Consider the following 115343-nt stretch of genomic DNA (forward strand, 5'->3'; position numbering starts at 1 on the left):
AGCAGCGGGGCTGCATGCGCGACCCGCTGCCCGACTTCGCGCTATTGCTCGGAAGCATAGCGTAAGCCTGACGGTACAGCATGAGAGTTCAACTGATAACACTGACAGTGCTAGCGCGGATAGTCTTAGCGCATTAATGAACTTGAGCTTGGCCGAAGGCGCAACGTTAAAACTGACTGCCCAGGGAGAGGCTGCTGAGGCAGCGCTGGATGCCGCCGAGCGGCTGTTGACCACTCCAGAGGCGGAGGAGCACAGCGCGCCTGCTCCATCTACTTTAACCGCAGTGACACTTAAAGAGGGAGAACTGGCTGGCTTAGTGGCTAGCCCTGGTTTAGCCATCGGCTCGCTTGTCTCTTATCAATTGCCGCTACCCGCCGTTCCCTTGATGGGCGAGGGCAAAGCCATTGAAACAGCTCGCTTGAAAAAGGCGCTATTAAGCGTTGGCGAGGCGCTAGCCAGCGCTGAAGCGCAAGCAACGCGCCAGGGGCAGAGCGCCGAGGCGGAAATCTTTGCTGCTCATGGTGCCTGGCTAGAAGATCCCGATTTGGTTGCAGCAGCCGGGAAGCACATTGGTGAAGGGCGCAGTGCTGGCCAAGCTTGGCGTGAGGCGCTGGATACCGAAGCCGCACGGCTTGGAGCGAGCGGAAATACGCTGCTTGCCGCCAGGGTGGCTGATCTGCGCGACTTGCAGCGCCGTGTGATGGTGGAACTAAGCGACGACCAGCAAGCGGCACTTCCTGAACTGCCCAAGGGGGCCATCGTCGTTGCTGATGAACTGACACCCTCAGAGCTGGTGGCCGTTGCTACCCAACATCCTGCTGGGCTTTGTCTCGCGGGTGGCGGCACTACTTCCCATGTGGCCATTTTGGCACGTGCCCGAGGTATTCCCTGCCTCGTGGCCATGGGGGCAAGCCTAATCGACGCTGCTCATAGCGCCACAAACGAGAGCGTCATCCTAGATGCGGAAAATGGGCGCTTGGCGCTGACACCTAGCCCGGCTCAACGGGCGGAAGTGGCAGAGCGCATTGATGCTCGCCGTTATGAAGCTGAGAAAGCGCAGGCGTTAGCGCATGAGCCAGCGATCACGCTGGACGGGCGAGAAATTGAGGTATGCGCCAATATCGGTGGAGCCGAAGAGGCGCGTTTGGCGGCGGAGTCGGGCGCTGATGGTGTAGGCCTACTGCGCAGTGAGTTTCTTTTTCTTGAGCGAGATAGTGCCCCCAGTGAAGCGACTCAGCGTGACGAGTATCAGGCTGCTGTGAAGGCCTTAGATGGCAAGCCTGTGATTATTCGTACCCTGGATATTGGTGCGGATAAGCAGCTTCCTTATCTGCGCTTGCCTTCAGTGCCTAATCCGGCGCTGGGCGTGCGGGGTGCTCGTTTGTGGGCCAGTCACCCTGAATTGCTGGAGACCCAGCTTCGGGCGTTGCTTGGCGTCACACCGTTGGAAACGTTGCATATTATGCTGCCCATGGTCAGTGAAGTGAGTGAGCTACGTGATGTACGTCAGCGTCTGGAGGCACTGGCCAGCGAGATGGGGCTGACAGCGCGCCCGCTTCTGGGGGCCATGATTGAAGTCCCGAGTGCTGCGCTATGCGCAAGAAGCCTCGCGGTTGAGGCAGATTTTCTGTCCATCGGAACCAATGACCTGACTCAGTACACCCTGGCGATGGATCGAGAAGACCCAAGCCTCTCGGCGCGAGCTGATGTGCTGCACCCTGCGGTGCTGTGGCTTATTCAGACCACCGTAGATGGCGCGAAGGGGCACTGCCCCGTAGGAGTGTGCGGTGCTGCGGCTGGCGATGAGAAAGTGGCGGCGCTTCTGGTTGCGCTGGGGGTCAATGAACTGTCTGTGGAACCTGCGCGTGTACCTGCGGTGAAAGCCGCCCTGCGTTGCCTTAATGCTACCGCGCTGGCAGCTGAACTCCCCGCATTACTGGCCCTGGACGATGCTGTTGCTGTACGCCAGCACTTAAGCACGTGGCTGTCCCGGGCAAACCATACCGATATAACAACAACGACCCTTGAGAGGTGCTGAAATGTCTTCCATGACCTTCGGTTCCCGCCTGATGGGCGGGCTGCAGCGGCTTTGCCGCTCTCTAATGCTACCTATCGCGGTGCTGCCTATCGCAGGCCTATTGCTGCGTCTTGGCCAACCTGATCTGCTGGATATTGCCTTCATTGCTGGCGCTGGTGAGGCTATTTTCGCCAATCTGGCACTGATTTTTGCCATCGGCTTAGCCGTAGGCTTTGCAGATGATAGCAACGGCGCTGCTGGCTTGGCTGGGGTGATCGGCTACTTGGTGCTGGATGCGGTGCTTACCGCTCTCAACCCCGAGATCGATATGGGCGTGCTGGCAGGGATTATTTCCGGCAGCGTCGCAGGCCTGCTCTATAATCGTTACAAGTCGATTCAACTCCCTGAGTACTTGGCTTTTTTTGGTGGGCGACGCTTCGTACCTATTGCTACAGGGCTAGCTGCGGTGGCATTGGGCGTCGCTTTTGGGTTGATCTGGCCACCTATCCAGCATGGTATTGATTCCCTTGGTCAGTGGCTGATAAGCGCAGGCGAACTGGGGCTTTTCGTCTACGGAACGATCAATCGTTTGTTGATTGTGACTGGGCTGCACCACGTGTTGAATAGCCTGGTGTGGTTTGTTTTCGGTAGTTTCGAGACAGCCTCTGGGGTAGTGGCTAACGGTGACCTAAATCGTTTCTTTGCTGGCGACCCTGCAGCGGGGCGCTTTATGACCGGTTTCTTCCCAGTAATGATGTTTGGCTTACCAGCAGCCGCGCTGGCTATGTACCATGCAGCACCAAAAGGTCGCCGTGCCCAGGTGGGTGGCCTGCTACTTTCGCTGGCGTTGACGGCTTTCCTGACCGGTGTCACCGAACCCATCGAATTTACCTTTATGTTCCTGGCGCCGCTGCTTTATGGCATGCACGCGGTACTAACGGGCATTTCCATGGCACTGCTGCACTGGCTGGATGTGAAGCTTGGCTTCACCTTCTCTGCAGGGGCTTTCGACTTCGCACTCTCTTACGGACTCTCCACCAATGGCTGGCTGATGTTGCCTGTGGGGCTCGTCTATTTCGCCCTTTACTACACGGTATTTCGCTGGGCCATCGTCCGCTTTAATTTGCCTACTCCAGGGCGCGAGCCAGAGAGTACAGGGCCGGCAGTAGCCCCAACGCCGCTAGGCGAGCGTGGTCCCGCTTTTGTCACGGCGTTAGGTGGAGCCGGCAACCTGCAAAGCGTAGGTGCCTGCACCACTCGGTTGCGCTTGGTGCTGGAGAATCCCGAGGCGATCGATGAACCGGCCCTGAAGTCATTGGGCTCTCGGGGGATCATGCGTCTTCAGGGTGGCGGTCTCCAGGTGGTGATGGGCCCCATTGCAGATGGTATTGCAGATGAGATTCGACAAGCGCTCAAGCAAAGTGGAGCGGTGCTTGATTCCGACACCTCCTCGGGACATAACCCTGCCAGCCCCGCAAACTCTTCTCAACCGACTGCATTGCCCACCGAGGTGGCTCAACGCTGGATAGCGGCCTTAGGCGGCGATGCCAACGTGCAGCGGTTGGAGGTTCAGGCCCAGACACGCCTGCGAGTGGAGCTAGTCGATGGCGCTGGTCTAGACAGCGCGGCGCTTGACCAACTGGGGTGTAGAGGCATTCAGGCGTTGAGCAGTAATACATGGCATCTGGTCGTCGGAGATCAAGCCGCTGCTATCGCGCATTCACTAAGAACCTAACGCTCGTAATCGATACCCGTTAATCGGCACCTGCTGAGTAACGGGGAGCCGTGGCGATTTAGCCAAGACTTCTACGTCATAGACCCATGTTTATGGGGCAGCGTTGCGCTGCCCCACAGACCCCGCGCGTCTTAAAAACGTGCATATCACTGCAAAGCTCAATAAAAAATCAACAACAAGCGGGTACGATGCCATGCTGATATCAAGCATATTTACGCCCCAAAAAGGGCAGCCTTTAGGTCGCTTTGGTCAACTAGCCTTGGTCGGCACCTTATCTCTGGTTCCTTTGACGTCCTCTGCAGGTGAGCCACAGGGCTTTATGGAAGAGGCCAGTCTTCAGACCACTCTGTTTTATATCTACCGAGATCGTGATCGTCGTCAGGGAGGTATGGGGCCAGCTGGTGAGGGCCGTCCAGGGGCTTACGCTTCCAACCTGCAGCACTCTACCGCCAATCTGGCCGTCGACTTCTCGAGCGGTTATGCGGGGGGAGTTGTGGGGCTGGATCTAGCCGCCTTTGCCGCCTATGACTTTCAGAACCGCCACCAGGGTACGGAGTTTAATTTCCGCCCAGCGAGTACGCTCTGGGAGGAGCGCTGGGACGGCAAGGAGACGAATGGCGCCAGCCTTTACCGGGCTGCCCTCAAGTTGAAATTTGGCGATATGTGGGGGCGGCTGGGGTATCTGCAGCCTCAAGGCACCAGTGTCATCGCCCCGAACTGGTCTTTCCTACCGGGCACTTATCGCGGTGGTGAGCTCGGAGCCAGGATAGGTGACCTGTCGCTGAGCTATTTTCATGCCGACCGTTACAAAGCCCCCTGGTATCAGAGCTTCTACGAGTTCCGCCAAGCTGACGGAGAAACAATCGACTACCTGCACTCGTTGGGAGCGCGCTATGAAGTCACCGATGATCTGGTAGTCGAGGCAGCGTTTGGGCAAGCCCAGGGTTATATGGATCAAGGGTTCGGTAAGGTGTCTTATGCCACCCAGTTGAACGATTCCCCGCTGCGTTTGAGTTACCAGGCCTATGCCGCTCGTGATCGCCATGACGATGGCTCAGCCAACGACGTCTATGACGGCACTGCCTGGCAACAGGTGCTTACCGCTCACTATGGTCAAGGTGCCTTCGATTGGCGGCTTGAGTTTAGTTGGGTGCATGCGCCGGGTGCTCAGGGCTACTTCCTGCCGCGAATGACCACCCCTTATGCATCGTCTAACGGCCGCATGGACGTCTGGTGGGATGCCCGGTCCGACTGGAATCACGATGGCGAGAAGTCCCTCTACGCCGGTGTCACCTATGACCTGGAGGGGTGGCGTTTGCCCGGCTGGTCGCTGGGCGTGGCTCATGCGTATGGCTGGGGTGCACGTCCCTACTCAGGTTTTGAGGACCCCGGCCGCCGCTTTAGTGAGTCCGCCTGGAACTTTGATGTGCATTACAAGGTTCAGAATGGCTGGGCCGAGGGCACGCGCTTTCAACTGCACTACACCCGCTACGACAACCGCACCGACTACGCCTCCTGGGGAGATGGCGGTTTTAAAAACGCCTTTCAGGATGAACACGACATCAAGTTCACAGTCGTGGCCCCTTTCTCGATTCTGTAATGCTTGAGGTGAGAACAATGACAAAATTGACAATGAAAGCCCTAACGGCACTGGCTGTCGGGATCGCAATCAACTCGGTGGCTGCCCAGGCAAGTGAAGCCACACAGCTTGGCGTGTCGTCTGCCCATGACTTGGCACAGCGGCTGGACGTGCAGTACACGATAACTGCCAACCAACCCCAGGCGCATAATATCGACTGCCAGAAGCTGGGGGCGGATTATGCTGCCTGTTTTACCGCTACAATTCTTTTGACCAACACCTCCGACGAGGCCATTGAGGCGAGCGACTGGGGCCTGTATTTCTCGAGTATTCGCCGCCTGCTGAAGATGGATCACCCTGAGCTGACGCTGACACGGATCACTGGGGACCTTCATCGGATCGAGCCTAATGACGCCTTTACCGGGCTGGGTGCTGGTGAGAGCCTGGAAATCCCCATCGTGGGTGAGTACTGGCAGCTATTCATGACCGATGTGATGCCCAACTGGTATCTGGCGGTGGATGATGAAACAGCGGTTATTGATAATACCCGTGATGAGCTACTGACGGACTTCGTGGGTGTGCCCGAGGGGGAGTTACTTATGCGCACGCCGGAGGATCGCAATGTGGTGATGACTGCCGAAACACGCTTCGAGCGGAACGCAGCGGCCACTGCAATACCAGCCGAGGCATTGCGGGGAGCCATTGTGCCAACACCGCAGTCATCTCGCCTGGGAAAGGCTACTCTCGATCTGTCTGAAGGGGTCAGCCTGGTGATGCCAATGCTGAGCGAGGCCAGCATAGCTGCACTGGGGGAGCGCTTCGAGCGGCTTGATATCCCCGTCAACGAAGGTGAAAACGGCCTGGTGATTCGCGCCCGTTTAGTCTCCGAGTCAGATGCCCTCGATGACGCACTGGCAAGGAAAGGGGGCTATCGCCTGCAGCTCGATGAGTCAGGTGCCGATATTCTGGCCTTTGACGCCGCTGGGGCTTTCTACGCTGTACAGTCGCTTATAGCGGCCACGGATGAAGCAGGGCTAGTGCCAGCGATGGACGTTGATGATGCTCCGCGTTACGACTACCGCGGCGTCATGCTGGACGTGGCGCGGAACTTCAAAGACAAGGCCTCAGTGCTGCGTTTGCTCGACCAAATGGCCGCCTACAAGCTCAATCGTTTCCATTTCCATCTCACCGATGATGAGGGGTGGCGGCTGGAGATTCCGGGGTTGGCGGAGTTAACCGAAGTGGGCAGCAAGCGCTGTCATGATCTGGATGAAACGAACTGCCTGTTACCCCAGTTGGGCTCTGGGCCAGCGGCCGACACGTCCGGTAGCGGTTTTTATACCCGAGAAGATTATATCGATATCGTGCGCTATGCCGAGGCACGCCATATTCGGGTAATACCTGAGATTGATATGCCTGCTCACGCTCGCGCCGCCGTGGTGGCTATGGAAGCGCGGCACCATCGGCTGCTGGAAGAAGGCGATAGTGTGGCAGCCAACGAATATCGGTTAATCGACCCCGAAGATATGTCCAATACGCTGTCGGTTCAGCTCTATGACCGCCGCAGTTATCTCAACCCCTGCCTTGAGTCAACGCATCGCTTTGTTGATAAGGTAATGGGCGAAGTGGTATCGATGCATCAGGAGGCGGGCCAAACGCTGGAGAACTGGCACTTTGGTGGTGACGAGGCCAAAAATATCCTGCTGGGCCATGGTTTTCAGGATATCGATGCCAAAGAAGCGGTCGACTGGCGAGGAACCATCGACCAGCGTGACCAGCACCATCCCTGGGAAGCATCACCGATTTGCCAGCAGCGCATTGCCAGTGGAGAGGTCGCTTCTGTTGAAGAGCTACCAAGCCGTTTTGCCCTGCAGGTTAACCGCATCGCCAATGCTTACGGGATACCCCGCATGTCGGCTTTGCAGGATGGTCTTAAGCATGTGGAATCCGCCGCAGAGTTTGCTACGCCGCAGGTAGCGGTCAATTTCTGGGACCCGCTGTTTTGGGGCGGCAGTCAGTCGGTGGCGGAGTGGCAGTCGCGGGGCTATGAGGTGATTCTTTCGAGCCCAGATTATCTCTACTTCGACATGCCCTACGAGGTGAATCCCTACGAGCGGGGTTACTACTGGGCAACACGCTTCACCGACACCCGCAAGGTGTTCTCCTTTGCCCCCGATAATCTGGCACAAAATGCCGAGACCTCGGTTGACCGGGATGGCAACACCTTCCGTGCCGAGAGCGTTGAGGGGTGGCAGGGCGCTCGGGGAATTTCCGGCCAGGCTTGGGGGGAGACGGTGCGCAGTGAAGCCCAAATGGAGTATATGATCTTTCCACGCTTGCTGGCGTTGGCCGAGCGAGCTTGGCACCGAGCCGAGTGGGAACTCGGTTATCGACCTGGTCAGGTGTTCGTCGGTGGCGAGACGTCCTTCGTCGACCATGAGACGTTGACCGAGGACTGGCAGCGTTTTGCTAACCTGCTAGGGCAACGCATCCTTCCCCGTTTGGAACAGGATGGAATCGCTTATCGTCTGCCCTTGCCAGGAGCTCGAATCGAAGCGGGTAGGCTAGAAGCTAATGTGGCTCTGCCAGGAGTGGCTATTGAGTACTCCCTGGACGATGGGGTGAGCTGGCAGTCCTATCAGGACAGCGCGCCACCCCAGGTGGAAAACACCACGGTGCTATTACGCAGCATCGGTGCCAACGGTCAGCAGCATAGCCGTGTCGTGACGCTAAATTAACCACCGTTAATATAGCGAGGAGCCCTTCAAGGCGGCGTTGCCTTGGAGGGCTTTGTCCGGCTGGGAGCGGCAAGCGTAATCGGATAAGCTGAGAAGTTCTATCATCAGGAGTGCACCATGACACCACGCCTTATCGTTTCCGACCTTGACGGTACGCTGTTAGGCAGCGACCACCGACTGCACGAAAGTACTATTGAGGTGCTAAGGGCTCTTGTAACGCAAGGCCATCATGTTGCGCTGGCTTCTGGTCGCCATTACCACGACATGCGGGTATTTCGCGATCAGTTAGATATCCCGATCCATTTGATCAGCACCAATGGTGCGTATACCCACGACCCCGCTGGCACGCTGTTGAGCGCGACGCATCTTGAACCAGCCCATGCCGAAACACTTATTCAGCTGCCGCGCCCGCCCCAGGTGCGGCTCAGCCTTTACCGTGAAAACGGTTGGCATGTCGATGCCGAGGCACCACATCTACTGTCATTGCATGCATCGACTGGCTTTACTTACGAGGTCGTGCCGCCGGAAGAGATGGATGCCAAGGGTGTTGGTAAAGTGCTCTATCTGGGCGACCCAGATTCATTAGCGCAACTGGAAGCGCAGGCCCATCAAGCATGTGGGCAGAGTTTACATATTACTTACTCCACCACGGATGCTCTGGAAATCATGGCCGGAGGCGTCAATAAAGGTGTGGCCTTAACGGCGCTGCTGGAAACGTTAAAGCTGACACCGGCAGAGTGCTTGGCCTTTGGCGATAACCTGAATGATACCGAAATGCTTAACCTGTCAGGGGAGGCCCAGGTAATGGCCAATGCCCACCCCGCACTATTTGATCGTATAGAGGGGGCTGAACGTATCGGCCACCACGGCGAAGCTGCTGTTGCCAAGTGGCTTCAAAAGCGCTTTGGGCTGTAAAAAACGCTTCGCGCTGCAACCTTGGTCGATGGCCGCTTGCGATAGGGTGGCCACTCCACCATCATCTAGCCCCGACAACGATAATAACGAGTGATATTAACCCAGGGGCGCTTTGCTACCATGACTACCACGCCTGCTACCTTGATGGTCGTTGATGACGACTCGGAAATTCGCGAACTACTGGCAGACTATTTAGGACGTCACGGTTATCAAGTGCTGACCGCCGACGGAGCGGATTCGCTGTATCAGCAACTGGCCAAGCAAACGCCAGACTTGTTGATTGTTGACGTTATGATGCCGGGGGATGACGGTTTTACCATCTGCCGAGAACTGCGCAAAACCAGCGACATACCGATTATTATGCTCACCGCTAGTGCTGATGATACTGACCGTGTTTTGGGACTCGAATTGGGTGCTGACGACTATATCGCTAAGCCCTTTAATCCTCGCGAGCTGCTGGCGCGGATTAAAGCGGTGCTGCGCCGAGCCCGTCCTGCTGCAGCAACTGTCGCGACAGCCCAAGAGGCCCGCCGGGTGCGTTTTGGTGACTGGCAACTTGACCGCATGACCCGCGAACTGATTGATCAGGAAGGTATTCGGACCGCACTTTCCGGCGCAGATTTTCAACTACTGCAAGTGTTTCTGGAGCGGCCTGCCACGGTCATTACCCGGGATGATCTCTACACATTGACCCGCGGACGTGAAGCACCACCGTTGGATCGCTCGATTGACGTACATGTGTGCCGTTTGCGCCAGCGGTTGGGGGAAGACGCGCAGCACTCTCAACTGATTCGTACTGTGCGCGGGGCTGGCTATGTGCTGACCGCCAAGGTTGAACCCACTTCGTGAAAGGCGTAAAGCGCAAGCTCGCACGTTGGTTACCCAGCAGTCTACGCGGGCGCTTTGTGATTATTATGATTGCGGGCGTTCTGGCCGCTCAAGCGGCCAGCTATGCGCTGTGGACTTCCCAGGTGCGGGCCAGTCAGCTTGAACAGTTAGATGAGCTGTCCAGCAACATGGCCTTCAGCATTGCTTCGACCATGCGGTTTTTCCGTTCGCTGCCGGTAGATTACCGGCACATTGTGCTGGATCAACTGCGTAGCATGGGCGGCACGCGCTTTTTTGTCAGCGTGAATGAGCGGCGCATTCCTGTCGACGATATTGGCAGCGGCCCGGAAAAAGAGGTCGTGGTGGACAATGTGCGCTCTATTTTGACCCAACAACTCTCCATTGATGATGTGGTGGTGGAGTTTTCCCGCCCGGACACTTTGCGCGTGTTTAACAATGAAGTGCTGCTTTATGATTTACCACCTCGTTGGGGGCAGCACAGTTTGTTAATGGAGCCACTGTCTCCACCTATCTTAGTGGTTCAACTGGAACTAGCCCCCGATACCTGGCTTTACGTGGCCACACTGCTTGGCGTGCCAGATATTTTTAGCGGCTATCGTTGGCTTTCTGAAGAGCGTTTATTAGTTGGCGTGTTGTTGGTGCTCAGTGTGTTAGCACTTTCCCTGCTAGGCATTACCAGTGTGACCCGCCCGTTGGCGCGGCTTTCAAAAGCGGCACGACAACTGGGAGATGACTTGGATAGCCCGCCACTCAAAGAGAGCGGCCCTAAAGAAGTGGCCGCCACCGCGGTGGCCTTTAATCGTATGCAGCGGCGTATTCGCGAACAGATTGATGAGCGCGAGCGGCTGTTTTCGGCGATTTCTCATGATCTTAAAACCCCCATTACACGGTTACGACTGCGGGCTGAAATGCTCGATGACCCCGCTCAGCGCGAACGTTTTTGTGCCTCGCTTGACGAGTTGACCGAACTGGTCAAAGGCGCACTGGCCTCGGTAAAAGGGCTGGACCTGCATGAAGATCCGCAGCCCACGGATCTTAACGCGCTGCTGTTGGAAATTGCCGAAGGGCTGCGTTTGCACGGGGGCGACGTGTCACTCTATGGCACTGTGTTACCACTGACCGTTAAGCCGCTGGCGCTGAAACGCTGCTTGGCAAACCTGCTTGAAAACGCAGTGTTTTATGGCCAGAAAGCAACCGTAACGCTGGAAGAGCAGGCGGGGGTCGTGACGTTGCATATTCATGATAATGGCCCCGGCATTCCTGATGCGCAGCTTTCCCGGGTGTTTTCACCTTTTGTGCGCCTGGAAGCCTCTCGAAGCCGTTACACTGGTGGAAGCGGCCTGGGGCTTGGCATTGCCAGGCATATTGCTCGTGCCCACGGGGGCGATATTGTCTTATCTAACCACTTGTCTGGTGGGTTGGTGGCCACGTTAACGCTACCGCGCCAAACAAGTGTTACTGACTTGTAATAAAACCCTAACACTATTAATAAATTGCCAAGACTATGCAGGACTCGGTAACTCCCGTTGTGTGCCTGGGTGGCGTACTCTGCTGTGAGTCGTTCAATCGATCATCAGCAACGACATCTCATAAGCACAAAAACAACAGCACAATAACAACAGCAGGAGCTATTCATGCCGATTACCAATATGCCCGTTTTTAACGTCCCCACATTTAAAAAATCCGCACTCGCGTTAGCCCTGGTGGCTGGTACCACCATGGCGGCCAGCGCCGCCCAAGCTAACGAAGTTGAAGTACTGCACTGGTGGACATCCGGCGGTGAAGCCCGCGCGGCAAACGTTCTCAAAGAGTTAATGGAAGCTGAAGGCTATGGCTGGCAGGATTTTGCCGTGGCTGGTGGCGGTGGTGAAACCGCCATGACTGTACTTAAATCTCGTGCAATGTCCGGCAACCCGCCTTCCGCCGCGCAAATTAAAGGCCCTGAAATTCAAGAGTGGGGCGAACTTGGCCTGTTGGGTGATTTAGACGACGTCGCCACTGCTGAAGACTGGAACGACCTGCTGCCTGAGATTGTTGCCGATATTATGCGTTACGACGGCCAGTACGTTGCCGTACCAGCGAACGTTCACCGAGTTAATTGGCTGTGGGCCAATCCTGACGTGCTAGAAGCCGCAGGCGTTGAGATGCCTACCACGCTTGAAGAGCTATTTACCGCCGGTGAAGCCATTCGCGAAGCTGGTTTTGTACCGCTAGCCCATGGCGGCCAAGCGTGGCAAGACGCGACGGTGTTCGAGAGTGTCGTGTTGGGCAGTCAAGGCACCGAGTTTTACCAGCAGGCGCTGGTGGAGCTAGACCCTGAGGCGCTGGGCGGGGAGCAGATGATTACGGCACTTGAAGACTTTAAGCGCCTGCGCGAGCTGATGGATCAAGGCATGTCAGGCCGCGATTGGAACATTGCTACCGCGATGGTGATTGAAGGTGTTGCAGGTTTTCAGCTAATGGGTGACTGGGCTAAAGGGGAGTTCACCGCCGCAGGCCTTACCGCTGGTGAAGACTATCTGTGTGCTGCCGCCCCAGGTACTGAAGACGCCTTTACGTTTAATATCGACAGTCTGGCGATGTTCCGTGTTACCGACGATGCTGAACGTGATGCCCAGCAAACCCTGGCGCGCCTAGTCTTAGAGCCGACCTTCCAAGAAGCCTTTAACCTCGCCAAAGGTTCCATTCCAGCGCGGCCTGATCTGGATATGAGTGAGTTCGATAGTTGTGCCCAGCAGTCGCTTGCCGACTTCCAGCGCACTGCTGATGAAGGGGGCTTAGTTCCCAGCATGGCCCATGGCATGGCGGTACGCGCTGATGTTCAGGGAGCAATCTTTGATGTCGTGACCAACTACTTCAACGATACCGATATGCCTGCCGAAGAAGCCGCCCAACGGTTAGTGAGTGCGGCTGAAACCGCCTCTTTTTAAGCCACCGCGTACTTTTTTATAAGTGACGTAACTAGCGCCGCCGCAACGACGGCGCTAGCGGTTGACTGGCGAGGAATTATCTCATGAGCGAACCCACGACGCGCACTGCAGTGCGACCGACGGCGTCTGGCTGGCTGCAAGCTTGGCTACCACGCCTGGTGCTAGCCCCTTCTGTAGCGGTGTCTCTGTTTTTTGTTTACGGCTTTATGCTGTGGACCTTTGTGCTCTCTCTAACCAGCTCGCGCATGCTGCCAAGCTACGACTTTGTCGGTTTTGGCCAGTATTCGCGGCTGATGGCCAACGAGCGTTGGTGGGTAGCGTCCACCAATCTAATGGTGTTTGGCGTTCTATTTATTGCGATTTGCCTGGTGATTGGCGCACTGCTGGCAATTTTATTGGATCAGAAAATTCGCCAAGAGGGTGCGTTGCGCACGATTTATCTCTACCCCATGGCGCTGTCGTTTATCGTCACCGGTGTGGTGTGGAAGTGGCTACTCAACCCGCAGTTGGGCATCCAGGCGATGGTGCAAAGCTGGGGGTTTGAGTCGTTTCGCTTTGACTGGATCATTAACCCGGATATGGCGATTTATACCCTGGTGATTGCTGCGGTTTGGCAGGCATCTGGCTTTGTGATGGCGCTCTTTTTGGCGGGGCTGCGGGGTATCGATGACAGCATCGTCAAAGCGGCTCAGTTAGACGGTGCTAGCCTGCCGCGCATTTACTGGCGAGTAGTGATGCCTTGCCTGCGCCCGGTAGTGTTCAGCGCGGTGATGATTCTGGCCCATATTGCGATTAAGAGCTTTGACTTAGTGGTAGCGTTAACCGGCGGCGGGCCTGGCTACGCCACCGACCTACCGGCCACCTTTATGTACACCCATGCCTTTAACCGTGCCCAGATCGGGCTTGGCTCCGCCAGCGCCATGTTAATGCTCGGCGGCGTTCTGGCTATTTTGATTCCTTACCTCTATTCCGAATTAAGGAGCCGTAAACATGGCTAACGTGATTCGTCGGCAAACGCCCGCCGCGCGGCTTTTGCGTGCCGTGCTTTATGGCGTACTTATCGTGGCGGGGCTGTTTTATATCCTGCCGCTGGTGGTCATGCTGATGACCTCTATCAAGCCGTTGAGTGAAATTAGCGCGGGTACGCTGCTGTCACTGCCGCAAAATCCAACCCTTGAACCCTGGACGAAGGCCTGGGGAGAAGCGTGTACCGGTATGCGCTGTGAAGGGGTAGGTGGCTATTTTTGGAACTCCTTTGCGATTGTGATTCCGGCGGTGCTGATCTCCACCACGGTCGGGGCGCTAAACGGCTATGCATTGACCAAATGGCGCTTTAAAGGCTCTGAGTTGGTCTTCGCGCTGATGCTGTTTGGCTGCTTTATCCCGTTTCAGGTGGTGCTGCTACCGATGGCACAAACCCTGGGCTGGTTAGGGCTTTCCAGCTCACGTGCAGGGTTGATTTTGGTTCATGTGGTCTTTGGCATCGCCTTCACTACGCTGTTTTTCCGCAATTTTTATGTCGGGATTCCTAACGAACTAGTGTCGGCAGCGAAGCTGGATGGCGCGGGGTTTTTCCGTATTTTTTGGCGCATTTTATTGCCGGTTTCCGCGCCGATTATTGTGGTGTCGGTGATTTGGCAGTTCACCCAGATTTGGAACGACTTTCTGTTCGGCGTGGCGTTTTCGGCCCACAACCCCCAGCCGGTGACGGTGGCGCTCAACAATCTGGTGAATACGTCCACCGGTGTGCGTGAGTACAACGTCGATATGGCCGCGGCGATGATTGCTGCGCTGCCAACGCTGGTGGTGTATGTGCTGGCCGGAAAGTATTTCGTGCGCGGGCTGACGGCAGGCTCCGTGAAAGGCTAATAACAACTAAGTGAATGGCAGCAACCATTTCTAGACGGTCAGAAGCAGCCCTCGGCGGGGGCGCCGTGAAACCATCCATGGGCGCTACTTTCGCCATCCATGGCGAAAGACCCCCGCTACGGGCTGCTTTTGACCGATCCAACTAAGTGGAGTTTGTCAGTCGCTTTACAATAGGATTTTCATTATGGCAGCGTTAGAAATTCACAATGTGCGCAAAGAGTTCGGCAGCGAGCGGGTGCTGAAAGATGTCAGTATTTCGATTGATTCTGGTGAGTTCCTGATTTTGGTGGGGCCATCTGGCTGTGGTAAATCTACTTTGATGAACGCCATCGCTGGGCTTGAGCCCGTGACTAGCGGCAATATCTATATCGACGGCGAAGACGTCACTTGGCGCACGCCCGCTGAACGGGATATTGCCATGGTGTTTCAGTCCTACGCGCTTTATCCCAGCATGACCGTACGGCAAAACATCAGCTTTGGCCTGGAAATGCGCAAGGTGCCCAAAGCCGAGCGTGTCGCTGCCGTAGAGCGCGTGGCCGACCTGCTGCAAATCTCTCACCTGCTTGAACGTAAGCCTGCCCAACTTTCCGGTGGCCAGCGCCAGCGGGTGGCGATGGGGCGGGCGCTGGCCCGTGAGCCTAAGGTGTATCTATTTGACGAACCGCTATCAAACCTGGACGCAAAACTACGGGTAGATATGCGCACCGAGATTAAAAAGCTCCACCAGCGCTTAGGCACCACGATTGTTTACGTCACCCATGACCAAGTTGAAGCAATGACCCTGGCTGACTGTATTGCCGTGATGCGCGATGGTCATATTCTTCAGCTTGGCAGTCCCGATGAGGTGTATAACAACCCAGTCGATATGTTCGTCGCGGGCTTTATGGGCTCACCATCGATGAACTTTATTCGTGCGACGCTGGAAGCGGCGGGCGATGGCTATGCATTGCGGATTGCCACCCCTGACGAAGACGATGTTCTGCTGCCATGGCCCTCTGAACGCAACGCAGCGGGGCTCGTTGAACAGCTGAATAAGCCGATTATCCTCGGTCTGCGACCAGAACACTTCAGCGAAGAAGATGTGCGGCTAAGTGAGCAGGCGGAAGGGACGTTAATGGAGGCCAAGGTAAGCGTCGTTGAGCCGACCGGTGCCGATATTCTGCTACGCCTGCCGCTCGGTGAGCAGGAAATCACTGCCAGAGTAGGGCCTAAATGCGCAATTGCCCCCGGCGAACGCCTGTCGCTGCGAGTCGATATGGCCCGCGCAGTGCTGTTCGATGCCGAGACTGAACAGCGCTTGGCGTAAATAAGTCGGCCTCCCACAAAGGCATTCAGCGCTACTTTGTGGGAGGGGGCGTTCGCTTACGAAATGCGCTTACTTTTAACGACGCGTGGCGGGGGCAGTGTCTTTACCCAGCCGTTTGATTTGCCGCCACAGATCTTGGCGGAGGTCGGCCAGTTTGGGCTGTTCTTCTGGGGTAAAAGCCACAGGGCGACATAGACGCTGGGCGCGAAGCCCCAAACGGGCGCTCAGCAAGCCGGTTGCCAGGCCTTGGCCCGCACGGGCGGAAAGCCTGCCTGCCAAGTCAAGTGAGAGCATATCCATACTGGCATCGGTGGCCAGTTCGCTGGCTCCGGCAAAGGCCATGTTGTGCAGCACATTGCGAAAAAGCCGCAAGCGACTGGCATAGCCTAGTTCCAATCCATAAAGTCGGCAGAGTCTGTCGACCATGGCAAGGCTACGCCAGGCCACCAGTGCCATATCCACTAACGTCAGCGGGCTGATAGCCACCATAATGGCGGGTTCACCAGACATACGGGTAATCAGCCGTTGGGCTTCGCGGTCGCGGGGTGCCAGTAGGTGGTAGCGCAGCAGCGTTTGTATCTCTTCACCGCTGTGGTGAGACTGGCAGGCGCGTTGAAATGCCAGCCAATGCGGGTCATCGTCGCTCAGTTTTAGCTGGCGCTTAAGCTGCTCTGCCATGGATTGGGCTTGTTTGGTAGAGCGTTGTGGCAGTTCGGCTAAGTCATGGCGTAATCGGTCGTGGCGCTTCAAGCGGCGCAGACGGCCAAGCTCTTTCAACAACGACAGTCCGCCTAAACCAATCAAACTAATGCCAAACAGCTGCCAGGCCATGGTCATCCACTGTGACTGGGAAAAGGCGTCCGGAATGCCGGTGGCCAGTTCCACGGTGCCTAAAGTGGCGCCTCCCGCCAGGGCAAACATCAACCCCCAGCGGCGTTTGCGGGGTGTACCTAGGCTTGCTTCTGGCAGTGCTTTGATGTCTGCCTGGGTGGTCAGCGGTTGATGCGATTCAGTCGCTGCAAAGCTCTCACGCTGACGCAGCTGTTCTGCGCTGGGGGCGGGTGTTTCATCCGTCTGGAAATCCCGGCGCGGCTGAGGGTTGCTCATGTCAATTTATCTCCAATCAGCCAGTCGATAGCAGCGTCCATACGGATGTGCGAAAGCGCTTCGCTGTCAACGGACATCGGGCGAAAGCTGGGGAAATCGAAGCCCTGATGCTGCCAAAAGTCGGGTTTCGGTAGTCGGTTGGGCACGTCTCCTGGGTAGACCAGAACGTCTTCGCCTTCCAACGTGGTGCCTTTTAGCGCGGGCGTCCGCTTACCTTCGTGGAGTACTTCCCTGGCGTCGGTAGCGCGTATGGCTGCCAGTGACAATGCCTTCACCGGGATGTCGGCAAAGCGCAGGTCTTTAAGCGGCTCAGCAAGTAACGCCTCTAGCAGTTGCACAATATTGCCGTGCTGATCAGGCGTCACGTGGTCAGCTTTGGTCGCAGCGATGGCGAGACGGTCAATTTTCGGCGCAAACAGGCGCGTCAAAAGGCTGCGCTTGCCGTAATCAAAGCTTAGCATCAACTGGCGCAGCGCCTGGGAAAGGTCTTCAAAGCGTTCCGGCCCGGCATTAAGTGCGCCGAGCACATCTACCAATACAATCTGGCGATCAAAACGGCGAAAGTGATCACGATAAAAGGGCCGTACCACTTGCTGCTGGTAGTACCGAAAGCGTGCTGCCAAGGTGGCGTAAATACTAGTATCGGGTAGTGCTTCCAGGGGTTCTTTTGGTGCTTTTAATTCAGGCAGCGGAAAAAATTGCAGTACTGGCGCGCCATCTAGCTCACCTGGAAGCAAAAAACGGCCCGGCTGGAGATCGGAAAATCCTGCCTGTTTGGCCCGGCGAAGACCTTGGGCATAAGCATCAGCAAGGGCTGCCAGTTTGGCTTCATCAGCCTCGGCGGCAGGGTCTAGTTGTTCAGCCTCAGCTAGCCATTCGCTGAACAATACCTTCCGGTGCGGCCCTTCATGGAGTGACTGCGCTTGGCACCAGCTATAAAAGTCGTGCTGCAACAGGGGTAAATCCAGCAGCCACTCCCCTGGGTAATCGAACAGGTCGAGGGTTAGGTGGGCAATATCCGGTGTAAACCAGCCCTGTTGAGCAGGACGGTAGCGTAGCTGCAAGCGCAGCTCGCTAATGCCACGGGTGGGTTCTGGCCAGCGTGGCGGAGTATCACGCAGCGCCGCCATGCCAGGGTCATAGGGGAACCGCGGCACGCCAAGGTCGGGCTGGTTCAACCGTTGTGCGCCTAGCAAGCGCCCTTCACGGGCAGCCGGTAGCAAGTCTAGTTGAGCCTCCACTCCAGCGTGGCGCAGCTGGTTAACCAACGACGTTAGAAACGCGGTTTTCCCTGCTTGAGACAGCCCAGTTACGGCCAGCCTTAATTGCCGATCACGGCCTCGCTCTAATAAATTGCTCAGTTCGCGACTTAACGGCTGGCGCATCCTATTAATTCCTTATTAATACAACCTGGGAAAGCATGGGGAGGGTGGCGATGATAAACCCGACCACGGCGACGCTATACCCTGGCCAGCGACGCTGCATTTTCTGCGCAAGTGTTAAGCCAACTAAGCATACCACCATGCCTATCAGGTTAAAGGCAAGCGTGGCAGCCTCCAGCCATTGCTGTGGGTCCATCGTGTCTCCCTTGAAAATAGTGGTTGCCTTGATGATAACAAAGCGTTGATGAACCGAGGATTAACCGCGGCTTAATGTCGTACCTAACAGGTGTTGTGCACCGGGTACTAGCCATACTGGATCCAGGCGGGTATTGGCAGCTTCGACACAAAAAAAGTGGCGTGCCGCGTCGGCAGGCGTATCGCTGGGTAACTCGCTATCTGGGTGCCACACCACGGTAGAGTCACTGGATTGTTTGGCAATACGAAGCGTACGCTGGCCGTCGCTCAACAATACGGCTTCGTTGGTGTGATAGATACGGTCGACGGCTCCGCGAATGGCCAGCGTGCCTTGCTGTTGGTCTTCGGCAAAGTCGCGCAGTTTGTCTAGATAGCGTGCGCCTGCCAACCCTTCCAGACGGCACTGGTGTACATCATTAACAGCTAGGTAGGTATGAAGTGCACCGCTGATTTTGACGGGTGCTTCGCCAATGTTTTCGCTGATCAATTCGACGTTCAAGCGTTGTGCGTTAGCTTGAATGACCACGCGTGCGGATAGTTGACTATGCAGGGAATCAACAGGAGAGAGATGAACTTCAATACCTTCAGCATGATCATCCACCGCATCTAAGCGCCACTGAGCGTGACGAGCAAGCCCGTGGAAAGGGCCGTTACGATCAGGGCTTTCATCGGCATAGCGCTCGTCGCCAAACCAGGGCCAGCATAGGGGGATGCCGCCACGAATCGCACCAGGAAGCGCCTGTGGTGTTGGTGTGACCCAAAGCCAGCTAGTGTCGTCAGTGGGTTGAAAATGCAGCACTTGGGCGCCCTGTAGGCTAATCGCCATTTCTCCCCAAGCCATCTTAAATAGCGCTATGTCGCGCCCTTGCCAATTTATCTGTTGGTAGCCGTCTACATCGGACAGTAATTGCTTGAGAGAATCGGGAATCATAGGGGGTCCTTGTTCGGAAGGGCATCAAGTGGGCAGAACAGTCGCGCCGTGTGCTATGGTAGGACAAGCAACTGTTGTAGGTAAAACGTTGTAGGTAAAACCCTGACTAAAGTGAAAATCAAGGAGGCACTATGGGCTTTATTGCGTGGTTGATCATTGGTGGCTTTGCTGGCTGGATCGCTGGCAACATCATGCGTGGCGGTGGTTTTGGCATTTTGGGCAATATTGGTGTCGGTGTTGTTGGTGCGGTGCTTGGCGGGTTTTTATTTAGCCTGTTAGGACTTCAAGCGGGTGGCTTTATCGGCTCGTTGGTGACAGCAACCGTCGGTGCAGTCGTGTTGTTATGGATAATCAGTAAAGTTAAAAGCGCTTAGTGTAGCCAGCCCAGTGCATTATTTGCTGCCCGGCCTTGTGCCGGGCAGCGCTGTTTTAAGCGCTCGGTTTTAGCCTCGTTTTACATTTCTTCTCTATCGGCCTTAGCGCCACTTTCCGTTACACTATGTCCTTTTAGCAATGCCATTTTGACGGTGTCATTGTAACGACGTCTCTTTTAGGCGGCCTCACTTAGTAGGCTGCCAACTCTTTTTTGTTTTTATTAATAGCTTCCTGTTTCTTAGAGGTGTCTTTTGGCCGATGCACTGAATGCCTGGTGGGCTCAACAGCTCGTGCTGTGTGATTGGGCCTTTACGCCGCACCCGCTGACGGTGGATGCGGGAGCGGCCGAACAACGCCTGCTACAGCTGGGTATTGCGCACCGTGGCGAGTTGGCTGATCAGCTCTTTTTTGCGCTGGATGCCCCAGCCGGTGATGCTGACCGATTATTGGGAGCGCTAGAATGGGCGGCGCTAGCAGGCGCGGCAGGCTGGCTGACACAATTCCAGGCGCAAACGTGGGCGCACCACATTACGCGTCGTATTACGTCTGATTACAGCGACCTGCGCGCTTGGCTTTCCGACTTGCGCCGGGCGCTGGGCGTGAAAGGGTGGGAAACCGGCGCTGATGACCGCTTTATTGATGCCTGCCAGGCGTTAGCGGATTTAGAAAGCGAAGGCGAAGGCATCACTTGGCAAGCTCTTGAGACAGCATTGACGCGATTGCCAGACCCGCAGGCGCTCTGGCCAGAAGGCTCATCAGCACAGCCATGGCGTCTATGTGCTCTGTTTCGCTCTTTGATCAGCCATCCAGCAAGTAGTGCTGACTGGCCGGACGCCCCCCAGTGGCTAGCACGCATCTGGCAGGTTCATGACCGCGATCAGTTGCTTGAAGTGATGTTGTGGTTAAGTGCCCAGGGGGAGCGCCAGAGCTGGGATATCGAAGCTCGTGAGCTACTCACCATGGATCATGCTCAGCGCCAAGAGTGGCAACGAAGTGCTGTTGCAGATGCCCCTTATGCACCGGTATTGACTACGTTTGTTAGCCAAGGCGAGCCACTGGAGTGGGCCGCCTGGGACTGGCTACGACTGGTGGAATTGGCGTGGGCAGGCGCTTGCTGTGGTTGGTTAAGCCAAGCGGAGGCTGATGATCTCGCAGCACATGCAGCTGATTTAATAAGCCGCCGTTACCATGATTGGTATGCGGTGCTGAAAGCCTATATGCGTGGCCAAAGCCTGTTTGAAGGAGTTGATCGGCGTGGTATGACGCCGAGTACACGCCATAAGCTGCTGATGCAGGCGCCTCATAGTCCGTGGAAATGTCCGCTGAGCTCGCTGCTGGATGAGTCAACACTCAGCGCCTCCCGTGAGCGTATTAAACAGTGGAGAAACACCTCCCATCATTGGTTACTGGCCCTGGCTAGCGTGCGAGAGCCTGATGTGATGCTACGTCAGTTGAATCCCTCAGCGCCGATTTCGGAGCAGCGCCGCGCGGATGCGGCGGTCTATCTTCAGGATTCGCTAGGTCTGCATGCTGACGAGGGGCACCAAGCGCTAGCGCGCTATTGGCTGCCTGCTCAAGCGCACCATCTTAATCAGCTTGCCGCAGATGCTGTACACGGCGTTATGCCACCGTCACAGACACCTTTTGGCCAACCTACGCCTGACGAGCTAAAACAGCGTAATGCGGTAAAAGGAGTTAGCCGCCATGCCGCCACTATTCATCTGGCAGAGAAGTTCGCGTTCTACTTGCATATGGCGCTGGATAGCAGCCTGTTTGAGCGAGAGCCACTAATGACGCATGCCAGCGCTTTGCGTAGTTGCCTGTGCCGCTTTTATGCCACGCCAAAGCGTCTGCTAGAAGCATGGTTTGCCTGGGAGAGCTGCCTACCAGAGCCTGAGCATGATTCACTGATTAACGAAATTGCTTGGCATCTAGAAGACCCCGGCAGTCTTTTTCACTGGTTGAATTGGCGCCCTGATGCGTGGTGTGAACCCGGCGAACGGCCAACGCTAAGTCACTTCACTGCCATGTCGCTGGTTGGGCCTCTCAACAGCGCTGTGTGGAGTGAACCGCAAGTGGAAAGCTCCAGAGAGTGCACCGATATCCGTGAATGGGTGGAAAGCCATTATCATCTGACCAGTGCTGATGACATGCAGGAATTTTTAACCTTTATGCTCGAATCTGGGGATCGTCAGGAGTATCAGATCAACTATGCGCCCTACACGCTTAACCCTGAGCGCCTAGATGCCGAAATCGCTATTTTAGAGTCGGGTGATTGTGCCGAAGAGGAGCATCATCACCTGCTACGCTTGCGTCGGGTACAGAGCAATGAAGATGGCTGTAACGACGTGGATATGGCTGCCTGGGATATTGCTCAATTAGTCGATCTCGCGATTGCTGCGCGCCAGCTTGGTTGGTTAGATCGGCAAGCTTTTGCTGAAGTTCTGGATCGTGCTTATAAGCTGGCGGCTGATCACTATTCTGGCTGGCAAGAGTATTCCGCGGGAATGTACGCCGGTTTTTCGTTTTTTATGGGCGAAACACCCGAGCGAGAAAGTTTTTTGGCGGGGTTTCGACAGGCGTTAGTTGCTTGGTTGTGTGGCGCGCCAATACTGGCTGGACCCTGGGCGAGCCTTGATTTTCCTGGCAATAAGCCGCGCCACTTTGCGCCGCTGCATATCGACACGTTACCGGGCGATCAGCGGATATTACATTGAAGCTCGCCAAGCATAGGGTAATTAGCTTATAGTCCAGGGTTTGAAAAAAATGAGTTTTTTCAAACGTCATTCCCATAAACATTTCTATTGTTACGAGGTTAATCGCATGGTTGCGTCGCCACACCCCGCTGTGACCGCTGTCCGTGTTGTAAGTGTTTGTGCTGTTGTCGCTGTTTTAGCTGGTTGTGCGGGCTCTGCCTCACGCCAGGGCATGGAGCCACCCGAGAATTATTTCTCAATGGCGCTGCCGGGATTGGCAAAAGGTGAAAGCCTTGCAATGTCTCCGGTCAGTAACGCCACTGGCCAACTGCGTAGCCTTCAGACGCCGCCACCTACGATCATTCGCCAAGCGCTTTTAGAACAGCATCAGCGATGGGCAGGGACGCCGTACCGAATTGGTGGTACCTCGGAGCAAGGCATTGATTGTTCTGCTCTGGTAAGAAATGTTTTTCGTGACACGTTTAATTTAGAGCTGCCACGCTCTACCTATGATCAAGTACATGAGGGACGCCCGATCGACCGCCAAGAGCTGCAGGCGGGCGATCTGGTCTTCTTCCGTCCCCCTGGCCAATACAACCATGTGGGCATTTATGTAGGCGATGGCCGCTTTTTACACGCTTCCTCTTCCAAGGGGGTAATGATCTCCCGTTTGGATAACAGCTACTGGCAGCGCTATTATTGGCAGTCTCGGCGCGCGCTAGAGCCGACCAACCTTGCCCAGCTTAGTAGCCGCTATATGCAGTAAATGTCTGCTATTAGTTTTGTATAACGTGGACACCGCATGATTGAAGCTAGAACGCGCGCCTGGTGGCGCGCGACAGCGGCTCTTTGCTTGGGGTCGTTCCTCGTTTTTATCAACTTGTATGTACCGCAACCGCTGCTGCCCGGTCTGAAAGACACCTATGGGGTTTCTACCCTAGGTGTTAGTTTCTTGATGTCTGCATCAACACTCTCCCTTGCCTTCGCGCTACTCGTATTTGGCCCTCTTTCTGATGCGATTGGTCGTGAAGCTATTATGCGCATCACGTTGCTATTAGCAGGCGGGTTCTCCCTCGCATTGGCCTTTGCACCTACGTTTGAAAGCTTATTACTACTGCGGTTACTGCAGGGCTTTGTGCTGGGAGGGTTGCCTGCTGTTGCCATTGCTTGGATGGGGGATGAGTTTGAAAAACCTGCCTTACTTAGTGCGGTTGGCTTGTATATTGGCGCCAATTCGTTGGGCGGTATTGGTGGCCGAATTGTAGGCGGTGGCGCGGCGGCTTTAGGTGGCCCCTCAGCGGCGTTTTTAGCCGTAGGGATTATGACGGTGGTGGGGTGCGCGGTTTTTTGGCGTTTGCTACCCAATAGTCGGGCCTTTACACCCAAGCGCTTCAAGTTGCGGCAAGCGGTTGCTGGTCTGCTCGGGCATTTGCGCACGCCGGTGTTATTGGCGGCTTATTGCCTGGGCGGAATTAACTTTCTAATTTTTATCAATCAGTACAGCTATATTACGTTTCGCTTGGCTGATAAGCCCTATCAATTAGCGGCTAGCAGCTTAGGATTGATTTTCCTGACTTACCTGGGCGGTACGTTTGGTTCCACGGTTTCAGGCCGATTAGCAGGACGCTTTTCACCCGCGAGCTGTATGAGCGCGGGCATTGTTATTTTAATGTTGGGCACAGCGGTAACGCTGGCCAATTCTTTGCCGCTGATCATCGTTGGTTTAACCATTAACGCGTTTGGTTTTTTCTTAGCGCACTCACTGGCCTCTAGCTGGGTAGGGCGCTATGCCCAAGGTGCACGGGGCAGTGCCTCAGCGCTTTACTTAGTATTTTATTATCTTGGGGCAAGTGTTGGTGGGTTTTGGTTAGAGCCATTTTGGCGCTGGGCGCAGTGGCAGGGCGTAGCGGTGGGGTCTTGGTTACTGCTTTGCGTCACGCTGGCCATTAGCATTGGTTTATTGCGCTTCGAGGGTCGTGAGCGGCGCTAGCGTGCCTTGCACTAAATGGAGTCTTTGAGTGCATAATCGGGCTAGCAGCGCTGTGTCATGGCTGATCACTAACACGCCAAGTTGGTGACGGTCGGCAACTTTTCTCACCGCCTGCCATAGTTCCACTTGGGTGATAGGGTCGAGCATGGTTGAGATTTCATCTGCAATCAGATAGCGCACGCCGGGGGCTAACGCTCGTAATACACATACCCGCTGTAATTCTCCGCCAGATAAGGCGCTTGGAAAGCGAGATAGCCAATCAGGCTGAATGCCAAAGTCCTGCATCAATGACTCGGAAGGACACCATGCTTCGCTGAGAAGTTTCTTTACTCGCCAGCGCGGGTTGACGGCAAGTTCCGGTGATTGCGGTAACCACTGTACCGGCCGCAGCCCATAAGTGGGCAATGGCTTACCGTCGGCGTAAATCTCACCCTGTTGGGGTGGCAGTAAGCCAGCCAAGAGTTTACCGAGCGTAGACTTGCCCGCCCCTGAGTCACCGCTTAGCCCCAACCATTCACCTCGTTCAAGCTGTAGTGAAAGTTGTGCTAATAGCGGTACTTGTGAATGGAACCCAAAGGTGAGTTTTCGCGCATCAAGCAATGATTGGCTCCTTAGCAAGGCCCGAGACGTCAGCAAGGGTAGCGCGCTCGTTGGCATTTTTATTGGCGCTCATATGAGTGCTAAAGGCGTTGTCGGGTAGAGCGTTCCATAGTGCGCTAGCATAGGGGCTTTTAAGCTGTTCCCCGTTGCCTTGAAAGGCGCTTGCGTGGGTGGTTTCAATGCACTGCCCTTGGCGTAGTATTGTTACGTGGTCGGCAATGGGTAACGCATTGCGCAAATCATGGGTAATTAGCATGACCGCCTTTCCCTCAAGTGCAAGCGCCTTTAAAGAGGCCAATACGCGGTCGCGCTGTTGAGGATCCAACCCTACGCTTGGTTCGTCGGCAATAATCAGGCTGGCGCTACCTATCTGGGCCATGGCGGCTAAAACGCGCCGCGCCATACCGCCTGAAAGCTGATGGGGGTAAGCCTGCTGGGCATGTTGATTGAGCTGGTAATGGTGTAGTGCGCGTTCTGCGTTGTGCCAAGCGACTGTTTTGCTTTGCCCTGCTCGGCGAGCCGCCCAGCTGACTTGGCGTTGGCTGCTAACGAGGGGGTCCAGGGCATTGAGTGATTGCGGAATAAGCGCTAGCTGGCGGCCTCTTAGCTGGCGTTGGCGCTCAGTAGTCAACCGTGTATTTTTAAAAAATAGCTGACCGCTAGTTTTTGCCCCTTCCGGCAGTAACCCCATAATCGTATAGGCTAGCAGGCTTTTCCCCGCACCTGAGGCGCCAATCACCGCATGTATTTCACCGGGTTGTAGGCTTAACGACAGGTTATCAACGCAGGTGGTCCACTCTCGTCGCCACCACTGCTTGTAGTAGGGCAATTGCAGGGTTAGGTTTTCTATATTCAGCACGCTAGCTTCCTCCCGTTATAGAGCGCGACGTAATTGCGCCGCTAAACGATCAATCGATAGCACCATCAGCAGTAACCCCAGACCTGGAAAGACCCCCAACCACCAAAAGCCCCCTGTTAAGTAACGCATGGCATCGGCTAGTAATACCCCAATAGCGGGCTGGGTAGGGTCTAAACCCACGCCCAGAAAAGTCAGTGCGGCTTCATGCAAAATGGCGTGAGGAAACAGTAGCAGCGCGCCAACAATGCACTGGGGGAGTAAGTGGGGGAGTAAGTGGTGTACCAAAATAAAGCGGCGGCTTTTTCCTAGTGCCTGAGAAATAGCGACATAGGGGGCATGGCGTAGGGATAAGAGTTCCGCCCTCAGTATTCTGGCTAAGCTTGGCCAGTGGGTCAGCGCCACCGCAATAATCCCCGCCTGTGTACCACCGCCTAAAGCAAAAGCTAACAGCAGTAGTAATATCAGATGCGGTACGCTTAACAGCGTGTCAATTAGCAGGCTGACGAGAGTGTCTAACGTGGTTGAAAGAGTGGCAAGCGTCGCTAGCGTTAACGCAATCAGTGTGCCGAGTAGCGCGGCGCTTAGCCCGACCCAAAAGCTGAGCCTTAGCCCAGCAAGGGTTCGCGCCCACAACTCGCGACCCAGGGCATCGGTGCCCAACCAATGGTTGGCACTGGGTGGCATAAGGCGAGCATCAAATTGCATTAGTGCTGCGCTATTACCCGACCACCATGAGCTGCTCATCAGCACAACCAACAGGATGAGTAGTAGGCTAATATAGCCAGCGGCAGCTAAGCGTGGTTGCGCCACCTTCATGGTTGTTCCTGTGCCATACGTGGGTCGATAAGTGGATACAGGCTATCTGCGATCAGATTGCCGACACTGACAAACAGCGCGGTAAACAGCGCTATCCCAAGAAGTAAGGGAACATCACTACGTAGTCCCGCTTCAACAGTGGCTTGTCCAAGGCCGGGGTAGGCAAATACCTGCTCAATTAGTATTGAGCCGCCAAACAACTCTCCCAGCGAAGCAAAAGCGAGCGTTAGTGCCGGGAGACTGGCATGACGTAGGCCATGACGCCAGGCGATATCTGATCGGCTGGCTCCTTGGGCAAAAGCGTGAAGGGCGATGTCGGAGTTCATCAGCGCTATCATGCGTGCGCGGGTATGAAGGGTGACGGTAGCGATGCCTAGCAGGGCCAGTGTCGTTATCGGTAGTATCAAATGGTGTAATCGCGTCAGCGTGCTGACGTCTTGGTTGAGTACTCCTACAGGCCCGGCGCAGCAGGTTGGCGTCCAGCCGAGATGAACGGAAAACAGTAGTACAGCCAGCATGCCAAGCCAAAAAGCAGGTGTTGAGGCGATTATATAGGCGTAGCCACTAATCAGCCGGTCAAGTAGTGAGCCTTCTTTAGCACCTGCGATAACACCCAGCGCAAAACCGACAAGCAACGACATTAGCCAAGCGCTACCCAGCAAGATAAAAGAGCGTTGGAAACGCTGGCTGATAACCTCGTTAACCGGTTGATTGTAGATATGGCTCCAGCCTAAATCGCCACTTATCAATTGGCTTAGCCAATGACCAAATTGAACGGCAGGCGAGGTGTCAAAGCCCCATTTTTCTGCGATCAGTGCGCGCTGTTCGGGGCTTACCTGCGCCATTTGAGGGCCAAGATAGGCATCCACAGGATCAATAGGTGAGAGCATGACTAACCCAAACGTCACTATCGCAACGCACAGCAATACCAATGCTAGCCGTACTAAACGGCTGGCCAGTGTCTTAATCAATCGCACGTCCAGCGCCATTCAAGCAGGTTGGCGGTAATCGGCCAGCCGTGGCCGTGAGGAGCAATGCCTAACTCTCCAAGATCCAGACAAGTGTTGGCGGCATATACATGGGTGAGGTTAACCATCCATGCCCAACTAGCATCGCCTCTAAATCCATAGCCCGTATTGCCATCCCATTGGGCGGCTTGCCAATGGCGGTTAGCTTCTTCTGCCCCTGCGGCCGCTTGAGCGGCTTCTAGGTGGCTATCCACCGTCGCGTTTGAGTAGTAGCCACTGTTATAGAAGCCAAATCCTGCGTGCTGGCTATGAAACAGGTAGTACACCTCTTGTGGGCTGTGACTGCCAAAGCCGAACACAATGGCGTCTTGGTGCAATGCTTCACGCTGTATTTCGTCCCAGTGGCGCCCTGTCGGCTGCATCTCAATGCCCGGGGGGCGTACCATTTCGGCGCTTACCTGAGCGAGCAGTTGGCGAGTGGTGTCGCTGGCAGGGTAGGTTAAGCGAAAACGTGCGGGCTGGTCGTTTTTATAGCGTAGCCCGTCGGCACGGCGTTCCCAGCCTGCGGCATCAAGTAGCGCATTGGCGCGTTCACTATCGGGCGCTGCAAAGGCTTCGTCATCAAGGCTCCAAGGTAGCCCATCGGCAGGGGCGAACGCGGGACGCCCAAAGCCATTAAGGGCGACGTCAACGAGGGTGTCTCGATCCAGGATAAGGTTAACCGCCCGGCGAATCGCACCATCGGCAGTTACATCGTTGCCGATAGGAGCGCCGGATGGGGCCTGCTCGCCTGTGGCAGGCTGCATAGGGAACAAAATTCCACGATTATCAACGCTTTCCATCGCAATGCGCTGCATGTGAGCAGGTAGGTTGGTGGCTAGCGCTGGCGGTACGGCAGCAAGGTCGAGCTGCCTGGCATGGGCCGCGCTTAACGTAGCCTCCTCGCCAGTAAATACAAACACCAGCCGTTCAAAGGCCGGCAAGGTGTCATGAAAAAAAGGGTTTCGCTCAACGATTAGTTGCTCACCCTCTTGCCATTCAACTAAGCGATAAGGGCCTGAGCCTATCGGTTGTCTGCCGTAACCTTCGCGATAACCGTTTTCTCTGCTGGCGTCAGGAACGATGCCAAGCGTCATCAACTGATCGATAAAGGTAATACGCGGCGCGCTTAAAGAGAGTTCCAAGGTTGTATCATCGATGGCGCTCGCTTTGTCCAGTGCGCTTAAATCGGCCCGGCCGCCTGCTTGCTTTGCGGCATTAAAGGTGTAAGCAACATCCTCGGCAGTCAGCGGTGTGCCGTCGCTAAAGCGGGCATCACCGCGCAGGGTGAGTGTCCAAGTGAGCTGATCTTCTGACAGTGTCCACGCGGTAGCCAAACCGGCTTCTGGGGTGAGGTCACGGCCGCGGGTCAGCAGTGTCGATTGAAAAAGAGGGCTACCGTACTGACCCCAGCCAAGTAGTGGATCGAATCCCTGCTCGGGCTCGCCGCCTATTGCCAAGACCAATTGCTCTTTGCTGAAGACAGGGGAGCTAAACGCGACGCACGTAGCTACCAGACCCAGTAAGATAGTGCGACGCATGAGCCCTCCCTTAGTTCATCCGTATGATGTTTTTACAATAACATCATACTTTCAGGGCTGGAAGTCACTGCAGCGCCACGCTTGCGAAGTTAGTTAAAGGAGAGAATATGCAACGGGTAACGGTAACGCTGGATGAGGAGCTGTTGAGCGAGGTCGATGAGTTGATGCATGCACGCGGCTACCAAAACCGCTCAGAGGCGATACGCGATTTAACACGGAGTGGGCTAAAACAGGCCAAGGAGGAGGTCGCGCCCGAAGCGCCCTGCATGGGAGCGCTAGTCTATGTGTACGATCACGCAGCGCGGGACTTATCGAAACGCTTAACCCGGCACTCCCATGATCATCACGATCTAACGCTATCGACGCTTCATGTGCATATTAATCATGATAGCTGTCTGGAAGTGGCGCTATTAAAGGGGCAGGGTAGCGCGTTGAAGCAGTTTTCCGATGAAGTGACATCGTCACGTAGCGTGCGCTATGGACAGTTAGTGATTATTCCTGAGGAGTGAAGAGGGAAAGTGGAGGAGCGCCCATTAAAAAGGGCGGCCCTGGGCCGCCCTATAGACATGCGTTAAGCAACTTAGTGCTCTACGCCGCCTTCGCCGTGCACGTGGCCGTGCTCGACTTCTTCCTGGCTCGCTTCACGAACGGTTGCAATCTCAACATCGAAGTTAAGGTGCTGGCCAGCTAGCGGGTGGTTGCCATCAACCACAACCGTATCGCCTTCAACTTTCTTGACGGTAACCATCAGTGGGCCGCCTTGAGTCTGGGCTTGGAACTGCATGCCCGGCTCAATGCTTTCAACACCTTGGAACGCATCGCGGGGTACTTCTTGCATCAGCTGTTCTTGAACTTCACCGTAGCCCTCTTCAGGGGTTACTTTTACGTTCAGCTTATCGCCTTCGGCACGGCCTTCGAGTTCTTTTTCCAGACCCGGAATAATGTTGCCAGCGCCGTGTAGATACGTCAGCGGCTCACGGCCTTCGGAACTGTCTAGCACTTCACCTGCATCGTTGGTCAGGGTGTAGTGGAACGCGACAACCGAGTTTTGCGCAATTTGCATTTAATAACCTTTCGGTGAGTGCATGTCCCAACATGGTAACGCGTGAGAGCTCGCTTGTCAGGGGGTAAGCAGGCTTTTTCCTCCTCTCACTCCTTTGGCGCTATTGCGCCACGGAGTAACCGGGGATACCCTACGACAACCTCTTTTCCCCCTTAAGACAACATTCACTGGAGCTGGTTATGACGATCTTCTTGATTTGGGTTATCGCCTTTGTGCTAATCGCCTACTTTGCGAACAAACGCTGGGATAGCAGTGTCAGTCAGGGGCTGGATAAAATGCTGCCTGAGGTATTAAAAACTCATGGTGAAAACCGCTATTTATGGGTGGTAGCATTAGCCGTATTGGGTGCCACCACGCTAGTTCGTCCTGTCGATATCCTTCTGGTCGTTATCCTGTTGACCATTATCGGTTTAATTATTGCAAAGCTGGCAAACTGGGCGAGTAATAAAGTCACCCATTAAATTATGCCTTGTTAGCCATTAACGAAGGCGACAAAAATGCCCGGCCAAGTAAACTTGGTCGGGCATTTTTTTCTGTTACGGCGCTACCTGCATTATTGGGTAGGAAGCGCTTGGTAAGGCGTGCTTAGTAGGGAGCTACACTCAAATTAGCGCCGCTACCGATCAGGCGAACACGTTGACCTGCTTGATACTGGCGGGCAGCGCTCTGAACCACGATGACATCAGTGCCGTCGTCGCGGCGAATTTCCATTTCTAGTGCGTTAATGCGGTTTGCGCGATCTTCCACTGCGGTACCGGCAACTGCGCCACCCAATGCACCAGCGACGGTCGCTAACTGACGACCAGAACCACCGCCAACTTGGCTGCCCAGCAGGCCGCCGATGACCGCACCGCCACCACCGCCCAGTAGGTTGCCTGTACGGCTATCTGCTTGGATTTGTACGGGACGAACCGCCACGATGGTGCCATAAGTCACGCTTTGGCCTGTTTGCGCTTGATTGCCACGGTACACATCACCTGAATAAGGCGCAGTGTTGGCACAGCCTGCCAGCGTGAGAATGCTCAATGCCGCAATAGGTAGTAAACGTTTCATTCAAACCTCCAGTGTGTCTTGGCCCGCATGGCTGCTAAGCAGCAGCGGTAATACGTAAGCTAGTTATAGAACAGCGTTCGTCAAAGATAACCTAAGCAGCTAGTTTTGACTAGCCATCAACAAGAAAGATCACGGTTTAAAGTGTAGACAAGTATTAAGAAAGCAATGTGTAAAAGCGTGCACAATGCTTGAGAAGGAGGGGATAGGATTCTATAAAAAAACAGGGAGCCTTAGCTCCCTGTTGCGTATTGCTAATTAAATGATTAGCCGAACTGATTCATGGTGTTGTCTTTACCACCGGCTTTAAGTGCCGCGTCTCCGTGGAAAAACTCTTTATGGTCGTCGCCAATGTTAGAGCCGGCCATGTCCTGGTGGCGTACAGTGGCGATGCCTTGGCGAATTTCCTGGCGCTGAACTCCTGCGACGTAGGCCAGCATGCCTTCATCGCCAAAGTAGCCTTTAGCCAGGTTGTCCGTAGACAGCGCCGCTGTGTGATAAGTCGGTAGGGTGATTAAGTGGTGGAAAATACCGGCTTCACGAGCGCCATCGCGCTGGAAGTTACGTGTCCACTCATCCGCTAGCTGGCCAAGCTCTGTGTTGTCGTATTCAACACCCATCAGCTTGTCACGCTGGTAAGCGGATACATCTTTGCCTTCCTTTTCCCACGCATCAAATACTTGCTGGCGGAAGTTCAGTGTCCAGTTAAATGACGGTGAGTTGTTGTAAACCAGCTTGGCATCGGGCACTACGTCGCGGATGCGGTTAACCATGCTGGCAATTTGGCCGACGTGGGGTTTCTCGGTCTCAATCCACAGCAGATCGGCACCGTTTTGTAGGCTGGTGATACAGTCAAGTATAACGCGGTCTTCACCAGTACCTGGTTTGAACTGGTAGAGGCCCGACGCCAAACGCTTCGGCTTAACCAGTTTGCCGTTTTGTTTGATAACCACATCACCATTATTGATGTCGTTAGCGTTTTCAATGACATCGCCATCTAGGAAGCTGTTGTACTGGTCGCCTAAGTCGCCGGGTTCATTAGTCACTGCGATTTTTTGGGTCAGGCCTGCACCCAGCGAGTCGGTGCGCGCTACGATAACGCCGTCTTCGATGCCGAGCTCAAGGAAGGCATAACGCACCGCATTGATTTTTGCCAGGAAGTCTTCGTGGGGAACGGTGACTTTGCCATCTTGGTGGCCACACTGCTTCTCATCGGAAACCTGGTTTTCAAGCTGAATGCAGCAAGCGCCCGCTTGGATGAATTTTTTGGCCAGCAAATAAGTTGCTTCAGCATTACCAAAACCAGCATCGATATCAGCGATGATCGGTACGATATGCGTCTCGTAGTTATCGATTTTGCTGATCAGCTCTTGTTCTTTAGCGCTATCGCCTGATTGTTTGGCATCATCCAGGGCACGGAATAGGTGGTTAAGTTCCCATGCATCTGCCTGCTTTAAGAAGGTGTAGAGCTCTTCAATCAGATCAGCGACCGATGTTTTTTCATGCATAGACTGATCGGGTAGCGGGCCAAACTCAGAGCGCAAGGCGGCCACCATCCAGCCTGACAGGTAGAGATAGCTGCGCTTAGTCGTACCAAAGTGCTTTTTAATGGAAATCAGTTTTTGTTGACCAATAAAACCGTGCCAGCACCCCAGAGACTGCGTGTATTTAGACGTGTCGGCGTCGTAGGCCGCCATGTCATCACGCATGATTTTTGCTGTGTAGCGTGCAATATCCAAACCGGTATGAAAACGGTTCTGAGCACGCATGCGTGCAGCGTATTCAGGTTTGATCGCTTCCCATTTGCCGCCTTGAGCTTCGCGCAGTTGGGCCATTGCTTTGATATCGTCGAGCAGTCCTGACATAGCTGTTTCCTCCGGGGTCATGATAGCTATTCGCAAGTTAGCTTATTCTTATGCTGCACCTGCGAAGATGTGTTCAGCATTATCGAAATTCGCTGCGCTGTCTCTACGCCAATTGTCTCTGAGCAAAACGTCTCTTAGTCAAACGTCGCGGTTAGAGAGTTATGGTTGTTGAGACCTTAATTGCAGCGTTTCCGGCTTGGCTAAGTTGAATATTGCGCCATAACGCTGCGGTGCAATAACTATCAACGAGAACAGTGCGTTCAACAATTGTCACTTGGGGGCAGAAGGGGTTGTAACTCGACTACAGGAGCGTAGCAAAACGCTCTGTTTGTGTAGTCGTTTTTCGTCAGATGAGCTGAAAAGGGGCAAAAAAAAGCGCCATATAGTAAATGGCGCTCCCATTAATTGGTCACAATGGTGGTGAAAAAAGGGAGCTACAGCGTTAGTAGCATCTCCCGATGAGGTATTCCGGCATCCATAAAGGTGCCTCCATGCGCTATAAACCCCAAGCGCTCGTAAAATGCGAGGGCGTGTAACTGGGCGCTCAGCGCTACATGCGTATGGCCTGCTTCTCGGGCCGCCTGGATGGCAGCTTCCATGAGCTGATAGCCAATGCCAGCGCCACGCGCGCTATCTAGTACCGCGACGCGCCCAATATGACCGTCGGGCAGCAGTCGAGCAGTCCCCACTGCTTGATCTTCAAAGTAGGCAATGAAATGACTGCTCTCGTCGTCACGGCCATCCCACTCCTCTTCTTGAGGTACGCACTGCTCTTCGATAAACACTACGCGACGAATCTCGGAAGCAGTGTCTTTTAGCGTATGCCAATCACCGCTAACGATCGTTGTAGTCGACACAGCTACTCCTCGTCATCCTCTTCGCCCATGAAGCCCAAGCTTCCAGTGTTTACCAACTGTGTTATCAGCGCTGCCGCCCCTTCAATGGCAAGTACGTCTTCGTGCATTGGGGATGGGGCAGCAAGCCGCCTAGCAAGCTCTTGCGAACAAACATGCCCGTCACCGTCGACAAACAGTGTGGTGCCAGAGGCATCGCTACGCCAGGCAAAGCGGGAGCCCGGCATATGAAACAGTGGTTCACCGTCCTGTAGTTGCGCAACAAGGTCAGCTTCACCCATTGGCTCTTCAAGGGGGACTACTTGGTCAATATATTTCGGTTGGGTCATGACGCGACCAAACCACTGGGCTATTTGTTCAGGATTATCCAAAGTGGAAAGCACAAACTGACGCATACGCTCAACGGCAGCATCATCTAGTTCACCGGCTAGGCTAGCAGGGGCCATGCCTGCATCACTATAGCGATGAGAGTCAGAAAGCTGCTCTCCGAGGTAGTCGGCATAAGACGTGATGGCTTCATCCGCTGAGGGGGCCCTAAATCCTACCGAGATAGTCATGCAGTCGTCGGTTTGGCTAACACCGTGGTGCGCCCAGCCGGGAGGAAGATAAAGCATGTCGCCCGGCGCCAGCGTCCAGTCGGAGTCGGCTTCGATCTCAAAGGTTTCAAGAATACGTAGATCGATTCCTTGGATAATGGGCGCGTTGTCTGGCTGCTTACCACCTAATTGCCAGCGACGGTGGCCGCTAGCCTGTAGCAAAAAGACATCGTATTGGTCGATATGCGGGCCGACGCTACCGCCGGGCGGCGCATAGCTAACCATGATGTCATCCAATCGCCAGCGGGGTAGGAAATCAAATTCATCCATGAGTGCAGCGATAGACGGTACGTAGTGATCGACGGCTTGAACGAGTAGGCTCCAGTTGCCTTCTGGCAACCGCTCAAAGGTCGCGTCGTCAAATGGGCCGTGGGAAACCTGCCAGGGGCCGTCAGGCCCATTTTCTTCTACAAGCCGCGCTTCTACGCCGGGTTCGCAGGCAAGTCCGGCAAGCTCATCAGGATCGATGGGGCTAATAAAGTCGGGGATAGCGCCACGAATCAGCAGCGGCTTCTGTTGCCAGTAATTGGCCAAGAAGTCTTCGGGCGTTAGATCGCCCAGCAATGTGAGTGTCTTATCGTGTTGGCTCATGACGTTATCCTAGTTCAAATGAGCGCTGCGCTTTACTAAGAGCGCAGTGCGTCGTTTAGAGTGCAGCAAGCCGTTGGCTAAGTGCTTCGGCTTGAGCCTTCGCATTACCAATATAGCTGGCAGGAGAGAGGGCTTTCAGCTCATTTTTGACTGACTCAGGCAGCTCAAGCGTATCAATAAAAGCAGCAAAACCTGCTTGGTCAATACGCTTGCCTCGAGTCAGTTCTTTAAGCTTTTCGTAGGGCTTTTCGATGCCATAGCGACGCATGACCGTTTGGATTGGCTCAGCTAGCACTTCCCAGCTGTTATCCAGGTCTTCTGCAAGGCGTTCTGGATTAGCTTCCAGTTTGCTGATGCCTTTGAGACTGGCGTGATAGCCAATCAGACCGTAAGCCAAGCCAACACCTAAGTTACGCAGTACAGTGGAGTCAGTCAGATCGCGCTGCCAGCGGGAAATCGGTAGTTTCTGTGCTAAATGACCAAGCACCGCATTAGCAAGGCCCAGGTTACCTTCCGAGTTTTCAAAGTCGATCGGGTTAACTTTGTGCGGCATGGTGGATGAACCAATTTCGCCTTCAACGGTACGCTGCTTGAAGTAACCCAGCGAAATATAGCCCCATACGTCGCGATCAAAATCGATCAAAATGGTGTTGAAACGGCACACCGCATCGAAAAGCTCGGCAATATAGTCATGTGGCTCAATCTGCGTGGTGTAAGGGTTGAAGCTTAAGCCCAAACCTTCCACGAAGGTGCGTGCGTTGGCTTCCCAGTCAATGTCTGGGTAGGTCGTCAGGTGGGCATTGTAATTACCCACAGCACCGTTAATTTTACCTAGAATCTCAACGCGTTCGATTTGCTTGAGCTGACGCTTCAAACGGTAAGCCACGTTAGCCATTTCTTTGCCCAGCGTTGTGGGGCTGGCGGTTTGCCCGTGGGTACGCGAAAGCATTGGCTGGGCCGCATGGGCAATGGCCAATTTGGCAATCTCATCGGCTACTTCATTTAGAGTAGGTAAAATGGCTTTTAGGCCATCTGCCAGCATGACGCCGTAGGATAGATTGTTGATGTCTTCGCTGGTGCAGGCGAAGTGAATAAATTCGGTGACCGCATTGAGTTCGGATTGCCCAGCAATCTTCTCTTTCAAGAAGTACTCAACCGCTTTGACGTCGTGGTTGGTGGTTCGCTCAATTTCTTTAATGCGTTCGGCATCTTCGACAGAAAAGTCACGAATCAACTGCTCGAGAAAAGCAGTCGCTTCCGCTGATAGCGGCGGTACTTCGACAATTTGACTGTGGTCCGCAAGGCGCTGCAGCCAGCGCACTTCCACAATCACGCGAGCACGGATAAGACCGAATTCGCTGAAGTGCTCCCGTAGTACGGCGGCTTTTGTGCCGTAGCGTCCATCAACGGGGGAGAGGGCGGTCAAAGCAGAGAGTTGCATGGCTTGGTTTCCAAGGTGGTCTGAAGTCAATTAATCGAAGTGCGATGTGTCGAAGCGCAATATGCCGAAGTGCCTAAATGGTCTGCAGGCGCGTTAGCCAAGGCTATCAAGCGCGCGTCTCAGCGCTTTGCGCTGGAAAACAAGCTTCCAGCGACGGCCGCCTTGCTGATGCCATAGCAGCGCAAAACGAATTCCCGCCATTAAGCAGGCGCGCACCCTTTCGGGCATCATGCGAGTTTGCAGTAAAGAGGGATCGCCCTGAACCACGATGCGGGTTTTGAACGTCGAAATGGTTTCTTGATAGGCGTCGCCAAGACTGGCAACCACATTCTCGTGTGTGCTACCGAAATGCTCCGCCTGCCCCTGTACATGGGACAGCTTTTGACCGAGTAAATCCATCATATGGCGGTCAGTGCGAAGTTTATTCATTAGCAGCAGTAGCGAAAAACCGTAGCGGAGTACCACCGGGTTGGCTTGCTTGCGGCCGACCAGGGCTTCGAGTGTTTCTAACCCACGGCGTAGGTTGTTCGGGTGGCCACCGTAGATAGCCTCAAAGCTTTCCGGGTTGGTGTCTACAGTGGCATTGATCAGCGTTTCCCAGGCGCGGGGGTCTACTTGCCCGGTGCGTGCGAGTTCGTCTACTAAGCTAGCGGATTGAAAGACGCCGGCCAGTGCCAGTGCTTGGCGGGCGGCTTGCGAATCCGGCGCGCGATGAATAGGGGTAGCGCTCATGCAGCGGCCTCCGTCGTGTTCCAAGTGGCGCGAATAACGCCGCCGCCTAAGCAAATATCACCATCATAAAGTACCAAGGACTGACCAGGTGTCACCGCCCATTGGGGATCATCAAACACCACCTCAACAGTGCCATCGGGCAACGCACGGATTTCACACGGGCAGTCGCTTTGACGATAGCGGGTTTTGGCGGTGTAACGGCCCCGCGCGGCAGGCGGTTCTCCTGCTACCCAATCCATGTTTTCAGTGGCTAGAGCATTGGTGAACAGTAGGTGGTGGAGCTTACCCTGGACGACAATCAATACATTGCGCTCCAGGTCTTTGGCCGCTACGTACCATGGGTCTTCCGAATAGTTGGCTAGGCCACCAATGCCAAGCCCCTGACGCTGCCCCAGTGTGTAGTACATAAGCCCCATATGCTTGCCAATGGTGTCGCCTTCGGGCGTTTCAATATTACCGGGCTGTGCGGGCAAGTATTGCTGCAAAAAATCACGGAAGCGGCGCTCGCCGATAAAACAAATACCAGTAGAGTCTTTTTTCTTGGCGGTAATAAGGTCGTGCTGTTCAGCCAGTGCACGAACGGCTGGGTTTTCCAGCTCACCGACAGGAAATAGGGTGCGAGCAATCGCCGCTTCAGGCACCGCGTGAAGGAAATAGCTTTGATCTTTATTGCTATCCACACCTTTTAGCAGACGCGGGCGACCTTCACGAATCCCTTGGCGAACATAGTGTCCGGTCGCGATTTTGTCAGCGCCCAACATTTCGGCGTATTCAAGAAAGACCTTAAATTTGATCTCGCGGTTGCACAGGATGTCGGGATTGGGCGTTCTGCCCGCTTTATATTCGGCTAAAAAGTGCTCGAAGACGTTGTCCCAATACTCGGATGCGAAATTGGCTGTATGCAGCTTAATACCCAGCTTCGCACACACGGCCTCGGCATCGGCTAGATCTTCTTTTGCCGTGCAGTATTCGGTGCCGTCGTCTTCATCCCAATTCTTCATAAACAAGCCCTCAACTTCGTACCCCTGTTGGAGTAGAAGGAGAGCAGAAACCGACGAATCAACGCCGCCCGACATGCCAACAATGACTTTTTGGGTCTCAACGGTTTCGGGGATAGACGTACCATGGGTGGATGTCATTGGCATCCTCAGTTGAAGTGGTGTGCAATTGGGCGCTGATTATACACGATGGAGGCTTGATGCTTCGAGTGCTTCACTCGTGAATCACTGTCAGGGGATAGCAGCGGCCGTTAATGGCGTGTTCGATGCGCTTAAGCACTAGGGGGCTACGCAACCGACCGGCATCGCTGAGGGCTTTGATGTCATTCAGGGTGAGCCAGTGAGTGGCGGTGATGTCGCTATCAATGGGTGACGACAGCATGACGTCTGGTGTCGCTATAAAACCATGACTATGAAAGGTAAGGCCTTCTGGCGTGTGGAAGACATAAAGGCCTAAGTAGTCGGTTAGCGTCACCTGCCAAGCGGTTTCTTCTTGTACTTCGCGCAAGATGGCTGCCATCGGGCCTTCGCCTGGCTCTACATGTCCAGCCGGTTGGTTAAACACGGTTTGCCTACCGCCGCGGGCTTCTTCCACCATCAAAAAGTGGTCATTGCGCTGAATCACGCAGGCAACGGTACTTCTGATGATGGCGTTTTTAATCATCTCACTGCTCATTTGGAGTGCCTGTGCCGAGGAGCGCCGCTACGCTTGGGCGCTTTAGTTGGGCGTGGAGCGTGTAGTGTTTCTTTGCGCCACTCGCCTGGGGCCAAGTCGCCAAGTTGCCATGTGCCAATCGCCGCGCGTACCAATCTCAACGTAGGAAACCCTACATGGGCGGTCATGCGCCGTACTTGGCGGTTGCGGCCTTCGCTAATCGTTAGCTCTAACCAACTGGTGGTTGGGTGGCGTTTGGGATCAATCCTTGGGTCGTGTTGCGCGATGGCGGGGGGCTCAATGCGCCGCGCTTTTGCTGGTTTGGTTGGGCCATCTTTTAAGGTGATGCCGTTTTTCAGGGCGTTAATCGCCTCATCATTAATATGTCCTTCGAGCTGCACCCAATAAGTTTTGGGCTGCTTGTGACGAGGATGGGCGATACGGTGAATGAGACTACCGTCATCGCTTAATAACAGCAGGCCTTCCGAGTCATAATCAAGTCGCCCAGCGGCGTAAACGCCCGGCACATCTATAACATCGGCTAATGTGGCACGGCCTTGTTTATCGGTAAACTGAGAGAGCATACGATAGGGTTTATGCAGTAAATATAAAGTACTCATAATCTCTTCAGGGGGGTGTCCTTGATTTGTCGACAATCTCTCATGCGATTAAAATGCAGCGCTGGTATACTTTGACGCTAATCCTTCAGACGCAGTTCTTGAAAAGCAGCCTTTGAATAGCGTTTACGTCGTGCTGGAGTTGTCGTAGTTATCACTGAAAGAACCACCGTAAAAACCACCGATTGATAACCGGGAAAGCCAAATAAAATGGCCCCGCCTGCTTCGCGGCATGGTCTCTCGTTGAAGAAGTCGCGCCGCTCAGGATCTTTATAATCACAGCGAAAGAAAAAAAGAGGTTAACGCAAAATGTCTAAAACGCCGAAGATCATTTACACGCTCACCGACGAAGCGCCTGCGCTCGCGACATACTCTTTGCTACCGATTATTGACGCTTTCACCGATGCTGCTGGTATCGAGGTGGAAACCCGGGATATCTCCCTGGCGGCTCGCGTTCTCTCTTTATTTCCAGACTACTTGACTGAAGAGCAGCGTATTGAAGACCACTTGGCCGAATTGGGTGCACTTGCCAAGGTTCCTGAAGCCAATATCATCAAATTACCGAATATCAGCGCCTCTATGCCGCAGCTGCGTGCTGTGATCAAAGAGCTGCAAGAACAAGGGTACAAGCTGCCTGAGTATCCGGACGACCCAAGCAGCGATGAAGAGAAAGATATCAGAGCGCGCTACGACAAAGTCAAAGGCAGCGCAGTTAACCCTGTATTGCGTGAAGGTAATTCCGACCGTCGCGCACCGAAAGCCGTGAAAGAGTACGCCCGCAAGTATCCGCACTCTATGGGGGAGTGGAGCCAGGCGTCACGTACCCATGTTTCGCACATGCATAGTGGCGACTTCTACCATGGTGAGAAGTCGATGACCCTGGATCGCGCCCGCAACGTCAAGATGGAGCTGATCACCGCCAGCGGTGAAACCAAGGTGCTCAAGCCTCGGGTCGAGCTGCTGGAAGGCGAAATCATCGACAGCATGTTTATGAGCAAGAAAGCGCTGCTGGATTTTTACGAGCGTGAAATCGAGGATGCGCGTGAGACCGGTGTGATGTTCTCATTGCACGTAAAAGCGACGATGATGAAGGTCTCGCACCCCATCGTGTTTGGGCACTGCGTCAAAATTTTCTACAAGGACGCCTTTGAGAAGCACGGTGAGCTCTTCAAAGAGTTGGGTGTCGATGTTAACAACGGCATCGCTAATCTCTACGATAAAATTGCGACCTTGCCAGAATCTCAACGTGATGAAGTCATTAGTGACTTGCATGCGTGCCATGACAAGCGCCCAGAGCTAGCAATGGTTGATTCGGCTCGCGGCATCACCAACTTCCACTCACCCAGCGATGTAATTGTTGACGCTTCAATGCCGGCGATGATTCGTGCTGGCGGTAAGATGTACGGTGCTGATGGTCGTCTCAAAGACGTCAAAGCCGTCATGCCTGAGTCGACGTTCGCGCGTATCTATCAGGAGATGATCAACTTCTGTAAGTGGCACGGCGCGTTTGATCCGGCCACTATGGGTACCGTTCCTAATGTTGGTCTGATGGCGCAGAAAGCCGAAGAGTATGGCTCTCACGATAAGACCTTCGAGGTGCCGGAAGATGGTGTTGCTAACATCACTGACCTGGACACGGGCGAAGTACTGCTGTCGCAGACTGTGGAGCAGGGCGATATCTGGCGTATGTGTCAGGTCAAAGATGCACCGATTCGCGATTGGGTGAAGTTGGCGGTTGAGCGCTGCCGTGATTCTGGTATGCCGACGGTATTCTGGCTCGACCCTTACCGCCCGCACGAGAACGAGTTGATCAAGAAGGTCAAAACGTACCTCAAGGATCACGACACTGATGGGCTTGAAATCCACGTCATGTCTCAAGTTCGGGCGATGCGTTACACCCTTGAGCGTGTGATTCGTGGTCTCGACACGATCTCTGTGACAGGTAACATTCTCCGCGATTACCTGACCGACCTATTTCCGATTCTCGAGCTGGGCACTAGTGCCAAAATGCTTTCCATCGTGCCGTTGATGGATGGCGGTGGTCTGTTTGAAACGGGCGCTGGTGGTTCCGCACCCAAGCACGTTCAGCAGTTGCTTGAAGAAAACCACCTACGTTGGGACAGCCTTGGAGAGTTCCTGGCTCTAGTTGCTTCTTTGGAACACCTCGCCAAACGTTTTGGTAATGACCGTGCTAAGCTGCTGGCGAAAGCGTTGGATGAAGCTAACGGCAAGTTCCTTGAAAGCAATAAATCACCTTCACGCAAAGTGGGTGAGCTTGATAACCGTGGAAGCCACTTCTATCTGGCGCTGTATTGGGCAGAAGCATTGGCAGCGCAGGATCAAGACGCTGAACTGAAAACACGCTTTGCTCGTTTGGTAGAAACGCTGAAAGCCAATGAAGCTACGATCATTGAAGAGCTAAACAGCGTGCAAGGACAGCCTGTTGATCTCAAGGGTTACTACCACCCGAACGGAGAGTTGGCTAGCCAGACTATGCGCCCGAGTAAGACGCTCAACGAAGCGCTTGCGATGGTCGCGAACGGTTAAGGTCTTAAATTACAAGCAGTCTGTGTGCAGCCCGCTGGGCAACGCGCATGAAAACGCTGTGATATCCCTCGCCCGCCTTGGTGGGCGAGGGTTTTTTGTCTTATTTAGTATGCTAATTTTGTATTTTCCATGAACCCTTGCTGGTTACGGGCGTCCTACTGTGGTGAGCAAAATCAGAGTAATCAAATCTAGCGAAATTAAATTTAGAGCAATTCAAGCTAGGATGGATGATTCAAGCGCTGTAAGACACCACCCGCCAGCTAAGAGACGATAAACCTTGCTGCTTATGCCTAATACAGACAGCCTATACATCGTGGCTACCCTGCACGCAGGAATGACTCGGCCTGATGCGCCTGAATATGATGATGACCTAGCCGTTCAGCCGGCTGAGCCCGAACTTGCTCGGCCACCGTTGTACAAAGTGATACTTCATAACGATGATTTCACGCCGATGGAGTTTGTCGTCGAGGTATTACAGGAATTTTTTAACATGGATAGTGAACAAGCGGTGCAGGTGATGCTTGCGGTACATACCCAAGGCAAAGCCACGTGCGGTATCTTTACACGAGATATTGCGGAAACGAAAAGTTACCAAGTCAATGAATATGCCCGCGAATGCGAGCATCCTTTAATGTGTGATATCGAAGCTGCTGACTGAAAGCGTTGAAAAAAATTAGCGATGGGCCTTGCAAGTGCGCCATTTGTACCCGATGTTGAAAGTGCCGGTCGATTAAACTGATCCGACGCAAGCCCTAGGTGGCGACACGCCCTAGGTAGTAGCGAAAAGGGGACTGCCATGCTGAGCAAAGAACTTGAACTTACCCTGAACACGGCCTTCACCGTGGCTCGCTCAAAGCGCCACGAGTTTATGACCGTTGAGCACCTGCTCCTGGCGTTGCTGGATAATGCGTCAGCGGTTGACGTGCTGAAGGCGTGTGGGGCGAATCTCGATAAGCTGCGGTCCGATCTGCAGGATTTTATTAATTCGACCACGCCATTAATTCCTGAGAGCCAAGCGGATCGCGAAACACAACCGACGCTTGGGTTTCAGCGCGTATTGCAACGTGCGGTCTTCCACGTGCAGTCATCTGGAAAGAGTGAAGTCACCGGTGCCAATGTGCTGGTGGCTATTTTCTCTGAGCAGGAAAGCCAAGCCGTCTACTTCCTTAAACAACAGAGTGTTGCGCGGGTAGACGCGGTTAACTACATCGCTCACGGTATTTCTAAAGTGTCGGGTCATGGGCCTACTCCATCACCGTCTTCTCAAGAGAGCGAAGACGCTGAAGAGGGTAGTTCTGAAGGGGCTGCGCATCCATTAACCGGTTACGCTACCAACCTGAACGAGCAGGCGCGCCAAGGCAAAATAGATCCGTTGATTGGCCGCGACCATGAGCTTGAGCGCGTTGTACAAATTCTTGCTCGTCGTCGTAAGAATAACCCGCTGCTGGTCGGCGAAGCAGGTGTTGGTAAAACAGCTATTGCGGAAGGTTTGGCAAAGCGCATTGTTGAAGAAGACGTGCCTGACGTTATTGCCGATGCAGTGGTTTACTCGCTTGATATGGGGGCGTTGTTAGCGGGTACTAAATACCGTGGCGATTTCGAAAAGCGCCTGAAAAGCTTGCTAAGTGAACTGCGCAAGCAGCCTAACGCCGTGCTCTTTATTGACGAGATTCATACCGTAATAGGGGCGGGTGCTGCCTCTGGCGGCGTGATGGATGCGTCTAACTTGTTGAAACCACTACTATCTTCCGGTGAGTTGCGTTGTATCGGTTCGACAACGTTCCAAGAGTTTCGCGGCATTTTTGAGAAAGATCGCGCCCTGGCTCGCCGGTTCCAAAAAGTGGACGTACTAGCGCCTTCTGTGGATGACACCATCAAAATCCTCAAAGGGTTGCGTTCGCGCTTTGAAGAACACCATGAGCTTAAGTACACCGATGGTGCGCTAGAAAGCGCCGCTCGTTTGGCCGACCGCTACATCAACGACCGTTACCTGCCCGATAAGGCCATCGACGTGATTGATGAGGCAGGCGCGCACCAGCGTATGCTTCCGCCAGAAGTGCGGGCTAACACCATTGATGTTGAGCAGGTAGAAGCGGTAGTGGCGTCTATTGCACGTATTCCACCGAAGAGTGTTTCAAGTTCTGATCGTAAGTTGCTTGAGAAGCTCGACCGCGACTTGAAGATGTTGGTGTTTGGTCAAGATGAGGCCATCGATACTCTTTCCGCTGCCATTAAGCTTTCCCGTGCCGGTCTGAAATCGCCGGACAAGCCAGTAGGTAGTTTCTTGTTTGCTGGCCCAACCGGCGTTGGTAAAACCGAAGTGGCTAAGCAGCTGGCGCATATCATGGGTATCGAGCTAGTCCGCTTTGATATGTCGGAATACATGGAACGTCATACCGTTTCACGCTTGATTGGTGCCCCACCAGGCTATGTGGGCTATGACCAGGGCGGTCTGTTAACCGAAGCCGTTACCAAACAGCCGCATTGTGTGTTGCTGCTAGATGAAATTGAAAAGGCGCACCCTGAAGTATTTAACCTGCTACTGCAGGTTATGGATCACGGTCGTTTGACAGACAACAATGGTCGCGAGGCGGACTTCCGCCACGTTATCCTGATTATGACCTCTAACGCAGGGGCAGAGCAGGCATCACGGCGCTCTATCGGTTTCCAAAGCCAAGACCACTCAACCGATGCGATGGAAGTGATTCGCCGTACCTTCTCGCCTGAGTTCCGCAACCGCTTGGACGGTATTATCCAGTTCCATGCGCTGCAAACATCTGTTGTGCGTAACGTTGTCGATAAGTTCCTGATCGAGCTACAAGCACAGCTAGACGAAAAGCGTGTGCAGCTTGAAGTCGATGATACAGCGAGAGACTGGTTGGCGGAGAAAGGTTACGATCCGGATATGGGGGCGCGCCCGATGGCCCGCTTGATCCAGGAAAAACTGAAGAAGCCGTTGGCTGAGATGATTCTATTTGGCGAGTTGGCTGATCAGGGTGGCATCGTGCACGTTAGCCTTGAAGAAGGCGAGCTGCACTTGTCAACTGAGTCAGAGATGGCGGATGCGCCCTGAAAAGGGCGCTAAGGACACCTAAATCTCACGCCTAAGTCCTCAACCCATGCCTCACTAAAGCACAGCGCCCTGTCATACGACGGGGCGTTGTCGTTTCCAGAGAGCGGCGCCGTACTTACGCTATATTTGCAGTCATGATGCGTGCATGCGCGGGCAGTGTTTGCTTGAAGGCGTTACCAAGGCTTAGCGCGAGCGATAAACAATACGGCCTTTTGACAGATCGTAGGGCGTCAGCTCTACTTTTACCTTGTCGCCTGTCAGGATACGGATGTAGTTTTTGCGCATCTTGCCTGAAATATGAGCGGTAACGACATGGCCGTTTTCCAGCTCAACACGGAACATGGTGTTGGGAAGGGTATCAACAATAACGCCTTCCATTTCAATATGATCTTCGCGTGCCATATAGGCAGATCCTCACTTATTTAACGTAATGGTTTGGTCTAATTAGTCACTTCAATGGGCGTCGTCAGGTGACGGTTACCCAGTAAGCAGCGCTATATTGTGCCGTAAGCCTGCCATCAAGGCAAAAAAGCTGGCAAGTTTAGCAAATTAAAGGCCGCCAATGGCGCCCGTCGAGCACCTCTATGGGAGTGAACGCGCGTTTATAACGCATCTTACGACACTCCTCAATCCAATACCCAAGGTATAAATGGGGGAGCGATTTTTCACCGCACAGTTCAATCAGCTTCAGAATAGCAAAGGTTCCCAATGATCGCTTTTCCAGGGCCTTGTCGACACTGAAAAACGTATAAATGGCCGACAATCCATGCTCAAGTTGATCAAATGCCGCTACCGCGACAAGCTTTCCATCCAAACGCATTTCTAAAAGATGCGCATAGGGTTCTTCAAGCGTTAAAAAGGTACGATACTGCTCTCGACTTGGCGGATACATGTCACCATCGGCGTGGCGTATACGGATATAGTCTGCATAGAGCGCATAATGATCTGCCTCATAATGTGCAGGCATTACGCGTGTAGAAATATCGGCATTGAGACGCCGGATTTTGCGTTGGGTACGATTAGCGCTAAAGTCGCTGATAGGAATGCGTACTGAACGGCAGGCATCGCAGCCCTCGCAGTGAGGACGGGATAGATGTCGACCGCTGCGACGAAAGCCTAGCAATGAAAGTGAGTCATAAACGCCAGGAACGGGAGATTCCTGAGGATCCAGAAACAGAGTGGTTGCCTCTTTGCCAGGAAGGTAGCTGCAGGCATGAGGAACGGTTAGGAAGAAGCGCAAATCCCGCACAGGGCGGCGAGGAGCGTTACTACTCACGGCTTGCCTCCTTGGTTAATCTAAATACGTTTACCATTCTGGATGGTTGGTCGAGGCGATGGCACCTAACCACGGTGATCCAGGTACAGTAGGCGCTTCATTAATCATATTCGTTAAGTTAAATGCCTTGTTAGGCAACCACTTTTCAAGATAGTTGATGAACGTCTTACGAGCGACTGTTGTCGCACCAAGGCTTGCCAAGTGAGGTGTATGCATCTGGCAATCGATAAGTTTACCCTCATGGTGCTGCATAGCATGGGCTAAGTGGGCAAGGGCTACTTTGGAAGCATCGGGAACTCTCGAAAACATCGATTCACCAAAGAAGACAGGCCCCATTGCTAATCCATAAAGTCCGCCAACCAGTTGGCCTTCAAGGTGTACTTCAATGCTATGCGCGATGCCTAGCTCGTGTAGTCGTTGATAAGCGTCACGCATATCTTGATTGATCCAGGTGCCGGGTTCTCCAAGGCGTGGTGCAGCGCATGCTTTAACAATGTTTTCAAACTGTTGATCCAGGGTGACGATAAAGCCACCATGACGTAATCGCTTAACAAGGCTACGACGTCGTTTAAACTGTTCTGGTTGCAATACCATACGTGGATTGGGGCTCCACCACAAAATAGGTTCATCATCGCTGTACCATGGAAAAATACCTTTCCGGTAGGCGTGAATTAACCAGTGTGGAGAGAGTTCTCCGCCCGCGGCAAGAAGGCCATTAGGTGAGTCTAGGGCAAGGTCGGTAGACGGGAAAATAGGCTGTGGCGATGAAAGCCAAGGTAGCATTGTTTGCTCCTGTTACTGAACACTTCGATAGAAGCGCTGTGACGGCGAAAGGATGCTCGGTATGATGCAAACTCGCAAGTGGATTAAAGACACCATTGAGGTGTAAAGGGAGAATCGCTTGAAAGTAAATAAGGCGGTAGACAAGCGAACGCAACGTAACTCGCGTCAACCATCATCAACGGCCTCTACTGGGCGAGTTAAAGCCGCAAAGGATAAAGCTCGTCGGTTTGGTCTGCGCTTGCAGGGCTCAGCGCGTGAAGGCGTGGTCGTGGTGCTGCTTGCGCTGTGCGTATTTTTGTTATTGGCACTGTTTAGTTATGACCCTGCCGACCCAGGTTGGTCTTATCAAGGGCCGGAAACGGATGTCCAAAACTGGATGGGGCCTGTCGGTGCTTGGCTTGCGGACGTGCTTTATTCGCTGCTGGGGGCAAGCGCCTTATGGTGGCCGGGTATGTTTGGTTATGCTGCTTGGTGGCTAATGAGATCTCGCCAAGTACGGTTTGAGATCGATCCGGTAGCGATTGCTGTCCATACCGGCGGCTTAGTGCTGCTTATCTTCGGCACGACGATGCTGGGGGCGCTCCATTTTTATCATCCTGACAGCATTTTGCCTTACGCTTCTGGCGGTATATTGGGCGAAGGGTTAGTAAGCACCCTAAAGCCACTGGTTAGTAGTGGTGGCGTTGGGCTTATTTCTGCCGCGCTAATATTGATTGGTTTTCCGCTGTTTAGCGGCATGTCGTGGTTACAGGTGGCTGATGAGCTTGGACGTCGTCTGTGCAAAGTAGGGGGCTGGTTCAGCGCTCGCCGTGCTAAAGGGCGTGAGAAGCGTTCCCAGCGTGCCGCAGCGAAAGCTGCGTCTCAGAAAGTAAAAGAGAAACCTCTTACTGAATTCAAAGCAGCTAAGCAAGAGAGTGACTTGCAACGCCCAAGTCCAAGAGAAGATAGTCGGCAGCAGGATTCCGCCCGAGAAAACAGTCGTGCTCGTCGTGAGCCGAGCTTTTCAACCACGACGGATACCTCCATTCCATGGGCAGCTGCTGCATTTTCCGGTGCGTTGCCAGCAGAAGATATGCCTAAGCGTGCATCGTCAGCGGCGCCTGAACAGCCTGCTCCTGAGATGGACGCCCAAAAGGATATTGAACCTAACGACCAACCTTCAACGCCTGCCGCTGTGGCTGAAGAGCGGCGTGAAGTTAAAACAGAGCCTAAAATAGAGCCTGTTGTGGAAAACGTTGCGGAAGACGTTGTAGAAAACGTCGAGGAAGAATCGCCCCGCGCGCCTCGCGAGGATGCCTTTGCGGTGCGTATTGATGACGAAGACAATGACCCAGCGCCTTCGGTACCGCTCTCTACTAAAGAAACCGAGCCAGAATTTGATAAACCTGGGTTTGATAAATCTGAGCTCAATGAACCTGATGTCAATCAATCTAATGTTGCAAAGCCTGCTTTCGATGAACCAGTTCTTGATGAGCCCGAGCTTGATGAGTCTGAGCCTGAAAAGTCATCTTCACGTTCTGTTCCTGGTTTCCAGTCAGCAGCAGCGCAGTCATTTTATTCATCGCCAGGCGTATCACGTGATGCAACAGAGCATGAAATAAAACAGGATGATGCGATTAAGTGGGAAGGCGACGTTGAACGCGCGGTGACGTCTGCTTCCAGAAGCATGCCTGAACCCGAAGAGGCACCTGCTATCACGCCGCGAGATGAGGGTTACTCTCGCCCTGTGCATGCGCCGTCCCCTGAGCCCCGTTCCGAACGCGTACCCGAGGTCGTGCCGGAGCCAGTATGGGACGATGAGGAAGATGATTTTCCAACAGCGCGGCCAACCGTTACAGCAGCGCGCCAAGAGCCAACGTTATATGGTGCTGAAGTACCCAGGACTGAAGCACCCAGGGCTGACGTTTCTCAGGCTGAGCCTTCTAGATCGATGACTTCAAGTGAAATGTCTTCCGACGTGGCGTCTTCCGAGGAGAAAGATCCAGACAGTGGTCCTACTCTGTGGACCGTCGAGCACCTGCAGAGCCAGCGTCCGGCGTTCGAAACATTCGATGAGCCAGAAGGGGATGTGCCAAGCCTTCAGTTGCTGACGCCTCCTGAACCGCATGAGCCTAATTACACGGACGAGCAGCTTGCTGATATGGCAGAGCTCTTGGAAGTCCGGCTGCGTGAGTATGGCGTTAAGGCGGAAGTGGTCGATACATGGCCTGGTCCGGTTATTACCCGGTTTGAGATTAAACCGGCGGCTGGGGTGAAAGTTTCTAAAATCAGTAACCTTGCCAAAGATCTGGCGCGCTCGTTAATGGTCAAGAGTGTGCGTGTGGTTGAGGTGATTCCTGGACGTCCAACGGTTGGCATTGAGATACCTAACCCCCATCGAGCAATGATTCGGCTGCGCGAGGTCATTGACTCTGACCGTTATCAACAGGAAAGCTCGCCGCTGACTATGGCATTGGGGCAAGACATTGGCGGCGGCCCCGTTGTTGCTAACCTAGGTAAGATGCCCCATCTGCTGGTCGCAGGTACGACGGGGTCTGGTAAGTCAGTGGGCGTTAACGCCATGCTGATTTCCATGCTACTGAAGGCGACACCGGATGAGCTTAAGCTGATCATGGTTGACCCAAAAATGCTGGAGCTGTCGGTTTATGACGGCATACCACACCTTTTGGCACCAGTGGTCACTGATATGAAGGAAGCTGCTAACAGCCTGCGCTGGTGTGTTGCGGAGATGGAGCGCCGCTACAAGTTAATGGCGGCGATGGGGGTGCGTAACATTGCAGGCTTTAATGGGCGTTTAGATGAGGCTGAAAGTGCAGGAGCACAAGTTGCCGATCCGCTTTGGGAGCCGCAGCCTTGGGAAATGCATCAAACGCCGCCGATCCTTGAAAAGCTGCCCTATATCGTCGTGGTGATCGACGAATTCGCCGATATGTTTATGATCGTCGGGAAAAAAGTTGAAGAACTGATCGCCCGCTTGGCTCAAAAGGCGCGTGCAGCAGGTATCCACCTGATTCTGGCTACTCAGCGCCCCTCCGTTGATGTGGTGACGGGGCTGATTAAAGCGAATATTCCGTCGCGGATGGCCTTCCAGGTATCGTCGCGGATTGATTCGCGCACCATTCTGGACCAGGGCGGCGCAGAGAGCTTGTTGGGCCATGGCGATATGCTTTATCTGCCAGCCGGCTCAGGGCCGCCTAACCGGATTCATGGTGCCTTTGTGGATGATGACGAAGTGCATCGGGTAGTGGATGATTGGAAACGACGTGGCGCGCCTGAATACATTGAAGAGATCTTGTCAGGCGGTGTGACTGCCGATGCGCTGGCTGGCCTTGAGGCTGAAGGTGTAGATGGTGATGATGCAGAACAGGATGCGCTTTACGATGAGGCGGTTCAGTTTGTTACTGAAACACGCAAAGCCTCCATATCTGCCGTTCAGCGTCGTTTCAAGATCGGCTATAACCGTGCGGCGCGCTTGGTGGAAGCGATGGAAGGTGCCGGTGTTGTGACGTCTATGGGCTCTAACGGCGCCCGTGAAGTGCTGGCACCGCCTCCGATAGGCCACTAACTTATTCTATATAATGAGTGCCTGGCGCTTGGTTCAATAATGCAATAAGCGTGAAAGTCGCGCCGTAGGTGAAACCCTGCGGCGCGTTTTGCGTCTGAGAGGCTACATGGATCGTCTTAACGCTCCTTGCCTCGTCCGCTATCCGGCAATGACTGCCTAGGGAGAAAATAATGCGCGATACACATATTCGACGCTCATCATCGTTGGCGTTAGCAGCCAGCGCGCTAGGGTTAGCCTTTGCAGCGCCTATTGCGTGGGCAAGTGACGCCGCGGAGCGTCTTACTGAGCGGCTTGACCCGCTTGAGAACTATCAAGCGACGTTTGAACAGCAAATTTTGGACGGTGGTGGCGAGCGATTACAAAGCGCACGTGGGGAAATGTGGCTCTCGCGTCCTGGCATGCTACGTTGGGAAGTCGATGCGCCTTATACGCAAATCGTCGTCTCAGATGGCGATGATGTTTATCTTTACGACCCTGATCTTGAGCAAGTCACCATCCAAGCGATGGATGACCGGGTCACGCATACCCCCGCGCTGTTGCTGTCGGGCAGTGCAAACGATTTAACTGCCAGCTATGACGTATTTTATGAGCAGCAGGACGGTGATGACGTGTTTACGTTGATCCCTATTTCAGCGGATACGTTATTCGAAGAGCTGAGTATGGTATTTGACGATCAGACCTTAACCGAGCTGTGGATGATGGACAGTACTGGTCAGCGCACAGCGATTACGTTCAGCGACATTACCCGTAACGGCAATATTGACCGTAGCATGTACGACTTTGATATTCCTGATGGCACTGATGTCATCCGCGAAGAACTGTAAGAAGCGTTGCAAGCAGAGCTGTTAACTGCTCGCCATAATGTACTCCGCACGATGATTAGATCAGGCACCTTAGGGTGCCTGATCTGCTTCTTGGTCACGCTGTTCCCGCCACGCCATTATCTCTCCAAAGCGTTTTTCCTGACCAAAGTCGCTTGGTTCATAAAAGCGTGCTTTGGGTAAATCGTCTGGCCAGCAGTCATGAGCGCTGCCAGCAGGGTAGCCGTGGGCTTCGTTGTGCGCGTAGCGATAACCTTGGCCATGTCCCAATTGCTCCATCAATTTGGTAGGGGCGTTGCGGAGGTAGCTGGGGACTTCCAGCTGTGGTTGCTGCTGCACATACTGTTGTGCGGCCTTCCATGCACGGTCAATACGATTACTTTTGGGGGCAACTGCCAAATGAATGGCGGCATGGGCAATCGCTCGCTGGCCTTCATAATTGCCTAAGCGTAAATAGGCATCCCAGGCAGCAATGACTAAGGGGAGTGCCCGAGGGTCAGCATTACCGACATCTTCTGAGGCGATCGCCGTTAAGCGCCGCACGATGTCCAGTGGGTCGCCACCGCCCTGTAAGAAGCGTGCCATATAAAGCAGGGCTGAGTCAGGACGGGATGAGCGAATCGATTTATGAAGTGCCGACAATAAATCGTAGTAAGCGTCACCCTGTTTATCAAAGGCGCTTGATTGATGCCCAACGACATCGGCTAACACCGCTTTGTGCAGCACTTCTCTATCACTGTGTCGCTCAGTAAAGTCGCAGGCCGTTTCTAGCAGTCCTAGCGCGCGACGTGCGTCGCCTGCGCTGGCATGGGCAAGTGCCTCTAACACGCCCTCTTCCATCTCAATGCAGCGCTTTCCCAAGCCGTGCTCTGCGTCGTTTAACGCCTGAGTTAACACCTGGATAAGTTCTTCATGGCTCAGCGGTTTTAGTACATAAACCCGAGCACGGGAAAGTAGCGCCGAGTTAACCTCAAAAGAGGGGTTTTCTGTCGTTGCGCCGATCAGCGTTAGCAGACCCGATTCTACATGGGGTAGCAGCGCATCCTGTTGACTCTTGTTCAGGCGGTGGATTTCATCTAAGAATAGGAGAGTAGGCGATGTGCGTTGCTGGGCTCGCTCTACTGCCAAGCGAATTTCTTTTACACCGGCCATGACAGCGCTTAAATGCTCAAGATGAGCGCCCGATGCGCGTGCCAATAACTCTGCTAGCGTGGTTTTGCCAACGCCCGGCGGTCCCCATAAAATCATTGAACGCACGACACCGGATTCCGCCATTCGGCGCAGAGGTTTGTCAGGCCCGACTAATGCTTGCTGACCGACATAATCGTTAAGGGTTAGTGGGCGCATACGGTAGGCAAGGGGCACGTCTTCGCTCGTGGTAACGGACGCGCGGTCAAAAAGATCCATATAAACGTTCCCTATAAATTTCCATCGTAAATCTTGCCATTGAACAATCAACGATTAACACGTGTCTGTGGTAAATAATGTAACGTCGGGCTACCTTTGGGCATAACCGACTGATAAGCGTCTGCTTGCCTAGGTAATGTCAAAGGCGCATGGTAACGATTAACACCAGTGTAGTTAAACCCAGCTCATGCCATGCGCGTAAGCGCTAATAGGCAATGGGCGAAAGGTAAGGCACTTACAAAGGAGACGGCAAGATGTTAAACCAACTGCGTCTAGATCATGCCAACATGGCGCGAATGCTCCATGTGTTGCAGCTAAAACAAAAAACACTCGTGAGTGGTGAACGGCCCGACTTCCAGTTGATGCGCGAGGTGGTGGACTACATTTTGTCTTATATGGATGGTTTTGCTTCTCCGCTGGAAAAAATTTGCGTGGAACGTCTGCAGGAGCAGGCTCCTGAGCACCTTCCATTGATGGAGCAAATGGCCAGCGACTATCGTAAATTGAAGCCGCGTCTGTCCCGCTTATCCAATGATATCGACATGATTTTAATGGATAACGTGCTGCCCATGGATCGCTTTGCAGAGGCATTGAAAGCGTACCTTGATGCACACCGTGCCTACCTTCGTCATGAGAGAGAGGGCCTGTTTCCGCTGATAGATAAACATTTCAGTGAAGAGGATATGGAAGAACTTCGTCAAGCGCTGCCAGAAGGGGCTGAAAAAGAACTAGAGCGCCTACAGCAAGCATATCCCGAACTTTACGCTGAATTGCGCGGTGCCGAAGTGCCATCGCTGTAGCGTATAAGCGGATCACTCAAGGTGTAACGGGGCGTGTTAAACTAGCGTCCCGTTTTTTATTGGCGTCTTGAGAGGTTTGGCGTGTACAAAGCGTATTGGATGGGTCAACAGTGATGTCAGGGCCTGTACTACTGTTTGATTCAGGCGTGGGCGGTCTTTCTGTTGCCCATGCGCTTCGCCAGCACTATCCGCATCTGGCAATGTGCTACGCCTGTGATAATGCGTGGTTACCTTATGGTCTGCGCGATGATGTAACGCTCTCTAGGCGCATCGTTGCGGTATGCAAAGCGGCAGTAGATGCCTGTCAGGCGAGTGTCTTAGTTGTTGCCTGTAATACCGCCAGCACCCTTGCACTAGAAGGATTGCGTGCAACGCTTGATATCCCGGTTGTTGGAACTGTGCCTGCTATCAAGCCCGCTGCGTTGAGTAGTCAGACACGGCATATTGGTTTGCTCGCCACGACGGCGACCGTCAATAGGCCGTATACTCAGGCGTTAATTAATAGCTTCGCGAGTGACTGTACCGTCACTAAGGTGGCGGCGGATGCACTGGTCACGGAAGCGGAAGCTTGGTTATCAGGCACACCGATTGATGAACAGCGATTAAACCTAGCGCTGACGCCTTTATGGCAGGCTACCCAGGCTAACCCAGCACTCGATACGGTTGTGCTGGGTTGTACCCATTTTCCACTGCTGAAACCTGAGTTAATCCGGCTGTCGCCGGTGCCTCTGGTGTGGGTGGATTCTGGCGATGCAATTGCCCGCCGAGTAGGGCAGGTGGCACCTACCTTAGTCAATAGCTCCCAAGATGGACGTTGCTTTACGACAGCTGCAGCGGCGCAACTTACTAAAGGGGTGGCACACTTTGGCTTTCAAGCACCACAACGATTAACGATTCCTAACGTGGTGTAGTCACCCTGTTAGGTTGTTTGTTTCTATTGATGTTATCTATTTCAAAGAGGAGCCACCTTGGCGATCCCCACTGTAGAACCAGAACGCTATGCCGAACAGCTCGCTGAAAAGCAAGCCTACGTGGAGAAGACCTTTGCGGCGTTCACCACGCCCACGCTTGAAGTCTACCCCTCGCCGCCAAGCTATTACCGGCAGCGCTGCGAGTTTCGCATCTGGCATGAAGACGATGACCTCTTCTACGCTATGTTTGAGGTCGATTCGGACAATCCCAAAAACAAGCGCATTGTGCGTTTGGACCAGTTTCCCGTCGCCAGTGAGCATATCAATGCGCTTATGCCGCGTCTGCGGGAAGCGTTTCTTGCTAGCGATGAGCTTCGCCGCCGCTTGTTTCAAGTGGAGTTTTTAACCACCTTATCCGGCGAAGCCTTGGTAACGCTGATTTACCATCGTCCGCTAGGCGAGGCCTGGGAAGCCGAGGCCCGCGCACTGGAAGAGACGCTTGGCATCATGATTATTGGCCGCTCTCGCAAGCAGCGTTTGGTGCTAACCCGGGATCATGTGTGGGAGCGCTTAACCGTTGATGGCCGTGAGTTGGTTTATCAGCAGGTCGAAAACAGCTTTACTCAGCCAAATGCGCATATCTGCCAGACCATGCTTAGCTGGGCTAGAGAGGCCAACGCCGATCATCAACATGAAGACTTGGTGGAGCTTTATTGTGGTAACGGCAATTTTACCATTGCGCTAGCGGATAACTTTCGCCGTGTATTGGCGACTGAGATTTCCCGTACCTCGGTTGCTAGCGCTAACGTCAACCTGGACGCTAACGGCGTGACCAATGCTCAGGTGGCAAGAATGTCCGCTGAAGAGTTCGCACTGGCGTTAAAAGGCGAGAAAACAGGTCGTCGAGTGACGGAGATGGGCTTAGACACATACGAGTTTTCCACCGTGTTGGTAGACCCGCCAAGATCAGGTCTGGACGTTCAAAGCTGTCATCAAATCAGCGAATACGCTCAAATCGTCTATATTTCATGCAACCCGGCAACGCTTGCTGAAAACTTAACCATACTGACTCAAACGCATCATATTGAGCGGTTCGCGCTTTTTGATCAGTTCCCATTTACCAAGCATTGTGAATGCGGTGTCTTACTCACACGAAAGAACTCTGGGCTATAGAGGTCTTGTCAATAGTGCTTATGATGCATAAGCGGCATACACCATGAATAACCTGTCAGATGGCTAGGGAGACGAGCATCGGTAGCGTAAGCTAGTAGACAGTAAGGCCTAAAGGCCTATTGTCCTTCGTTTTTTGGCCTAAAGTGGCCCCAGGCAGTCGAGGTGATGGATGCATTACGTTGCGATTGAAGAGAGTCGGCGGGATCTTTTGAAGCAGCTACAAGAGCGATTGGATGCGCGACTGGAGCCGGAGCGAGCGGCAGATGTTGAAGCCTTTGCTCGCCACTTCTACGCCACTGTACCCGTGGAAGACTTGGTCGACCGACGCCTAGACGACTTGTATGGGGCCACGCTGTCGATTTGGCAGTTTTTACAGCATCACGATCCTAAAAGCCCCAAGGTGCGCATCTTCAACCCCGACTTTGAAGAGCACGGCTGGCAGTCAACTCATACCTTCGTTGCCGTTTTGCACGAAGACATGCCATTTTTGGTTGATTCGGTACGAATTGAACTTAATCGTCGCGGACTAACGGTACACGCTATTCAGAACGCTGTATTTGCCGTAGCTCGTGACGGTCAGCACCAGCTCAAAGAGCTCGTTTCGCCAAGAGATGAAAACGCGCCTGAAGCGCGTGAATCGTTGATGGTCATTGAAGTGGATCGCCATTCGGATCCTGAGTCGCTGACCAAAATTGAGAATAAGCTGCATGAAGTGCTGCGTGATGTCAGAACAGCGGTCAGCGACTTTGATGAGATGTGCGGTCAAATCACGTCGGCTATTCATGAGCTAGAGAAAAACTGCCCGCCGCAAATTGATCCTGACGATCATGAAGAAGCCATCGCGTTTTTAGAGTGGCTGCTCAAAGATAACTTTACTTTCCTGGGTTACGACGAGTACCTGCTGGAAGGTAAAGAGCTACAACGTGACCCCAATAGTGTTCTGGGGGTTTTCCGCCTTGATCAGCCTCGTTACCGCGAGCGTATTCGCACTGAAGAAGGTATTGATGAGAATGACGACTACGTGCTGGTACCTCAGCTACTGTCGTTTGCTAAAAGCGCTCATCACTCCCGGGTGCATCGGCCTACATATCCAGACTACATTACCGTTGACCGTTATGATGACGACGGCAATGTGATTGGCGAACGGCGCTTCTTTGGCCTGTTCACTGCCACGGTTTATAACGAATCGCCACGCAATATTCCGTTGCTGCGTCGCAAGTTGAAAGCTGTAATGGATATTGCTGGATTTAATCCCCAGGGTCATAACGGCAAACAGCTGTTGCAAGTGTTGGAAGTGTATCCTCGTGATGACCTGTTTCAGATCAGTACGGAATCCCTGGCCAGCACTGCACTCGGTATTCTCAATATCCGCGAACGCCGCCAAGTGCGCTTGTTTATTCGCGCGGACGTTAGCGGTAAGTTCTACTCCTGCTTAGTATTTGTACCAAGAGACGTGTTCTCTACTGACCTGCGTCAGCGTATACAAACGATGCTATGTGACGAGCTAGACGCCCACTTTGGCGACTTTAATACCTATTTGTCAGAGTCGGTATTGGCCCGTATTCAGCTTATTCTGCGCTTTAACGGTGAAGGGCCAAGCCAATACGACCTTAAGCGTTTGGAAAGCAAAGTGGCACGTTTGGCACGCAGCTGGCGTGATGAGCTTCAAGAAGCAATGATCGAGGGCTTTGGTGAAGAGCGCGCTAACCACCAAATGGATCACTTCCATGATGCGTTCTCGGCCAGTTATCGAGAAGATTTCAATGCCCGCACCGCGGTGTTTGATGTTCAGCATCTATTGACCCTGGATAGCGGTGAGGATCTCTCGCTGTCACTTTACCGCCCCCTAGAAGAGCAAGCGGGCGGTATGAATTTGAAGCTTTTCCATCGTGAAACGCAGATCCCACTGTCTGATGTGCTACCGATGATGGAAAACCTGGGGCTGCGCGTTATCGGTGAGCGCCCCTACGACATCAATGCCCCGCAACAGCGCTACTGGATTCATGACTTCGAGCTGGAGCATAGCCGTGAAGGCGTCAACCTCAGCGAAATGCGTGACACCTTCAGCGAAGCGTTTAAGCGTATATGGGCAGGTGAGGCGGATAACGATGCCTTTAACCGTCTGATTATTGGTGCTGGCCTTGATTGGCGCGAAGTGGCCATGCTGCGTGGTTACGCCCGTTACCTTAAGCAGATACGCTTTGGTATGTCGCAGGACTACATCGCAGCTACCCTGGCTAATTACCCGGCAATCACCCAGACACTCGTTGAGCTTTTCCGATTACGCTTCGATCCCAAGCATCAGCCAAGCAGCTTAGATGACTGTATAGTTCGCTTAAACGAGCACCTTGAAGGTGTCGCCAGCCTTAATGATGACCAGTTGCTGCGCCGTTTTATGGAGCTTATTCAAGCGACTCTGCGCACTAACTACTACCAGAAAGCTGCTGATGGCCGCTTTAAAGATTACATCTCCTATAAACTGGAGCCGTCGAAAGTCACGGGCATGCCCAAACCCCGCCCGGCGTTTGAGATTTTTGTTTGTTCGCCTCGCGTAGAGGGTGTTCACCTGCGTGGCGGTAAAGTCGCTCGTGGTGGCTTACGTTGGTCAGACCGCCATGAAGACTACCGCACAGAAGTGTTGGGTCTAGTAAAAGCCCAGCAGGTGAAAAACGCGGTTATCGTGCCTGTGGGTGCTAAAGGCGGTTTCGTATGCAAACGCATGCCAGAAAACGCTGGTCGTGAAATCCAGCAGAAAGAAGGTATCGCTTGCTACAAAATCTTTATCCGTGCGCTGTTGGATGTCACTGACAATCTGGTGGGTGGTGAGGTCGTGCCGCCGCAAAACGTGGTGCGCCATGATGGCGACGATAGCTACCTCGTGGTGGCTGCCGATAAAGGGACTGCAACCTTCTCGGATATTGCTAACGAAATATCCATAGAGTATGGCCACTGGCTAGGCGATGCTTTTGCCTCCGGCGGTGCTAACGGTTATGACCATAAAAAAATGGCGATTACCGCGCGTGGTGCCTGGGAATCCGTCAAGCGTCATTTCAAAAACCTCGACGTAAACACCCAGCAAGATTTGTTCACGGTAGTGGGCATTGGCGATATGGCTGGCGACGTCTTCGGCAATGGCATGCTGCTGTCGGATAAAATTCAGCTAGTGGGTGCGTTTAACCACCTGCATATTTTTGTCGACCCGAATCCGGATGCAGAAGCTGCCTTCGCCGAGCGCAAGCGCATGTTCAACCTTCCCCGTTCAAGCTGGGAAGACTACAGCGCTGAACTGATTTCCCAGGGTGGCGGTGTCTTTAGCCGCAGCGCTAAATCGATTCCGATTACCCCGGAAATGCAGCAGGTGTTTGGTATCGAAGAAACGCGCCTTTCCCCCAACGACCTGATCCGCGCCATGCTGAAGGCCAAGATCGATCTGTTGTGGAACGGTGGTATCGGTACCTATGTGAAGAGTTCCGATGAAACCGATGCTGACGTGGGCGACAAAGCTAACGACGCACTGCGTATTAACGGCGCTGAGTTGAACTGCCGTGTAGTCGGTGAGGGCGGTAACTTGGGCTTGACCCAGCGTGGACGAATGGAAGCGGCCGCTAAAGGTGTACGCGTTTATACTGACTTTATCGATAACGCCGGTGGTGTTAACTGCTCCGACCATGAGGTCAATATCAAAATATTGATCGATGAAGTGGTTAAGCGTGGTGACATGACCGACAAGCAGCGTAACCAGCTGTTGTCAGATATGACCGACGAAGTTGCTAACTTGGTTATCCTTGATAACTATCGCCAAACCCAGGCGCTAGACCTGTCAGAAATACTGTCTCACCAGGGCATGGGGCCATACCGCCGCTTTATCAGTGAGCTTGAGTTAGCCGGTCAAATTGATCGTGAACTAGAGTTCTTGCCTGCTGATGACGTACTTAAAGAGCGTGCCAGTCACGACCAAGGCATGCGATTACCTGAACTGTCGGTACTGATTTCTTACGCTAAGAGCACCCTGAAAGGCGATTTGATCAACTCTGATGTGCCGGATGACCTCTACATTCATCGCCACCTGGAACGCTTGTTCCCTGAGGTGTTGACTGAACGTTACCAAACAGAAATGTATGACCACCGCCTGAAGCGTGAAATTGTTGCTACCCAGGTAGCTAACGATTTGGTTGATCACATGGGCATTGTATTCGTTCGTCGCCTAATGGACTCTACTGGCGCAGGTCGAGCCGATATTGCCCGCGCTTATGTAGTCGCTCGTGATGCGTTTAATCTCACATCCCTGTGGGAGCAGATCGAGGCGCTGGATAACCAAGTGCCGAACCGTGTGCAGTACTCGATGATGCTCGACTTGATGCGCATGATTCGCCGCGCCACGCGTTGGTTCCTGCGTCAGCATTTGGGGCTGTCTACTCAAGATGCCATCGATTACTTCGGCCCACGTCTGGCTCAACTGCAAGAAAGTATCGGTGAGCTGCTCAGTGGAGAAGAGCAGGCCGCATGGCGTAAGCGTTGTGACGAGCTGCTAGATGCTGGTGTACCTGAAGCGCTAGCGACCACAGTGGCTGCCGCACCAAGTCTCTACGCTGGCTTAGGTATTATTCAAGCTGCGCGGATCACCAATGAGAAGCCTCAGCGTGTGGCCGAGGTGTTCTACGAAATTGGCAGCCGCCTAGAGCTCCCCTGGATGATCCAGCAGGTGACCCAGCTGGAAGTGCGCGATGCGTGGCAAGCACAAGCGCGAGAAACCTTCCGTGACGACATTGATCGCCAGCAGCTGGCGCTAACGACCAGCGTGCTTAAGCTGGAAGCGGTTAGCCGTGACACTCAAGAGCGTGTCGCCCAGTGGCTTGAGCAGCACGCCGAGCTACACCGTCGCTGGTGCCATTTGATTGATGAAGTTCGCGGTGGCAGTGAAGGCGGCTTTGCATTATTTGCTGTTGCCGTGCGTGAACTGGTCGATCTTGCTGAAAGTGATAGTGAAGCGTAAGCCATAAGCTAGCGATTATCTTGCCCGATGAGTAACACCACCTACCGCGCCCTGAATCGGGGCGCGGTTTTTTGTGGCCGCTTTTTCACTGCATCGCCTTTCTCGCCGCTCAGCGCTGCGAAGATAACTTGATTTACGCTATACTCTGCGCGCCGCGCGCTATGTCGTCTATTTGCCCACATGTAGCGTGTCCGCTCGTCTGCTTTATGCCCACTGCTCTGGAGAGCCTCGCTGATGTATAACTTCGCCCGTTCGCTGCTGTTTAGACTCGACCCAGAAACATCTCATGGGTTGGCGCTGGGTGCGTTAGATACACTGCACCGGGTTGGCGGTGTGCAGCGGGTATATGGTGAGCCTGTGAGTGACCCTGTTGAGCTGATGGGGCTGCGTTTTAGTAATCGGGTAGGGCTTGCCGCAGGGCTGGATAAAAATGCCGATCACTTGGATGCGCTGGGCGCGCTGGGCTTTGGGTTTGTAGAAGTAGGCACCGTGACGCCCAAAGCGCAGCCAGGCAATCCGAAGCCGCGCCTATTTCGCCTTGCAGGTCACGAGGCGATTATTAACCGCTTTGGTTTTAATAACAAAGGGGTTGAGCACCTTGTTGCTCAGGTGAAAAAGCGCCACTACAACGGGGTGGTGGGTATCAATATTGGTAAGAACTTAGCCACCTCTGTGGAGAATGCGCTTGATGATTACCTGCTCTGTTTAGAAGCGGTGCACGGCGTGGCTGATTATATTGCGGTCAATATTTCCTCACCCAATACGCCTGGGCTACGGACATTGCAGTTCGGTGAGCAACTGGATGCGTTGTTAGGGCCTATCCGATCGCGCAGCCAAGAGCTGGACAACGCGTTAGGCCGCAAGGTGCCGCTACTGGTTAAAATCGCCCCAGATATGAGTGAAGAAGAGGTTGTCTTGGTAGCCGACAGTATTGCTCGAAATGCACTGGATGGTGTGATTGCGACCAATACCACGGTATCTCGCGAGGCCGTGAAGAGTGATCCTCAGTCAGAAGAGGCTGGCGGCCTTTCAGGCAAACCCGTTTTTGAAGCATCGAATAGGGTGATTCGCCTGTTGCGCGCGCAACTGCCAACGCTGCCTATTATCGGCGTGGGCGGGATTAATAGCGGTGAGGCCGCTGCTGCTAAAATTGCCGCTGGCGCAGACTTGGTGCAGCTCTATTCAGGGTTGATTTACCAGGGCCCTGGGTTAGTGAAAGCGTGTGCCGAGGCATTGAAACAGCAATAATTGAGCAATAAAAAAGCCCGCTTGCCAGCGGGCTCCGTACTCCAAATGTAATGTTTGAAAAGGTAAAAAAACTAGGTCATCACCATGGGGTTTTTATGAATACCGGAGACACCGGTCATACCGTCCCACTGATCACCGCGACCTTCACGCCAACCACTCATCCAATATTCGCGTAAATTGACATCTTGACTGGGGCAGTCATCTCGGGAGCGACCCGTAATGCCCGCTTTATAGCCGTGAACATAAGCCCGTTGGAAGCGATCACGTTTTTGTCGTTTCATTGGCTAACCTCTTTTCACGAAAGCCTTTGATAAGAAAAGCACGTTGGGCAAAAATGCTATATTTGCATCAGTGCTATTTCGATAGTTAACTTTGGCAAGCCGCCACTCAACGCTAGTGCCTAGCACTCACGTGCTGAACGGGCAAAGCGGCAGACTCGACAAATTAGGGGTCTTGAAAGCAAGTTGCTAATAGAACCCTGACAAACAACGCATGCGTTTTTCAGTAGCTACACTCTTATTGTTAGCTCATGATGGGGTCACTTGTCGACCATCAAATTGTCATAAGACGTAAACTCATTTGCCATATATAGGAATATCGCGCTCTTACGCGCGGCGATAAACATGACCGAGTCGAGCCAAACTGCCCCTCTAAACCTCCTTGCAACCTGCCCTAAAGGCATTGAAGGCCTTTTAGCTGATGAGCTTTCAGCGCTAGGAGCCGAGCCAGGTAAAACGACCGTGGCGGGCGTTTATTTTTCCGCCAAGCTAGAAACCGCCTATCGCATATGCCTGTGGTCGCGGTTGGCTAACCGTATTATTTTGCTGCTGGCTCGGGAATCGATGATCGATACCGCCGAGCAGGTGCGTGACGTGGTTGCCCGACTTCCCTGGACGCAGCATTTAACGTCTGGCAAAACCCTCGCAGTAGATTTTCATGGCCGTAGCGATCACATCCGCCACACCCGGTTTGGTGCCCAAACGGTGAAAGATGGCGTTGTAGACTCACTGCAGCTGGCAGGTCAAGAGCGTCCCAATGTTGATACGAAAACGCCTGATCTGCGCATCTATGCCCATCTACATCGCGCTAACTTAAGCCTGGGTATTGATCTATCTGGTGAAAGTTTGCATCGCCGTGGCTAACGCCGTGATGTTGGTCATGCGCCGCTGAAAGAGAACTTAGCCGCTGCGCTGCTGGTGCGTGCAGGCTGGCCCGAACGAGCAAAAGCCGGTGAGCCACTGCTAGATCCGTTATGCGGTGCAGGCACGTTGTTGATTGAAGCGGCGCTAATGGCCGCCGACCAAGCGCCTAACCTCAACCGGGAGCGTTTCGGTTTTCAAGGCTGGGCAGGGCACAATGAGCCGCTGTGGAAAGAGTTAAAGCGCGAAGCCGAGGCGCGGGCATCGATAGGCCGTAAACGCTGTAAAACGGCGCTGGTGGGCTTTGATCAAAGCCCTGCGGCATTGACAGCAGCAAAATCCAACGCCATGCGTGCGGGCATTCCTGCGCTAATTACCTTGCACGGGCAAAGCCTTAGTCAGCTAACCAGGCCAGAAACAATTACTGCCGAGCGTGGGTTGTTGATTACTAACCCACCCTATGGCGAGCGCTTAGGCGAATTACCCGAGCTGGTGCGCTTATACGCTCAGCTGGGTGAAAAAGCGAAAGCGCTGTTTCCTGGCTGGACGCTGGCGCTGTTTACCGGCAACCCCGACCTTGGCCACCGGCTGGGGCTGCGTGCTCACAAGCAGTATGCGCTGAAAAATGGCGCGTTGGATGCCAAGTTGCTGCTGATGGAAATTGCCAATCACACGGCTAGCCAGCCAGATAATGATAGCGATTCATCTGCCTCAGAAGATGGTGAAGTGGCTCAGCATGTCAGCGCCAGTACCAAGCCTGTAGTGTCGGAAAATGCCCAGATGTTTGCCAACCGGTTGACGAAGAATCAAAAACGTCTGAAAAAGTGGCTAAAGAAGAGCGGTGAAGCTTGCTACCGTGTTTACGATGCCGATATGCCGGAATACGCGCTGGCCGTCGACCGTTACGGTGACCGAGTGCATGTTCAAGAGTATGCGGCGCCTAGCTCAATTAACCCAGCTCAGGCTCAAAAGCGCCTGTTTGATGCACTGGAAGTGCTGCCAGATGCCCTCGACGTTGATCCAAGTAAGATTTATATAAAGCGCCGTGAGCGGCAAACTGGCAGTGCCCAGTACCAAAAGCGTGATGCCAGCGGCGAACGCTTTGAAGTGCAGGAAGGTGACGCTCGGTTGTGGGTGAACCTGCGTGACTACTTGGATACCGGCTTGTTTTTGGATCATCGGCCAGTGCGCCGCCTGCTTAAGGAGATGGCCAGCGGCAAGCGCTTCTTAAACCTGTTTTGCTACACCGCCACGGCAACCGTGCAGGCAGCCTTGGGCGGTGCAAGCGACAGTGTTAGCGTTGATATGTCCAATACCTACCTTGAGTGGGCGAGAGACAACTTTGCGCTGAACAAGCTGGATCCAAGGTTACACCGAGTGGTGCGGGATGACTGTTTCCGCTGGCTTGAAACCGCTAACGCCGAGTTTGACCTGATCTTTATGGATCCGCCAACGTTTTCTAACTCCAAGAAAATGCGCGATACCCTTGATGTGCAGCGTGACCACCCGCGGCTAATAGAGCTTGCTATGGCGCGTCTTGCGCCCGGCGGCACGCTGGTATTCTCGAACAACCAGCGGCGCTTCAAGCTGGACGAGGCGATCAGTGAGCGCTACGCAGTGGAAGATATTACGTCGCGTACCTTTGACCCGGATTTTCAGCGCCGGACCAATTTGCATCATGTGTTTTTGCTACGCCATAAAGCGTAAGGCATAAAAGAGATCGGCTATGATTCAGCTATCGATTTATACAACGTTAGGCTGCCACTTATGCGCTCAGTTAGAAGCGCTAGTGGTAACGTTGGCGAACCAAGAGGTATCGCTGCATCACATTGAAATCAGCGACGACGATACGCTATTGGAGCGTTATGGCGTACGCATTCCGGTTCTGATGGATGGGAGCGGAGAAGAGCTGGACCGAGGTTTTGATCTTGAGCGGCTAAGCGCTTGGCTGCAAGCGCGCGGCTGGCTGGATGAGGCTGCGCTTGCGGCACTTACCACACCGCCCGAAAATGCTCCGCCAGTTGGCGCGCATCAGCGCAACGGACGGCGCTTCTTAGGATAGCCCTTGAGATAGAGTCCTTGAGATAGAGCCCTTGAGACAGTTCTTGAGGTCGCTGAGCTGGCATTTGATGCGCTTATAGCGCATCAAGTAGCGATAACTGCCGCATGGCTTCCTGTCCTTCGGGCGTATGATCGGCGGCCTCCAGTACCTTACGAAACCCTCGTGAGGTCTGGATGGTGGCCTCATCTTCCATCCACATTTGCGCTTGCTCCAGGGTGTCTGCCAGCTGGTGTTTTAGTCCGCCAAATTGGGTGCCTATTTGCCCCCAGGCGCGGCTGAAAATCCAGTCGCCAAACATATCCTGGTGAATATGCACCAACACATAGTCATGGTCGGTTTCCCAGCGTACGATCACACCCATCTCCTTAACTGCTTCTTGATCATGCCTGCACAGCAAGCCGTTGCGGGCGTATTGTAAAGCCCGGATACGAAAACGCCTATGAAACTTGTTATCGACGCGAATATCCCCGCCGCTGACGCCTGCTTTGGGCGCGTTGGCACGCTGCAGCGCTTGCCAGGGCGTGAGATTCGTCCCGCCGATGTGGCCGATGCCGACGCGCTGATAGTGCGTTCGATTACTCAGGTAAACCAAACACTGCTGGCACAAAGCTCAGTGCGTTTTGTAGGTACCTGCACCATTGGCACCGACCATATTGATCGCGCGCTATTAAGTGAGCGCGGCATTGGCTTTGCTAGTGCCCCTGGCTGCAATGCCGACGCCGTGGTGGATTATGTGCTTAGTAGCCTACTGTTGATTAGTGAGCGAGAAGGGGGGCCGTTGCTAGCGCGTAGGGTGGGGATTGTGGGTGCTGGTAACGTTGGCAGCCGTTTGCAACAGCGCCTGCAAGCACTGGGTGTGGAAACCTTGGTGTGTGATCCGCCTCGAGCAGAAAAAGAGCGAGCTGGAAAAGATCACGCAGCACTAGAAGAGGCGAATCCGTTTGTCTCGCTGGATAGCGTCATCGAACACTGCGACGTAGTTTGCCTGCATACCCCGCTAGTGAAAGAAGGCCCTCATGCCACGTATCAACTGCTTAATGCTGAGCGTATTAATGACCTAGCCCCTGGGACAGTGCTGCTAAACGCAGGGCGGGGTGATTGCATTGACGGCTTGGCGCTACGCAGCCGCTTAGCGGGTAAAGGCGATATCACGGCTATTCTGGATGTTTGGGAAGATGAGCCGGAGATCGATGCAGGGCTGCGCGACTTGGTAGCGCTGGCGACGCCGCATATTGCTGGGCATAGCCTTGACGGCAAGTTGCGCGGTACGTGGATGATCCAGCAGGCGCTGGCCCAGCATATTGGGCGGTCAAGTAGTATTGGTTTTAACGAACTTTGCCCACGACCTGCGCTGTCAGCGTTAACGCTGCAGCAAGCTTTGCCGACAGAAGAAGCGCTTCGACTTTGCGCGCGCGCGGTTTACGATGTACGCCGTGACCACGATGCGCTGCAGCGGCACGTGTTTCACCAGGGAATCAAAAAGGGCTTTGATCACTGTCGATCCAACTACCCACTGCGTCGAGAGTTTGCCACGCTTCGCGTTTTATTAGAGAGCGATGCAACGATGTTGGAAGCGCCATTGCTAGCGGCTGGGTTTCAAGTGCAGTGTGTTTAGTTGCGTAGTGACGGTGTGTTGGTAGTGAGGTGATATAGAAAGCACAAGGCCCGCATTTGCGGGCCTTGTGTGTTATGCGACTAGCAACTATGCGTTACTGACGGTAAGCCGCTTCTTTCAAAGCGCGAATGCGATCGTCCAGAGGCGGGTGGCTGGCAAATAGCTGCTCTAACAGAGAACGGGTTTGGCCTTTGGTGATAGCCATCGCGCGGAGGGTATCGGGCATCTGGTCAGGCATTTCAGTTTCCGCTTTAAGACGTGCTAGCGCATTCACCATTGCGCCGGTGCCCGCCAAGCGTGCGCCTGCCTCATCGGCACGGTATTCACGATAGCGTGAGAACCAAGCAACGATTGCAGAAGCGACAATACCAAAGACGATTTCTGCCACGATAACCACGGCAAAATAACCGATGAAACCAAGGCCTCCCTCGCCGTCGCTACGGCTTTTTAAGAAGTTATCGACTAACTGAGCCACGACTCGGGCAAAGAACATAACAAAGGTATTCACGACGCCTTGAATCAGCGCCAGCGTTACCATGTCGCCATTAGCTACGTGGCCGATTTCATGGGCCAGCACCGCACGCACTTCTTCAGGACGCATGCGGTTGAGTAGGCCCGCCGATACCGCGACTAACGCATCGTTTTTGTTCCAACCGGTGGCAAATGCATTGGACTGCTGAGCAGGAAAAATACCTACTTCCGGCGTCTTAATGCCCGCTTCGCGGGAAAGTTCGGCCACCGTATCCAACAGCCACTGCTCAGTTGAATTTGACGGTGTTTCGATAATCACGGTACCGGTCGAGCGCTTTGCCATCCACTTGGAAATAAACAGCGATATCAGCGAGCCGACCATGCCGAAGATAAAGCAGAAGATTAGCAAGCTGGTAAAGTTGATGCCCTGACTGCTTAGGTAACTTTCCACCCCAAACAGTCGCAGCGTTAAGCTGGCAACCAGCAACACCGCTAAGTTAGTGGCTAAAAACAGCACAATTCGCATCATGGTGCAGGTTCTCCATCAAAGGTCATTAAAAAAGCGTTAGTGGAATGACAGTTTAGATACGTGCTGTTAACGTCAGTTTCAAGTCGCCGTTTTTATTGACGATAGCGGGACAAGAAATTAGCAAAGCGATCAAGTGCATCACCCAGTTGGTCGGCCCAGGGCAGAGTGACAATGCGCACGTGATCAGGCTCTGGCCAGTTGAAGGCGGTGCCTTGCACCAGTAGGATCTTTTCCTGGAGCAATAAGTCCAGCACCAGCTGTTGGTCATCCTTAATGTTAAACACCTTGGGATCTAAGCGTGGAAAGGCATATAGCGCGCCTTTAGGCGTCACGCAAGAGACCCCTGGGATGGCGTTAAGCTTCTCTATCGTAATATCTCGCTGAGCCAATAGCCGGCCGCCCGGCAGGATTAAATCATTGATTGACTGGTAACCGCCCAGCGCGGTCTGGATGGCGTGCTGGGCAGGCACGTTGGCACACAGGCGCATCGAGGCCAGCATGGTCAGGCCCTGAATGAAATCATTAGCGCGCTGTTTGGCAAGCGTACCAGAAATGGTCATCCAGCCTGAGCGAAAGCCCGCACAGCGATAGCTCTTCGACAGACCGTTCATGGTGATAACCAACTGGTCATCATCGGCCAATGCCCCCGTGGCCGTATGTTCTACGCCGTCATAAAGAATCTTGTCGTAGATCTCATCAGAAAACACTACCAAGTTGTGCTCTTTGGCAATATCCAATACTTCCCGCACTACCTCAGGCGGGTAGACCGCGCCGGTAGGGTTATTCGGGTTGATAATCACAATAGCCCGGGTACGGCTGGTAACTTTGGCACGAATATCTGCCATATCCGGTGACCAGTCAGCCTGCTCATCGCATAGGTAGTGAACACCGTGACCACCGGATAGATGCGCTGCGGCGGTCCATAACGGGTAATCAGGGGCGGGGATCAGTACTTCATCACCGTCGTTTAACAGCGCCTGCATGGCCATCACGATCAGCTCAGAAACACCGTTGCCGATGTAGATATCTTCAATGCCGACCCCAGGGATCTGTTTACGCTGGCACTCCTGCATAATCGCCTTACGCGCCGAGTAAAGGCCTTTGGAATCACAGTAGCCCTGGGCAGTGGGCAAGTTGCGCATCACGTCTTGGAGAATCTCTTCCGGCGCTTCAAAGCCAAACGGCGCAGGGTTGCCAATGTTAAGCTTTAAAATTCGCTGGCCTTCTTCTTCCAGGCGCTTGGCATGGTCGAGTACTGGGCCACGAATGTCGTAGCAAACGTTTTGCAGTTTGTGCGATTTTTTCAGCGTGTGTGATTCTGTAGGCTGCGGGGTGTCCATGGGGTTTATTATCCAAAATGTCCTGTGGCCGAGGGTGCTGCTGATGATCAGCCCATTATGCGTCGGATTGTAGGTGGCTGTCTTCGTCGTTTTGTATCGGCGGCGGTGGAATATCACCTGGGGTTTCTAAGGTAAGCCTACCGAGTTTGCCATCGCGTAGCTCGTGAAGCAGTACTTCGGCACCGCGGTGTATGTCGACCTCGCCACCGGGGCGTAAGCCGCCGCGCTTACTCGCAATTTCTTTCAAAATGGCGTGGCCGTCAAAACCGGCAATGGCTAAGAAATCTGGCTTTTGCGGGCCATCAGCATCCACCTCTTGCGCGACTGGCGCTTCATAGGTGGGCAGCGCTTTTAGCTTATAGCGGGCGGTTAACTCTGCAGGATAACGCTTAGCAAGCTCTGCACTGGTGATGATGGCCACATCGGTATATTCAATTGCGGTATCACGAATCGCGCCGCTGGCAGCCAGACGATAGGCGCTGGCTTGGTCTTCAATTTTTGGCCATAGCACCCCAGGGGTGTCGATCAGTGCCACGCGGCCATCAATACGCACCTTTTGTTGGCGCTTGGTGACTGCGGGTTCATTGCCGGTCTTAGCAATTTTGCGGCCAGCAAGCCCGTTGATTAGCGTCGATTTTCCCACGTTGGGAATGCCCATCACCATCACGCGGACATCCCTGTCTGCGCGTACCGCGCCTGCCAATTCGTGGCACAGTTTAGGGATTTTTTTAAGTTCGCGGATATTGGTAGTGGTAATCGCCAGGGCGCGGGTATCCTCTTGAGCATCGAAAAAAGCCACCCACTCAGCGGTGCGCTCAGGGTCGGCAAGATCTGCTCGCGACAAAATCTTCAATACCGGCTTATGGCGAGTCAGCTCGGCCAGCATCGGGTTGGCGCTGGAGTAGGGCAGGCGCGCGTCAAGTACTTCAATAACGACATCAATTTCGGGCAGCGCATCCTTAATCTGGCGGCGGGCCTTATTCATATGTCCGGGGAACCAGCCGAGCATGAGTTTCTCCTAATTAGCGCAAAACAAATACAAGCACAAAAAGCGGGCACAAAAAAGCGGGCTGCCATTCTAGCAGATGGCGCCCGCCTTTCTGGTATTGATCGAGGGTTTAGTAACGATTACTCGTCAGGATGGAATTCTAACGACACCGAATTGATGCAATAACGCAATCCGGTCGTGTCTGGCGGGCCATCAGGAAATACGTGACCTAGATGGGCATCGCAGTGGGAGCAAACGACTTCAGTTCGCCGCATGCCGTGAGAGGCGTCGTTATGCTCTTCGACGCAGCGTGATCCCAGTGGGCGATCAAAGCTCGGCCAGCCGCAGCCCGCATCAAACTTATGCTCGTTTTCAAACAGCGGCGCATGGCAGCACACGCAGTGGTAAATGCCCTGGGCATCGCTGACCTGATAATCACCCGTGAACGGGCGTTCAGTGCCTTTTTCACGCGCCACACGGTACTGTTCCGGGGTGAGTTGCTTGCGCCATTCGTCGGGGGATTTTTCTATTTTCGCCATGGGGGTCTCCTCTCCCTCTGGTTACCGTTAAGCAGAGGCTTATGTAAGCAGGCTAGCGTATCACTACGCAGAGTGACAGTAGATAGCCCGCCCAGGTTCAGCATGTGTGAAAGGTAAGAAAACCGCCAGTATAGTGTTTACACGCTAGCTGCCCCGCCGTTGCTGCGCGGATCGTGGGCGCTTTCAATTAAGCCATCCGGATGCCGTACGATACCGCCCGCATGGCCCATAGTGTCACTGAATGCCTCAGGGATGACTTCGACATCGTGCCCAGCCGTAGCAAGTGCGGCGACCAAACGGTCGCTGAAGCGGTCTTCGAGCTTCAGGTTGGTGCTGGATTCTCCCCAGGTGCGGCCCAATAGCCAGCGCGGTGCAGTGACCGCTTGCTGAAGCGGCATTCCGTGCAGTGCATAGCGGGAAAAAACTGCTGCCTGGGTTTGTGGCTGGCCTTCTCCTCCCATTGTGCCGTAAACCATGGTGCGCCCATCGTTAAAGGTAGCAAGTGCAGGGTTAAGCGTATGGAAAGGTTTCCGGCCAGGAGCAAGGCCACGTAAATCATCCTGGTTAAGTGAAAAGCTAATACCTCGGTTTTGCCACAGCACGCCGCTTTCCGGCAGTACTACGCCACTGCCGAATTCCCAGTAGATGCTTTGAATAAAGCTGACCGAACGACCCTCGCTATCAACGGCTCCCATCCAAATGGTATCGCCAGATGCGGGTACATGAGGCCACGGGAGGGCCTGCGAGGTATTGATTTCAGCGGCTTCTGCGCTAATGCGTTCTTCACTAAGTAACTGTTGCAGGGGAGCAGGCACGCGGCTAGGGTCGGTGACGTAGCGATCACGCAACATAAAGGCCCGCTTGGTCGCTTCAATAAGGCCATGCAGATGGTCAAAGCCGTTCGGCTCGATAGCTTTAATACGTTCGTAAATACCCAGAATCATCAGCGATGCCATACCCTGGGTAGGGGCTGGCAGATTGTATAGCGTGGCATCTTGCAGACGCACATGAAGGGGAGTGACCTGCTGAGCGTGGTAGGCGTGGAAGTCGTCTAAGCGAAGCGGGCTGCCCAGCGCTTCCAGGTCGCGCGCCATGCTGATGGCAAGTTCGCCTCGGTAAAAATCATCCAGTCCGGCGCTTGCCAATCGTTTTAGTGTGGCCGCTAGTCGTGGTTGGCGAAGGCGTTGACCTTCCCGGGGCACTTGGCCGTCAATCAGAAATGCATCCCTAAAACCGGGGCTTTGGCTTAGTCGCTCCAGGTGTTTGGCTGTTAATGTTTCCTGGCTCTGGGAAACAGCCACACCCTCGTCGGCATGGCGAATGGCATCGCTTAGCAGTGTAGAAAGTGGCAGCGAATCTCCCCCACTAGCGGCTACCTCTAGTGCTTCCTGCCAGCCACTGATGGTGCCCGCCATGGTCAGTGCGGCCTCTGGGCCACGCTTAGGAATATGCGTCGCACCTGCATAAAATTCGCTGTTAGCAAGCTGAGCAGCAGGGCCGCAGGCATCAATGGCAACGGGGGCTTTGCCCGGTTCGTGAATGAGCCAGAAACCGTCGCCACCTAGCGCGTTCATGTGCGGGTACACCACGGCAATCGCAGCTGCTGCAGCGACCATAGCCTCTACTGCGTTGCCTCCTTGTTTCAACACATCACGCCCTGCGCTTGCGGCAAGATGATGAGGGGCTACACAGCTGCCGCCGTAACTACGTTGGGTATGGAGCATTGCAAGTTCCTTGTTTAGTTGTGGTCACCAGCTATTGGCGCCAGATCGCCAAATAAACCCGTGATCGCTGATAAGGTAGCAAGCCGTATGCCAGAAAATCGATTTTATTATAGATGAAAGATTTTTAAGGCGTTTATAGCCTTTGATAAGTGCATGAAAAACCAGCTAGTGCACTGAAAAGAAGCATTTTGATGAATCAGTGCACCAGATTCGACCGCCTCGGTGGTGTTATTCGCTCCCAGTAAAACGTTTTGATTTCAGACTGCTTGACAGCCCGCAAAGGGCTGAGTAATATACGCGCCACCTCGACGAGGCAATGAAACGTCCCATTCGTCTAGTGGTCTAGGACACCGCCCTTTCACGGCGGTAACAGGGGTTCGAACCCCCTATGGGACGCCACTTGTTTTTTAGGATAAAAAGTCGTTAAGGTATCGGAATTGCGGGAATAGCTCAGTGGTAGAGCATCGCCTTGCCAAGGCGAGGGTCGAGAGTTCGAATCTCTTTTCCCGCTCCAAGCATTTAGTATGCTTACAGTGTCCCATTCGTCTAGTGGTCTAGGACACCGCCCTTTCACGGCGGGAACAGGGGTTCGAACCCCCTATGGGACGCCAATCCGATTGCGAGTAATACAGATTAAGCGGGAATAGCTCAGTGGTAGAGCATCGCCTTGCCAAGGCGAGGGTCGAGAGTTCGAATCTCTTTTCCCGCTCCAAGCATTTAATATGCTTACAGCGTCCCATTCGTCTAGTGGTCTAGGACACCGCCCTTTCACGGCGGGAACAGGGGTTCGAACCCCCTATGGGACGCCATCTCGCACTTTTTTGTAGCACTGTTTGTTGTACGCGGGAATAGCTCAGTGGTAGAGCATCGCCTTGCCAAGGCGAGGGTCGAGAGTTCGAATCTCTTTTCCCGCTCCATACAACGGTTTTACATATTTGCCAAGGGTCGAGAGCTGGAGCGCCAGTCCGATCAATCTCTTTTCCCGCTCCAAGCAAACACTTTTTCTTATCCCTCCTTTTTGCTTGTTTTCCTTTGTTTTTTTGAACACTGTATCGCACATCAATCGGCGATATTTTTGCGTGGCTGTCATTCGGGCGACTTGAAAAAATATACGGATGCCCCGATATCCCTCTATCTAGCTCGTTTTTCTTGTGCTCCCCATTTGCTGACAGGACATATTCATGGCCGAACCGGCATTGTCTATCCGTGGCCTCACAAAAGTGTATGGCAACGGCTTTCAAGCGTTAAAAGGTATTGATTTAGACGTCCAGCAGGGCGATTTTTTTGCTTTGTTAGGGCCTAACGGAGCGGGTAAGTCGACCACCCTCGGCGTGGTCTGCTCGCTGGTGCAGAAATCAGCAGGCAAGGTGTCGATTTTTGGTATCGACATCGATAAAGACTTCGCAAAAGCCAAGTACCAGCTTGGCGTGGTGCCCCAGGAATTCAATTTCAATCAGTTTGAAAAGGTCATTGATATCATTCTGGCTCAGGCTGGCTACTACGGAATGACCCGTAAAGAGGCGCTGCCTCGTGCCAAGCAACTGCTCAGTGACCTTGGGTTGTGGGACAAGCGCAATGGCAGTGCGCGTATGCTTTCTGGCGGTATGAAGCGTCGCCTGATGATTGCCCGTGCGCTGATGCACCGCCCAAAGCTGTTGATTCTTGATGAGCCAACGGCAGGCGTAGACATTGAGCTGCGCCGCAGCATGTGGGAATACATGCGGCGTATTAACCGCGATGAAGGCACCACCATTATTCTCACGACACACTATCTCGAAGAAGCCGAGAGCCTGTGCCGCAATATCGCCATTATCAATCAAGGCGAAATTGTGCGTAACACCAGCGTGCGTGAACTGCTGACAGAGCTGAACACTGAAACCTTCCTGCTCGACCTGTCTGCGCCGGTAGAGCAAGCACCCGTTATTGAAGGGTTTGAAGTTCAGCAGATCGAGCCTTCCCAGCTAGCGCTGGTAATTCATCGTGGGCAGCGGCTCAATGATGTGTTCAGTGCCTTAAGCGAACAGGGGTTAACCGTAGTTTCCATGCGCAACCGCGCCAACCGCTTAGAGGAGATGTTTGTTTCCATGGTGGAAAGCAGCCAGCAAGCGATTGATCAACGTGAGCAGCAGGAGGCGCGGGCATGAATGCAACGCAAACCCTTATCGCGCTGTGGACTTTAGTGCTTAAAGAGATCAAGCGCTTTACGCGGATTTGGCCCCAAACCTTGCTGCCGCCGTCAATTACCATGGCGATGTACTTCATCATCTTCGGTAACTTAATTGGTTCGCGCATTGGTGATATGGATGGCTTCAGCTACATGGACTTCATTGTTCCAGGGTTGATCATGATGTCGGTGATCACCAATAGCTACTCCAACGTGGCGTCGAGCTTTTTTTCCAATAAGTTTCAGCGCTCTATTGAAGAAATGATGGTCTCGCCGATGCCCAATTGGGTGGTCTTATCCGGCTTTATCTTGGGTGGTATGGCCCGCGGCCTAGGGGGTGGGTTAATTGTTACGCTGGTATCGCTATTCTTTACCCGCTTAACCGTCGAGCATCCGCTGCTCACGGTGCTGGTGGTGGTGCTGACCTCGGCGCTGTTTTCCATTGGTGGTTTTATTAACGCACTGTTGGCTAATAAATTCGATGATATCTCCATCGTGCCAACGTTTATTCTGACTCCGCTGACGTATTTAGGCGGCGTGTTTTACTCGATTTCGATGCTGCCCGATTTTTGGCAGGGCGTCTCCATGCTTAACCCAATACTGTATATGGTGAACGTCTTCCGCTACGGCTTTTTAGGCGTTTCCGATATTCCGGTCGTCTGGGCGCTAACCGCTATCTTTGCCTTTATCGTTGTGCTGTTTATGGTGGCACTCACCATGCTAGACCGCGGCAAAGGCATTCGCAGTTAAACGTGTGATAACGCCCAGTAGAGGGCACGCTACTAATCAAGAGAGCAACCAGTAATGGCACACCACCGCCCTGATACCTTAGAACACGCGCCCCTGGGGCGCGATTCCGCTTACCCAGAGCAATATGACGCTGGACTTTTGTATCCTATTCCCCGTGCTGCAAACCGTGCCCCATTGGGCATCGAAGACAGTAAGCTGCCGTTTGTGGGGGAAGATGAGTGGCACGCTTTTGAAGTGTCGTGGCTGAACGGCCGTGGTAAGCCCATCGTGGCGGTTGCACGTTTTCGCTTGCCCGCTGATTCGCCCAACCTGATTGAGTCCAAATCCTGGAAGCTCTATCTCAATAGTCTTAACCAAACGCGCTTTGTCAGCCAAGAAGAGGTGCAAAGCACGCTTATTCGCGATCTAGCCGTCGCGGCGGGCGCTTGCGTCAGCGTAGAGCTATTGGCGGTGGACGACAGTGAGCTTACCCCCCAGCGCCTACCGGGCGAGTGCCTGGATGATCTGGATATCGACATCAGTGATTACACCCCCAGCGCCGCGCATTTGGTGGTAGGCGAAGAGATCGTCGAAGAGACGCTGTACTCCCACCTGCTTAAATCTAACTGCCCGGTGACCGGCCAGCCCGATTGGGGCAGTGTTCTCATTCGTTACAAAGGCCCTAAAATCGACCGTGAAGGGCTGCTGCGCTATCTAATCGGTTATCGTCAGCACCAGGACTTTCACGAACACTGTGTCGAACATATTTTTACCGACCTGATGCAGTTGGCCAAGCCTGAAGAGCTACTGGTGCTGGCACGCTATGTGCGCCGTGGTGGGCTAGATATCAGCCCATGGCGAGCAACGCCTGGTTTAACGGCGCCCAGCCCCTTGCGCCTAGCAAGGCAGTAGCAACGGCGCTAACCTAGCGCTCAACGATCAATAAAAAGGGAGTCATAATGGACGCACTCACGCTGCTTCACGAACGTAGCTCTATGGGGAAACTCACTGAGCCTGCGCCCAGTGCCGAACAGCTCAGCGCTATTTACCAAGCCGCGCTGCGCGCCCCAGACCATAAAGAGCTGCGCCCCTGGCGGTTTATCGAATTTATCGGTGAAGGGCGCGAGCGCCTGGGTGAGTTGTTCGCAGAAGCAGAGTTTCAAGAAGACCCCAGTGCCAGCGACGACACGCTAAATTCTGCGCGTAAAAAACCGCTACGTGCGCCGATGATCATTGCCGTGATCGCCAAGGTCACCCCGGATATTCCTGGTGTGCCGAAAATGGAGCAGGTGATTTCAGCCGGATGTGCCGCCCACGGTATTCTGCTGGCCGCCCACGCGCTAGGATTAGGTGCCATGTGGCGCAGCGGTAAGTACGCCTTTGACCCCGTAGTGCGTAAAGGCCTATCGCTAGATGAAAATGACGAGGTGGTCGCCTTTATCTATCTGGGCAGCTTAGCAGGTCGCCACAAGCCAATAGCACAGCATAATCAAGCTGACTTTGTAGAGCGTTGGGATTAACGAGGAGCAGGTGATGAGCCAGCCACGCCAACCGGGTATGCCTTACCCCCGTTTGCCACTCCCTCAGGCTCATGAAGACCTTGCCGCCTTTCAGCAGTGGCTAGGGGAGGCGATTCCCATGGTGGGTGCACTGGGTATTCAGAGTATGTCCCAATGCACCTCTCAAGAGGGCGGGTCATTGACGTGGCAACTGGCGCTTAACCCGAACCTAAACGATAAAGGCACAGGTTTTGGCGGCGCGCTAACGGCGCAAACAACGCTGCAGGGCTGGTGTTGGGTAACGCTATGGCTACGTGCCCAAGGGCGGGCGCAAGATGTGGTAGTGGCCGAAGCCAGCCAGCGCTTTCTTGCGCCAGTCACTAGCGACTACCGCATTATTTGCACCCCCAGCGATCCCCAAGGCCCTGAGCAGCTAGCGGAAAAGCTTAACGCGCGGGGGAAGGGCAGCATTGCACTCACCCAGCAGCTCTACTGTGGCGACACGCTCTGCCTGGAAGCCAACGGGCGCTACGCTGTACTGCCTGTTGCTTAAATCTTTAAAAGGCTTGCTATTTTAGGCCTTAGACCATAGAATATGCGCCGTTCTGTTGGGAAAGGCAACGCCTTAACAATCGAGCAAAAACGCGGAGGGGTGTCCGAGTGGTCGAAGGAGCACGCCTGGAAAGTGTGTAAGTCGAAAGGCTTCGAGGGTTCGAATCCCTCCCCCTCCGCCAGAATCCTTCGAAAAAGCCCGCTATCAGCGGGCTTTTTTGTGTTTGCTCCCCTGAAAACAATGCCTTACGTTTGCATGGTGTTTTATGGGCTTGCATCGAATCGTATGCAATCGCATAATCTATGTTGGGTAGGATGTTGGTTTTGCTGTTGGGGGAAGAAATGCCGAAAAAATCAAAGGTGCTATCTGCACTCGAAGTAAAGCGGCTTAGTGAACCTGGGCTTCATTCTGTGGGGGAGGTGGATGGTTTGCACCTGCGGGTTACGTCTGCTGGTGCCAGGTCGTGGATACTTCGCTACGCTACCGGGGAAAACCGATATGCCACAAGCGGCAAGCCCTACAAAGTACGGCGCGATATGGGCCTTGGTAGCTACCCATCCGTCACTTTGGCCCAAGCCAGAGACAAAGCACGCTTAGTGCGTGAAAAGCTAGATGCTGGCGTCGATCCTGTCACCGAGCGCAGAGCCGCCAGCCAAGCCCGCCGTGCTGCTGAATTAGCACTTATCACCTTTGAAGATGCCGCCAGCGCTGTTATTAAGATTAAGCAGGCAGAAGCGCGCAACCTAAAGCACGGCAAACAATGGGAAAGCCCCCTAGCCGCTTATGCCTACCCCAAGCTGGGTAAGATGGCTGTTTCAGATATTGAGCTAGTGCACATTAAAGAAGTGTTGCAGCCGATTTGGGAAACCAAAACCGAAACAGCAACCCGCGTTAGGCAACGCGTCGAAGCGGTGTTGAATTGGGCAACCGTTAATGGCCACCGCAGCGGCGACAACCCGGCACGCTGGAAAGGCAACCTAGATAATATCCTGCCTTCACCCAACAAAGTAGCGAAGGTAGAGCACCATCGCGCCTTACCTATCGACGAAATGCCCGCCTTTTGGAAAGCGCTTTCTAATCGCACAGGCGATGCGGCCAACTGCCTCGCGTTCACAATATTAACGGGCTGCCGATCCGGCGAAGCCCGTGGCGCCACTTGGCAGGAAATCGACCTCGAAGCCGCTACCTGGACAATACCCGCTGAAAGAATGAAAGCAGGTAAGGAGCATCGGGTACCGTTGGCCCCGGCTGCTATTAAGCTGCTTGAGGCACAGCCAAAAGAAACAGAACGTTTATTTGTTAGCCCTAAGGGTAAGCCGTTATCTGACGCCGCCATGACAGCACTACTTAAGCGCATGGGGGAAAGTCACCGCACAACGGTTCATGGCTTCCGTTCTACCTTCCGTGATTGGATGGCTGAGCGCACTAGCACCCCACACGATATTGCTGAGATGGCGCTGGCACACACCATCAAAAACGGTGCTGAGGCTGCGTACCGTCGCGGCGATATGTTGGCCAAGCGTGCCCGAGTTATGAATCAGTGGGCGGATTTTGTTACTACGCCTGCAACTGTTGGCGCTGCGAACGTCGCTCCGATCCGGGGAGAGGTGGCTAACAATGGATGATAGCTTAGATAAAATTCAGGCCGACTTAGAAGCTGTATTAGATCGTTTAGAAAACCATCTTATTGGGTATGATGATAGTAACGAAGAAATGGCCGTTGTGTTGTATAGCTATATTATAGGGGGGAGGGCTAAAAAAGGCTCTCGACAGTTGGGCGGTTCCATATTGTTAAACGATACGGTGCAGCGTGCTCAACAAAGTAGCCAAGACTTTTTCAACGAAGAATATGGAAATGAAAAAGAAGACTTAAAAGGTCACATTGTCGCGGCGCTAAGTGAAGTAGATCGAGCCCGTTCTATGAGGGTTCCATTAAGTCGCTGGGCCATTGAAACATTAGCGTGTGCGTCAGATAGGTATGTTCGTAAGATAGACCGCTACTTAGGGGAGTTCGGAGCAAAAGACCTTGCAATCCATAAAGGTCGAGGTGAGGTAAAGCCTAACTTTGATAAAATTCGTGCTGCGTTGTTTATGATTTATCACTGGTGTTCAGAAGATCCGGAACAAAACAAACTAAGCCGTAAAGCTGTGCACGGTAATGTATTTGAGCGTGCTGAAAAGATGTTTAACGTAGGTCAGGCGACACTTGAGAAAGAATGGAGGGAGAGTGCCTATCCCTCAACTTTGCTTATGCATCGGTCAAGCCAAAAAGAGTAACCCTAAATTAAGCCCTGTTGTTTAGGGCCAAACCTCAAGTTAAAGCAACCATGCTACTCCTTGTACACACAAGCGAGGCTATAAGCATGGCTGCAACCACCAAACCCCAGACAACACCGCGCCAAGGCTGCGAGTTTTTAACCGATAAGCAAAGTGCAGACCGTTATGGTGTTCACAAAGCAACAATTCATCGCTGGGTAAAAGAAGGCAACTTCCCAAAGTCGATAAAACTTGGCAGTAATTGCACTCGCTGGAAGTTGAGCGACCTCGAAGCATGGGAAAAATCCCAGCAGGAGGCTTGCTAATGCGAACCTATGCAATTACTCTAAAGAGAGCTGGCGCAAAATCGTCAGCCGGGTGTGCAAGCCCGAATTCAAATAGGCGCAACAGCGCCCACCATGACGGCGTTTTTTTTATGCCCGTCAATTATGGTGGACTGTGCGTGGGAGGCTTCGGCCTGCCGGATTCCTATTTGTCCGGTCTTGCACACCTGCGTACAGTCCGCCACCCATCATGTGCAAGTGATCTGGCGGACTCCAATCAAATAGGAGTCACACCCATGGCACAATTACGCCTATCCAATCTTATTACCCGCAGTTTATCCAGCCGTGCCGAAGCGCATAGACAAATGGCGAAAGCCGCTCTATTTGCCGATTCCAGCACGCGCACCCGCCTTAAGCGTTACAACCACCACATTGAAAAAGCCCAACAGCTAGAAGCCCGCGCCTTAGAGACTGCCAAGCGCAGCGTAGGGGCCGTGTCATGAAATTAACCACTCCCCAGCTAAAGCGCTTACTTGAACTACTAGCGCCTTTCCGTACCGACCCTATCACCAAGCCCACCATTGAGCTGGCCTTACGCCGCGTGCGTAGTGAGGTGCTTTCGTGAGCAACTACCAAATCCCCCAAGCCGAACGGGACGCCATCGCCCATATTCAAGCGCTGGCGCTGCCTGTCAGCACCCACAGCCAAGGTGGTCATTGGGTTAGCGTTGATTTTTCGGGAATGCTGCTTCAACTGAATGTAAGCATTGGCCGTCGTAGCGACCTGCACAACCCTACCGCCGTTTCTCAGACCTACAGTGTGTACCTGCCTCCTTGCCAACGTGCCCCGCATGACGCACTTGAACAGCTACAAGCGATTGCCCGCGATCTGGAAGCGCTGCTTCCTGGGGTGGTGGCTGCATGAGTCACGTTATCCATTGCACCAACCTAGTCCAAAAGCTGCCCCCTATTTTGAACAGCGGCCACCTGCTGCCCCACATGGATGGCCACGTTGAAAATTCTGTGGTGTGGTTTTCAGCGCATCCCTTTTGGGACCCCACCGCTACCAAGCCTTGCCGTACTGATAGCGCCCTGGTGAACCTCAAATTCTGGGAATACCGCGACCTGTTTGGCTGCATCCGCTTTGCCTTACCTGCCGACGATAGCCGCCTGCTGACATGGCGCGAAGTGTGCCAGCAAGCGGGCCTATGCCGTGTCGATCGTCGAAAGCTGGAAGCCGCAGCCCGCAAGCGAGGTGGTGACCCCAAGCAGTGGTTTGCTGTGCCCGCCGCGATCCCCCTTGCAGATATGTCCCTGGAAATTCTCAGCATCAATGAGTGGAGAGCCATTTCATGAAACACCTAAGCGCAGAATTTGAAAAGCAATTGGCTGAGATCCGGGACATTGCCCAAGCCCATGAGCGCCTAGCCGAAATTATGGGGGATGTTAATTACATGGGGCAAGGCACTACGGAGCAGCAAGCAGAGGCTTGGTCGGTAGCGTTCCGGTGCATGGGCAAACGTGCTGCTGATATGGCTCAAGACCTGCTGGAGCAAAGTCTCGAAGGTGACGACGATAAGCAGGAAGGGGGCCGCGATGCTGACTAGCACCCATGAAAAAGCCCAGCACAATGGCTGGGCCTTCTCCGCGCCGCCTACCAAAGCAAACGCTAAACCTAAGAATAGCACACGGCATGGGGCGCGCCTATGCCTTGCCGATCAATGCCAACCCTTTGGGGTTGGTGCTGGCGCTGAGAAGTCACGCACGGTAAGCGGCAAGGGGGCTGTATGACCAGCCACGCCGCCTTTATTGATCGACAAGCCCTTGCTGATTCGCTTCTGAAATGTGGGCCATGGCACTGCATAAGCGATGACCAGGCATTGATCGACCATGCCACCGCGCAAGCCCGCGCCATTGAACTGGAAGCCGCCAGCCTAGGCGATCTAGTTTACGCCCTGCAACGCGCCCGCCGCCGGGTAGCTAAGCATTGTCTACCCCTTCCCACCGGACATAGCACCGCCGGGGAGCTATTACGCCTTTCATGCCCTATGTGGTGGCGTCGCCAGCTTCGACGCCTTACCAGCCGCCGCCGTGAACAGCGGCAACGCATCTTAGGGCGCACACAGAAACGGGCAGGTATTTACGTTAGTGACGAAGGCTACCGCCGTCGCATTGACCAAACCACGCGCAACGCCCGCTTGCTTGAAGCCATCACGGCCACCAACCAAGACGGCGACCAGTACACCCTTGCAGAGCTGGCCGAGCTGGGTTTAGCCAATCCAGAGTTTAGGCGGGCAGAGCTAATGCTGCGCATTGCCGACACTGAGCGCGAAGCAGACCGGGCAGGCCACCGGGGGATGTTCTACACCATCACGACCCCTAGCCGCTTTCACCCGGTACGGAAGAACGCCAGCATCAACCATAAATATGCTGGTGCTAACCCGCGTGAAGCACAGGCCTACTTGCAGAACCTATGGGCTAAAGCCCGCGCCAAGTTTAAGCGCGACGGTCTAGGTATCTATGGGATCCGTGTTGCCGAGCCCCACCATGATGGAACGCCCCACTGGCATTTGCTGGTATGGATGCGTCCCGAAGATGAACCGAAGGTAACCAGCATATTGCGGCGCTACTCGCTGGAAGATTCACCGGGTGAGGTTAAGCGAAACACTAGCGTTAGATTCAAGCCCGTGGCCATTGATCGAAGCAAGGGAAGTGCAGCCGGGTATGTGGCCAAGTACGTGGCTAAAAACATCAACGGTAAGCAGCACAGCCGCCAAGGCGTGCCGGGCGATAACCTCGACCACTATGGCCAGTCACTAGAAACCAGCGCCCCTCGCATTGAAGCGTGGGCGGCCTGCTGGGGTATTCGTCAGTTTCAGTTTGTTGGGTTGCCTTCGGTCACGGTGTGGCGTGAGCTGCGCCGTCTCAAAGATGATAAGCGCCTAGCCGATTGGGAAGCGGCCACACGGCCAGAACCGGAAGCCGCCGCGATCCTCGAAGGGTTGCGCCAAGCGGCCAATGCTGGCGCTTGGGATAAGTACCTTCACCTAATGGGCGGGCCGATGCAGCCCCGCGACGTTGCCCCCATTCGCCCATGGCGTGTGGTACGCCAAACCGTTGACACGGCCAACATCAACCCAATGACCGGGGAATGGTCAAGCGACACGCTTGGCCGTTACGGGGAACCGATGGCGGGCACCTGGGGCTTAGTGGTTAGCAGCCAGCTAGGCGAAACGGAATACCTTACCCGGTACTACCGCTGGACGTTTGAGCGTAAGGGTGAAGCTGCCGGGGTTGATTTTAAGCGCGTAGGCGAAGCCGCAGCGCCTTGGACTGGTGTCATTAACTGTACGCAGTCCACCCCCGCCACCCCGCTTAATGATTGGGAGTGGCATGTAACCGAGTCGTTTAGGCGAATGCACCCACCGTTACCGCGTGAGCAAATAAAGAGCATTCAACGGCAGGCAGCAATAGACGCGGAAAAATACCGCAGCGCATCGGTTAGGCGTCACCTTGAGCATGAAGAGCGCGGGCGCTTGCGGGCCACTATAGAGGAAGGCCGTGAGCTGGTTCTTGATTGGCTGTTGGATGGGGAGCTGTCACTCGCTGATATTCCACCGGGGGTATTTGTATGAACGGTGACGCCTTACTTGCCCGCATTGCCCAACTACAAGCCAGCGCTGGCGCTTCCCGGCCGCAAGGCAAGCCCGGCAACCGCCCACGACAACACCCACGGCGGGCCAACGTGACCACCCGCATCGAGCCATGGCTGGCGCTGATAGAGAAACGGTGTGGCCTGCTGACTGAGGATCGTCGCTTTATTCGCCTGAGGCTGGCCACCCAACAGCACAGCGAAGCAATGCGACTTGCCGAAGGGTATAGCGCCGCCTGGGAACAGGCAGCCATGCAGGAACAACGCGCCCACGTAAAGAACAACGCAGGCCGTCAAGCGGCTAACCGCTGGCTTAAGCGACAACTGGACAACAAATAAACCAATATTTATCAGTAACTTGTACGGCTTTATTTGCTCTAATATCTATTATAAACTGTATATACATACAGTATTTTAATTAATCCCTTTGGAGTTAAAGCAATGCCTACATCGCAGACTAAAAACAAGCACCTTACCGTTCACCTTGATGAGCAGACGGTATCGATGCTGTCGCAGTTAAAGCGGCAAATTGATGCTGAGCGTCACCCATCAGCACCGCCCTATTCCATGGCTGAGCTGGCGCGCTTATCGATCCGCAAGTGGTGCGACAATCAAGCCGCCCCGGTGCCACACCCATGGCTAGGTAAAGAGAGCGGGGAATCGTAATCGTGGATATTCAGATTTATGATGTGATCGACGGTGTGACCGCTGCCACCGTCAAGCGGTTGTTAGCCAGCGGAAGCAACGAACCTATCACGCTGCACATCAATAGCCCCGGTGGCAACGTCACCGATGCCCTAGCAATCTTCAATAACCTACGTGGCTATGCTGGCAACGTGACGGCGTTTGTAGATGGCTTAGCGGCAAGTTCTGCGACCCTGGTAATGCTGGCAGCCGATGAAGTGGTGATGGCTGCACACAGTCTCATCATGGTGCATAACCCATGGACGGTAGCAATGGGCGATGCAAGCGAGATGCGCCGAAGCGCAGACACGCTGGATAAAGCAGCCGGCGAAATGATCACGCTCTACGCCGAGCGCACTGGCCAGGGTGCAGAAGCCATCACGGCAATCATGGAAGCTGAGACCTGGTACAACGCTGAGGAAGCGGTAGCCGCCGGGTTTGCCCAACGGGTTGAAGCCAGCGAGCAGGACAAACCCCGTATGTCAGCGGTGGCCATGGCTTACTTGGCCAACATCACCAAACGACCAGAGGCAGCAGCCCAGCGCCGTGAGTCGCAGATAGCCGCGCTATGGCAATACCTGCCAGACATCCCCGCCGTTGCCCAACTTAAAAACAGTCAGGACATTCACACTATGTCAGTCGAACAGATCCGCGCCGCCACCCTTAACGCCCTAGGCCAGGGCACCACACCCACAGCACCACCCCGCCAAGATGCTGGCGCTTTTGCTGATAACGGCAACGCCGTACAGGATGGCATGATTGAAGCGCTGTTAGATCGTGCAGGTGTTGCCAAGTCACAGGACAAGAGCAACCACTTCCGCACCATGAGCTTAGCTGAGATGGCGCGTGCTTCCCTAACCGAGAAGGGCGTCAGTGTCAGCGCCTATGGTTCTAAGATGCAGATGGTGGGCGCTGCCTTCACTCATACCTCAAGCGACTTTGGCCATGTGCTATTGAACGTGAGTGAGAAGGCAATGCTAAGAGGCTGGGAGTACAGCGGCGAAACCTTCCCGGTCTGGACTAAGAAGGGAACGCTAAGCAACTTCCACACCTCGCACCGTGCGGGCCTGGGTGGCTTCCCCTCCTTGCCCCAAGTGAAAGAAGGGGCAGAGTATCGCTATGTGTCAGCAGATGACCACGCGGCGCCCATTGCACTGGCTACCTATGGCGGGTTGTTCAGCATCACACGACAGGCAATCATCAATGATGATATGAGCGCCTTTCAAGCGATCCCCGCCAACATGGGCCGAGCCGCAAGCCGCACCATTGGCGATTTGGTTTACGCCATCTTGATGAGCAACAACGCCTTCACAGACGGCAAGGCGCTTTTCCATAATGACCATGGAAACATTGTCACCAGTGCGGCGGGGGTCATACCTGAGGCGCTAGGCGATGCCCGTAAGCAAATGCGCATGCAGAAGGATAGCCACGGCAACACGCTAAACATCGCGCCCGCTTTCGTGATCGTGCCCGCTGCCCTTGAGTCTATCGCTATGCAAGTGCTGCGTAGCACCTCCGTGCCCGGTGCTGAGACTAACAGCGGTATCATGAACCCTGTGAATAGCATGGGTGAACTGGTGGTTGAAAGCCGCTTGGATGCACACTCCCCGGATAACTGGTACGTGGCGGCTGAGCTGGGAAGCGACACTGTAGAGGTGGCTTACTTGGATGGCGTCGATACCCCTTACCTTGAGCAGCAAGAGGGGTGGAGCGTGGACGGTGTAAGCTACAAGTGCCGCATTGATGCAGGTGTTGCCCCGCTGGACTACCGTGGAATGGTGCGCGGCAGCAAGGCATAAGCTCTTAAAAGTAACGTCACAGCAGGCAGCCAACGCCGTGAATGGAGAGATTCTTTCACGGCTTTTTAGTGCCCAACGGTGGAGCAGACAGCCGCCAAAATAAAAAAGGTACTCCCCCACCCACCCCCCGCAGTACGGGGGCAAACAGTCGCGGAATTCGCCTATGTACGGCAAATTTCCAGGGGTTGGTTGTTGTTTTGTTATCACGCCATCAAGCCGCCGCTGGCACCATACCCGGTATAACGTGGCCAATGCCTCATAAATGCCCCATTCAATGCGCTACCACGCTGTTTTAACTAGCCTTTGGTCAGGCTGGCGCGAAGCCATACAGGTGCCCGACATCCACTAAGGTGGCCACTAAATCACCCCGGCCATAGGCACGCGATACAACAACCCACTACAACCAAACGGCGCATTCTGGCCATGCCTGGTGCGCTGCTGGCGTTATGGTGAATTTGTCACGCTATGATGAAGGCAATTAGTCTGCTGGCGCACTTCACTACCTGGGGGATGGGGCGAAGCCCCATGAAGCGAAGCGGTAACAGACCGGGCACCAAAGCCGCGGCGGTTTGTTGGCCAACCGTCACACGCTAAGCCCAAAGCACCACAGCCCCTTTATTGCCAAACAGGGGGGGTATTAATTGGTGCTAGCTGGGAGAAGGGGAGTTGAATTGCTTAGCAACGGGCTGGCGAGTGAGTTTTATAAGCGCTGTGTGTATGTGAAATAGGCGTTTAACGTTGCATCTGAGCGCAGCCAAGCACTATTATTTATGTTGGGTAGGATGTTGGTGCAATTTGAAATTGTCATTCAAGTTTTTGTTTTTAATATATGGGGCGCGGACTCCCCCTCCGCCACAGAATATAGAAAAAGCCCGCTGAGCAATCAGCGGGCTTTTTCGTGCCTGCCATTTAAGTTATCCACATGCAGTTTGCGCTACGTTAGTCCTGTTTTTGCCCATGCAAGGTGACAAGCGTAGGGTGCTTCGCTACTGTCATCTTAAGAATGGTGAGCAGTTTGGGCGGCTTTTTATCCGGAGTAGATATATGCGCTGAGATTATATATTTACGTGGCCTTTAGCTTTATATGTTGAGCCCTATCGTGCTGAAAAAAAATATGAATCAATAGGTCTTTTAATAAGGCCAATCACGGCGATAGGTAATAGCTTTTTCGTTTTGGCTTCATCTTTACTAAAAAGCTGTGCGTTTTGACAGTTTTAAACACTCAAAAAGGGAAGTCTCATGGATGCCGAACAGAAGGATACAACACAGTTTTTCTTAGATAGTTGGCTTGCAGAAGCAGTTCATCGGTGTAGCTCTTTTTTGCATAGCGCTAATAAGCCATTTTCATTTGATGATGATTTTCATCGGCGACGAATGTTTGAAGAACACTACGCTCTCACGGCTACTGTCATGGGGGTTCGCTTTGCAAAGCAGCTAGTCCATCACACTCCAAAAGAATTAAAGGAGAGCCTGGAATCATTTATTATCGCAACCCAAGATGCGGTTGATGTTCGTGACATGCGTGAACACTCAGATGAATATTTTTTAGGCAGGGGGCGTAAGAAAGAAGAGTTCTTCAAGGGTAGTGGGCAAGGCGTCCAATGTGATATGTCCTCGTCAATTCAGAACGAAAATGGCTACATGCTTTGCAATCTGATAGCCATGGAGACGGTTCGAGATGAGTGTCAAGCTCTGCTCCAGTACATCCGCGACAATGCTTAACAAATCATTCCAGTTTGCTCCGGTCCTGACGGGTCTCCTCTGGACAGCTTTTTCTCCGCTTCGCCACTTAAAAGACTATCGCTAAGTAATGGCGTTATACCACAGTTATCTAACGCACGTTCGTGTCAGTTACATGCTTTAGCAATCCACCCACAGCAGCCCCTCAATCACCTCGCACTCGGCGATGAGGTGGCCACGGTGAGGCTGGTGTCAGTTTCCTTTAAAAGGGAAATATGCCGCTGAAACCTATCCCTGCGACGGCGACGATCACAACAACGATAACGACAATGGTAGTGGTAGATGGCATTTTTCTCTTCCTTTGAGAAATGAGTGTCATTGAAGCGTAGCCGTCATTGGCGTGTTTCGCACATCCCGCGTTTTATGAAGGGCTCTCTTTGCTGAGTGCTTTCCCCAAACTGGCAAAATACGCGCTGAACAGCGCGTTGATGCGTTCCCGCTGTTCGCCTTGTGGGTACAGGCCGCGTTCTGCTTCGGGAGAGGTTTTGGTACCTTTCACCAGGAAGTGGTTTTTGATGCTGGCGTCTTGCACGAAGGCTTCAAAGGCTCGGGCGCATAGCTCTTCTGGCTTGCTGTAATAGAGCTGGCCGTGTGCTTTGTCCATGGCGGCGGAGTGGTTGAAAAGCGCGCTGGGCTGCTGGCCGTCGGGGTGAAGCAGAATGGCGTGGAAGCAGGCGAGAAGGCGCTGGTTGAGCGGGTGGTTAATCGGGGCCGCATCCGTTAGCCATGCCGCTGAGGCGAAGGTGCTAGCGGGCACGTTGTTAAAACACTTCTGGGCAATGTAGTGATCGAAGGCGTGAAACCATTCGTGGGCAATGCTGCCCGGTCCTGCGTTCTTGGCGAGCGAAAAGCTGCGCTGGCTGGGGTCGTAGTGGGCAGAAACGCCGGGCCTGCCGCCGCTGCCGTACTGCAGGGCTAACGAGCCACGCAGCGAAATCAGCGCTTCATTGCCGTGCAGGATCAGCATTAAATCGCACAGCGCATCGTGGAAAAGCTCTGCGGCGCGGTCGCGCTCGGCGGTGGTCACCCAACGACCTATTTCAATTGAGCGAAAATCGAACTGGCGACGAATCAGCGCAAAGCTGCTGGCACGTTCTGGGCGGTGCATTGGCCCTTGGCGATAAAACTCTCGCGCTTCAATGCTCACGGCGTGCTCTCTAAAATAAAAAGAAATTCACCGCGTTATCTTATCGAAGGTAACGAGTCAGCGCCAAAGGCTGTTCGGCAAGACTGGCTAAGGTGTCTACCCTTATACCTAGGCAGCGAATGATTGGCTGCACTGTGTTCCACATCAGGGAGGGAGTATGGCAACGGCACATGTTTATCGCATGAAAACGGATGCGCACCAGTGCCCCTTTGGCTTGAAAACTGTTTCATTGCTGCGGCGTAAGGGCTACGAGGTGCACGATCACCCATTAACGACCCGTGACGAAACCGATGCCTTTAAAGCAAAAGAGCAGGTTGATACTACGCCGCAAACGTACATTGATGATGAACGCATCGGTGGCTATGAAGAGGTACGCGAATATTTAGGCTTAAGCGTACCGAGTGCTCAAGAAACCTCATATCGGCCAGTGGTCGCTATTTTTGCCACGGCGCTGTTGATTGGTTTAGCGATTAGTTGGCTGGCCCATGGCACGTTATTCGCCGCGCGGCTTCCCGAATACGCAGTTGCCACTGCCATGGTGTTACTCGGGCTGCAGAAGCTTCAAGACGTGGAAAGCTTTAGTACCATGTTTCTTAACTACGATCTGCTGGCCAAGCGCTATGTGCCCTACGGGTATATTTACCCTTATGCGGAAACCCTTGCAGGGATCTTGATGCTGGCGGGTGCATTGATCTGGCTGGCAGCACCGCTGGCGCTGTTCATTGGTACGGTGGGGGCTGTGTCAGTCATTAAAGCGGTTTATGTCGATAAGCGAGAGCTAAAATGCGCCTGCGTTGGTGGTAATAGTAATGTGCCACTGGGCTTTATTTCGTTGACAGAGAACCTTGTTATGGTCGCCATGGGGCTATGGATGCCGCTGAAGAGTTTGCTGTAACGCAAATGAGTAGAAGAGGTTGTGCGCCTTGCAACCAAGAAAACACGCCCCAAAGTAAGGTAGTGAACGCATTAAGCTATCGCACTCTTTACGATTAGGAGTATTGAGATGAGCAAGCGTATTTTGGTTGTGCTGACATCACATGATCAGCTAGGGGATACCGGTGAAAAAACCGGCTTTTGGCTAGAAGAGCTAGCAGCGCCATACTATGTATTTAAAGACGCGGGTGCTGAAGTCACGCTTGCCTCACCAAAAGGTGGCCAGCCGCCGCTTGACCCGAAAAGCGACGCGGAAGATAGCCAAACCGATGAAACGCGGCGCTTTAAGCAAGATGATGAAGCGAACGCAGCGCTTGCGGCAACGCATCTCCTTAGTGATATGTACGCAGGTGACTTCGATGCAGTGTTCTATCCAGGTGGCCATGGCCCGCTGTGGGATTTAGTCAACGATCAAGACTCCGTCAAACTGATTGAAAACTTTATTGCCCAGGGCAAGCCAGTGGCGTCGGTGTGTCATGCGCCTATTGTATTGATTAATGCAAAAAGCAGCATTGGTGAACCGCTGGTAAAAGGTCGTGAAGTGACAGGCTTTACCAACGGCGAAGAAGATGCCGTGGGGCTGACGACTATTGTGCCGCATTTGGTGGAAAATGCGTTGCAGCAGTGTGGCGGCATTTACAGCAAGGCAGACGACTTTACGGTTTACGTGCGTGAAGATGGCCAGCTGATTACCGGCCAAAACCCGCCTTCCTCCGCGGCCACCGCTGAAGCGCTTATGGCGAGGCTGGCGCGTTAGGTAGCACATTATTTAGTTCAAGAAACCATCACGGCGGGCATATTGCCCGCCGTTTTTATGTGCATATATGAATGTACGTGAATGAATATGTGTTGCCTGGGAGGTGTGCGTTCAGGGGCTGTGTCTAGTGGAGTTGGGTAAAGCGCTCACGCAGGCGGGTGAGCGCCTGCTCATCCCAGTCAGGTGGTTCGGAAAGTGCTACCCAGGCATCAATATAGTGTTCAGCCGCAATTTCATGCCCAAACCCTGGTGGAGCGCTGCCGGTGGCCAAGTCGGCCAGTAGCTGCAGCATGGTCACCACGGGGTACCAGCGCAATTGCGGAGACACATCGGGGGCGCGTGGCTCACGCATCCACTCGGGTTCGCGCCAGAATGCGTCGGGTTCAAAAAACACAATGGGGTCGCTGGCGTACTGCAGGTAGGCAATACGGAAATCTCCCCATTCGCCTGTGGCTTCATCAAGCCCTTGGCTTTGGTTCATAAAGCGCACTACGTCGCCATTACGAAACGTCGGCAGCCAAGCGGGGCTGCCTGGGTCGCGGTTGGCGGTGACGCTACGCCAGGTGTCGCTGCGAAAGGGCGGGCCGCTCCACAGTGCGCCATGGAAGGGGTCATTGATGATGTCGTAAAAATCGAATGAGAGGTCTGAATTCAGCGCGCCCAGGCTCAGCCCGAATAGATACAGTTTTGGGCGTTCATCTTGGGGCATTGAAGACCAGTAATCGTAAATCGTGGTGAACAGTGCGCGGGCATTTTCAACGCCGTACTCTGCTTCAGATATAAGTGATAGATGGCTAGGAAGGTAAGAATATTGCGCTGCTACTGTCGCAATGTCGCCTCGGTGAAGATATTCCACGGGGTCTTGGGAGCTGGGATCTATCCAGCCGCGCCCGGTGGGGGTGGCTAGCACCAGCATAGAGCGTTCAAAACCACCTACGCGAATCAGTTCTTCAAGGGCAAGTTGGGCTCGGCCAGTAGGTGTGTCGGCGGCATTGAGGCCTACATAGACACGGATCGGGTCTAGGGATTGTTCGCCGACAAACTCACCAATTTCAGCACCGTTTGGGCCATTGGTCACAAAACGCCTACCTCGGCTACCCAGCGCTTCCCAGCTAATCAACGAGTCGGCGCTGCCTGGTATCATGGGGTCGTCAGGTGGGTCGAGGTCATCCTGGATTAACTCATCTACTTCTTGATAGGAGCGGTCAGCCACTTTCAATGCGTAGGTAAAGACCACGCCCTCAATGACCATCCAAAATAGTGCGACGGAAGCGATTGTGCCTAGCACATAGGCGGTGCGGCGGGGGAGTATGTGGGCTAATTTAAGAGAAAGCAGCTTGAAAGTGCGTTTGAACAGCAGGCCAAGTATGCGTAGAAACACAAAGACACCCAGTGCTATGAGTGCTATAGAGAACGGGCGAGTGCCTTTAGCGGGGGGCATGTCCATTAACTGGCGAATGCTGTCCTGCCACTCGGCAGCACGCCAAAGAAAAATAATCGAGATGCTTAAACAGACCAGTGCCGCTAGCCATTTCAGGTGGCGTTCCAATGTAGGGTTGGGTTCTGGCAAGTGCAGGTAGCGCCAAAGCGTGTGGCCTAGCACGCCCATTGCGTACCCCGCTGCAAAGCTCAGCCCGGAAACGATGCCTTGGGCCACCAGCGGTCGAGGAACAAGGCTGGGGGTTAATGAAAAGGCAAAAAATAGCGTTGCTAGCACTAGCCCCGCTCCTGAAAGGCGGTTAAGGCTTAAGACCTTCCCTAGTCGCTTGGCGCTATTTCCCATTGTTTGCTCTTGAGTTATGAAATGATGCACTAAAAACTAATATTATAAGGGCAGTGTCAACTGCCAGTGTCAAAAACGACCGATCCTAAAAACGATAACTTAACGATACTCCGGTGAGGGCTTGCCAATCGCTGCCTAGCTCATCAACGATTGGGCTGTCGGCCGCGCTGCCAGTAAGGGGGGTTGCGCCGACGAAGCCAGTGGCTGTCCATTCGGGTGTCAGGAAGTAACTGAGGCTGGCATTGACCCCCATTCGCCAGTAACCGCCGTCTGGGGTATAGGCTGCTACACCGCTGCGCGCGCTATCTTGAACCGACACACCAAATAGCGATTCGGTCCACTTCTCATTTGAATACGTAACGCTGGGCGTTAGCGTGAAGAGAGTGCGTTCGCTAACGGGCATACGCAGGGCGGCGTTGGCTGAAAATTTTGCGCCTTCAACGTCGCCGCTCACCGGCGTACTGCCTGCAACACTATAACGCCAGAACCCTTGCTGATAGCTAACCCGCAGACCTAGCGTTGCCCCGCCATCGACTTTTTCAAACTGGCTGATATCGCCCTTATTGTCTCGCCCAAAGGTGTAGCCAATGAATGGAGAGGCGGTCCAGTTACCGCTACGGACAGCGTGCCACTCAATACCGTTGCGTACGTTGATCGAGAGCTGATCGCCGTAAGCCAAGTTTAAGACAGGCCACGCTCGCGTGTCGTAGTCGTCACTGCCCAGATAGTCAGGTGAGTAGGTCACGCCTGCGCCTATGCTGCCTTCCCAGCTGTCTCCCCACGCTGGAGCGGTTAGCGCGATGCTAAAAGCAGCCGCTAACCAGGGGGTAAAACGCTTACAAGTAGAAGAGCTTGGGGTCGCGCGAGAAACGAGAGTCGTCACTGGGGTATCCTTTTAATTATTCAAACGTGCGTGATTGTATGTTTTTGGTGAAAGCAACTGCAAGCAAACTAAACACCTGTGTTACCCATGAATTGAAACTATTTTCTGTTTCATAGCTTAGGTTAGATAACTCAACGGCTATAGGGCGCACTGTGTGCACATAGCGCAGGGAAAGCGCTACAGGGAAGTGCAGGCAGGGAATGCTTGTGGTGCACAAGGACACATGGACAGGATGTTCGTGAAGGAAGATCAAGGAGGACCTGATAAAACCCCGGCCAGTGCGATGGCCGGGGTTTTTTTATGGGCAAACGGCACTGCTGACTAACAAGCGTGATGATAAAACAGTGCGCTTAGTTTGCTCATTGGCGTGGATACCGCCGTTTGGCAATTCAAGCAACGCAGCGTAGCGCTGTCTTTTCCGGTGCCTTCAAGGCGAAATCGTTTTAGGTACGACGTTGTCGAGGATTCTGCATTGCCGCAATGACGGCAAATAATATCCACGCCGTATACAGTCGGGCTGATCATGATATTTCTCACGCTGACCTCCTAACGTAAGGGGGGGTAATGGGTTCAGTCGTGGTAACGTCCGTGTAGAAAGGCATTCGTGACAATGCTTAAAAAGTATAAACAGCAAACGGCTAGTTCGCCATTTATATAAGCAGCTATCTATTTATAAGCTGGTAGTAAAAAATTTAAAAAAACTCATGTTTTGATATCCCAGGTTAATGTTTTTGACATATATAAGGTTCATGGTGGGTAGTAGCACAAGGAAAAGTGCCAAGGAGCAAGATCAAGCAGGAAGGCTTGTAATACCAGGGATGCACGAATAGGACGTTCGTGAAGAAGGATTAGGGAGGAAATACTACTACCCCGGCCAGGAATGGCCGGGGTTTTTTTATGTTACTTCTTCTTCGTTTTTTTTGACTTCGAGGTTTTTTTGTCCTCGCCACTATCTGGCTTTTCACTATCTGACTTTTCGCTATCTGGCTTGTCGCTACCTTGGTGGCTAAGCGGGCTGGCCTGGTCAAGCCGCGGGTGGTTATCCAAGAATTCCCGCTTTAGATCGGGTAGGGCATCCAGCGCTTTTAGGGTGTGGGTAAGCGCATGAATCGCTGCGAGCACATCCTGGGTGTTGCCGGTTTCGGAAATGGTGTGCATGTTGCGGATCGGAAAACCAATCGAGGTGGCTGCGCTATCAATAGACGCTAGCACGCCAGCCATGCCGTCAGTGCCGGTATCCACGCCAACGATATCCCGCTGAAGGGGAATATCCTGCTCTTTGGCGGCACTGGCGATAATGCGGTTGAGTTGTTCGCTGGCAATAGAACCTACCGCCATGGTGAAGCCTTTGCCCATTTCCAACGGCTGCATACGTTTGTCGCCAATGCCGGGGGCGGCTACGTAGTCGTGGTTAACGTCTACGCCAATCAGCGCGTCTGGCTTTAGTTCGCCAGCCAATACGCGGCTGCCGAAACGTCCAATTTCTTCGTAGCTGGCAATGGCAAATAGCACGCGCACTTTTTCGGTGCCGCCGGCTTCTGCGATTAGCTTCGCTACTTCTGCTGTAACAAAGCAGCCCAAGCCATTATCCAAGTAAGCGCCGTAGAAGGTATTCGGGCTAAAACCAGGGCGAATAGGGCGGTCGAAAATAATCGAATCACCTGGGCGAACGCCTAGATTCAGCACTTGCTGCTTTTTATTTTCGCCGTGGATTTGCAGGTCCAGGTAGATCTGCTCTTTTTTGATGCCTTTACTGCCATCGCGCTGTGCTGGATCAGAAAAGTGAATAGCGCCTAGGGCTTCTACTGTGCCGCCTTGGATGCAGCGGTAGCTGCCGTGGGCGTCAGGATCTTCGCTGAACAGCTTCACTTCATGGCCGATAAGTACGGTAGGCAAGAAGGAGTCAGTGTTGATCCAGATCTTGCCGTCTTCGCCAATCGAGCGAACCTGCATGCGGATTTTGTCCGCGTGGCCGATGATCATCACTTTGAACATGTCATCGCGGCCAGGATGGGTATCCAGCACCACACCAGCATTGCCTTTAAATTGATGCAGATGCCAGCCGCTTGGCGCGAAGCTTTCAAAGTAAGGCTTCAGCACGCCGTAAGTCATGGCGCCTTCCAGACCCACAGGGCTGGGGGCGGCAAGAATGTCGCGCATTATATTGAATTGCGCGTCGGGCATTGGCTGCGTCCAGGGTTTGGCGCTGTTGCTCATGTTAAGCACTCTCTGTTGGGTGGTGTTTGTCGCTAACTAGTCTGCCAGATTCTTGATTCAGATGCGCATGGCTGGGTCGACTAGTGAGACAAGAATTTTGGGCTTTGTTTATAAAATCCTCTAGGATAGGCGCTTTTTTCTAACAAGGTGGAAGGTCATGGCGTCTTCTGGGCAACCTCGCATTCAGTGGCTGGGCCGCTGGGGCTTTATGTTGGCAGCCACCGGTTCGGCGGTGGGGCTTGGCAATATTTGGAAATTCCCCTATATCACCGGGGAGTATGGCGGCGGGGCCTTTGTGCTGGTCTATCTGGCGTGCATTTTAGCCGTCGGCGTACCGGTGATGATGACTGAGATTGCCTTTGGTCGCCGTGGTCGCGGTAGTCCAATTGATGCGATACGGCGCGTTGTCAATGAGTCTGGTCGCTCTTCTGCCTGGTCGCTGATTGGTTGGATGGCGATGCTTTGCGGCTTTATGATTCTGTCGTTTTATGTCGTGGTAGCGGGTTGGTCGTTCTCCTATTTATGGAAAATGCTCACCGGCGGCCTAGCGGGTAGTAGTGTTGATGACATGGCGGCGGTATTTGGGGCTAATAATGCGAACCCGTTTACCTTGGGAGGTTGGAGCACCTTAGTGACGCTACTCACCATGGTGATTGTGGGCAAAGGTGTTCAGGAAGGCATTGAGAAAAACGTCAGTTGGATGATGCCTGGGCTGGTGCTCATGCTCGTTCTGCTGATTATCTTCGGGGTGTTTTCTGGTGGGTTTGGCGAGGCAGTGCGTTTTTTGTTCTCGTTCAATGCGGGAAGTCTCTCTAGTGAAGGCATGCTGGCGGCGCTGGGCCACGCCTTTTTCACGCTGTCGTTGGCATCGGGGGCGATTCTTACCTACGGCAGTTATCTGCCCAAAGGTGCCTCGATTGGCCGCACCACGGTGAGCGTGGCCATTGCTGATACCGTAGTTGCACTAATGGCGGGGTTGGCGATCTTCCCAGTCATTTTTGCTAACGGCATGAATCCTGGTGAAGGGCCGGGGCTTATCTTTATGAGCTTGCCGCTGGCCTTCCAGGCGATGCCAATGGGCACACTATTTGGCATTCTGTTTTTCTTGATGCTCTCTATGGCGGCGTTGACCTCGTCTATTTCTATGGTTGAGGCCACCGTGTCGTGGTTGTGCGATAACAAAGGCATGACCCGTAAATCTGCCTCTTGGGCGACGGGCATCGTACTATGGCTGATCAGCACGCTGGCAATGCTGTCGTTTAACCTGGGCGCTGATTGGACACTGGCGGGTAAAAACTTCTTTGACTGGCTGGATTATTTAACCTCGCGCTGGATGATGCCGCTGGGTGGCTTGGGCATGGTACTGCTGGCAGGGTTTGTGCTGAAAAGCGAGACATTCCGCGACGAGCTAGGTCTCGCGCCGTTGCCTTATGCACTATGGCTGACTATGGTGCGCTACGTCAGCCCGTTGGGCATTCTAGTCATCTTTGTGGACGCGCTGGGCCTCTATCCAGTGTCGTTTGCTGTTCACTGGCCGGTGCTACTGGCGATTCTGGTGATTTTTGCGCTGGTCGGGGAGACGTTAAGCCCGCGGCTGCGCCAAGCGCTGCGCTCGCGCTAACTGCTGTTGTTCACGCTTCATCCTGGCGGCCGCAATGGCGCCAGGGTGGGTGCCTGCCTCCATGAGTTCGTCCCAACAGGTGGTGTAACGGTTAGAACGGTGCGCACAGCGCAACTGCCACGGTGCCTCTGCCTCCGTCATTCCAAAGCGAATCGTGCCTTGCCCCATGCGCTGATTGATGGCGTCAACGGTGTTCATCAAGTGTGGATGTGTTTTGGTGGATGGCTGCAGCAGCGAAAGCTGATACTGCTGCGCATCCACTAAATCCAATAGCATGACGCCGGCTTTCATAAACTGGAATCCTGGCCGATACATCTGCTCAAGTCCTTCGCGTATGGCCTCTAAAATGATACGAGTATCGTCGCTTGGCGAGGCTAGGGGAATCATTGCGCTAGGCGAAAACTGAGGCTGGTCTTTACGGTGACGGTTGGTAGTTAAAAACAGCAGTACGGCGCGAGTAAGGCTTTTCTGCTGGCGCAGTTTTTCGGCACTACGCTGGGCATGACGGCGCAGCGCCGCGTGCAGTTCCGCTTTTACGCCGGTTGCTTGACCAAAAGAGCGTGACGTCATGATGCGCTGACGTGGCTGTTCTAGCGCATTCATTTCTAAGCAGGAGGTGCCACGTAGCTCTAGTGCTGTACGTGCGAGAACCACGGAAAATCGTTTGCGCAGCTGCTTTGGGTCGCACTCCCGCAACTGCCACGCTGTGCGAATACCGCTCACCGCAAGCCGTTCTGCTATGCGTCTGCCGATGCCCCATACGTCATTCACCGGCAGCTGTTTAAGCAGCGCCGCTGTGGTCGGGCTGTTGGCAGCGAGCAGGCAGACGCCCTGGTAGTGAACCTGCTTTTTAGCGACATGGTTAGCGAGCTTGGCTAGCGTATGGGTGGGCGCAAGCCCTACACACACGGGTAACCCTAAATAGCGGCGAATACGGCGGCGCACGACTTCCCCGAGCGTTTGGCATTGAGCGTCGCTGAAGCCATCCAGGTAGATAAACATTTCATCAATGGAATAAGGCGCGACGTCTGGGCAGGCATCCCGAAGTAGCTGGGCGAGCCGTGCAGACATGTCGCCATACAGCTCGTAATTAGATGACAACAAGTGGATCTCTCCCCGCCGGCGCAGACCTTCTAGTTGAAATGAGGGGGTGCCCATGGGGATTTCCATTGCTTTCATTTCAGCCGAACGAGCAATCACGCAGCCATCGTTATTCGACATGACGCCAACGGGCTTGCTTTCAAGTGTGGGGTTAAAAACACGCTCGCATGACACATAGAAGTTGTTGGCATCGACCAGGCCAATCATGGCAAATACTCATGCACCACGGCGCGCACCACGCCCCATAGCTGGCAATTCGTCTCTTCTAGCGGCAGCGGTGGGTAGTGAGGATGTGCCGAACAAAGATGTGGCGTGCCTTTATAGAGTGCATAGCGCTTTATCAGCACTTCCTCTTCAAACATGGCGACCAGTATGTGCCCTAAACGGGGCGGTATGCTGCGATCTACCACCAACAAATCGCCCTCGAATATCCCCCAGCCTTCCATGCTGTCGCCCGCGGCGGTGAGGTAGAACGTTTGGGTAGGGTTTTTAATCAGCCGTTCGTTAAGATCGAGCGTACGTGGCTCGTAATCTTGGGCAGGCGAAGGGAAGCCGCTAAATCCAGCTCGGCCGTATAGCGTTGGAAAGGGCAGTGGTTGAGAGGTTAACGGCAAGGCTGTTGCAAGCGTGGTTGTTGCAAATGTGGCTGTTTTTAGAGAGGCGGGTTGAGACGACATCGTCGGCATCCTCATGAATAAATAGTGTGCTTATATACTGTTCTTATAAACAGTATTTATGGGCAGTATTTATTCATGAGGGAAAAATTGCAAGTGCTGTCCAGTTGTGGGGATGGCCCGTTACTGGCTCAGCGGGCAAGCCATAGGCCCACCACCAAAGCGCTTATTACGGTAATAAAGAACACAAGATTGCGAGCACGGGTATCACGACGTGGTTTCATAGCCATTTTCCTGTTGGTTATCATCGTTAAGAGCAATACGAGACAGTAGTAGCGAGCGAACGATATCCGCATAAAAGCGGCAGATGCGCTGCGCTTAGCATGGTAACGTTTACGCTGTAGAGCGTCATCTGACGAATATGGCATTGCTCGGTTATCCGGCTTTAAAGAGACCCTGTTTATGAACGAATCGACCCACGTCGGTACCGCGGCGCAGTCGCTTTCCCTTGCGAAGGGGCGGCTGGCGGCGCTTAGCTGGGGGCGTAGCACAGCGCCTACTTGGGTGGCACTACATGGCTGGCTGGACAACGCGGCAAGCTTTACCCGGCTAGCGCCGTTGTTAGTGAAAGCTCTGGATATTCGCATTGTTGCGATCGACTTTCGCGGTCACGGGCATTCGGCCCATGCGCCTGCGGGAAGCGACTACGCGCTATGGGACTATACCCATGACGTGCTGGATACCATGGAATCATTAGGAATCGAAAAGGCAACGTTACTCGCTCACTCTATGGGGGCGGCAGTGGCCTGTCTGGTGGCGTCGGCCCTGCCAGAACGAGTAGAAAAACTGATTTTATTAGACGGTTTAGGGGCGCTTAACACGCCGTTTGAAGAAACCGCCAATCAGTTGCGAAAAGGTCTTATCGCGCACCGGCGGCCGCTTTCCCGCCCACCTCGCTACCCGGATGTTGAAAGTGCGGTAGCCGCGCGGGTAGCAGGCGGTGTCACGCCGCTGGATAGCATCACTGCAACGCCTCTTGTCGAACGTAACACCCAAGCCACTGCTGATGGACATGTGCAAATGCGCACCGATAGCCGTTTGTTAAAGCCTTCACTGGTGCGCTTTGCGCCTCAACAAGTGTTGGCATTACTGGCGGAGATTCAAGCCCCGGTGCTATTGATAGAAGGGGAGCGGGGGATTCTAGGTGCGCGGGACTGGGCAGAAAAAGCGCGCCAAACGGTGCCCCAGCTAACGCGTCATGTGCTAGCGGGTGGCCATCATTTGCATCTTGAACCCCAGTCCGTTCATCGCGTGGCCGGCATAATCAGTCAGCAGGCGTAGCGGGTATCTGATAACCAGCGTTAGGACGATAACGATGAAGAAAGTACCGCATGCTACGGAAAAGCCCGTGGCAAGCAGCAGCTTAAAAGGTAATAAAGTCGCGCTGGTGTTGGGCAGCGGTGGTGCCAGAGGCTATGCCCACATCGGTGTTATTGAAGCGTTGGAGGCGCGCGGCTTCGAGATAATCTCTATTGCTGGTTGTTCCATGGGGGCGCTAATTGCTGGTATTTATGCCGCTGGAAAGCTACCCGAGTACCGGGAGTGGGTTTGTCACCTGGATTATTTTGATGTGCTCAAACTGGTCGATGTGACCTGGAGCCCAATGGGCGCCATGCGAGCGAATAAAGTCATGAGCAAACTAGAAGAGCTGGTCGGCGATAGGCTAATCGAAGACCTGCCAATTCCCGTAACGACCGTTGCGACGGATCTGATTCGCCAGCGTGAGGTATGGTTTCAAAATGGCCCGTTGCTCCAGGCGATCCGTGCTTCTATTGCAGTCCCCGGCGTGATTACGCCGGTACATGTCGGTGGCCAGGTGCTCGTTGATGGTGGTTTGCTGAACCCGCTGCCGATGATGCCAATATTGGCCGCCCACGAAGCGGATTTTGTAGTGGCGGTTAACGTGACGGCGCACAGCCCACAACCCATAACCTTAGAAGAGCTGTTACCCAGCGCAGATATCGATGACAGTCGCACCGCGTTAGAACGCGACCGTGATGCCAATATTGGCGGTTGGATGGACGATGTGCGCGCCACCACACGACGGTTGTGGGATGGGTTGGGGGGCAGCAATGGCGAAGAGGGTGACCTTGACGAGACGGTTGACCTACGCGGCAAGCGCGAGTGGGGCAAGCTCGATATGATTCTAGAGTCGTTTGATATCACCCAGGCGGCACTCGCGAAGTATAAAATCGCAGGCTATCCGCCGGATGTATTGATCGAAATTCCCAAAACTGTTTGCAGTACTTACGAGTTTCACCGGGCCAACGAATTAATTCGTCTGGGGCGGCATCTTGCAGATGAAGCGCTGGAGCGCCGAATGCCAGGCATTGCCTCGGATGCCACCGAGTAAACCACTGAGTAAACGTAGTGAAATAGTCACCTATTGCCCGCGTTTGCGCAGCAGAATATACACCGCGCCTGTTCCACCATCGATATCGGTGGCGGAACAGAACGCCAAGACGCCGGGCCACTCTCTTAACCACGCATTGGTATGGCTTTTAAGTACCGGAAAATCTGAGGTGGTGCCCCAGGCCTTGCCGTGCACTACCAGAACGCAGCGCATGCCTTGTGCGGCGGCGTCGCGTAGAAAGCTTTCAAGCTCAATTCTGGCTTCTTCTAGGGTATAGCCGTGTAAATCCAGCCCAGCCTGCCAGGCGGTTTGGCCGCGCTTTAGCTGGCTAAAGGTGCGCCAGGGCAGGTCGGGCACGCTAAACTCCAGATACTCTGAAGGGCGTACCGCCTCTACGCGGCCGTCGGATGTGCGCCCGCTGGTTTGCAGCGTGTTGCTCTCTACTGCAGCTTGTCGACGTGCCTGCTGGGCAGCCTCGTCGTTGCGCTTAAGTTTGCCGGGGTCTGCTTGATTGCTGGCAATACGGCGCACGCCTGCTGCCTGCAGCGCTTGGCGAAAGGCACTGATATCGTCGTCGTTGGGCAGGTGTCGCGTCATGGTCGGCTCAAATAGAGAAATGAAGTGTTAACAAATAAGCATAATTGAGAAGCGCACAGTATAGCGAGCCTGTCGCCACTGTGAACCGCAAGCTGTGAAGCGAGCGGCGTCAAAGGTACAATCCTCTTATGAACCTTTATACGCCTGGAGCCGCTGTGACCACGCACCTCAATGATGAGACCTCCCCCTCAATGCTTTCGTTGCCGGAGTCGGCACTGGTGAGCGAGCTTTTTACACTGCGCGATTATTTACGCTGGGTGTCCAGCGAGTTTTATCTGGCGGGGCTGCACTATGGGCATGGCACTGAATCGCCCTGGGACGAAGCCGTTGCGCTTTGCTTAGGCGCACTGCACCTACCGTGGAACGTCGACCCTGCTGTGCTGGATGCACGCCTCCTGCCGATAGAGCGCGAGCGCATCATTCGCTTGGCGCGAGAGCGGGTGACCACCCGCCGCCCGCTGCCTTATCTGCTGGGCGAAGCTTTTTTTGCGGGCTTCCCGTTCAGCGTTGACGAGCGCGTATTAATTCCGCGTTCGCCGATTGCCGAGCTGATTGAAGACGGCTTTGCAGCATGGTTTCCGGAAGAGCCGCCTGCCCGAGTGCTGGATTTGTGTACCGGTTCTGGCTGTATCGGCATTGCTACGGCGTTAGTATTGCCTACCAGTGAGGTGGCGTTGGCGGATATTAGCCAAGATGCATTAGCGGTGGTTCGTCAAAACATCACTCGTCACGACGTCGGAGATCGCGTGCGCGCCGTTGAGTCCGACGTGTTTGATGGCCTGGAAGGCCAGCGTTTTGATCTGGTCGTATCTAATCCTCCCTACGTCGATGCGCGCGACTTGGCCACCATGCCCGCCGAGTTCCGCCACGAGCCTGCCCTGGCGTTAGGCGCTGGAAGCGATGGCTTGGATATAGTGCGGTGCATACTGCGCGAAGCACGGCAGCACTTAACCGACGAGGGCTGGCTGATTGTTGAAGTTGGCAATTCCGATCGCCATGTGGAGGCTGCTTTCCCAGAAGTACCTTTTATCTGGCTTGAATTCGAGCGTGGCGGCCAGGGCGTTTTTGCCTTGAGCGCCGCTGAACTCGACGCCCATGCGGCGTCTTTTGCGTGAGGAACTAACGCCCATGTCTGGCAATACCTTTGGCAAGCTATTTACCGTTACCACGTTTGGTGAAAGCCACGGCCCTGCTTTAGGCGCGATTGTTGACGGCTGCCCACCTGGCATACCGATCAGTGAAGAAGATTTGCAGCACGATCTAGATCGCCGTCGCCCAGGTAGCTCTCGGCATACCACCCAGCGTAAAGAGCCGGATCAGGTGCGGATTCTTTCTGGCGTGTTTGAGGGCAAAACCACGGGTACGTCGATTGGTCTGTTGATTGAGAACACTGATCAGCGCTCCAACGACTACTCTAAAATCAAAGATCAATTCCGTCCCGCCCACGCTGATTACACTTACCACCACAAGTATGGCCACCGCGACTATCGGGGCGGCGGTCGTTCTAGCGCGCGGGAAACCGCGATGCGTGTTGCCGCTGGCGCTATCGCCAAGAAGGTATTGGCTGCGCAAGGGATTCAGATTCGCGGTTATATGAGCCAGTTGGGCCCCATCAACATCGAATTCAAAACCTGGGATGCGGTGGGCGAAAACGCTTTTTTCTGCCCCGACCCGGACAAAGTGGCTGAACTTGAAACTTACATGGATCAGTTGCGTCGGGACCAAGACTCCGTGGGTGCTGAAATCACTGTGATTGCCGACGGTGTGCCAGTCGGGTTAGGCGAACCGGTATTCGACCGCTTAGATGCTGATCTGGCGCATGGCTTAATGAGCATCAATGCGGTAAAAGGAATAGAGATAGGCGCTGGATTTGGCTGTATTGCCCAGCGTGGTAGCGAACATCGTGACGAGATGACACCTGAAGGGTTTCTGTCTAATCACGCGGGGGGTGTGCTGGGAGGGATTTCCAGTGGACAGCCAATCGTTGCCCGCTTAGCGTTGAAGCCAACGTCAAGTATTACCACGCCCGGGCGCTCAATTGATGTACATGGCCAGCCAGTTGAGGTGATAACGAAAGGCCGCCACGATCCCTGTGTCGGTATTCGCGCGACGCCTATCGCCGAGGCGATGATGGCAATAACGCTGCTAGACCATTGGCTACGTCACCGTGGACAGAATGGCGATGTTAGCGTTGATACGCCGCGTTTAGAACAACAATAACAGCACGGTGCGCTTGGCGTAACGCTGCTACACTCTAGGAAGATGGTTAAGGAGTCGCCTATGAAAATCAACGTTGAATTTGACTTGACACCGGATGAGTTTCGCCAATCGCTAGGGCTGCCGGATGTTGAGGCGTTTCAGCAAAACCTGCTGGAAAACATTCAGCGGCAAATGGAATCTGGGGTGGATGGCTATGACCCCATGAATCTAATGCGACCTTTTCTGCAGCAGCCAATGATGCAGCAGGGAGTCTCGCAAGGGCTGGCTAATTTCGGCACGTATCAACAGATGATGTTGGATATGTTGCGCAAAGCGGGAACCTCAGGCGGCAGTGCTGAACAGGATAGCGACACGAGCCAAGACGAGTCCCAAGAAGCAGCTAAACCAAAGCCAGCAGCATCAGGTAAAAGCGCATCAAGTGCGAGAAGCTCCAAAGCGAAAGCGACAGCTTCTTCGCGTTCTCGCGCTAAAGGGTAGAAATGTAATGTGAAATGTGTAGCGTTGTTGAGCGTGCTGCTAAGGATGTTGCAAAGCAGCATTGCAGCGTTTACTCTTTTTGCAGTGCAGCAATTTTGCCATGTGATGAGCCACTCCAGGCTCATGCCAAGGAACGAGAGACAGGAGCAGACACTATGCAAGATAAAATGATGGACGCCTTTAGTACCCAAACTCGCCAAATGTTTGAGCCAATGCGTAAAATGAACTCGCTAATGCTCAACAACATGGAAAAAATGACTCAGTATCAGCTGGAAGCGATGAAACGCTACAGCCAGATGGGCACTGAGCGCATCCGCAGCGCGACAGAAATTAATGATGCAGAAAGCCTGCGTGATTTTAGCACCAAACAAGCCGAAATGATGAACGAGCTTTCTCAGCAGATGCAGGAAGATGCTCGCGTCATGGGTGAGATGAGTTTGCAGTTCAAATCCGAAATGGAAAAGCTGTTCAGCGAAGCTGGTCAGAAGATGGGCGAGCAAGCCACCTCTGCCACGAAAAGTGAACAGCCTGCGAAAGCGACTAGCCAGTCTTCACGTAAAAGCTAAACGCAACTATGTTCGCGGCGCCTTGAAGGCGCCGCGTTCTTTTGGATGATGTGCCTGGGCAGATAATGCCAAGCAGGTGAGGGAGAGTGAGTATGCTGTCAGGGTGGAAAATGCCGTCTCAAGGTGTTTCTCAAGAAGAGCTTGAAGCATGGAAAGTGCAGCTAAGCGATGTTGGTGAACAGTATAAAGGCCTGCTTGAGGATTTGCTGTCACGGATGGTTCCTAGTGAAGCTGCTGACTCCGTTCAAAGTGATATGCGAGAAAGCTTCGAAGCCGCCGCGCAATCGCTGATGAGTAACCCTAACCTGCTGTGGCAAACTCAGTCGCGATTGCTACAAGATCAGTGGCTGCTTTGGCAACAGGGTGTGCGCGCTATGTCTGGCGAGCAGGTAACGCCATTGGTGACGCCTGCGAAAGGCGATCGTCGCTTTAAAGACGAAGCCTGGACACAAGAGCCTTACTACTTGGCGATTATGCAGCAGTATCTGTTGTTTTCGCAGATGGTAGAGGAACTCATTGAGTCACTGGATGACTTAGCCCCGACACAAAAGCGCAACTTGGCGTTTTATGCTCGGCAGTTGGTAAGCGCTATGTCGCCGACTAACTTCGTATCGACTAATCCCGAAGTCATGCGCTGCACGCTAGAGACCCGCGGGCAGAACTTGGTGGATGGTTTGACGCGCCTACGAGAAGACCTGGCGAATTCTGCCGAAGGTATTAACGTACGCATGACCGATCGAAGCGCCTTTGGTGTTGGCGATAACATTGCCGTCACCCCAGGTGCTGTGGTGTATGAAAATGAGCTGATTCAGCTGATCCAATACACACCCACCACGGAAAAAACCTTTAAAACTCCGCTGTTGATCGTGCCCCCATGGATCAATAAGTACTACATTCTTGACCTGCGAGAAGACAATTCGCTAGTTAAATGGATGGTAGACCAGGGGCATACCGTATTCTTGATTTCCTGGCGTAATCCTGGCCCAGAGCAGCGCGACATTACGTGGGCTGATTACATGCAAATGGGCCCCATCAGCGCGATGGAGGCAATTGAGCAAGCCTGTGGCGAGAAGTCAGTAAACCTGTTGAGCTACTGTGTAGGCGGCACACTAACCGCTTCAACGGTCGCTTATCTGACAAGCACGCGGCGTGGTCGCAAGGTGAAGTCTGTTACCTACATGGCGACGCTGCAAGATTTCCGCGACCCCGGTGATATTGGCGTATTCCTTAACGAACGCGTGGTCGAGGGGATTGAAAACACGCTAGAAATGAAGGGGTATTTAGATGGCCGCTCAATGGCTTACACCTTTAATTTATTGCGTGAGAATGATCTTTTCTGGTCGTTCTATATTAATAATTATCTGAAAGGTGAAATTCCCGCAGCGTTTGACTTACTGTATTGGAATACCGATGGCACGAACCTGCCTGCGGGCACGCATGCTTGGTACCTGCGCCATATGTACCTGGAAAACCGCTTGGTAGAGCCGGGTGGCATTGAGTTGGACGAGGTGAAGATTGACCTTCGTAAAATATCTGCCCCGTGCTATTTCGTATCGACGAAAGAAGATCATATCGCTAAATGGAACAGTACATATTATGGCGCGCTGCTGCCCAAAGGGCCGGTGACGTTTGTGTTGGGTGGCTCTGGCCATATCGCAGGCATTGTGAACCCACCCCATAAGAATAAGTATGGTTACTGGACCAACGATGCGCTGCCCGAAACGCATGATGCTTGGCAAGAAGGGTCGACCTTTAATGAAGGTTCTTGGTGGCCGCATTGGCAGGCATGGGTAACGGAGAACGGCTATGCAGATCCAGATCCTGAAAAAATGGTATCCGCGCGTCAGCCTGGAGAAGGTGAGCTAAACGTCATTGAAAGCGCTCCTGGGCGCTATGTGAAAATGACGATACCTGAGGTGTTAGGTGAGCTTCCCGCGTCGTAATAACCATCTAATGATCAGCGAGTCATGCTGGGATGGTTAAACAAGCTGTTAATTAGTCTATTTCTCCAATAGTGGCGCGGCTAAACTTGGACTAAGGCCGCGCAGTTTGACGCTAAAACTACTAACCGAGACGCTACTCATGCAGCCAACTGCACGCTTTTCATTGTCGCCGGCTCTTCCTGAGACCCACACTCAACACAGCCATGGAGCTTGCTGTTGTGGTTCACCATTGCTGCAGCGTTTCCATGAACGTGTGATGGCAGAAATAACCCGGCGCCAAATGATTGGGGGAACGGCTGCGGTGATGGCGCTTTTCGCAGGATTGCATGTGCCTTTTGCTGTTGGGCAGCAGCCAAAATCCCACGATGGGCCGCTACTATTAACCAATTTAAAGCTTTTTGATGGAAGCGGTGGCCCGCTGCGTGATGGCGTATCAATCAGGGTGGTGGACGGCCGTATTGATGCGATTCTAGACGGCAGTGGTGAAGTGGAAGGTATTGATGTCATTGATTGCGGCGGTCGTGTATTGATGCCCGGCTTGATTGATGCCCACTGGCATACCACCTTAGCGGCCATCTCCCAGATGGAAGCCATGACCGCTGATATTGGCTATGTGCATTTGGTCGCAGCAAGAGAAGCAGAACGAACCTTAATGCGTGGCGTTACCTCGGTTAGGGATGTGGGTGGGCCGTCGTTTGCGTTAAAGCGTGCTATTGATGAAGGTATTGTTAATGGCCCTCGGGTGTTTCCTGCCGGGGCGATGATTTCGCAAACCTCGGGTCACGGCGACTTCAGAATGCGTCATGACATACCCCGTGGTAGCACAACGCCGCTAAGTGAGGCAGAGCGTCAGGGTGTTGCCGTGATTGCGGATGGTGAAGCTGAAGTGCTCAGGCGCACGCGTGAGCAGCTGATGTTAGGTGCCTCTCAGATCAAGCTGATGGCGGGCGGTGGTGTGGCATCGCTTTACGATCCATTAGACAGTACCCAGTTTACGGAACGAGAGCTTCGGGCAGCGGTTGAGGCTGCTGGTGACTGGGGTACCTATGTGATGGTGCATGTCTATACGCCTCGTGGTATCCAGCGCGCTCTGCGAGCAGGTGTTAAGTCGATTGAGCACGGCCAGTTGGCGGATGAAGAGTCGGTAAGAATGATGGCAGGAGAGGGGGCATGGTGGAGCCTTCAGCCTTTCCTACAAGATGAAGATGCCAACGTTTATCCTGATGCTGCCCGCCGAGAGTCTCAACGCCAAGTGGCTGAAGGTACCGTTCGCGCCTACGAAATGGCGCAGCGTTTTGACGTTAAGACCGCTTGGGGAACTGACATTCTCTTTAGCCCTAAAAACACTCCGAACCAGTTACGGCACTTGGCTAAGTTGACGCGCTTTTATGATCCGCTAACAGTATTGGCAATGGCGACTAGCCACAACGGTGATTTATTGTCGCTCTCGGGGCCACGCAACCCTTATTCAGGTGTCATTGGCCGTATCGAGCCTGGAGCGCTGGCCGATCTATTAGTCGTTGATGGTGATCCAAGCCGCGATCTTGATTTTCTGAACGATCCAGAGCGCAATTTACGCATGATTATGAAAGGCGGTCGTGTTTACAAAGATGAGTTATAAAAACATCAGATGTTTGACCAATCATTAGAAAATTATGGTTAAAGAGTGACTGTCCGCTGCGCTACTTTTTGCTGACAAGTTAGCAAAAAAATTACCGGGCAATATTTTATATTCAAGCAAGTTGAGCGGTAACTCTCCCCACCTGCCGCTGGCAAACCAGTGTTTATTGCGGGAGGTGGGGCGCTTGCTTAGCCACGTGCAGCGTTGGCCAAGCCTCTCTTAGTTATCGCTTGCGTATCAAACCCGGTAACAGTAGCAGTCCAGCGAATAGCCACGCAGGCCAACTGCCAGTGCGGGTAAATGGTGTTGCTCCTTCCATGGCATAAAATTCGCCGGTGAGATAGGTGGTTTCGAATTGCGCTGCGCTATCTACCAGCTCGCCACGGGGGTTAATAATCGCGGTGATGCCGTTGCTGGTAGCACGCACGACATAACGGCCATTTTCCAGTGCGCGCAGCCGGGCCATTTGCAAGTGTTGGTGGGGGCCAATGGAAGCACCAAACCAGGTGTCATTAGATACCGTCACAATCACGTCGCTGTCTGCTGCGCGGCGTGCCACCAGCTGTGGGTAGATAATCTCATAGCAAATGGCGTTGCCAATTGTCACGCCGGCTGCCTGCATTGGCGTTTGTTCGGAGGCGCCTTTAGAAAAACTCGACATCGGTAGGTCAAAGAAGTCGATGGCACCCCGCAACACACTTTCAAGCGGCAGGTACTCACCAAACGGTACTAGGTGCTCTTTTTGATAGCTGCCCTCGACGTTGCCAACACCAATCACGCTATTGAAATAACGGTTGTTCTCGTCGAGTTGGACAATACCGGTTAATAGTGCGGTGCTTGGCGGTAAGTTGGCTTGTACGCGTTCTAACACTGGGCGAGCTTGGCTATCGATCATCGGTAGGGCGGTTTCAGGCCATAAAATAAGATCGGCATCATCTGCGACGCGGCGGGTTAAATCGCTATACGTATTTGCCGCTACGCGCTGGCCTTCGGGGGTCCACTTTAATAGTTGCGGCAGATTACCCTGAAGTAGCGCAACGCGAGTGGGCTCGCTCGCTGGCGTGGTCCAGAGTGCTGGGAGGGCCAAAGGGACGAGCCAAATAGCGGCTAATGGCAGCGCTGCCCACCATTGGCGTCGCAGCAGCTCAGCGCCTAAGGTGCCTGTGAGCACGACCAGCAGGGAAAGCAGGTAAACGCCGCCGACTGGCGCCCAGTTGGCCAGCGGTGAATCCACATAGCTGGAACCAACCAGAAGCCATGGGAAGCCGGTAAACAGGTAGGTGCGTAGTACTTCGCCCAGCACCCAGGCGCCTGCAAAGCTAGCCAACGCCCAACGCGGGCTGCAAAAACGTCGATAAAGCCAAAACGTGCCTGCAAAAAAGAGCGCTAATACGGTCACAAACAATGCGGTCAGAAATACGGCGAGGGGAACGCCAGTGTAGCCGTAATCATGAATGGATACATACACCCACGAAGTACCACTGGTGAAGAGTGCTACGCCGTATAGCCAACCTTTCAGCGCTGCTTGAACAGGGCTTAAGGTATGCAGGCCAACATAAAGAAGGCCGATGGCGATGGGCCCCAGCCACCATAACTCAAACGGTGAAGCGGTAAGTGTCGTAAAACCACCGGCCACAAGGGCAGCCAGCAGTTGAAGTGCAAAGGTGGGCGTCAACCCCATGGTGATATCCTATCGGCAGGTTGAAGGGGGCGGTGGGCTAGCCGTCGCTGTCGTCGCCATCGGTAGCATTTTCACTTGCGTCATCGCGGTAAGCTTCCAGCAACCGAATGCGCCGGTTATCGGCATTTAGAATGACGAACCGCCAGCCGCCCAGGCTGGTATGCTCGCCACGGCCTGGTAAGTGGCCAAATTGTTGCATTACAAGGCCACCCACGGTGTCGAATTCGTCGTCAGAAAACTCGGTGCCAAAGCGTTCGTTGAAGTCTTCAATCGGTGTGAGAGCACGAATGGCAAAATGACCGTTTTCCAGCGTGCGGATATCGTCCTCTTCATCGGTATCATGCTCATCTTCGATATCCCCGACAATCTGTTCCAGAATATCTTCGATGGTAATAATACCGGCCGTGCCGCCGTACTCATCTACCACAATTGCCATATGGTTATGGGTATCACGGAACTCTTTCAGCAAGCTGTTTAAGCGTTTGGACTCGGGAATGAACATTGCCGGGCGCAGAACGTCTTCCAGCTTAAAAGCATCACGGCTTTCTTGCGTTTGAGAGAGCAGGGGGAGCAGATCTTTAACCAGTAAGATGCCTTTTACATCGTCAAGATTTTCGCCAATGACCGGGTAACGGGAGTGCCCTGTTTCCTGAATCAATGGCAAGTAGCCATCGCTGGTTTGATCAAGGGTAATTGCCGACACTTGCGAGCGTGGAATCAATATTTCACGCACTTGCTGATCGCTGATTTCAAGAGCGCCTTCAATAATCATAATGGCGTCTTGATCAAGTTTCAGTTTCCCTGCGGTGTGGCGTAAAAACGTCATTAGCTCATCGCGTGAGCTAGGTTCGTCATTGTCTCCGGAAAGGGCGCCAAAGAGTTTCTCGAGCCAGGATTTTTGATTTGAGTTGCTCGATCGGTCTTCGCTCATTGCGTCTAATCTCTCTATTACGTGCAAATAGTTACGTGCAAATAGCTACGTGAAGATGGCTACGGTTAAACAGTCTGTCGTTTTATCACTGAGTGGGGGGATACACCACCCTAAAAGCAATTATCGGCCAGGGTAACAGCTTACTCGTGATAAGGATCAGGAATATCGAGAGTAGCAAGAAGCTCGCGCTCTAACTGCTCCATTTCTTCTGCTTCCTGCTCTTCAATGTGGTCATAGCCCATTAAGTGCAGCGTGCCGTGTACCACCATATGCGCGTAATGATGTTCAAGAGGTTTCAGCTGTTCGCTGGCCTCATGGGCAACAACGGCATGGCAAATAATCAGGTCGCCCAGTAATGGTAAAGAGACACCAGGTGGGTTCTCAAATGGAAATGAGAGCACGTTGGTTGATTTATCTTTACCCCGATAATCTCGATTGAGCGCTTGGCTTTCCGCTTCATCCACAAAGCGAATTGTCAGCTCTAAGCGTTCATCATCGGGATGGCGAGAAAAGACACAGCCCACCCAATGGGTGAGCTGTTCGAGGGTAGGAAGCAGCGGCTCATTGATGGCCGCCTGACGGTCAATCACGATGTCATTCATCGTGGTGCCTCTCCTGCGCGTTCAAGCGCTTGCATACGAGCCTCGCGCTCCTGCTGGCGAGCTTCACGGCGCGCACGCTCTTGCACTTCCTGCTGCGACTCAAACTCGTCATAGGCTTCGATGATCCGCTGAACCAGCGGGTGACGCACGACGTCTTTCGCAGCAAAGTGGGTCACGCCGATGCCGGGAGTTTCCTTAAGAACATCCAGCACCTGTGAAAGGCCTGAACGCTGCCCGCGTGGCAGGTCTACCTGGGTAATATCGCCGGTAATTACCGCCGTTGAGCCAAAGCCAATCCGCGTCAGGAACATTTTCATCTGCTCCGGCGTGGTGTTTTGGCTTTCGTCCAGAATGATGTAGGAGTTATTCAGAGTGCGCCCGCGCATATAGGCCAGGGGGGCAATCTCGATCACCTGACGCTCAATGAGCTTGGCGACCTGTTCGAAGCCGATCATCTCGTACAGTGCGTCGTAGAGCGGGCGCAGGTAAGGATCGATTTTCTGGGCAAGATCGCCAGGTAGGAAGCCTAGCTTTTCGCCTGCCTCTACCGCTGGGCGCACCAAAAGAATACGGCGCACTTCCTGCTGATTTAGCGCTTCTACCGCCGCGGCAACCGCTAAGTATGTTTTTCCCGTACCGGCAGGGCCAATACCAAAATTGATATCGTGTTCGCGAATGCTTTGTACGTAGCGCTGCTGATTAAGGCCGCGAGGCTTAATCATGGTGCGCGGTGTACGCATAATCACGTCATCGCTGCTGATGTCGCTATCATCCTCTTCTTCTAGCGCTTCTAAGCCAGATTCCTGAAGGAATAAGTGTACCGTGTCTGCTTCAAGCTCTTCTGCCGCAGTTTCACGGTAAAGGTGCTCAAGCACGTTAGCAGCAGCTTTGATCCGGTTGGCGGCACCGGCCAGCTGAAACACATTGCCGCGATTGCGCAAGGTCACGTCCAGGCGGCTTTCAATCAGCTTTAGGTGCTCGTCCTGTTGGCCGCATAGGCTGGCTAGCCGCTGCGGGTCATTGGGTTCAAGGCTTAGGGTGATAATGCGATTGGCCTGAGGTGATGGCTGGCTCAAGAGTAAGAAACCCATTAGTTGATGTATGTGAGACTCAGCTTACTGCCCCGGCCGTGCCGGGGCAATTACCTAGGATAAGTGAGCAGTTAATAACGCTCTGGAGAAGCGAGATCGCCACGCAACGAGTTGGGCAGCGCTTCGGTAATCTCCACGTCTACAAAGTAGCCGATCAGTTCTGTTGGGTTGGCCGCACGGAAATTAACCACGCGGTTATTTTCGGTGCGCCCTGAGAGTTGGCCCGGGTCTCGCGGTGAGAAACCGGATACCAGAACTCGCTGGGTAGTGCCGACCATGCGTCGGCTGATCTGCGCTGCCTGCTGCAGGATCCGCTCCTGCAAAATGGCGAGGCGCTGCTTTTTGACACTTTCCGGTGTTTCGTCCGGCAGGCCAGAGGCTGGGGTGCCCGGGCGTGCTGAGTAAACAAAGCTGAATGAGTGATCAAAGCCGATACGGTGAATCAGATCCATCGTCGCTTCGAAGTCCTCTTCGGTTTCGCCAGGAAAGCCGATAATAAAATCAGAAGAAAAGCTAATATCCGGGCGGTTGGCGCGGATACGCTCCATCTTCTCGATATACTCTTCTGCGGTATGGCCGCGCTTCATCGCACTTAAAATACGATCAGAGCCTGACTGTACCGGTAGGTGTAAATGACTCACCAATTCTGGAATATCGGCAAAAGCATCTACTAGGCTATCAGTGAACTCCACCGGGTGAGAGGTCGTAAAACGCACGCGATCAATGCCATCCACCGCAGCGACACAGGCGATTAGCTCGGCAAGGTCGATCTCATCGCCATCGTCATTTTCACCGCGATAAGCGTTCACGTTTTGGCCAAGCAGGTTAATTTCGCGTACCCCTTGATCGGCTAAGTGAATAACTTCATCGATAACCGACTCAAAGGGGCGGGAAACTTCTTCGCCACGCGTATAGGGCACGACACAGAACGTGCAGTATTTCGAACAGCCTTCCATGATAGAAACAAAGGCGGTTGCGCCATCAGATTTCGGCTGCGGTAGATGATCGAACTTTTCGATTTCTGGGAAAGTGACATCGACAGCCGCGATCTGATTGTTATTGCGCGCGTCCAGCATTTTGGGCACGCGGTGAAGCGTTTGCGGGCCAAAAATCATATCGACAAAGGGCGCGCGCTTGCGCAGCGCTTCACCTTCTTGGCTTGCTACGCAGCCGCCAACACCGATCACTAGGTCGGGGTTAGCGTCTTTTAGCTTTTTCCAGCGACCCAATTGATGAAACACCTTGTCCTGCGCCTTTTCGCGAATAGAGCAGGTGTTCAACAAGATAACGTCAGCTTCTTTTTCGTTATCGGTCAATTCCAGCTGGTGAGATTCGCCGAGCAGATCTGCCATACGCGAGGAGTCGTACTCGTTCATTTGGCAGCCGTGCGTTTTGATAAAGAGCTTCTTCGCCATCGGTACCTGTCATCTATGAGTCGTCGGGGGACGAGGGATGAATGAAAACATGAATGCAATCGTAATAGGCAGTGTAACGTGCTGCCATTGAATGGCAGCATTATACGGGCACAAGAAACCTGGGGCTAGCGTTCACCTACAATCGATACTTGACCCGAGCGTTTCAATCAGTATACTACGCACCGTGTTTGAGCAGTTCCTCGATAGCTCAGTTGGTAGAGCAAATGACTGTTAATCATTGGGTCGCAGGTTCGAGTCCTGCTCGAGGAGCCAACATACTGAAGTAGGTTGTATGTTACTTCCAGTGGCTTCGCTCTAAACACAGCAGCAAAATGTAATGTTCCTCGATAGCTCAGTTGGTAGAGCAAATGACTGTTAATCATTGGGTCGCAGGTTCGAGTCCTGCTCGAGGAGCCAAATTGCTGTTCTGCTGTCATTACCGTCTACGGTAAACGTTCCCCGATAGCT

General features: G+C 53.7%; 104 protein-coding genes and 10 tRNA genes (2 of these 114 only partly in view). 71 read left to right on the forward strand and 43 right to left on the reverse strand.

Features of this window, described 5'->3' with window-relative positions:
* The 11 genes from ptsP to REH51_RS14400 form a co-directional block, all read left to right on the forward strand.
* A protein-coding gene (ptsP, locus tag REH51_RS14350) for a phosphoenolpyruvate--protein phosphotransferase (RefSeq protein WP_498936134.1) crosses the window boundary here: on the forward strand, positions 1-2038 show its 3' portion. 542 nt of this gene lie to the left of the window's left edge; 2038 of the gene's 2580 nt are visible here — the last part of the coding sequence; its start codon lies beyond the left edge, outside the window; it ends in the stop codon at positions 2036-2038.
* A 1-nt stretch (position 2039) separates the two neighbouring features.
* A complete protein-coding gene (gene nagE, locus REH51_RS14355) occupies positions 2040-3752 on the forward strand; it encodes an N-acetylglucosamine-specific PTS transporter subunit IIBC (RefSeq protein ID WP_498936136.1) in 1713 nt (570 codons plus the stop codon).
* Positions 3753-3945: 193 nt separating this feature from the next.
* Complete coding sequence (locus REH51_RS14360) at positions 3946-5352, forward strand: OprD family outer membrane porin (protein WP_498936138.1); 1407 nt, start codon at positions 3946-3948, stop codon at positions 5350-5352.
* Positions 5353-5369: 17 nt separating this feature from the next.
* Positions 5370-8069 (forward strand): beta-N-acetylhexosaminidase, encoded by a 2700-nt coding sequence (locus REH51_RS14365; protein WP_498936140.1) that lies wholly within the window; start codon positions 5370-5372, stop codon positions 8067-8069.
* A 117-nt stretch (positions 8070-8186) separates the two neighbouring features.
* Entirely contained in the window at positions 8187-8984 is a 798-nt protein-coding gene (locus REH51_RS14370) for a Cof-type HAD-IIB family hydrolase (RefSeq protein ID WP_009722531.1), read from the forward strand.
* A 120-nt stretch (positions 8985-9104) separates the two neighbouring features.
* Positions 9105-9833, forward strand: coding sequence for a response regulator (locus REH51_RS14375; RefSeq protein ID WP_039868756.1), 729 nt, complete (start codon positions 9105-9107; stop codon positions 9831-9833).
* On the forward strand, positions 9830-11302 hold the full coding sequence (locus tag REH51_RS14380; RefSeq protein ID WP_009722534.1) for an ATP-binding protein: 1473 nt from the start codon (positions 9830-9832) through the stop codon (positions 11300-11302). Before REH51_RS14375 ends, REH51_RS14380 begins: the two co-directional genes overlap by 4 nt.
* Positions 11303-11467: 165 nt before the next feature.
* Positions 11468-12763, forward strand: a complete 1296-nt coding sequence (locus REH51_RS14385; RefSeq protein WP_009722535.1) for an ABC transporter substrate-binding protein — start codon at positions 11468-11470, stop codon at positions 12761-12763.
* A gap of 83 nt (positions 12764-12846) precedes the next feature.
* On the forward strand, positions 12847-13761 hold the full coding sequence (locus REH51_RS14390) for a carbohydrate ABC transporter permease (protein WP_009722536.1): 915 nt from the start codon (positions 12847-12849) through the stop codon (positions 13759-13761).
* Positions 13754-14632 (forward strand): carbohydrate ABC transporter permease, encoded by an 879-nt coding sequence (locus REH51_RS14395; protein WP_498936142.1) that lies wholly within the window; start codon positions 13754-13756, stop codon positions 14630-14632. The genes REH51_RS14390 and REH51_RS14395 overlap by 8 nt, the downstream gene beginning before the upstream one ends.
* Positions 14633-14816: 184 nt before the next feature.
* Positions 14817-15938: an ABC transporter ATP-binding protein gene (locus tag REH51_RS14400; protein ID WP_009722538.1), complete on the forward strand. Its 1122-nt coding sequence runs from the start codon at positions 14817-14819 to the stop codon at positions 15936-15938.
* 75 nt (positions 15939-16013) lie between these two features.
* Here REH51_RS14400 and REH51_RS14405 read toward each other — a convergent pair whose 3' ends face one another.
* Genes REH51_RS14405 through REH51_RS14420 form a run of 4 tightly spaced genes read right to left on the reverse strand, consistent with a single transcriptional unit; the run spans position 16014 to position 19553 of the window.
* A complete protein-coding gene (locus REH51_RS14405; RefSeq protein WP_498936144.1) occupies positions 16014-17045 on the reverse strand; it encodes a YcjF family protein in 1032 nt (343 codons plus the stop codon).
* Complete coding sequence (locus REH51_RS14410; protein ID WP_498936146.1) at positions 17042-18430, reverse strand: YcjX family GTP-binding protein; 1389 nt, start codon at positions 18428-18430, stop codon at positions 17042-17044. Before REH51_RS14410 ends, REH51_RS14405 begins: the two co-directional genes overlap by 4 nt.
* A 4-nt stretch (positions 18431-18434) precedes the next feature.
* Positions 18435-18623 (reverse strand): hypothetical protein, encoded by a 189-nt coding sequence (locus REH51_RS14415; protein WP_009722541.1) that lies wholly within the window; start codon positions 18621-18623, stop codon positions 18435-18437.
* A 60-nt stretch (positions 18624-18683) separates the two neighbouring features.
* Positions 18684-19553 carry a D-hexose-6-phosphate mutarotase gene (locus tag REH51_RS14420; protein ID WP_009722542.1) on the reverse strand — a complete coding sequence of 290 codons (870 nt, stop codon included), beginning with the start codon at positions 19551-19553 and terminating at the stop codon, positions 18684-18686.
* A gap of 131 nt (positions 19554-19684) precedes the next feature.
* Here REH51_RS14420 and REH51_RS14425 point away from each other — a divergent pair, with 131 nt between their 5' ends.
* The 4 genes from REH51_RS14425 to REH51_RS14440 all read left to right on the forward strand — a co-directional run bounded on the left by REH51_RS14425 (position 19685) and on the right by REH51_RS14440 (position 24614).
* The gene (locus tag REH51_RS14425) at positions 19685-19927 is read left to right on the forward strand and encodes a GlsB/YeaQ/YmgE family stress response membrane protein (protein ID WP_498936148.1); all 243 of its coding nucleotides are present in this window, start codon (positions 19685-19687) and stop codon (positions 19925-19927) included.
* 252 nt (positions 19928-20179) lie between these two features.
* Positions 20180-22645 carry a DUF1266 domain-containing protein gene (locus REH51_RS14430; protein WP_009722544.1) on the forward strand — a complete coding sequence of 822 codons (2466 nt, stop codon included), beginning with the start codon at positions 20180-20182 and terminating at the stop codon, positions 22643-22645.
* Between the two features lie 106 nt (positions 22646-22751).
* Positions 22752-23390, forward strand: coding sequence for a C40 family peptidase (locus REH51_RS14435; RefSeq protein WP_009722545.1), 639 nt, complete (start codon positions 22752-22754; stop codon positions 23388-23390).
* Positions 23391-23426: 36 nt separating this feature from the next.
* Positions 23427-24614, forward strand: a complete 1188-nt coding sequence (locus REH51_RS14440) for an MFS transporter (RefSeq protein WP_009722546.1) — start codon at positions 23427-23429, stop codon at positions 24612-24614.
* Here the strand turns inward: REH51_RS14440 and REH51_RS14445 are convergent.
* Genes REH51_RS14445 through REH51_RS14465 form a run of 5 tightly spaced genes read right to left on the reverse strand, consistent with a single transcriptional unit; the run spans position 24582 to position 29437 of the window.
* Complete coding sequence (locus REH51_RS14445; RefSeq protein ID WP_009722547.1) at positions 24582-25214, reverse strand: ABC transporter ATP-binding protein; 633 nt, start codon at positions 25212-25214, stop codon at positions 24582-24584. The genes REH51_RS14440 and REH51_RS14445 overlap by 33 nt on opposite strands.
* On the reverse strand, positions 25207-26073 hold the full coding sequence (locus REH51_RS14450) for an ATP-binding cassette domain-containing protein (RefSeq protein ID WP_009722548.1): 867 nt from the start codon (positions 26071-26073) through the stop codon (positions 25207-25209). Before REH51_RS14450 ends, REH51_RS14445 begins: the two co-directional genes overlap by 8 nt.
* A 15-nt stretch (positions 26074-26088) precedes the next feature.
* The gene (locus tag REH51_RS14455; RefSeq protein ID WP_498936150.1) at positions 26089-26889 is read right to left on the reverse strand and encodes an ABC transporter permease; all 801 of its coding nucleotides are present in this window, start codon (positions 26887-26889) and stop codon (positions 26089-26091) included.
* Positions 26886-27866 carry an ABC transporter permease gene (locus REH51_RS14460; protein ID WP_009722550.1) on the reverse strand — a complete coding sequence of 327 codons (981 nt, stop codon included), beginning with the start codon at positions 27864-27866 and terminating at the stop codon, positions 26886-26888. The genes REH51_RS14455 and REH51_RS14460 overlap by 4 nt, the downstream gene beginning before the upstream one ends.
* Positions 27857-29437, reverse strand: coding sequence for an ABC transporter substrate-binding protein (locus tag REH51_RS14465; protein WP_498936152.1), 1581 nt, complete (start codon positions 29435-29437; stop codon positions 27857-27859). Before REH51_RS14465 ends, REH51_RS14460 begins: the two co-directional genes overlap by 10 nt.
* A gap of 107 nt (positions 29438-29544) precedes the next feature.
* Between REH51_RS14465 and nikR the strand changes: the two genes are divergently transcribed.
* Complete coding sequence (nikR, locus tag REH51_RS14470; protein WP_009722553.1) at positions 29545-29946, forward strand: nickel-responsive transcriptional regulator NikR; 402 nt, start codon at positions 29545-29547, stop codon at positions 29944-29946.
* 71 nt (positions 29947-30017) lie between these two features.
* Here nikR and REH51_RS14475 read toward each other — a convergent pair whose 3' ends face one another.
* The gene (locus tag REH51_RS14475) at positions 30018-30500 is read right to left on the reverse strand and encodes an FKBP-type peptidyl-prolyl cis-trans isomerase (protein ID WP_009722554.1); all 483 of its coding nucleotides are present in this window, start codon (positions 30498-30500) and stop codon (positions 30018-30020) included.
* Positions 30501-30679: 179 nt separating this feature from the next.
* Here REH51_RS14475 and REH51_RS14480 point away from each other — a divergent pair, with 179 nt between their 5' ends.
* A complete protein-coding gene (locus REH51_RS14480; protein ID WP_009722555.1) occupies positions 30680-30961 on the forward strand; it encodes a hypothetical protein in 282 nt (93 codons plus the stop codon).
* A gap of 124 nt (positions 30962-31085) precedes the next feature.
* Here the strand turns inward: REH51_RS14480 and REH51_RS14485 are convergent, their stop codons facing one another.
* The 9 genes from REH51_RS14485 to REH51_RS14525 all read right to left on the reverse strand — a co-directional run bounded on the left by REH51_RS14485 (position 31086) and on the right by REH51_RS14525 (position 39902).
* Positions 31086-31553: an outer membrane lipoprotein gene (locus tag REH51_RS14485; RefSeq protein WP_498936154.1), complete on the reverse strand. Its 468-nt coding sequence runs from the start codon at positions 31551-31553 to the stop codon at positions 31086-31088.
* Between the two features lie 263 nt (positions 31554-31816).
* Entirely contained in the window at positions 31817-33415 is a 1599-nt protein-coding gene (locus REH51_RS14490; protein WP_009722557.1) for an isocitrate lyase, read from the reverse strand.
* Between the two features lie 434 nt (positions 33416-33849).
* Positions 33850-34272, reverse strand: coding sequence for a GNAT family N-acetyltransferase (locus tag REH51_RS14495; protein WP_009722558.1), 423 nt, complete (start codon positions 34270-34272; stop codon positions 33850-33852).
* Positions 34273-34274: 2 nt separating this feature from the next.
* The gene (locus tag REH51_RS14500; RefSeq protein WP_498936156.1) at positions 34275-35456 is read right to left on the reverse strand and encodes a JmjC domain-containing protein; all 1182 of its coding nucleotides are present in this window, start codon (positions 35454-35456) and stop codon (positions 34275-34277) included.
* A gap of 55 nt (positions 35457-35511) precedes the next feature.
* Positions 35512-36897 carry an adenylosuccinate lyase gene (gene purB, locus REH51_RS14505; RefSeq protein WP_009722560.1) on the reverse strand — a complete coding sequence of 462 codons (1386 nt, stop codon included), beginning with the start codon at positions 36895-36897 and terminating at the stop codon, positions 35512-35514.
* Positions 36898-36990: 93 nt separating this feature from the next.
* Positions 36991-37629, reverse strand: a complete 639-nt coding sequence (hflD, locus tag REH51_RS14510) for a high frequency lysogenization protein HflD (RefSeq protein ID WP_009722561.1) — start codon at positions 37627-37629, stop codon at positions 36991-36993.
* Entirely contained in the window at positions 37626-38768 is a 1143-nt protein-coding gene (gene mnmA / locus REH51_RS14515; RefSeq protein WP_498936158.1) for a tRNA 2-thiouridine(34) synthase MnmA, read from the reverse strand. Before mnmA ends, hflD begins: the two co-directional genes overlap by 4 nt.
* A gap of 73 nt (positions 38769-38841) precedes the next feature.
* Complete coding sequence (locus REH51_RS14520) at positions 38842-39291, reverse strand: NUDIX hydrolase (RefSeq protein ID WP_009722563.1); 450 nt, start codon at positions 39289-39291, stop codon at positions 38842-38844.
* Between the two features lie 8 nt (positions 39292-39299).
* Positions 39300-39902 (reverse strand): pseudouridine synthase, encoded by a 603-nt coding sequence (locus REH51_RS14525; protein WP_009722564.1) that lies wholly within the window; start codon positions 39900-39902, stop codon positions 39300-39302.
* A gap of 306 nt (positions 39903-40208) precedes the next feature.
* Between REH51_RS14525 and REH51_RS14530 the strand changes: the two genes are divergently transcribed.
* The 3 genes from REH51_RS14530 (at position 40209) to clpA (ending at position 45519) form a co-directional block, all read left to right on the forward strand.
* On the forward strand, positions 40209-42446 hold the full coding sequence (locus REH51_RS14530; protein WP_009722565.1) for an NADP-dependent isocitrate dehydrogenase: 2238 nt from the start codon (positions 40209-40211) through the stop codon (positions 42444-42446).
* A gap of 334 nt (positions 42447-42780) precedes the next feature.
* Positions 42781-43104, forward strand: coding sequence for an ATP-dependent Clp protease adapter ClpS (gene clpS, locus REH51_RS14535; RefSeq protein WP_038486582.1), 324 nt, complete (start codon positions 42781-42783; stop codon positions 43102-43104).
* 138 nt (positions 43105-43242) lie between these two features.
* Positions 43243-45519: an ATP-dependent Clp protease ATP-binding subunit ClpA gene (gene clpA / locus REH51_RS14540; protein ID WP_009722567.1), complete on the forward strand. Its 2277-nt coding sequence runs from the start codon at positions 43243-43245 to the stop codon at positions 45517-45519.
* Positions 45520-45702: 183 nt separating this feature from the next.
* Here the strand turns inward: clpA and infA are convergent, their stop codons facing one another.
* From infA to aat, 3 genes are all read right to left on the reverse strand, one after another.
* On the reverse strand, positions 45703-45921 hold the full coding sequence (gene infA, locus REH51_RS14545; protein WP_007111068.1) for a translation initiation factor IF-1: 219 nt from the start codon (positions 45919-45921) through the stop codon (positions 45703-45705).
* A gap of 139 nt (positions 45922-46060) precedes the next feature.
* Positions 46061-46795 (reverse strand): arginyltransferase, encoded by a 735-nt coding sequence (locus tag REH51_RS14550; protein ID WP_498936160.1) that lies wholly within the window; start codon positions 46793-46795, stop codon positions 46061-46063.
* Positions 46796-46825: 30 nt separating this feature from the next.
* Complete coding sequence (aat, locus tag REH51_RS14555) at positions 46826-47578, reverse strand: leucyl/phenylalanyl-tRNA--protein transferase (protein WP_009722569.1); 753 nt, start codon at positions 47576-47578, stop codon at positions 46826-46828.
* Between the two features lie 118 nt (positions 47579-47696).
* On the opposite strand from aat, the gene REH51_RS14560 reads away from it, so the two are divergent.
* On the forward strand, positions 47697-51143 hold the full coding sequence (locus REH51_RS14560) for a DNA translocase FtsK (RefSeq protein ID WP_498936162.1): 3447 nt from the start codon (positions 47697-47699) through the stop codon (positions 51141-51143).
* 170 nt (positions 51144-51313) lie between these two features.
* Positions 51314-51967 (forward strand): outer membrane lipoprotein periplasmic chaperone LolA, encoded by a 654-nt coding sequence (gene lolA / locus REH51_RS14565; protein ID WP_009722571.1) that lies wholly within the window; start codon positions 51314-51316, stop codon positions 51965-51967.
* Between the two features lie 69 nt (positions 51968-52036).
* Here the strand turns inward: lolA and REH51_RS14570 are convergent, their stop codons facing one another.
* Positions 52037-53371, reverse strand: coding sequence for a replication-associated recombination protein A (locus REH51_RS14570; protein WP_009722572.1), 1335 nt, complete (start codon positions 53369-53371; stop codon positions 52037-52039).
* A gap of 254 nt (positions 53372-53625) precedes the next feature.
* On the opposite strand from REH51_RS14570, the gene REH51_RS14575 reads away from it, so the two are divergent.
* The 5 genes from REH51_RS14575 (at position 53626) to REH51_RS14595 (ending at position 62496) form a co-directional block, all read left to right on the forward strand.
* Positions 53626-54171 carry a hemerythrin domain-containing protein gene (locus tag REH51_RS14575; protein WP_009722573.1) on the forward strand — a complete coding sequence of 182 codons (546 nt, stop codon included), beginning with the start codon at positions 53626-53628 and terminating at the stop codon, positions 54169-54171.
* Between the two features lie 113 nt (positions 54172-54284).
* A complete protein-coding gene (gene murI / locus REH51_RS14580; RefSeq protein WP_009722574.1) occupies positions 54285-55082 on the forward strand; it encodes a glutamate racemase in 798 nt (265 codons plus the stop codon).
* Between the two features lie 57 nt (positions 55083-55139).
* Positions 55140-56255, forward strand: coding sequence for a tRNA (uridine(54)-C5)-methyltransferase TrmA (gene trmA, locus REH51_RS14585; RefSeq protein ID WP_498936164.1), 1116 nt, complete (start codon positions 55140-55142; stop codon positions 56253-56255).
* Positions 56256-56424: 169 nt separating this feature from the next.
* A complete protein-coding gene (locus tag REH51_RS14590; protein ID WP_498936165.1) occupies positions 56425-61248 on the forward strand; it encodes an NAD-glutamate dehydrogenase in 4824 nt (1607 codons plus the stop codon).
* 234 nt (positions 61249-61482) lie between these two features.
* A complete protein-coding gene (locus REH51_RS14595) occupies positions 61483-62496 on the forward strand; it encodes a quinone-dependent dihydroorotate dehydrogenase (RefSeq protein ID WP_009722577.1) in 1014 nt (337 codons plus the stop codon).
* A gap of 71 nt (positions 62497-62567) precedes the next feature.
* Here the strand turns inward: REH51_RS14595 and rmf are convergent, their stop codons facing one another.
* On the reverse strand, positions 62568-62777 hold the full coding sequence (rmf, locus tag REH51_RS14600; RefSeq protein ID WP_009722578.1) for a ribosome modulation factor: 210 nt from the start codon (positions 62775-62777) through the stop codon (positions 62568-62570).
* A 342-nt stretch (positions 62778-63119) separates the two neighbouring features.
* Here rmf and REH51_RS14605 point away from each other — a divergent pair, with 342 nt between their 5' ends.
* The 3 genes from REH51_RS14605 to REH51_RS14615 are packed head-to-tail and all read left to right on the forward strand — an operon-like array spanning position 63120 to position 65697.
* The gene (locus tag REH51_RS14605) at positions 63120-63638 is read left to right on the forward strand and encodes a THUMP domain-containing protein (protein WP_498936167.1); all 519 of its coding nucleotides are present in this window, start codon (positions 63120-63122) and stop codon (positions 63636-63638) included.
* 54 nt (positions 63639-63692) lie between these two features.
* Positions 63693-65342 (forward strand): bifunctional 23S rRNA (guanine(2069)-N(7))-methyltransferase RlmK/23S rRNA (guanine(2445)-N(2))-methyltransferase RlmL, encoded by a 1650-nt coding sequence (rlmKL, locus tag REH51_RS14610; RefSeq protein ID WP_498936169.1) that lies wholly within the window; start codon positions 63693-63695, stop codon positions 65340-65342.
* A 19-nt stretch (positions 65343-65361) separates the two neighbouring features.
* Positions 65362-65697 carry a glutaredoxin family protein gene (locus tag REH51_RS14615; protein WP_009722580.1) on the forward strand — a complete coding sequence of 112 codons (336 nt, stop codon included), beginning with the start codon at positions 65362-65364 and terminating at the stop codon, positions 65695-65697.
* A gap of 73 nt (positions 65698-65770) precedes the next feature.
* On the opposite strand, the gene REH51_RS14620 is transcribed toward REH51_RS14615, so the two are convergent.
* Positions 65771-66052 carry a WGR domain-containing protein gene (locus REH51_RS14620; protein WP_030070186.1) on the reverse strand — a complete coding sequence of 94 codons (282 nt, stop codon included), beginning with the start codon at positions 66050-66052 and terminating at the stop codon, positions 65771-65773.
* Between the two features lie 84 nt (positions 66053-66136).
* Here REH51_RS14620 and pdxB point away from each other — a divergent pair, with 84 nt between their 5' ends.
* The gene (gene pdxB, locus REH51_RS14625) at positions 66137-67312 is read left to right on the forward strand and encodes a 4-phosphoerythronate dehydrogenase PdxB (protein WP_009722582.1); all 1176 of its coding nucleotides are present in this window, start codon (positions 66137-66139) and stop codon (positions 67310-67312) included.
* A gap of 94 nt (positions 67313-67406) precedes the next feature.
* On the opposite strand, the gene htpX is transcribed toward pdxB, so the two are convergent.
* From htpX to REH51_RS14650, 5 genes are all read right to left on the reverse strand, one after another.
* Positions 67407-68312 carry a protease HtpX gene (gene htpX / locus REH51_RS14630; protein WP_009722583.1) on the reverse strand — a complete coding sequence of 302 codons (906 nt, stop codon included), beginning with the start codon at positions 68310-68312 and terminating at the stop codon, positions 67407-67409.
* Positions 68313-68404: 92 nt separating this feature from the next.
* Positions 68405-69652, reverse strand: coding sequence for a pyridoxal phosphate-dependent aminotransferase (locus REH51_RS14635; RefSeq protein ID WP_009722584.1), 1248 nt, complete (start codon positions 69650-69652; stop codon positions 68405-68407).
* Between the two features lie 55 nt (positions 69653-69707).
* Complete coding sequence (gene ylqF, locus REH51_RS14640) at positions 69708-70661, reverse strand: ribosome biogenesis GTPase YlqF (protein ID WP_009722585.1); 954 nt, start codon at positions 70659-70661, stop codon at positions 69708-69710.
* 119 nt (positions 70662-70780) lie between these two features.
* The gene (gene msrB, locus REH51_RS14645) at positions 70781-71179 is read right to left on the reverse strand and encodes a peptide-methionine (R)-S-oxide reductase MsrB (RefSeq protein WP_009722586.1); all 399 of its coding nucleotides are present in this window, start codon (positions 71177-71179) and stop codon (positions 70781-70783) included.
* A 137-nt stretch (positions 71180-71316) separates the two neighbouring features.
* Positions 71317-72903 (reverse strand): gamma-glutamyltransferase family protein, encoded by a 1587-nt coding sequence (locus REH51_RS14650; protein ID WP_498936171.1) that lies wholly within the window; start codon positions 72901-72903, stop codon positions 71317-71319.
* 323 nt (positions 72904-73226) lie between these two features.
* Here REH51_RS14650 and REH51_RS14655 point away from each other — a divergent pair.
* The 26 genes from REH51_RS14655 (at position 73227) to REH51_RS14780 (ending at position 88244) form a co-directional block, all read left to right on the forward strand.
* Positions 73227-73302 (forward strand) — tRNA-Glu (locus REH51_RS14655).
* A 40-nt stretch (positions 73303-73342) separates the two neighbouring features.
* A tRNA-Gly gene (locus REH51_RS14660) sits at positions 73343-73417 on the forward strand.
* A 21-nt stretch (positions 73418-73438) separates the two neighbouring features.
* Positions 73439-73514: transfer RNA gene (locus tag REH51_RS14665), tRNA-Glu, on the forward strand.
* Between the two features lie 26 nt (positions 73515-73540).
* Positions 73541-73615 (forward strand) — tRNA-Gly (locus REH51_RS14670).
* A 21-nt stretch (positions 73616-73636) separates the two neighbouring features.
* A tRNA-Glu gene (locus REH51_RS14675) sits at positions 73637-73712 on the forward strand.
* A gap of 33 nt (positions 73713-73745) precedes the next feature.
* Positions 73746-73820 (forward strand) — tRNA-Gly (locus REH51_RS14680).
* A 264-nt stretch (positions 73821-74084) separates the two neighbouring features.
* Positions 74085-75047, forward strand: coding sequence for an ABC transporter ATP-binding protein (locus REH51_RS14685; protein WP_009722588.1), 963 nt, complete (start codon positions 74085-74087; stop codon positions 75045-75047).
* On the forward strand, positions 75044-75817 hold the full coding sequence (locus tag REH51_RS14690) for an ABC transporter permease (RefSeq protein ID WP_498936173.1): 774 nt from the start codon (positions 75044-75046) through the stop codon (positions 75815-75817). The genes REH51_RS14685 and REH51_RS14690 overlap by 4 nt, the downstream gene beginning before the upstream one ends.
* 54 nt (positions 75818-75871) lie before the next feature.
* A complete protein-coding gene (gene queF, locus REH51_RS14695; RefSeq protein WP_009722590.1) occupies positions 75872-76708 on the forward strand; it encodes an NADPH-dependent 7-cyano-7-deazaguanine reductase QueF in 837 nt (278 codons plus the stop codon).
* 47 nt (positions 76709-76755) lie between these two features.
* Positions 76756-77316, forward strand: coding sequence for a nitroreductase family protein (locus tag REH51_RS14700; protein WP_009722591.1), 561 nt, complete (start codon positions 76756-76758; stop codon positions 77314-77316).
* Positions 77317-77329: 13 nt separating this feature from the next.
* Positions 77330-77848, forward strand: a complete 519-nt coding sequence (locus tag REH51_RS14705; RefSeq protein WP_009722592.1) for a YiiD C-terminal domain-containing protein — start codon at positions 77330-77332, stop codon at positions 77846-77848.
* A gap of 93 nt (positions 77849-77941) precedes the next feature.
* Positions 77942-78029 (forward strand) — tRNA-Ser (locus REH51_RS14710).
* 160 nt (positions 78030-78189) lie between these two features.
* Entirely contained in the window at positions 78190-79473 is a 1284-nt protein-coding gene (locus tag REH51_RS14715; RefSeq protein ID WP_498936175.1) for a tyrosine-type recombinase/integrase, read from the forward strand.
* Positions 79466-80125, forward strand: a complete 660-nt coding sequence (locus tag REH51_RS14720; protein ID WP_009722594.1) for a hypothetical protein — start codon at positions 79466-79468, stop codon at positions 80123-80125. Before REH51_RS14715 ends, REH51_RS14720 begins: the two co-directional genes overlap by 8 nt.
* An 86-nt stretch (positions 80126-80211) precedes the next feature.
* Positions 80212-80430 (forward strand): helix-turn-helix transcriptional regulator, encoded by a 219-nt coding sequence (locus REH51_RS14725; protein WP_009722595.1) that lies wholly within the window; start codon positions 80212-80214, stop codon positions 80428-80430.
* A gap of 254 nt (positions 80431-80684) precedes the next feature.
* Complete coding sequence (locus REH51_RS14730; protein WP_009722596.1) at positions 80685-80891, forward strand: hypothetical protein; 207 nt, start codon at positions 80685-80687, stop codon at positions 80889-80891.
* On the forward strand, positions 80888-81013 hold the full coding sequence (locus tag REH51_RS14735) for a hypothetical protein (protein WP_009722597.1): 126 nt from the start codon (positions 80888-80890) through the stop codon (positions 81011-81013). The genes REH51_RS14730 and REH51_RS14735 overlap by 4 nt, the downstream gene beginning before the upstream one ends.
* Positions 81010-81312, forward strand: coding sequence for a hypothetical protein (locus REH51_RS14740; RefSeq protein WP_009722598.1), 303 nt, complete (start codon positions 81010-81012; stop codon positions 81310-81312). Before REH51_RS14735 ends, REH51_RS14740 begins: the two co-directional genes overlap by 4 nt.
* Positions 81309-81743: a hypothetical protein gene (locus REH51_RS14745; RefSeq protein ID WP_498936177.1), complete on the forward strand. Its 435-nt coding sequence runs from the start codon at positions 81309-81311 to the stop codon at positions 81741-81743. The genes REH51_RS14740 and REH51_RS14745 overlap by 4 nt, the downstream gene beginning before the upstream one ends.
* Positions 81740-81994, forward strand: a complete 255-nt coding sequence (locus tag REH51_RS14750) for a hypothetical protein (RefSeq protein WP_009722600.1) — start codon at positions 81740-81742, stop codon at positions 81992-81994. Before REH51_RS14745 ends, REH51_RS14750 begins: the two co-directional genes overlap by 4 nt.
* A complete protein-coding gene (locus tag REH51_RS14755) occupies positions 81984-82178 on the forward strand; it encodes a hypothetical protein (RefSeq protein ID WP_009722601.1) in 195 nt (64 codons plus the stop codon). Before REH51_RS14750 ends, REH51_RS14755 begins: the two co-directional genes overlap by 11 nt.
* A complete protein-coding gene (locus REH51_RS14760; protein ID WP_009722602.1) occupies positions 82175-84022 on the forward strand; it encodes a replication endonuclease in 1848 nt (615 codons plus the stop codon). Before REH51_RS14755 ends, REH51_RS14760 begins: the two co-directional genes overlap by 4 nt.
* The gene (locus REH51_RS14765; RefSeq protein WP_009722603.1) at positions 84019-84378 is read left to right on the forward strand and encodes a hypothetical protein; all 360 of its coding nucleotides are present in this window, start codon (positions 84019-84021) and stop codon (positions 84376-84378) included. Before REH51_RS14760 ends, REH51_RS14765 begins: the two co-directional genes overlap by 4 nt.
* A 102-nt stretch (positions 84379-84480) precedes the next feature.
* On the forward strand, positions 84481-84705 hold the full coding sequence (locus tag REH51_RS14770) for a hypothetical protein (RefSeq protein ID WP_009722604.1): 225 nt from the start codon (positions 84481-84483) through the stop codon (positions 84703-84705).
* Between the two features lie 2 nt (positions 84706-84707).
* Positions 84708-86522 carry a ClpP-like prohead protease/major capsid protein fusion protein gene (locus REH51_RS14775; RefSeq protein WP_498936179.1) on the forward strand — a complete coding sequence of 605 codons (1815 nt, stop codon included), beginning with the start codon at positions 84708-84710 and terminating at the stop codon, positions 86520-86522.
* A 1239-nt stretch (positions 86523-87761) separates the two neighbouring features.
* Positions 87762-88244, forward strand: coding sequence for a hypothetical protein (locus REH51_RS14780; RefSeq protein ID WP_498936181.1), 483 nt, complete (start codon positions 87762-87764; stop codon positions 88242-88244).
* A gap of 379 nt (positions 88245-88623) precedes the next feature.
* Here the strand turns inward: REH51_RS14780 and REH51_RS14785 are convergent, their stop codons facing one another.
* Positions 88624-89409: a CLCA_X family protein gene (locus tag REH51_RS14785; RefSeq protein WP_498936182.1), complete on the reverse strand. Its 786-nt coding sequence runs from the start codon at positions 89407-89409 to the stop codon at positions 88624-88626.
* 157 nt (positions 89410-89566) lie between these two features.
* Here REH51_RS14785 and REH51_RS14790 point away from each other — a divergent pair, with 157 nt between their 5' ends.
* Positions 89567-90304 carry a MauE/DoxX family redox-associated membrane protein gene (locus REH51_RS14790; protein WP_009722608.1) on the forward strand — a complete coding sequence of 246 codons (738 nt, stop codon included), beginning with the start codon at positions 89567-89569 and terminating at the stop codon, positions 90302-90304.
* 108 nt (positions 90305-90412) lie between these two features.
* Positions 90413-91099, forward strand: coding sequence for a type 1 glutamine amidotransferase domain-containing protein (locus REH51_RS14795; protein ID WP_009722609.1), 687 nt, complete (start codon positions 90413-90415; stop codon positions 91097-91099).
* 124 nt (positions 91100-91223) lie between these two features.
* Here the strand turns inward: REH51_RS14795 and REH51_RS14800 are convergent, their stop codons facing one another.
* The 4 genes from REH51_RS14800 to REH51_RS14815 form a co-directional block, all read right to left on the reverse strand.
* Positions 91224-92882: an alpha/beta hydrolase gene (locus tag REH51_RS14800; protein ID WP_498936184.1), complete on the reverse strand. Its 1659-nt coding sequence runs from the start codon at positions 92880-92882 to the stop codon at positions 91224-91226.
* An 85-nt stretch (positions 92883-92967) separates the two neighbouring features.
* The gene (locus tag REH51_RS14805; protein WP_498936186.1) at positions 92968-93765 is read right to left on the reverse strand and encodes a MipA/OmpV family protein; all 798 of its coding nucleotides are present in this window, start codon (positions 93763-93765) and stop codon (positions 92968-92970) included.
* A gap of 321 nt (positions 93766-94086) precedes the next feature.
* Complete coding sequence (locus REH51_RS14810) at positions 94087-94290, reverse strand: hypothetical protein (protein WP_143759713.1); 204 nt, start codon at positions 94288-94290, stop codon at positions 94087-94089.
* A 375-nt stretch (positions 94291-94665) separates the two neighbouring features.
* Positions 94666-95982 (reverse strand): M20/M25/M40 family metallo-hydrolase, encoded by a 1317-nt coding sequence (locus REH51_RS14815; protein ID WP_009722613.1) that lies wholly within the window; start codon positions 95980-95982, stop codon positions 94666-94668.
* A 157-nt stretch (positions 95983-96139) separates the two neighbouring features.
* Here REH51_RS14815 and REH51_RS14820 point away from each other — a divergent pair, with 157 nt between their 5' ends.
* Positions 96140-97603 carry a sodium-dependent transporter gene (locus tag REH51_RS14820; RefSeq protein ID WP_009722614.1) on the forward strand — a complete coding sequence of 488 codons (1464 nt, stop codon included), beginning with the start codon at positions 96140-96142 and terminating at the stop codon, positions 97601-97603.
* Here the strand turns inward: REH51_RS14820 and REH51_RS14825 are convergent.
* Both REH51_RS14825 and REH51_RS14830 read right to left on the reverse strand, forming a co-directional pair.
* Positions 97565-98911 carry a Y-family DNA polymerase gene (locus tag REH51_RS14825; protein WP_009722615.1) on the reverse strand — a complete coding sequence of 449 codons (1347 nt, stop codon included), beginning with the start codon at positions 98909-98911 and terminating at the stop codon, positions 97565-97567. The genes REH51_RS14820 and REH51_RS14825 overlap by 39 nt on opposite strands.
* Positions 98908-99381: a LexA family protein gene (locus REH51_RS14830; protein ID WP_009722616.1), complete on the reverse strand. Its 474-nt coding sequence runs from the start codon at positions 99379-99381 to the stop codon at positions 98908-98910. The genes REH51_RS14825 and REH51_RS14830 overlap by 4 nt, the downstream gene beginning before the upstream one ends.
* Before the next feature lie 399 nt (positions 99382-99780).
* Here REH51_RS14830 and REH51_RS14835 point away from each other — a divergent pair, with 399 nt between their 5' ends.
* On the forward strand, positions 99781-100659 hold the full coding sequence (locus REH51_RS14835) for an alpha/beta fold hydrolase (RefSeq protein WP_009722618.1): 879 nt from the start codon (positions 99781-99783) through the stop codon (positions 100657-100659).
* Between the two features lie 34 nt (positions 100660-100693).
* The gene (locus REH51_RS14840) at positions 100694-101731 is read left to right on the forward strand and encodes a patatin-like phospholipase family protein (protein ID WP_009722619.1); all 1038 of its coding nucleotides are present in this window, start codon (positions 100694-100696) and stop codon (positions 101729-101731) included.
* Between the two features lie 30 nt (positions 101732-101761).
* On the opposite strand, the gene REH51_RS14845 is transcribed toward REH51_RS14840, so the two are convergent.
* Positions 101762-102328, reverse strand: a complete 567-nt coding sequence (locus REH51_RS14845) for a Smr/MutS family protein (protein WP_009722620.1) — start codon at positions 102326-102328, stop codon at positions 101762-101764.
* 155 nt (positions 102329-102483) lie between these two features.
* On the opposite strand from REH51_RS14845, the gene prmB reads away from it, so the two are divergent.
* The 6 genes from prmB to REH51_RS14875 all read left to right on the forward strand — a co-directional run bounded on the left by prmB (position 102484) and on the right by REH51_RS14875 (position 109155).
* Complete coding sequence (prmB, locus tag REH51_RS14850; RefSeq protein ID WP_039868770.1) at positions 102484-103443, forward strand: 50S ribosomal protein L3 N(5)-glutamine methyltransferase; 960 nt, start codon at positions 102484-102486, stop codon at positions 103441-103443.
* A gap of 13 nt (positions 103444-103456) precedes the next feature.
* Entirely contained in the window at positions 103457-104548 is a 1092-nt protein-coding gene (gene aroC / locus REH51_RS14855) for a chorismate synthase (protein ID WP_009722622.1), read from the forward strand.
* Between the two features lie 60 nt (positions 104549-104608).
* Complete coding sequence (locus REH51_RS14860; protein WP_009722623.1) at positions 104609-105025, forward strand: hypothetical protein; 417 nt, start codon at positions 104609-104611, stop codon at positions 105023-105025.
* A gap of 155 nt (positions 105026-105180) precedes the next feature.
* Entirely contained in the window at positions 105181-105591 is a 411-nt protein-coding gene (locus REH51_RS14865; protein WP_009722624.1) for a phasin family protein, read from the forward strand.
* 92 nt (positions 105592-105683) lie between these two features.
* On the forward strand, positions 105684-107534 hold the full coding sequence (gene phaC, locus REH51_RS14870; RefSeq protein WP_498936188.1) for a class I poly(R)-hydroxyalkanoic acid synthase: 1851 nt from the start codon (positions 105684-105686) through the stop codon (positions 107532-107534).
* A gap of 256 nt (positions 107535-107790) precedes the next feature.
* A complete protein-coding gene (locus tag REH51_RS14875) occupies positions 107791-109155 on the forward strand; it encodes a metal-dependent hydrolase family protein (protein WP_009722626.1) in 1365 nt (454 codons plus the stop codon).
* A gap of 223 nt (positions 109156-109378) precedes the next feature.
* Here REH51_RS14875 and lnt read toward each other — a convergent pair whose 3' ends face one another.
* The 5 genes from lnt to miaB all read right to left on the reverse strand — a co-directional run bounded on the left by lnt (position 109379) and on the right by miaB (position 114875).
* Entirely contained in the window at positions 109379-110836 is a 1458-nt protein-coding gene (lnt, locus tag REH51_RS14880) for an apolipoprotein N-acyltransferase (RefSeq protein ID WP_009722627.1), read from the reverse strand.
* Between the two features lie 37 nt (positions 110837-110873).
* Positions 110874-111767: a CorC family transporter gene (locus REH51_RS14885; protein ID WP_009722628.1), complete on the reverse strand. Its 894-nt coding sequence runs from the start codon at positions 111765-111767 to the stop codon at positions 110874-110876.
* 140 nt (positions 111768-111907) lie between these two features.
* On the reverse strand, positions 111908-112369 hold the full coding sequence (ybeY, locus tag REH51_RS14890) for an rRNA maturation RNase YbeY (RefSeq protein WP_009722629.1): 462 nt from the start codon (positions 112367-112369) through the stop codon (positions 111908-111910).
* The gene (locus REH51_RS14895) at positions 112366-113445 is read right to left on the reverse strand and encodes a PhoH family protein (RefSeq protein WP_039868772.1); all 1080 of its coding nucleotides are present in this window, start codon (positions 113443-113445) and stop codon (positions 112366-112368) included. The genes ybeY and REH51_RS14895 overlap by 4 nt, the downstream gene beginning before the upstream one ends.
* A gap of 86 nt (positions 113446-113531) precedes the next feature.
* Positions 113532-114875: a tRNA (N6-isopentenyl adenosine(37)-C2)-methylthiotransferase MiaB gene (gene miaB / locus REH51_RS14900; protein WP_009722631.1), complete on the reverse strand. Its 1344-nt coding sequence runs from the start codon at positions 114873-114875 to the stop codon at positions 113532-113534.
* Positions 114876-115072: 197 nt separating this feature from the next.
* Here miaB and REH51_RS14905 point away from each other — a divergent pair.
* From REH51_RS14905 to REH51_RS14915, 3 genes are all read left to right on the forward strand, one after another.
* Positions 115073-115148, forward strand: a tRNA-Asn gene (locus REH51_RS14905).
* A gap of 68 nt (positions 115149-115216) precedes the next feature.
* Positions 115217-115292, forward strand: a tRNA-Asn gene (locus tag REH51_RS14910).
* Positions 115293-115331: 39 nt separating this feature from the next.
* Positions 115332-115343: transfer RNA gene (locus tag REH51_RS14915), tRNA-Asn, on the forward strand (it continues 64 nt past the right edge of the window).

The sequence above is a fragment of the Halomonas bluephagenesis genome, assembly GCF_054790765.1.

Coding starts and splice junctions, on each gene's coding strand:
- REH51_RS14420 (WP_009722542.1), bottom strand. CDS start 19,553: ATGATTCCCGATTCTCTCAAGCAATTACTGTCCGATGTAGACGGCTAC.
- REH51_RS14520 (WP_009722563.1), bottom strand. CDS start 39,291: ATGATTAAAAACGCCATCATCAGAAGTACCGTTGCCTGCGTGATTCAG.
- lnt (WP_009722627.1), bottom strand. CDS start 110,836: ATGGGGTTGACGCCCACCTTTGCACTTCAACTGCTGGCTGCCCTTGTG.
- REH51_RS14820 (WP_009722614.1), top strand. CDS start 96,140: ATGGCGTCTTCTGGGCAACCTCGCATTCAGTGGCTGGGCCGCTGGGGC.
- REH51_RS14685 (WP_009722588.1), top strand. CDS start 74,085: ATGGCCGAACCGGCATTGTCTATCCGTGGCCTCACAAAAGTGTATGGC.
- REH51_RS14595 (WP_009722577.1), top strand. CDS start 61,483: ATGTATAACTTCGCCCGTTCGCTGCTGTTTAGACTCGACCCAGAAACA.
- REH51_RS14780 (WP_498936181.1), top strand. CDS start 87,762: ATGGATGCCGAACAGAAGGATACAACACAGTTTTTCTTAGATAGTTGG.
- REH51_RS14705 (WP_009722592.1), top strand. CDS start 77,330: ATGAGCCAGCCACGCCAACCGGGTATGCCTTACCCCCGTTTGCCACTC.
- REH51_RS14860 (WP_009722623.1), top strand. CDS start 104,609: ATGAAAATCAACGTTGAATTTGACTTGACACCGGATGAGTTTCGCCAA.
- REH51_RS14500 (WP_498936156.1), bottom strand. CDS start 35,456: ATGAGCCAACACGATAAGACACTCACATTGCTGGGCGATCTAACGCCC.
- REH51_RS14755 (WP_009722601.1), top strand. CDS start 81,984: ATGCTGACTAGCACCCATGAAAAAGCCCAGCACAATGGCTGGGCCTTC.
- REH51_RS14725 (WP_009722595.1), top strand. CDS start 80,212: ATGGCTGCAACCACCAAACCCCAGACAACACCGCGCCAAGGCTGCGAG.
- REH51_RS14465 (WP_498936152.1), bottom strand. CDS start 29,437: ATGCGTCGCACTATCTTACTGGGTCTGGTAGCTACGTGCGTCGCGTTT.
- REH51_RS14605 (WP_498936167.1), top strand. CDS start 63,120: ATGACCGAGTCGAGCCAAACTGCCCCTCTAAACCTCCTTGCAACCTGC.
- REH51_RS14730 (WP_009722596.1), top strand. CDS start 80,685: ATGGCACAATTACGCCTATCCAATCTTATTACCCGCAGTTTATCCAGC.
- REH51_RS14650 (WP_498936171.1), bottom strand. CDS start 72,903: ATGCTCCATACCCAACGTAGTTACGGCGGCAGCTGTGTAGCCCCTCAT.
- REH51_RS14825 (WP_009722615.1), bottom strand. CDS start 98,911: ATGATTGGCCTGGTCGATGCCAACAACTTCTATGTGTCATGCGAGCGT.
- rmf (WP_009722578.1), bottom strand. CDS start 62,777: ATGAAACGACAAAAACGTGATCGCTTCCAACGGGCTTATGTTCACGGC.
- REH51_RS14525 (WP_009722564.1), bottom strand. CDS start 39,902: ATGAGTACTTTATATTTACTGCATAAACCCTATCGTATGCTCTCTCAG.
- htpX (WP_009722583.1), bottom strand. CDS start 68,312: ATGATGCGAATTGTGCTGTTTTTAGCCACTAACTTAGCGGTGTTGCTG.
- lolA (WP_009722571.1), top strand. CDS start 51,314: ATGCGCGATACACATATTCGACGCTCATCATCGTTGGCGTTAGCAGCC.
- REH51_RS14435 (WP_009722545.1), top strand. CDS start 22,752: ATGGTTGCGTCGCCACACCCCGCTGTGACCGCTGTCCGTGTTGTAAGT.
- REH51_RS14530 (WP_009722565.1), top strand. CDS start 40,209: ATGTCTAAAACGCCGAAGATCATTTACACGCTCACCGACGAAGCGCCT.
- phaC (WP_498936188.1), top strand. CDS start 105,684: ATGCTGTCAGGGTGGAAAATGCCGTCTCAAGGTGTTTCTCAAGAAGAG.
- REH51_RS14795 (WP_009722609.1), top strand. CDS start 90,413: ATGAGCAAGCGTATTTTGGTTGTGCTGACATCACATGATCAGCTAGGG.
- REH51_RS14480 (WP_009722555.1), top strand. CDS start 30,680: ATGACGATCTTCTTGATTTGGGTTATCGCCTTTGTGCTAATCGCCTAC.
- REH51_RS14720 (WP_009722594.1), top strand. CDS start 79,466: ATGGATGATAGCTTAGATAAAATTCAGGCCGACTTAGAAGCTGTATTA.
- queF (WP_009722590.1), top strand. CDS start 75,872: ATGGCACACCACCGCCCTGATACCTTAGAACACGCGCCCCTGGGGCGC.
- REH51_RS14590 (WP_498936165.1), top strand. CDS start 56,425: ATGCATTACGTTGCGATTGAAGAGAGTCGGCGGGATCTTTTGAAGCAG.
- REH51_RS14875 (WP_009722626.1), top strand. CDS start 107,791: ATGGCAGAAATAACCCGGCGCCAAATGATTGGGGGAACGGCTGCGGTG.
- REH51_RS14715 (WP_498936175.1), top strand. CDS start 78,190: ATGCCGAAAAAATCAAAGGTGCTATCTGCACTCGAAGTAAAGCGGCTT.
- REH51_RS14410 (WP_498936146.1), bottom strand. CDS start 18,430: ATGCGCCAGCCGTTAAGTCGCGAACTGAGCAATTTATTAGAGCGAGGC.
- REH51_RS14400 (WP_009722538.1), top strand. CDS start 14,817: ATGGCAGCGTTAGAAATTCACAATGTGCGCAAAGAGTTCGGCAGCGAG.
- REH51_RS14390 (WP_009722536.1), top strand. CDS start 12,847: ATGAGCGAACCCACGACGCGCACTGCAGTGCGACCGACGGCGTCTGGC.
- REH51_RS14455 (WP_498936150.1), bottom strand. CDS start 26,889: ATGAAGGTGGCGCAACCACGCTTAGCTGCCGCTGGCTATATTAGCCTA.
- REH51_RS14810 (WP_143759713.1), bottom strand. CDS start 94,290: ATGATCAGCCCGACTGTATACGGCGTGGATATTATTTGCCGTCATTGC.
- mnmA (WP_498936158.1), bottom strand. CDS start 38,768: ATGACATCCACCCATGGTACGTCTATCCCCGAAACCGTTGAGACCCAA.
- REH51_RS14790 (WP_009722608.1), top strand. CDS start 89,567: ATGGCAACGGCACATGTTTATCGCATGAAAACGGATGCGCACCAGTGC.
- REH51_RS14425 (WP_498936148.1), top strand. CDS start 19,685: ATGGGCTTTATTGCGTGGTTGATCATTGGTGGCTTTGCTGGCTGGATC.
- purB (WP_009722560.1), bottom strand. CDS start 36,897: ATGCAACTCTCTGCTTTGACCGCCCTCTCCCCCGTTGATGGACGCTAC.
- REH51_RS14575 (WP_009722573.1), top strand. CDS start 53,626: ATGTTAAACCAACTGCGTCTAGATCATGCCAACATGGCGCGAATGCTC.
- REH51_RS14490 (WP_009722557.1), bottom strand. CDS start 33,415: ATGTCAGGACTGCTCGACGATATCAAAGCAATGGCCCAACTGCGCGAA.
- REH51_RS14735 (WP_009722597.1), top strand. CDS start 80,888: ATGAAATTAACCACTCCCCAGCTAAAGCGCTTACTTGAACTACTAGCG.
- pdxB (WP_009722582.1), top strand. CDS start 66,137: ATGAAACTTGTTATCGACGCGAATATCCCCGCCGCTGACGCCTGCTTT.
- aroC (WP_009722622.1), top strand. CDS start 103,457: ATGTCTGGCAATACCTTTGGCAAGCTATTTACCGTTACCACGTTTGGT.
- REH51_RS14760 (WP_009722602.1), top strand. CDS start 82,175: ATGACCAGCCACGCCGCCTTTATTGATCGACAAGCCCTTGCTGATTCG.
- REH51_RS14570 (WP_009722572.1), bottom strand. CDS start 53,371: ATGGATCTTTTTGACCGCGCGTCCGTTACCACGAGCGAAGACGTGCCC.
- REH51_RS14615 (WP_009722580.1), top strand. CDS start 65,362: ATGATTCAGCTATCGATTTATACAACGTTAGGCTGCCACTTATGCGCT.
- REH51_RS14700 (WP_009722591.1), top strand. CDS start 76,756: ATGGACGCACTCACGCTGCTTCACGAACGTAGCTCTATGGGGAAACTC.
- REH51_RS14405 (WP_498936144.1), bottom strand. CDS start 17,045: ATGAGCAACCCTCAGCCGCGCCGGGATTTCCAGACGGATGAAACACCC.
- REH51_RS14885 (WP_009722628.1), bottom strand. CDS start 111,767: ATGAGCGAAGACCGATCGAGCAACTCAAATCAAAAATCCTGGCTCGAG.
- clpS (WP_038486582.1), top strand. CDS start 42,781: ATGACTCGGCCTGATGCGCCTGAATATGATGATGACCTAGCCGTTCAG.
- REH51_RS14635 (WP_009722584.1), bottom strand. CDS start 69,652: ATGGACACCCCGCAGCCTACAGAATCACACACGCTGAAAAAATCGCAC.
- REH51_RS14690 (WP_498936173.1), top strand. CDS start 75,044: ATGAATGCAACGCAAACCCTTATCGCGCTGTGGACTTTAGTGCTTAAA.
- nagE (WP_498936136.1), top strand. CDS start 2,040: ATGTCTTCCATGACCTTCGGTTCCCGCCTGATGGGCGGGCTGCAGCGG.
- REH51_RS14770 (WP_009722604.1), top strand. CDS start 84,481: ATGCCTACATCGCAGACTAAAAACAAGCACCTTACCGTTCACCTTGAT.
- REH51_RS14745 (WP_498936177.1), top strand. CDS start 81,309: ATGAGTCACGTTATCCATTGCACCAACCTAGTCCAAAAGCTGCCCCCT.
- murI (WP_009722574.1), top strand. CDS start 54,285: ATGTCAGGGCCTGTACTACTGTTTGATTCAGGCGTGGGCGGTCTTTCT.
- REH51_RS14765 (WP_009722603.1), top strand. CDS start 84,019: ATGAACGGTGACGCCTTACTTGCCCGCATTGCCCAACTACAAGCCAGC.
- REH51_RS14440 (WP_009722546.1), top strand. CDS start 23,427: ATGATTGAAGCTAGAACGCGCGCCTGGTGGCGCGCGACAGCGGCTCTT.
- REH51_RS14395 (WP_498936142.1), top strand. CDS start 13,754: ATGGCTAACGTGATTCGTCGGCAAACGCCCGCCGCGCGGCTTTTGCGT.
- aat (WP_009722569.1), bottom strand. CDS start 47,578: ATGCTACCTTGGCTTTCATCGCCACAGCCTATTTTCCCGTCTACCGAC.
- REH51_RS14815 (WP_009722613.1), bottom strand. CDS start 95,982: ATGAGCAACAGCGCCAAACCCTGGACGCAGCCAATGCCCGACGCGCAA.
- nikR (WP_009722553.1), top strand. CDS start 29,545: ATGCAACGGGTAACGGTAACGCTGGATGAGGAGCTGTTGAGCGAGGTC.
- REH51_RS14365 (WP_498936140.1), top strand. CDS start 5,370: ATGACAAAATTGACAATGAAAGCCCTAACGGCACTGGCTGTCGGGATC.
- REH51_RS14800 (WP_498936184.1), bottom strand. CDS start 92,882: ATGGGAAATAGCGCCAAGCGACTAGGGAAGGTCTTAAGCCTTAACCGC.
- REH51_RS14485 (WP_498936154.1), bottom strand. CDS start 31,553: ATGAAACGTTTACTACCTATTGCGGCATTGAGCATTCTCACGCTGGCA.
- REH51_RS14865 (WP_009722624.1), top strand. CDS start 105,181: ATGCAAGATAAAATGATGGACGCCTTTAGTACCCAAACTCGCCAAATG.
- infA (WP_007111068.1), bottom strand. CDS start 45,921: ATGGCACGCGAAGATCATATTGAAATGGAAGGCGTTATTGTTGATACC.
- REH51_RS14845 (WP_009722620.1), bottom strand. CDS start 102,328: ATGACGCGACACCTGCCCAACGACGACGATATCAGTGCCTTTCGCCAA.
- hflD (WP_009722561.1), bottom strand. CDS start 37,629: ATGAGCGCTACCCCTATTCATCGCGCGCCGGATTCGCAAGCCGCCCGC.
- miaB (WP_009722631.1), bottom strand. CDS start 114,875: ATGGCGAAGAAGCTCTTTATCAAAACGCACGGCTGCCAAATGAACGAG.
- REH51_RS14475 (WP_009722554.1), bottom strand. CDS start 30,500: ATGCAAATTGCGCAAAACTCGGTTGTCGCGTTCCACTACACCCTGACC.
- REH51_RS14385 (WP_009722535.1), top strand. CDS start 11,468: ATGCCGATTACCAATATGCCCGTTTTTAACGTCCCCACATTTAAAAAA.
- clpA (WP_009722567.1), top strand. CDS start 43,243: ATGCTGAGCAAAGAACTTGAACTTACCCTGAACACGGCCTTCACCGTG.
- ylqF (WP_009722585.1), bottom strand. CDS start 70,661: ATGCTCGGCTGGTTCCCCGGACATATGAATAAGGCCCGCCGCCAGATT.
- REH51_RS14750 (WP_009722600.1), top strand. CDS start 81,740: ATGAAACACCTAAGCGCAGAATTTGAAAAGCAATTGGCTGAGATCCGG.
- REH51_RS14360 (WP_498936138.1), top strand. CDS start 3,946: ATGCTGATATCAAGCATATTTACGCCCCAAAAAGGGCAGCCTTTAGGT.
- REH51_RS14835 (WP_009722618.1), top strand. CDS start 99,781: ATGAACGAATCGACCCACGTCGGTACCGCGGCGCAGTCGCTTTCCCTT.
- REH51_RS14375 (WP_039868756.1), top strand. CDS start 9,105: ATGACTACCACGCCTGCTACCTTGATGGTCGTTGATGACGACTCGGAA.
- msrB (WP_009722586.1), bottom strand. CDS start 71,179: ATGGCGAAAATAGAAAAATCCCCCGACGAATGGCGCAAGCAACTCACC.
- REH51_RS14840 (WP_009722619.1), top strand. CDS start 100,694: ATGAAGAAAGTACCGCATGCTACGGAAAAGCCCGTGGCAAGCAGCAGC.
- REH51_RS14830 (WP_009722616.1), bottom strand. CDS start 99,381: ATGTCGTCTCAACCCGCCTCTCTAAAAACAGCCACATTTGCAACAACC.
- REH51_RS14415 (WP_009722541.1), bottom strand. CDS start 18,623: ATGGACCCACAGCAATGGCTGGAGGCTGCCACGCTTGCCTTTAACCTG.
- ybeY (WP_009722629.1), bottom strand. CDS start 112,369: ATGAATGACATCGTGATTGACCGTCAGGCGGCCATCAATGAGCCGCTG.
- REH51_RS14370 (WP_009722531.1), top strand. CDS start 8,187: ATGACACCACGCCTTATCGTTTCCGACCTTGACGGTACGCTGTTAGGC.